Here is a 111,258-nt window from a genome sequence, read left to right as displayed (position 1 = left end):
AGGGAAGTTCCGCCTGGCTCCTGCTGGAGTGGATCCCGCAGGCCGAGCAGGACGCACCGAAGCCGATGAAGGGCTCTGCCGGCTTCCTCAGCCAAGACCTCTACGCAGCCGACGATGTACGGCCGAGCCTGGTTCGAACTCCTCCGGGCCGGAATCGTCACGCAACCATGAGCGTCACGCTGAACTTGCCTCTGTATGCAGTTCTGTGAATCCCAGTTCGGCGACGGGTTCCGTACGCGATCCTCCCGAACCCTTGACCTGGCAGCATTTGAACATGTTCAAATATGAGAGTCCAGGAGGTCAAGGGGAAACTGCCGTCGTCCGCGCGGCAGATCTCACGAGGAGGCACGGTGGGTTCGGGTGCAGGGGTCATCGCATACGGCTTCCTGATCTACACATGCCTGATGGCGCTGTTCTGCGCCTTCATCGGATCCAGGACCTCCTGGAGGATGGGCTGGCTCATATCGCTTCCAGTGATCTTCGCGCCCTGGGGTCTGGTGCTGATGGGGTTCGTCATGTACTGACGGTCCCGGCAGCCGGGACTGGGGCGGCACCCACCGACGATGGGGCGACTCAGATCAACGGCGTCATCGCAGGGCGACAGCACTGACCGGTGGTGTCCCGTAGTGCGCCCGCCACTGGTGCCGCCTCGGCCGCACCGGCCCCGCGCAGGGCGAGACGCCGCTGCAGCCGCTCAAACGTCAGCCGGTCCCGTTCCCACACCACCAGCTTGCCGTCCAGCCCGGTGTCAGTCGGCAGCTGCGCGAGAGCCGCTGTCCGGATCTCGGGGAAGGCGGTCATGCCCGTGCCCTGCCCGGAGCGCAGCAGCACCCGCCGGCCCGCGTGCACGGCGTGCCGAGCACGGTAGCCGTCCTTCTCCAGACACACATGATCGGCAAGCAGCTCGACATGGCCGAGGCCCGCCACCGCCTGGCCCGGCGGATCTTCTTCGGACAGCGCGGCGAACTGCGCCATCACTACCGCAAGGGCATGGAGGACCAGCCCTTTTCAGCCCCGCGCAGGCCGGCCGCCGACCGCTGCGCCAACCGTCGGCCGATGAGAACGCCGGCGCGGCGAAGCGGAGCGTTGCCCAGGGCCGAACTGTTCACGTTTCGTAGCGGCCATGCTGCGCGCGGGAGAGGGCGGCGGCGCCCTGGCAGGCGAGGGTGGCGGCATCGTCTGCGTACTGGGGGATGTCGTCGGGCCATTTCGAGGTCGGCTGGAGGATCAGCAGCGAGACGGCACCGTGCAGGCATGCGCAGATGGCCCGGGTCAGCGCCGTCACATCGCCGTGGAGCACGCCGGCGTCGGCGCATCGCTGCACCGTTTCCCGCAGGAATCGGAAGCAGGCGTCGGCGACCTGCTCAGTGGCGGCTGTCGCGGGTCCGGTCGCGACCAGGCGATAGCGCAGGGGATGGTCGAGCCCGAACCTGATGTAGGCGACACTGCGTTGGTGGAGTTCGGTGAACGGGTCGGTGGTCTGGGCGCTGATGCTCAGCATCCGTCGGCCGAGCTCGTCCCAGACTCCGAGGCACACGGTGTGCAGCAGTTCCAGTCGGTTGTCGAAGTGCAGATATACCGAGGGGGTGCTGACCCCGACAGCCTGTGCCACCGCACGGATGGTCACGCCGTCCTCGCCGGCGTCGTCGAGCAGCCTGCCGGCCGCTTCGATGAGCTCGTCCCTCAGTCGGCCGCCGTGGCCTCGCTTGGCCCGACTGCGCCGACGTCCTTCGGTTGTGCCGGCGCGGGCGCCGGCCGTGCTCTGGCCGGGTCCCTTAGTCATGGCGCCTCCGGAGGGCGACGAGTTGAGTGACGCGGACACAGAGCCGGTCTTCGTCATCCCTGATGTCGATTTCCACGGCGACCGTTGACTTGCCGACGTGCAGCGGGCGGGAGGTCGCGAAGGCGCCGGTGCCGTGTACGGGCCGCAGGAAGTGGGTGGTGGATTCCATGGTCGCGGGGACGGTGTCGGCGGTCCCGTTCAGCGTGGCGCACACGGCGCCGGCTACATCGGCCAGCCCCATCAGTGCCCCGCCGTGCATCGCGGCGCCGACGGTGGACTGCTCGGGCGTGTAGGCGAGTTGCGCGGTGACAGTGTCGGCCTTGAGGGATCCGAAGCGTATCCCGAGCGTCCTGGCGAACGGCGCCAAGGCGTAGACGTCTTGCGCGGTGATGGTCATCGCGGCCCCTCAGGTTGTCGCCGTTAAGTTAACGGTGACATGTTATGCGGGCGTCACGGTTCGCGTCCACGCCTGTGGCGCGAGGCTGCAGGGCTGTGCGGTCTGCTGGTGCCGATCGGAGGCGTGCCGAGAGACGCTGCGCTGTCACTCGCATGAGACAACTTCACGTGCCTGGAGAACCGTCCCACTTCGGCTCGGCGGCTCACCCGGTGGGCAATGCAGGGCCGTTCACGGCTACGGTCAGCAGCGGCTCCGGCAAGGACCACGTCATGGCGTGATGCCTTCCACGCCGGACCACCTCAGGCGCGACGTGCAGGGCTCGGTCGTTCGACAGCCGGTCGAAGCCATCTGGAGGTAGGGCGTGTGTCAGATGCCCCGCCAGGCGAGGCTGACCGTGGGCCTGCGAGGATGCAGGCATGGAGCGAATACTGAGTCGGCAGGAAGCGTCAGAGGCGGTCCACGACTCTGGATGGCGTTTCCTGCTGGGCACTTTGAGAACCTCAGTCCCGGTCGGGTCGTTGGCTCAGGCGATCGGCTTGGCGGCAGACGCCGTCGCGGTGTGTGACAGCGACGCCGATCAACACCTTCGGGTCGATGCCCGCCCCGATCGGGTCGTGTTCACCCTCCAGTCGCCGGCCCATGCAGCGGTCACCACACGGGATGTCGAACTGGCGCATCGGATCTCTGTCGCCGTGGACAGGACCGGATTGCTGACGGAGCCTGAAATCGGAACGGGGGCGCCGCGGTCGGTCCAGCTCCTGGAGATCGCGATTGATGCGCTGGACATCTCCACGGTTCGGCCGTTCTGGAAGGCCGTGCTGGGGTACGCCGATGAGGCGGATGGCGACGGAGCAGAGGATCCTCTCGTTGACCCTGTGGGGCAGGGTCCGGCTGTCTGGTTCCAGCAGATGGATCGGGCGCGCCCGCAGCGCAATCGCATCCACTTCGACATCTGCGTTCCGCACGACGAGGCACCCCGGCGGATTGATGCCGCGCTGGGGGCCGGGGGCCGGCTCGTATCTGCCACTCATGCCCCCGCTTTTTGGGTGCTCGCCGACATGGAGGGGAACGAAGCCTGCGTGACCACGTGGCAGGGCCGAGACGGCTGATACATGCTACGAACCTGGAATCGCCGCGCCGGCCTGAGGCTCCGCTCCCGCTCCCGCCGCCCACTCCGTCCTGCGTACCTGACGACGGTGACACACCGAGTTCCACTTCAGGTAGCAGGCCATCAAGACGCTCGGGTGCAGGCGCTTGCCGGCCTTGCGGAGGAACGTGTCGCGCTCGGCGGTGTCGTCGGAGTGACCCCTCCGCAGGCAGGTTCACCCTCCATGACGCCTGGTGGACCCAAGCCCAGAAGACCCACGGCGTGCGGGACGGCACCCGGGCCCTGAGCGATGTGCTGTTGCTGGGCCGGCACATCCCGCACGAGTACCTGGTCGCCGGGATGGCCACCGCCCTGCGGGGCGGGGCTCTGACCGCGGACGACGTCGCTTTGGAGGCCCGCGACGCTGCCCAGGCCGGCGAGTCTGATCGCGTACTCGGCCAAGCGGCGTGTCGCCGGTCTTCGACGCACCCAGGCAGCGAAGTCGCCTCCGGGCCCTGCTGGCTGCACGTCTCCCAGCATCGCTTCTATCTCGCGGCATGGTGTGTTGTCGACGCGCAGCAAAACCTCCCATCTGGTCAGCGGCACGAGTCGGATCACCGGCATGGTGGGATGGCGGCACTCTTGCAGGAGATTGGTTCGATCGAGGAGGTGAGCCCTCTGCGGGATCGCTTCGTCGCACAACGCACTTGCCGGCGCCTCACCGCAGATGTGTCGGTTGTCCTCGCGTAGAGCCCAGCGTGAGCGGAGCCCCGAGAACGGCTTGATCACCGCTGGCCGTGATGAAGCGGGAGGTGCGTCCAGACCGCTTGAAGCCAACTGCCCTCATCACCGGGGCCACTTGCTCCCTCATCAGCAAGTCCAGCGGTCTCATCGCTCTCTCTTCCGTGTCTGCGCGCCTGAAGCGGGCAGTCGGTTGCTGCCGCAGCGTAGCGCCACGCACCGACAGCCTCCGGGGTACGTGGCGCTACCAGGGCAGAGGTGGATGACCGGGAGTTTGGGCTGAGCGCCCCACTCGCCAACTGGAGGGTCGGCTGCACCGGGACCACTCCCTTGATCCCGACCCAATATGTTCCCTAGGTGGGCTGCGGAGCGGGCGTTGCCGGAGCGGCCGCAACCTTGCGGGTCTCGCGCATCATCAGCAGGCCGTTGACCACCATCAGGGTCGCGGTCAGGCCGTGGACGCCGAGCGCGGTGGCCAAGGAGCCGTGGTGGGCCAGCACGGTGGCCATGTCGCCGTACGCGGCGAGGGCCTCTACCAGCAGCGCCCAGCCCAGCGCCCGGCGGTGGCCCGTGATCAGCAGGATGCCCAGGACCAGGGCCAGGACGACATCGCGGATTCCCTTGATGATCAGGAAGCCGCCTGCGTCGCCGGACGGCCGGCGCGGCAGGCCGAAGCCGGGCGCCGTCGTCTCCGGGCTCAGGATGAACTCCGTCCCGAACCAGAGGATGAAGAGGATGAAGGCGGCGGCCAGGACGGTGTTGATCTTCTTCAGTAACATTGTTCTTCTCCTTGCGAGTCTTCGTCGGCTTGGTGAGCTTCGTGGAGCTTGCTGCGTCGTGCGGGGCCTGATCAGGCCGTGCGGACGCGGCTGACCGAGGGGCGTAGCCTGCCGGGATCGCAGTTGTGGGATCCGAGCCGCAGCTGCATTCCCGGGGGTTGGGATTTCAGTGGTCTGTTTCCGCCTGGGGAGGGGGATTGTGCGTCGCCTGGGCGGCGTCGGCCCGCGGGGTCAGGCGAGGGAGGCGACCGGCTGGGCGAAGGCGGCGAGGATGACGGCGATGCGGACGTGGTGGAGGCGGTCCCAGCGGTTCATCTGCTGCTTGCAGTCGGCGGCCGGTTGTCAGGGGTCGACGTCAGGCCGGGATGAACTGGTCGCTGGAGCGCCCGTTACGCCCGTGGACGTGACACAAGAACCGCTCTGCCGAGCACGGCGCGTCCGAGCGCAGCCACGGTGACACGTCGACGGCCAGGACCAGCCGGCCGCCGGGGGAGCGCGGCAGCGGCAGCCCGGTCAGCACGCGCAGGCGGTCGACGTTGATGCGGCCCGGTTGAGATCGCCGCACGGTCCGCCATGCCCCCGGCGGTGTTCGGGCAGCAGTGTCAGGTCGACCGGTGACGTCACCGGACCGTCCGCGCACAGCACCGCGTCGGCCGCGACCACGAACGCGATCCCGCCACCAGCAAAGCCATGATCCGCTGGGCCGCCATCGGCCTCACGACCCGGCGCTGCCCGGGGTGAGGATTTCCATGAGATGTCCGTCGGGGTCGTGGAAGTAGGTGCCCCTGCGGTCTTTGGGGTGCTTGCTGTGGTAGATCTGCCCGACTTCTTGGCATGCGGGATCGCCGTAGTGGGTGATTCCGCCGTGCTGGATGCGGGCCAGGGCGGCGTCGAACTCCTGCTCGCTGACCATGAACGCGTAGTGATGTGGTTCAAAGTCGTCCAGCTGGTCGTAGTCCAGACTGACCTGGTTGGCCAGCGTGACCGGCGTGAAGTGCGCCACCGGTGGATCGACACTCAGGCCGAGGATTTCGGCCAGGAACTGCGCCGAGGCTTGCGGGTCACGGGCGGGGACGATGGTGTGATTCAGTTCCACGGTCATGGTGACTCCTCTTCAGGGGCGGGGCCAGGCGTTGCGGGGTGCTCGGCGACCTTGGCGACCCGGCATGGTGCACGGATGCGTGACTGCCCGGGGGAGGGCAGGGCTTCTCCGGCTTCCCTCCTCCGGCCACAGCCGCCGTGTCATACGTTGATCTGCTCGAAGATGTGCGGGTACGACACGATGTCGTCGGGGAAGTCGGCAGCCATGCGCTGGAACTCCGGGCTGCCGAACGCCGTAGCGAGCGCCTCCGTCGACTCCCAGACCGCGACGTTCATCAGAAGCCGGCTGTCCGCTGTTCCCTTGTGCATCTGCAGGGAGACGAATCCCGGCTGAGCCTTCATGAACTCGGCCTGCCTGCCAAAGAGGGCCAGGAACGCTTCCGTCCTCTCCTTCGGGACCAGGAAGGTGTTGGCCAGGACGATGGGTCCGGTCTTCTCCCTGAACTGCGCGAACATCGGCGTATTCGGGTCCAGGCTCTGCAGTTTGGCCATCTTCGGTACTTCCTCTCGCTGTCGGTTGTCCCATGGCACCGAGGCCGGCCACCGCCGTGCTGGATCCGGCGACGCCCACGACGCTCGCTACCTGTGGCACGAGGGGAGCTGACGGATGCTCAAGGGGCGTCGCTGGTACCGGCCCCAACGACTGCGACCTTGCCAACGCTTGTTGGTCAACTCGTGTTGGCAAACGTAGAGGCGCGGCCCTGGACTGTCAACACGTGTTGGCCTATGTTTGTTGGCATGACCGGCACCACGGAGAACCAGCAGGCCGCACGGCGATCCGACGCCACCCGCGCCACGATCCTCGCCGCGGCCCGCGAGCGGTTCGCGGCGGATGGCTACGAGAAGGCGACCATCCGGGCCATCGCGCGTGACGCGAAGATCGACCCGTCGATGGTGATGCGCTACTACGGCAACAAGGCGGGCCTGTTCGCGGCTGCCGTCGCGATCGACCCCGGGCTGCCCGGCCTGCCCGTCGAACCGCGCGAGGAGATCGGCCGTACGCTGGTGCGCCACTTCCTCACCCTGTGGGAGGAGAACGGGGAGCTCACCGCGCTGATGCGGGTCGGCGCCACCGACCCGGCCGCCGCCGATCGCATGCAGAGCGTGCTGCGCGAGCAGTTGATCCCGCTGGCCCGCAGGGTGGGTCCCGAGCCGGAGCAGGCGCCGGCTCGGGCGGCACTGTGCGCCTCGACCGTGCTGGGGATCGCGCTGACGCGCTACGTGCTGCGGTTTCCGGCGAGCGTGGCACTTGACCCCGAGGAGATCGTGGACTGGCTCGGACCCACGGTGCAGCGGTACCTCACCGCACCCACGCCCTGACGAGCCCGTCGAGGGGCACCCACCGCGACCTTTGTCACGGCGGGGTGCCCTCACCGTGTGCATCGGCCGGTTGAGCTCGACGCGCTGGTTGTGCATCTGAGGGCGGGAGTAGTTTCTAGGTGAGTGCGGGAGCCACCTTCTGAACCGAGCTTGCGACGTCGGTATGTATCGAAGTCACCCAGGGGCTTGCGGCGGTGGGATGGTGGAGGGCGCTTCTCCCGCAGGAGGTCATCGCCGCAGGGGTCGGCGGTTCCGGTGCGCGGGGCGAGTCCCGTCACAGAGGAGGAGTCCGTGCCCCGGCCCGCAGGGGTGGTGGCTGCCGTGCCCGGCACCAACACGAAGACCGGCAATATGACGCGGAGCCGTACGACGAGATCGGCGCCGAGTGGGGCGAGGAGACACGGGAGGGGCACCGGATTCAGTTCGTGCCCGCGCCGCGACATCGTGGACGCCATCCGCCACCTGGTCGGTTCCGGCTGCAAGTACCGGGCTTACCCCGCGACTTGCCGCCGTGGCGCACGGTCCATGGTTTCCTGGCGAAGTGGGCCGCTGCCGGCGTGCTGGGCGTCATCCGCGGCCAGCTGCGCCGGAAGATCCGGCAGAGCATGGGCCGCGCCCCAACACGCGGTGGCGATCATCATCGACTCCCAGTCGGTCAAGGCCGCGGAGACCGTCGGCCGGGACAGCCGCGGCTACGACTGGGGCAACAAGATCAACGACAGGAAGAGACACCAGGTCGTAGATACGAAGGAGGCGCCCGCTCCTGGTCATGGTCACCCCGGCCGACGTCCAGGACCGGGACGCCGGCTGCGAGGTGCTCTTCCGGCTCCGTCTGATGCACCCCGAGTTCACGGTGGTCTGGGCGGACTCCGCCTACGTCGGCCAACTCGTCGACTGGGCGAAGGGCTTCCTCCACCTCACCGTCCGCACCGTGTCCCGGCCCAAGGACGCCACCGGCTTCGTCGTCCTCGCACGCCGCTGGGTGGTGGAACGGTGGCCGGGATGGATCATGCACGCCCGCCGCTGGTCCGGGACTACGAGCGGCTGCCCCAGCACGGCGAGGCTCTGATCACATGGGCGACGATCAGCCTGATGACCCGCCGTCTGACCCAGCCGACCGTTCTGCTCTCCAAGCCCCCAGTGCCGCAGTCGCTCCCGGAGCCGCCCCCCAGGCGGCAGCCTGCGACGACGTCAGCTCTGTCTCCCGTTCCGGCTCCGGCCGGCTGAGTCGGCCTGGATGAGTCCACGCCGCCCGCGCGGCCTTGCCCGTGCACAACATCCTCTCGATCACGTGGGCCGCGATCAGGCTTGGTGGCCAAGCGGCTCACGCGCCGCAAGACCGTGCCCCTTCCGGCCGCCGCCGTACGAGGCTTGTCGCTCTGCGAGATCCAGTCAGCCGGGGGCTGCCGAGTTCGTGGCGGAGTTCGTAAGGGCATCGAGCTGGGCGGCGAGGTCGGGGTGGGCGGGGGTGAGGTGGGGACGGGTGGCGTTGAGGGGTTGGATGAGGACCGCGGCGTCATCGTGGGCGAGGGCCGCGTGGAGCTCGGAGAGCGGTTTGCGGGCCGCGGTGGGCAGGTCGGTGAGGGCGGTGATCTGGCCGGCGATTCGGCGCAGGTCGGCTGCGTTGCGGCGGGCCCAGGCGGCGGTGGTGCGTTCGGCGGCGCGGCGTTCGCGGGTGGCCTGGACGCGTTGTTCGCCGGTGGTTCCTGCGGGGCCGGGCCGGCCCCGCAGGTAGCGGCGTTCGGCGGCCTGGCGGCTGGCGACGCCGAGCGGGTGGGCGAGGTCCGCCCAGCTGGCACCCGCCTGGCGGGCGGTTTCGATCAGGCCGGTTTCCCATCCGGCGAGTTGCTCGCGTACCTGCCGCAGCAGCAGAAGAGAGGCCAGAGCCTGCTCCGGGCCGACGTCGTGAGTCCCGGCGGTGCCGGGGATCTCGTGCCGGGCGGACTGCAGGGCGTCGTTTATGGCGTGAAGGGCTGCCGCGGCGGCGAGGAACGACGCCGGGCTCGGTGTGTCGGCGCTGGACGAGGCCGGCTGGTCGGCCGGGGTCATGGGCACCTCCCTCAGTTAGTCATCCTTTGGACGACACCATGTTTGTCATCCATTGGATGACATGTTACAACGGTGTCCGTGAGGCGCATTGGCAGCAAGTGCCCGAACCTGCTGGAGGTGTTTTCACGATGTTGATGCGCACTGACCCCTTCCGTGAGCTGGACCGGCTGGCGCAGCAGCTGATGAGCCCGGGCACCTGGTCGCGGCCGTCCCCGATGCCGATGGACGCCTACCGCGAGGATGACCAGTACGTGGTGGCCTTCGACCTCCCCGGCGTCAGCCCGGACGCGATCGACATCGACGTCGAACGGAACATGCTGACCGTCAAGGCCGAGCGCCGGCCCGTGACCAAGGCCGACGACGTGCAGATGGAACTGTCGGAACGGCCGCTGGGCGTCTTCTCCCGCCAGATCGTGCTCGCCGACACCCTGGACACCGAGCACATCCAGGCCGACTACGACGCAGGCGTGCTCACCCTGCGCATCCCGATCGCCGAGCGCGCCAAGCCCCGCAAGATCGCCATCGGCGTCGGGTCCGGCCGCAAGGAGATCTCCGGCTGAGCCGTACCCGATGAGGGCTGACCAGCGGCGGAGGACGGGCATCTGATCTCCCCCTCGCCCGTCCTCCGCGCCCCCGTGGACCGAGGAAGGGCAGCGGCCGACATGACGGTGCGACGCGAAGCGTTCCTCGACCATGTGAAGGAACGCGGCGAGTACGACACCCTGCAGGAAGCCGGATGCGCGGCCCGCGTGGTGCTCGCCCTGCTGGGCGCACATCTGGTCGGCGAGGTCCGCGCCCAGCTGGCGGCGCGTCTGCCGGAAGACTTCGCCCTGATCCTCCTCAACCCGCTGCAGAGCGCCGAGCCGCTGCCCCCGGAGCGGTTCGTGCGCGCGACCGCGGCCTGGATCGAGGGCGCCACCGAACAGACCGCGGCCTGGGACGTCAGCGCCGTGCTGTCCACGGTCGCTGACGCCACCGGCGACGACCTGCTCAAACAGATCCTGCTCCAGCTCCCCGCGGGCTACGACCTCCTCTTCGGCCGCCCCAGCCCACCTGACCAACCTCCCCGGTGACCGCACACCGGCCACCACGACCCCGGTGACAGAAAGGCAACCACCGCAGTGATGTCCGACCAGAGCGCGCCGCTCCAGCAGCCCTACGGCAGGGCGTACGAGCAGATGCTGGAAAAGGTCCGCTACGACGGCGCCTACCCCACCCGGGACAAGGCCGAGGAAGCCGTCCGCCTCGTCCTCGCCGGACTGGGACGCCAACTGACCGGCGACGAACGCGTCGAACTGGCCGCCCGCCTCCCCCTCGAAGCCGCACGCATCTTCACCGCCCAGATCCCCGACACCCAGCCGCTGACCGGCTGGGCCTTCGTCAAAGACCTCGCCGCCCGCACCGGCGCCCCCCTGGCCACCACCCGCTGGGACACCGGATCCGTCCTCTGTGTCGTCGCAGCCCTGGCCGGCCCCGATCTCCTCACCCGCATCCTGCGCCAGCTTCCGTCGGGCTACGCGCTCTTGTTCGGCCGTGCCGAACTCACCCAAGCCGCGTAGATGCGCCGACCGGGCCTTTCCGGCGCCACAGCACGCCGCCCGGTGCCGTGAGCACGACCACCGCCAGGCACCGCTCCGGCTCGAACGCCGGCGTGATCAGGCGGCAAGTTCGCAGTGGAGGGCATCCTTGAAACGCTCGGCAAGCAGGTCGCCGATTTCGGCATCCATGTCACCGCTGTCGAGCCGGGCAGTTTCCGGACCGACTGGGTCGGCCGCTCGATGATCCGCGCACCCCGTGTGATCGCCGACTACGACGAGCTGTTCGAGCCGCTGCGCGCCCGGCGCCTCCACGGCAGCGGGCACCGGCCGGGTGACCCGGACAAGGCCGCGGCCGCCGTGCTGCGAATCGCGGCGGCCGACCAGCCGCCGACGCGCCTGCTGCTCGGCATCGACGCGCTCCAGCTCGCCCAGGCCGGACGCGAAGGCTTCGAGCGCGACATCCGGCATGGGCCGAGCTGTCGGCCTCCACCGAGTTCGACGACGTCAGCCGGTACGCCTGACGTCACTCGCTGTCGGGCCCCACGCGGGGCCTCGACGGCGGCCGCCATCACCAAGCCGGCCCGCTCTCGGCCCACCAAAGCCCGACCTGCGCGCAGCCGTTCACACCACCCAGCGCCTCCCGGTGAAGCCTCGGCAGACCGGCGAAGCTGCCCGGAAGGGGCAACTGGCGGGAGGAGCGTCGAGGCGTGCCAAATGAGTGGTAATAGTGCCGGCCCCGCCGGTTGCTCTTTCCGGACCGCCGTGGTCAACAGCTGATCGCCGGTGCCGACAGCGAGTACATCGACGACTCCTCACAGAAGCGGCGGCCGCCAGGCGGCCCCCGGCTCGCTGAGGCAGACCGTCGGGCTCGGTTGGGAGGCACGATGACGGTCCGGAAACCACCCACTGGCGATGGCTGCGCGTGCAGGCGACGGGCTGGGACGTCGGACGCGCCAATCCCGAGGTAGAGACACCGGCCCACGGCGACGCGCCCACCCTGCTGATGTCGGGAACCTTCGACGGGCCCGTCGGCACGCGGTGGGCCGCTGCCGCCGCCACCGGCCTGTCCCACTCGCGCCGCCTGGTGTTCCCGGGCCTCGGACACTCCTCGCTCCTCGAGTCCGACTGTGCCCGATCGATCCTCGTCGGCTACTTCGATCACCCCTCCGGCGGCTACGACACCTCCTGCCTCGACACCCTCGCCGTTCCGCCGTTCGACACCGGCTGAGCGCACCGACCGAGGAAGAGACGTGCGCCGCCGAGCGCACCCTGTGTGTCCGGGAGGCGGCCGAGACACCTGCCTCGACGAGCACGGCCTGCGACAAGCCGGAAGCCGCTGCAAGTAGAGGCTTTCGACGGCACGGTCGTACGGCCTCTCAACCTGCTGTGCGGTAGACGAGGCAGCTCGCACAGCGCGTACCACCGCGGCCTTTGACGAGCTCAGCCCCGTCCATGGCGCTCACCCTCACTCCGACGTCGCGCAGCCGCCTCAACACGCTGTCGGCCAGGCGGTAGCCGACGACGATGCGCTCGCCAAGACAGAGGCGGTCGCAGGCCTGCTGGAGCCATGACTGCGACCGGCTGACGTTGATGACGGTGGCGCCCTGCCCGGTGCGGCACCCGCACCGACGCGGCGTGCAGCCGCTGCGGCATCGGCCCCCGCCGAGCCACCACGTCGAGATTCATCCGCCACGGCGCCAAGGCCACGGCGAGGACCTCGTCCGCCGGCTCAGGCACCAAAGCCGCCGACAGCCGGCGCACGCCGATCGCTGGTGACCGGCGGCAACCACCACAATGTCACCCAACTGCTCCCACTGGTCGACGCCATCCCACACATCCACGGCATAGGGGACGACCACGGCACCGCCCCCACCGGCCCTATCCCGACCGGGGCTACGACTACGACAAGTACCGACGTCTGCTGTGTCGTCACCTTCCGGCGCTTGCTGAGTCCAGAGCCTCGGCTCTCCACCTTGATCGTCGACCGGAACCTCACCCGGTGGCGGGAGTGCCTCATACCAGCCGGGGGCGGGCAGGGCTCCGGCCGGAGCCGACGTCATGCCGCCGTGCGCTCGCCGGCCGGTCGGCGGCGCAGTTCGGGGCGCTGGAGGGCCGGCGGCTGGTAGGCCATGTCGAGCGTGCCGGTGTCGGTGCCGGGCGGCACGATCGCGTCGATCCGGTCCAGCACGTCGTCGGTGAGGGTGACATCGACGCCCGCGAGCAGGACGTCCAGGTGTTCCATGGTCCGCGGTCCGAGGAGCGCGGACGTCACGCCCGGGTGGGCGAGCACGAAGCCCATCGCGAGATGCGTGAGCGGCAGGCCGGTCTCCTCGGCCAGCGGGATGAGCTGCTCGACCACGTCGAGCCGACGGTCGTCCGTGAGGTGCCGGAAGCCGTACCTCGACCGGTGCGTCGCGGCCTCCTGGCCCTTGCGGTACCGCCCCGTCAGCAGGCCGCCGCCGAGGGGCGACCAGACCAGGGTGCCCATGCCGAACTCCTGCGCCACCGGGAGCACCTCGCGCTCGATGCCCCGGTTCAGGATCGAGTAGACCGGCTGCTCGGTGCGCGGCCGGGCCAGCCCGCGCCGCTCGGCGACCCAGTGCGCCCGGACGATGTCGGAAGCCGGCAGGGCCGACGTGCCGAAGGTGCGGATCTTGCCGGCCCGCTGCAGATCGGTGAGGGCCGCGAGGGTCTCCTCGATGTCCGTGTCGGGGTCCGGGCGGTGGATCTGGTAGATGTCCACGTAGTCGGTGTCGAGGCGGCGCAGCGAGTCCTCCAGCGCGCGCACCAGCCAGCGCCGGGACGCGCCCTGGTGGTTCGGCTCGTCGCTCATCGGGTTCCGGGCCTTGGTCGCGAGCACGACGTCGGCCCGTCGTCCCTTCAGCGCCCGGCCGACGATCTCCTCCGACTCGCCGTGCGCGTACATATCGGCGGTGTCGACGAGATTGATGCCGGCGTCGAGCGCCCGGTGGATGATGCGGACGCAGTCGTCGTGGTCGGGGTTGCCGAGGGCGCCGAACATCATCGCGCCGAGGGCATAGGGGCTGACCTTGATCCCGGTCCGGCCGAGGCTGCGGTAGCGCATGGTGTCTCCTTCAGGTCGTCCTGCTGTGTCGCTGGTACCAGCCTGTCTGTCGTTCGCCGGACTATGAATACTTGTGCATCCTGATTTCTTGCGCGAGAGTACGGACATGGATTCCGACCGACTCTCCGAGGCACTCGAGCTCGTGGAGGTGCGCAGCGTGCTGACCGGCGGCGTCGCGGCCCGCGGCGGGTGGTGGGCCCGCGGCCCGCTGGCCGATCCGGTCAAGTTCTTCGCGATGGTGAGCGGGCGCGCCCGGCTCACCACCGACGGCGTCGTCGAACCGGTCGACCTCGTGGCGGGTGACGTGGCAATCCTCACCGGGCGCTCGTGGGTGGCCTTCGAGGCCGGCGCGGCGCCGCGCCACGAGATCCAGCCCGAGTCGGACTTCTCCACCGCCCGCTTCGCGGGCTCGGACCCTGCCGTCGACGACGTCGTGATCGGCGGGTGCGTCAGCGTGAACGAGGCCGGGCGGACGCTCCTGCTGGAGTCGCTCCCACCGGTGGCCCACATCCGGTCCTCCGCCGCCGGAGACGGGGACCGGCTGCTCGCCGCCCTGCTGCGGCTCTTCGACGAGGCGACCGGCGACCGGCTCGGCTCGGCCTTCGCGATCCGGCAGTACGGCCAACTGCTCCTGCTGGAGGTGCTGCGCTGTTACGTCGACCAGACCCTCCTGCCCTCCGGCTGGTTGCGCCTGCTCGTCGACGAGCGCCTGCGCCCCGCCGTCGACCTGCTCCACGGCCGCCCCGAACACGCATGGGGGCTGCAGGAGTTGGCGCGTGCCGCCGCGATGTCCCGGACCACATTCGCGGAGCGGTTCCGCGAGGCCGCCGGTGTACCGCCGCTCACCTACCTCGGCCGGTGGCGCATGCTGCTGGCCCAGCGCGCGCTGCGGAACGGCGACGCCCGCGTCGCGGCGCTCGCCGCCGAGCTGGGCTACGGCTCGGAGAGCGCGTTCAGCACGGCGTTCAAGCGCGTTGTCGGGGAGTCGCCGCAGCGCTACCGGGCGCGCGTGCGTCAGGAGGCCGTTCCGATAGCGGGCCGGTGACGGAGATCAGCCCTGAGCGGAGCTGGCGCGCCTCGGGTACCTATCCGGGCTCAGGAGAACTCGCGGATGTCGCACAGTGGGCGGGAGGCCGTCCTCGCTCAGTCCTGACGACGAGGAATGCGTCGTCCAGACGGCCACCACCCGCCCGACCAAGCTGGGCCAGTCACCGGGACGCCCTGGCGGCAGAGCGCCGTGAACGCGCCCGGGCCCGCGGCAAGAGGGATATCCGCTGGGGCGGGCGAGTGCGCAGCGCGGCCCGATCACTCACTGACGTTCAAGGTCGCACAGTCCGCGACGCCCAGCTCGGACAGCACTGCCCGAAGCCGCTCCAGGGCCGCAGCAGGGTCTGAGCCCTCCGCGATCCCGAGGTCGAGATGGCAGCGCCCCATACCGCTGCCTGCGCCGGTGACCTCGCCGCCGAGCTCGAACGCCGCCTCCAGAGCGTCCTCGACCTCGTCACGATTGACCGGCAGCCCCGCGAACACGATTTCAACGAACACCCCGGTCCTCCCTCTCAACCCGGCGAACCATAACGGTCACAGCACTAGCCGCACATCGAGGCCGGCATCGCGGGGTACGGCGTACGGGTCCTCGGCGACCGGTGTGCTGCACCGCCGGCCGGGGCCGACCGGCCCGCCTGAGGTAGTTGCTTCCTTGGAGGTCATCTCGATGGGCGGGTGGTTCGCCGAAGTGACCTGCCGATGGGGACGCACCGTGGGGTGCGACGATGCAGGCATGCGTGAGTTGAGTCAGCTGATCGATGTCGAGGAACCGGCCTGGCCGGAGCTCAGGGAGACACTTGATGCAAGTCCTGCGTCTGTCGCGGTACTTCCACCTGATAGCGATCTGGGTAGGGCATCGATTCTTCAGCTGCAGGTCACGGCCAGGTCGTACTTGGGTGCGGTGGTGTTGCACTGCGGCGGTCTGCTGGTGGACGACGGATGGCTGCGGGTCTTCGGGAGCCCCGCGAGGGGGGCTGCGCACGGGGTGCCGGGTTTGGCTCGCGTGAATCAGTTCCCCGAAACGTTCGACCCAGCGTGGCGACCGGAGACCGGTCTGGTGGTGGCACAGGACGTGCTGGGCGGCGTCTTCGCTGTCAACGGTGCCGCTCCCGTCAACGCCGGCCAGCCCGGCGAGGTTGTCTACTTCGCCCCGGATTCCCTTCGCTGGGAGGCTTTGGGTGTCGGTCACTCGACGTGGCTGGCCTGGCTGGTGTCCGGGGCGCTCGACGAGTTCTACGCCGATCTGCGCTGGCCGGGCTGGCACGAGGAGGTTCGGACACTGGGCGGTGATCAAGGCCTGTCGCTGTTCCCACCGTTGTGGTCTGCCGAGGCGCGCCAGGACATCTCCGCGACCAGCCGCCGCGCCGTACCCATGGGAGAGCTGCTTGGCGTCGCCCGGGACTCATGCCGACAGTTCGACGGCGTTGATCCGGGCTTTCTCGGCGCCGTGTGAATCGGCCGCCCCATTCAGTCGGCGGAAGCAGATCAGGGCGGCGACGATCCCGGCGAAGGCCAGGAAGTGCTCTGCCTTGCACCGCAGCTCGCACTGGGATCGCATCATGGCGGGCCGCCCGGAGGAACTGGTGGTTGCCACATGGGTCGAGCCGACCGCCCTGCGGCATCCGCCACAAGGCGCTCACCGCCGACGGGCAGGTCCAGGTCGAACTACACGCCTCCGCTCGGCGAGCCGTACTTCGAGGGCGACGACGCCCCCGACCACAACCCGATCGGCAACCACCCGCTGGTAGGTGCTGGCATCGGGTGGACCGTCACCACCCGAACTCTCGTCAGGTCACGGCTCCTGGCGTCCAGCATCGCGGAGTCTGGCAGCGACTTCAGCGAGTGTGTCGTAGTAGCCGGGGCGAGCCAGGAGTATCGAGCTGAAGTAGAAGCCCCGTTCTTCGTCGGGTTCGTCGTCCGCTTCGAAGGGACGCCAAGCTGAGAAGAAGGTCTGGTGAGATGAAGGAGGCCGGGTCGTCCTCGGCCTCGGTGATCGTGGCGAGCCCTCGCAGCAGGGTGACCACCTCGGCAGCGGGCAGGCCGAAGACGTCGATGCCGAAGGCCCCTTGGCCGTACAGGTCGTGCGTGCTTGATCGTCAGCCATCAGCGGCACGTCAACGCGCGAACTCGGGGGCTTTCTCCGTGGGCAACGTGCGCATTGTCCGAAGCGGTGACAGGAAGTTGGGAAGGACACTCAGCGTCATACCCGCTGCACCAATCCACAAAGTGCCTGCCGCTCCGAACACAGAGCCCGAAGCTCCGCCCAAAAGCCCACCGAGAGGAATGCCACCCCAGGAAACAAACCGAGCTGTTGCGCTCATCCGCCCCAGAAGCCGATCCGGCGTCAGGGCCTGCTGGAAGCGCACGCCGCCGCCACCGGCCGAAAAGGGGGGCAGCAGCGGGCGGACGAACCTGACGATCACGCCCTCGGCCGATCCCGAGGAGGACTGACCACCAAAATCCACCTCGCCTGCGACGGCAAAGGACGCCCGCTCGCCATCCTCCTGACACCGGGCCAACGTCCCGACAGCACCCGCGCACGCCCCTGCTGGAACGGATCCGCGTCCCCCGCATCGGCCTGGGCCGACCGCTCTGCAAGCCTGACCAGGTCGTTGCCAGACAAGGCCTACAGCTTCCGCGGCATCGCCACCAGATACGAAAAGACCGCCACCTCCCACGAAGCGGCGGTCACACTCGCGTCATTGCTGCTCTGGGCAAGATCCGTTTGAAGACGGACTCTAGTCCTCGATGGCCTGGTAGAGCGTGGTCCAGAAGTCATGGATGAGTCGTGCCGGGTCCGGGGTGGACAGTCCGACCTGGGTGAGCAGGATTCCTACGAGTTGGTGGTGCGGGTCGGCGTAGGCCGTGGTGCCGGTTCCGCCGTCCCAGCCGAACTGGCCGAGGGGCGCGTAGTCGCTGCGGTAGGCGCGCACGGCCATCCCGAAGCCCCAGCCGCCGTGCTGGCCCTGGCCGAAGCTCAGATGGACGTTGTCGCGGGCCAGGGCGGTGCGGGCGGCGTTCTGCTCGGAGGTGAGGCGGTTGGTGGTCATCAGTTCCACAGCGGGCCGGGACAGGATCCGCTCGTCCTCGTGCGTGCCGTGGTTGAGCAGCATCCGGAGGTAGGCGTGGTAGTCGTCCACGGTGGAGACCAGCCCGCCGCCGCCCGACTGGAATGCCGGCGGTCGGCTCCAGCGTCCGTCCTCGGCCTCGTCCCACACCTTGAACCCGCCGGTGGCCTCTGGGAAGTAGACGGGCGGTAGCCTGTCGATCTTGTCGGCGGGCACATGGAAGCCGGTGTCCTTCATGCCCAGCGGGTCGAGGACGCGCTCGCGCAGGATCGTCTCGAACGGCCGTCCCGTGGCCCTGGCGACGAGTACGCCGAGCAGGTCGCTTGCGAGGTCGTACTGCCACCGCTGTCCGGGCTGGTACGACAGCGGCAGCTCGCCGAGGCGGCACATCCACTCGTCCGGCGCGGGCGCCGGTCCCGCGTCCGGGTCGTAGTTGGACCGTTCGAGGACGGCGGTCATGATCGGGGAGCCCATCAGCTCGAGGTCGATACCGAGCCCGAATGTGGAGGTCAGCACGTCGCGCACGGTGATGGGCCGCCGCGCGGGCACGGTGTCGTCCAGCGGGCCATCGGCCCGTTTCAGCACCTGGCGGTCCGCCATTTCGGGCAGCCACTGGTCTATGGGGTCGTCCAGCCGCAGCCTGCACTCGTCCAGCAGGGCCATCGCCGCCGCCATCGTGACCGGCTTGGACGTGGAGGCCAGCCGGAAGATCGTGTCCCGGCGCATCGGCGCGCCGCCGACGTGGCGCATCGTCCCGATCGCCTCCACGTGGGTCTCCTCGCCCCGGCTGACCAGGGCGACCAGCCCCGGGATCTTCCCGGACTCGACGTGGCGCGTCAGCAGGTCGCGCAGTCTGCGCAGCCCGGTTTTGGAGAAACCGGCGTTGCTCTTGTCCATCACGAATCTCCTTGCGTACGGTGTTCGGCCGTCAAGTCCCCAGTCCCCTGTCAGCGTGGCCCGTTGGCCCCGCCAGGCCAGGGCGCGGCCCCGATGGCGTCGCCCTGCGGTGTCGGCGACCCCTGTCCCTGGGCGCAGGCGACCTGTTCCGCCAACGGCGTGCGAGGTCTCGCCGGGTGCGGCCTCACCCGGGCACCACGGGTCCCGGGCGGGATCGCCGGAGACATCGACGGTCTTGGAACGGCTCTTGGTCGCGCTCACTGGCGACCGGCCATCAGTCTGTCCTCGCGCGCAGGCGAGATCAACGACGGTCTTTGTACCGGATTCTTAAGCGATATCGTCACAATCGCTGGGACCGCGGCGCGGAACGGGGAGAGGCGCGGAGTGGAGCTACGAGACATCGAGATTTTCTTGACGGCGGCTCAGGAGCTGCATTTCGGGCGGACGGCCGAACGGCTGCACGTCACCCCGGCCCGAGTCAGCCAGTCGATCCGGCGAACTGAACGGCGCGTCGGCGCACCACTGTTCGACCGCACGACCCGCAGGGTTCGCCTGACCGCCCTGGGCGAACAGCTCCATCGGGAACTCAACGCGGGATACCAGCAGATCAGGGACGGCATCGAGACCACGACCCAAGCGGCGCTGGGCAACCAGGGCACGCTGGTGCTGGGCCTCATGGGACCGCACCGATGGATGATGGACGACGCGGTCCGACGGTTCCGGGACCGCAATCCGAACACTCAGGTGGAGTACCGTGAGATCCAACCCGCCTCACCGCTCGACCCGCTGCGCACCAAAGAGGTCGACGTCGCACTGCTCTGGCAGCCCGTCCACGAACCCGACCTGACTGTCGGCCCGGTCACCCACGTCTCACCGGTCTACCTGATGGCGGCCGCCACGCACCCCTATGCCAGGCGCGACTCGATCCGGTTGGAAAACCTCGGCGACCACTGCTCCTTCCTCCCCGGCCACTCCCTGCCCCCCTACCTGGAAGCGTCCTTCCAGCCCTTCCGCACCCCTGCAGGCCGTCCGATCCCGCGCGGCCCCATGCCCACCACCTGGCACGAATCGCTGGGCCTCGTCGCCGCCGGGAGAGGAGTGGCCGGCGTCGCGGCCGAGGCCGCCCGCTTCTATCCCTGGCCGGGCCTGGCCTTCGTGCCCATCGAGGACGCACCGCCCGTGCCTTGGGCCCTCGTCTGGCGAACCTCCGATCCAACACCGCTGATCCGGGCCTTCGCCGAAGCCGTCGAGGCTGCCACTTCCGGCCGCGCAAGCCCCGACGAGGCTATGCCGTAGTCGTCGTTGCTCCGCGGCTCCGGCCGCTGGTCCCCGCCTGCCCGGCATGCCGGATGGGTTCGGTTACCGGCCGCGCCCTGCGGTCCGTCGGTTCCGGCGTCGGGCGACTCGAGTGCGGTCGGGCCCCGCGCTCGGCCCGTGAGGCCCGGCGCCGTCCATCAGGGCCGGCCAGCGACAGCGCCTCGGCGATCGCCGGCCGTGCCCCGGGCTTTGGAGTCGCCCCAGCGAGCCAGTGAGCCACGCTCGTTTTGTCGTGGTGTAGCGGCAGGGGGCACCACGGCTACTCCCAGGTGCACGAGCGTGCCCCCGGACCAGCGAGGGGCGCGGCGCCTGATCCGGGTGGCGCAGCCGGGTGGGGCCTCGGCTGCGCCGATGTCCACGCGGCCGAGTTGATCGTCGCCGTACTGTTGGCGAACGCCGTGCGGCACGCGGCGGGGCCGCGCTGCGGATCATCGTTGACCGCCCCGACGCTCATTGTGCGTACGCCGGTGTCGTTGACCGTGCCCCGCGCCGCCTGCCGGTCCGGCGCACCCCGGGCCCAGAGGAGACCGCCGACTGAGGGCTCCTCCTGATCGACACCTACGCCCTGCGCTGAGGCTGGGACATCCTCGGCGTGGCCTTATGCCTGGCGCGCCTTTCGCTCTCTGGCTCGACCCGGTCCCAGCAGTGAGGCTCCTGAGTATCTGTTCGGTGAGGAAGAGGAACCTGCAGAGGCGCGGCAAGCGGGCAGTGGGGTTCGCGGAGACCATCGCGCGTCTCCGTGAATTGCGCCGACAGCAAGGACGGCGATCACATCGACGATCCCTCCGAGGACGCCTTGTTCATGCTGATCGACGACCTCATCGACTCGGACAACACCTTCGTCGTCATCCAGCCCGACGAGGAGGATCCAGCGTGGTTCACCTCCGTCGCCGTCCAGGACGACGGTGGCTTCGAGGTCGGCCGCCGTGACACCGTCCGCCGTGAGCACGAGGTCACCACCGACACCGACATCAGCCGGATCGCCCGCGACGTCACCATCTGGATGGCCGCCCGAGACTTCCCCGAGTCACTTACTTCTCCCACCGGGCTCACCAGGCCATCGCCCTCAGCAGGACCGCCTGGCCCCAGCGGCGCAGGTGGCACTGGGCGCCTGGCCTGCGAGGCGGGAGTGAGGGCTGGTTGTGGCCGGTGACTCCGTGATCGGTGCGGCGTTGTACGACCCGGTGCCAGGCGATGACACCCGCGTCCTCCACAGGGTCGTCGATGCCCTGTGCCTTCTCTGATCATGAAGATCGGTAGCGATTTCTGTGTGTCACTGCGAGCCTGTGGCCACCAGGGTCGCGGTGATGGGTTCGAGCACGGTGATCAGTTCGTCGAGTTCGGCGGGGGACAGGGCGTCGTAGGGCGGAGTGGCGAGTTCGTCGGTGAGGGTTTCGATGCGTTGTTTGGTCGCGCGGCCGGCGTCGGTGAAGTGGCCGTCGGTGTCGATGAGTCCGCGTTCGCGCATGCCGTCCATGACCGCGGCCAGGCGCTCTTTCGGCAGGTGATGGATGCGTCCGAACGACTCCGGGGGGTGGACGCCCTGTTCCAGAGCGGAGAGCACGTGGGCCTCCGTGCCGCCGATGCGCGCGCCGACGAGAGCGGCGATGTGCCCGTCGCCGCGGTGCTCGCGCAGCATGGTCGCGGAATGCCACAGGCGGGCGACGGGGTCGCCGGGTACCTCAAGGGTGCGCATGCCGGCGTACATCACCCGACCTTCGGTGGGGGCACTCGTCGCGGCCTTGGTGGTCAGGTCCGCGGCGCGCACCAGGCCGGCGGAGTCGGCCAGCTCGTCGCCGAGGATGCGCCGCAGGGAGGCCGTGCTGCCCCGCTCCCGCGCGGCGACGGAGGCCTCGGGCGGTATCGTCTCCCAGGCGCTGGGGATGTGCCGTGCGGCTTCCCCCTCGGCGAAGTTGTAGAAGGCTGCGTGCACGACTTGGGCCGGCACCCGTCCCAGTGGTGCGGCGCGGCTGGCGAAGTAGCCGTCCCAGTAGGTGCGGTGGCCGAGTGCGGCCAGTTCCTCGTTGCACTCGTCGGCGAGGTAGGTGACCAGGCAGATCGGCTCCAGGAGCTCGAACATGCGACGGGCGATGTGAGTCGTCGGATGCGAGCGCGTCGTGCCCATCGGGTTCTCCTTTTGTTGGGTGTACCGGCGTTTGTCAGGTGTGCCGACTTGGACCGTCCGGCACACCGAAACTCATCGGCGATCGAAGGGAAGGAGTGCAGATGCGGTGACGTCTGCGTGGCTGTGTGTGCGAGAGCGGGTTCTGGTCCAGCTTCTTGGCTCGGTCGCGGGTTTGGTGGTGGGTGACGATCACGAGCAGATGGGCATGGTCGTCGGATTCGCCGGCCGGGGCCCCTTGGTGCGGGGAAATCCGCCAACTCCTTGCCCAAGGGCGCGAGTTCCACGGCGACCGGCCCCTACAAGCTCGAACCGCTCGCCGAAGCGAGCGACATGTCCCTCTCTGGCATGCGCATCGCCTACAAGGACGCCGAGCTCGAAGCCGTCGCGCTCCAGATCGACCGGGAGCCTGACAGCCGCCACACCCGACCTCCAGCGGTGGATGTTGCGCGGGATTGAACGCCCGCGTCGCAACGATGGGACCGCGCCCGGGAATCCTCTTCTTCTCGGCACGGACCAGCATCATCCGCGACGGCTCCAACCGCACCTGTTATCTGAAGAGGCGAGATGAGGGCCGCAAGCACGTACCCGCCGTCATCGCTCTCGCCGGCGGCCGGGTCGATGTCCTGTGACCCTGCTCCCGCGGTGACCGAGGATCGCGAGTTGTTGACGCGCCCGGGTGAGTGGGGGACGGCAACGTGGCGGTCGTCCTCCAGGGGGACCGGGCATCGTAACCACCCGGAAGGCGACGACTGCGCGTGCGCCTCGGCGTGGCGGTGGTCCTCCGGGGCGGCTGAGGATCGCAGCGCACCAGCACGACGGGTGCCGGCACACTCGTGAGGGCGGGCGAAGCGTCCGATGGTTTGACGTCCGCCTCCGTCGGCCCGCCGGCTCCCCCGTTTGGCGGATCGGCTGAGGCTCCAGTGTCGGCGTCTGCCTGAGTCCGTGGTGGCTTGGAGCTCAAGCTGCATGGTCGGACCGCGTGGGAATGGTGTCCGGGGGGCGGGGCATGTGGGTGGGTGTATGGCCCATGCGAATGGTGGCTGCAAGGGAGGCTTGTGATGCTCATGGCACACCCCGCCGTGCTGAAGAACTTGATCGAGCAGTACGAGACGCTGCGTGTCCTGCACGCGGAAGAGGGGCAAGAGGAGGTGCGCCGACGGATGGAGGACATTGCTTACACGCTGTGTGTGTCGACCGGTACCAGCGATATCGACGCGGCCCTCGTCGCAGCCCGGCACCGGCTGCCTGGTGCGCGTGTCGAGGACGACTCCCTCCTTGCCACCTGACTGCTTCATTGGTCGGTCGCCGATACTGCTGTAGCTGCTGGTCTTCACCAGCCTGGATAGTTCTCGCCGGGACAAAGCAGGGAGTCGTCTGCGTTGTCGGAGCCCGTCGTACCGGCCCCACGAGTACTGGGACGGACGATGACCGACAACGTGCTCCCCGCACCCGCGGGGATGGTCCCATCCCTTTTGTGTCTGCCGAGCGGCTGGCAGGCGGGTGCGGTCGGGCGGTTCGGCGCCATAGGAGGTAGCACCGCTCGTACCCTCGGGGTGTCTACGGCGTCAGATAGCGGGCGCCAAACACTGGAGGCGATACCCCGTGCTGATTGCTCAGCGTCCTTCGTTGACCGAAGAGGTCGTCGACGAGTTCCGCTCCCGGTTCGTGATCGAGCCGCTGGAGCCGGGCTTCGGCTACACCCTCGGCAACTCCCTCCGCCGCACCCTCCTCTCCTCGATCCCGGGTGCCGCCGTCACCTCGATCCGGATCGACGGCGTCCTGCACGAGTTCACCACCGTGCCGGGCGTCAAGGAGGACGTCACCGACCTGATCCTGAACATCAAGCAGCTGGTCGTGAGCAGTGAGCAGGACGAGCCGGTCGTGATGTACCTGCGCAAGCAGGGCCCGGGTCTGGTCACCGCCGCCGACATCGCGCCTCCGGCCGGTGTCGAGGTGCACAACCCCGACCTCGTCCTCGTCACGCTCAACGGCAAGGGCAAGCTGGAGATGGAGCTGACGGTCGAGCGTGGCCGCGGTTATGTCTCCGCCGTGCAGAACAAGCAGGTGGGCCAGGAGATCGGCCGTATCCCGGTCGACTCCATCTACTCGCCGGTGCTGAAGGTCACGTACAAGGTCGAGGCCACGCGTGTCGAGCAGCGCACCGACTTCGACAAGCTGATCGTCGACGTCGAGACCAAGCAGGCGATGCGTCCCCGAGACGCGATGGCGTCGGCCGGTAAGACGCTGGTCGAGCTGTTCGGTCTCGCCCGCGAGCTGAACATCGACGCCGAGGGCATCGACATGGGCCCGTCCCCGACGGACTCTGCGCTGGCGGCCGACCTCGCGCTCCCGATCGAGGAGCTGGACCTCACGGTCCGCTCCTACAACTGCCTCAAGCGTGAGGGCGTCCACTCGGTGGGTGAGCTCATGGCTCGTTCCGAGGCCGACCTGCTGGACATCCGCAACTTCGGTGCGAAGTCCATCGACGAGGTCAAGGCGAAGCTGGCCGGCATGGGCCTGGCCCTGAAGGACAGCCCGCCCGGATTCGACCCCACGGCCGCTGCCGACGCCTTCGGCGCCGACGACGACGGGAACTCGGGTTTCATCGAGACCGAGCAGTACTGAACGCTGCGCCGGCTTGCGGGGAGCCAGGAGGGCAGATGCCGCTGGATGTGAGCCCGGCGACGATCTACGGAGTCGTCCTTGGGCGGTCCGGAGAAGGGAGGTAAGCCTTATTCCCCCAGGTGAGGCGTCCAGCAGGACGCGAGGCAGGCTGCCCTTTCAACGTGGTTGCGCCTCGCGCTGACGGGACTGCAGGGCTCCGGGCGGTCCCCGCACAGTGCGCCCTGTGCAGGGACCGCCCAACACCGTGGTGTTTGGCCGTAATGCGTCTCTGTCGTGGATCTTGGGTGGCTGCCGTGACCTTCAGCGGACTCGTTCTCGTTGGTGGTGGGCGATGACCGGTCGGTCGGAGTTCCTCAGATCGGTGAGGGTGAGTCGTCCGGGTTCTGCAGGTCCGTTGCAGTCGGGACCCTGCAGGTCCAGCCATGTCAGGGTCAGCGTGAGGGCGTGGCGTTGCTCCAGGTAGGTGCGGTCCAGTTCGAAGGAAATGAGTGCTTCTGGAGTTCGGTGCGGCCTCCCAGCGCACGGCGACCCCAACCGTCGCGAACTGCGCAGGCGCCGGATCCTTCCGGTCATCAAGCAACTCATGATCGTGTTACGAGCTCATACGCTCCGCGGCTGACCGCCGAGACGGGCGCGCGCCGGGATGTGGCATGACACGGCCCGTCCTCGTCCAACGGCTGGACGCACGATTCCGGGGAAACCGGCCGCGACCAACAGGGCGCGGAGGCACGAACGAGCCCGAACGCGCTGACCCGTTCACCCGAGCTCCCGCATCCGGCGGACCGGGCTGGCCAGGACGATCGCCGGGCTGACCGCGGAAACCACCGTCATGAGCGCGAAGGCGGCACGCGTTCCCCAGAGTTCGGCCGCACCACCTGCGGCCAGCGCACCGACCGGGATCGCTCCCCAGGAGATGAAGCGGACCGTCGCCATCACGCGCGGCAGCAGCTCCGGGGGCGTGGCGGTCTGACGGTAGGTGCGGGTCACGATGCTCGTCACCACCACGGCCCCGGCGAAACCGGCGTTCCCCAGGGCGAACAGGACGAGTGCCACGGAGCGGCCAGCCAGTGGCATCAGCGCCGCGAAGAGCGGGGAGACCACCGCGGCCCAGAGCAGTGCCCGGCCGCTGCCCAGGCGTGTGACGATTCGGGGCGTCAGCGCCGCACCGATCAGGGTGCCGAGGCCCTCGGTCGCGATGAGTATGCCGACCAGGGCGGGCGGCGCCTCGAGGGTGCGGACCAGGAAGACGGGGGTAAGCGCCATGAGACCGCCGCAGACGAAGTTGACGGCGGTCGCGTCCGCCGCGCAGGGACCGATGACGGGATGATGGGTGACGTACCGCCAGCCCTCGCGGATCATCTCGCCCATGCCACGGCGCGGGCCGTCCTGCGCGGGGTGCGTGACCTGCGGCAAGCTGTTCATGAGCGCGGCCGAGATGACGTAGCTCACCGCGTCCACCACGATCGACGTCGCCGCGCCGAGCACCTGGACCAGCACACCGCCGAGTGACGGGCCGCCGAGCTGGGTCGCCGCTCTCGTTCCGGAGGTGAGGCTGTTGCGGGCGGTGAGCTCCTCCTTGCTGACGATGGAGGGCAGGAAGGTGGAGTTGGCGACGTCGAAGACGACGGACGCCAGGCCGACGACCAAGGCCACGACGATCAGTTGCGGCAGGCTCAGAACACCGAACGCGGCAGCCGCCGGCACCGAGGCGACCGCGACGGCCCGGACCAGGTCCATCGCGACCTGCGCCCCGCGCAACGGCAGACGATGCACGAGGACCCCGGCCGGGAGCCCGACCAGGATCCATGAGGCGTAGGAGGCGGCCGTGATCAGGCTGACCTCGAGCGCCGAGGCGTGCAGCACCAGTACGGCCAGCAGCGGCAGGGCCACCGCCGTGACGGCGTCACCGATCCCGCTCGCCGTGGACGCACCCCAGTAGCGCCAGAACGCCGCCCTCCGAGACGCGCTCTCCGACCGCTTCTCCTTCTCTTCCCGCCCCTGAACCACCGACGTCATGCCCGCCCCCTGCGACCGACCGAGTTAGTCTCTTTAGGGAACTCACTATACTCATGTGTCATGCGGTACACAGAGCTCGGCGACCCGGACTGCGCGATCGCACAGGCACTGGCGGTGGTCGGTGACCCGTGGACGCTGCTGCTGATCCGCGATGTCGCGGGCGGGACGCACCAGTTCGATGCACTCCGGGCCGGACTCGGCATCAGCCGCAAGGTGCTGACGGAACGTCTCAAGGCCCTCGTCGCGGACGGGGTGCTGGAGAAGCGCCTCTACAGCCCGCGTCCTCCCCGGTACGAGTACCACCTGGCGCCGGCCGGGCGCGGCCTGCTGCCGGTCCTTGTCGCCCTCCAGGACTGGGGCGCCCGCCATGTCATGGGCGACGGCGCCGTCTCGGCCACCAGCACGACCGACTCAGCCGAGACCCGGCGCGTGCACAGCCTGGTGGGACACCGGGTCCCGGAGCTCGAACTGGCCGGTCCGGAGGGCGCGCCCGTCGACCCGGTCGCCACCGACCGGACCTGGACGGTCCTGTACTGCTTCCCCGGTGCCTACGCACCCGGCGGGCACGACTACCCGCCGGGATGGGGCCAGATCCCGGGCGCCCGCGGCTGCACGCTGGAGTCATGCACCTATCGCGACCGGATGGCGGACTTCGCGAAACGCGACGTGCGGGTGCACGGGGTCAGCACGCAGCGCCCCGACCAGCTCGCCACCTTCGCGGAGCACGAACGGATCGCGTTCCCCCTCCTGTCCGACGCCGACCTCCAGCTCGCGGCGGCACTGCGGCTACCGACCTTCCGCGCGGCGGGAGTCGACCGGCTCAAGCGGCTCACCCTCGTCCTCGACTCCTCACGCACGGTGCGCGGGGTGCTGTACCCGCTGGACGATCCGGCGGGGTCTGTGGACGACGCCATGGCACTCGTCGACTCGCTGTCCGGGGCGTGACATCGCCACAGCCGATCCCGCCGTGGCGAGATCGGCCCGCATGGGAAGTTCTCGTCCTTCTTCGTGGTCAAGGGGATGTTCCGCCGCAAGGTGTAGATGGTGACCCGGAGCAGGTCATGCGGATGGCCCGCCGGATGGGGCGGCAGCCCTCCGAGTGATGCACGGCCGACGCAGCACGTGGTCCTCCCGCCGTCAGCGTGCACGGGACTTGCCGGGGCCTCCGATAGGCCCCGGCTTTCTCACGTTCCGGCAACAATGGCGCCGTCGTCCCTCACCACTGGCACAGTGTCTGCACCAAATCGCGCCACTTCTGGGGGGAATCGTGCGTACCGTCCCGGCTGTCGTCCTGCTCGCCTGCCTGCCTCTCACCGCCTGCGCCGCAGGAGCGGCGTCCGGGGCAGCTCCGGCCGTTACCGTGACGCACACGGTGCAGGCCTCGCCGTCGCCCAGCCCGACGACCGCGTCCGCCAGCCCGGCGCCGAGTTCCGCGGTCCCGGCTACAACGGTCGCCGCGGCCACGACGGCGCCTCCGGCGGCTCCCCGGCCACATCTGACCAACGCCTCGGCGGTCGTCTCGCAGTACTACGAGGACATCACCGATCATGACTACAGAGCGGCGTGGGCGCTCGGCGGCTCGAACATCGCCGGAACGACCTACGACCGGTGGGTGGCCGGCTTCGACACCACCGAGAGCATCACTCTGGGCACCATCAGCGAGTTCGGGGCATCCCGCGTCGAGGCCGTCCTGTACGCCACCCAGACCGACGGCACCCTGAAGACGTATGAGGGCACGTACACAGTGGCCGATGGCATCATCGTCGGCGCCTCGATCCGTCAGACAGGCTGACGGCAGATGCCGCCGAGCGGTCTGCGTGGTGCAGAGCATCATTCAGGTGTGACCGAGTCAGACACGACCGTGGGGATTCGCCCACGGTCGCCGAGCCGAACCGTGTCGATATCGGCGTCGCTCCGCCAGTCGTTGCTCTGCAGGCAACGGTTGCCCAGGGTCGGCCCGACCCCCGTAGACGATAGAGGGCCCGCGGTGCTGTCTGCCTGGTAGTTCACGTCCTGGAGACTCAAGGGTCGCGGCGCATGATCCACGTCTTCCACCGACGGCGACACATCACCGTCAACAGCCTTGCGTCAGCCGCCCACGCTGGTGGCCGTGGCAGGAACGACTGGATGCTGCTTCGCCGCTGAGGGTTGGGCCAGTACCTGCCTCGGAGGGATCTCCAGTAAGTTGCGAGCGGGGCTCGGGATCTGGCGCCGGTGGCTGGAGCGCCTCGGCCAGCAGTCGCGGTATCCCCTGTAGCGGCAGGGCGGTACCCACTGGGTGGGAGCAGTCATGGGGCCATCTTGAACGTCTCGGTGCGAAGTGTTCGCCCTCCGCGCTGACGACTGGGCGCAGTTGGCGCAACGCTGAAGGGCCACGGCGTGATTGCGAGCCAACCGCTGACCGCATCGGTGATGCGGTTCGCGGACTGTGACCTGCGAGTAAACGGCTTGCTGGCACCGGTGCGGCACGCCAGGGAAGGCGCCATGAGTCTGCGGCCTTGCTGGAGCGCCTGGCTCCTACACAGCCTGGCCGCGGCCGCGTGGTTCAGAAGACCGAGCAGGCACCACCCGCTCACCTTCTGGGAGGTGCCTGCCGCGCGCTGCTGTCGCGCCTCAGGCCTTGTCGACCATGGCGGCGTGTCCGGGTCCGTCGACCTGGAACGAGACGGTGTCCCCCGGATGGATCTCGTCGGGGTCGATCACGAGGTCGTCCACCGTGAAGTACAGCAGGGGACCACCTCGGTCGTTCTTGATCCTTCCCTCGCCCGGGCCCACGTTCCACTCTTGGATCTCGCCTTGGTCCATGGCTGTGTCTCCTTGGCTTGATGGGGGCAAGCCCCGGTCTCATGCCGGGCTCGCTCCCAGCGAACGCGAAGCCACGTGCGACAGCGACCGCTGTGCGTCGAATGGGTGACGACGGCCGGCAGCCCGCCGACGGGCGTTCAGCGCTCCCACACCTCCGGGCCGCCACCGTGCCACTCGATCAGCGGCGAGCTCACCACGTCTACGACGTCCAGCCCTTCCAGGCCGGCCCGCTCCAGGAACACCGCGAGATCGTGCAGGCTGTATGCGGTGCCCAGCGTCTCGCTGTCGACCTAGACGCGCCGGCCGCCTCCCTCGGCGGGCGGGAACACGATCGCGCGACGCTCAGCCATGGCCTCAGACTGCCTCAGTTGCAGCCGATGAGCACTCGGGAGACGGCTGTCAGCGGCGGCCGGTCGCCCCACGACTCACGTTGCCGTCCGTGGTTCTTTGTGGCCGAGCGCCACCAATCGGTGTAGCGTCGTAATCAGCAGTCGTGGTTCCGAAGTCCCGTTCGCCCGTGATCGCCATCGCGGGCGTTTTTGCTGTTCAACGCCTCTCCGGACCAGGGCGATCACCTCCGGATCCCGCACGGTGCGGGTCCCTATACGAGTCCCTCGAAGGAGACAGTCACATGGCTCAGGGCACTGTGAAGTGGTTCAACGCGGAAAAGGGCTTCGGCTTCATCGAGCAGGACGGTGGCGGCCCGGACGTCTTCGCCCACTACTCGAACATCGCCACCCAGGGCTACCGCGAGCTTCGCGAGGGTCAGAAGGTCGAGTTCGACGTTACGCAGGGCCAGAAGGGCCCGCAGGCGGAGAACATCCGCCCCCTGTAACGCCATACACAAGAGAAGCCCCAGCCGGTGCGTGCATCTCGGCTGGGGCTTCTTCGGTCCTGCCCGCCCCGCCAAAGGTTTCCGGTCCTCCGACGGGGCGGCCTTCTTGGGGCCACTGCCAGTTACCGCTCGGTCCGCACCATGAATCCACCCCGTGGCGGGTGTGCCTCCGTAACTCCCTGGCGTTTCTCGGGCCTGCCGCAGCCTTCTACTGCTACAAACGACCCGTCAAACTCACCATGCCGGCCACGGTCTAAGATCGCCTCTCATGCGGAACGTCCGGATCGCGCTTCTGGTGATGGGAGCGATCATCACGCCGTTCGTCGGGTTTGTTCTTGGCGCGATGGCTGCCGCCGTCCTCGCAAGGCCGCTGTCTGGTGATCCGGCCACCGTGGACACGGCGATCCCGCTGGTGGGCATCGGCGGAGCTGCTGCCGCTGTCATCAGCTGGACCAGGCTGCTGCGCTTTGCGCACTACCGGCACCTGCGACGGCTGCGGCGCTCCGGCCCGGCAGTGCAGGGGAAGGTCGTCGCGGCGCGCACCTCGTTTGCCAAGAATCCGCGGGGGCCGGGTCACTGGACGGTGCGCCTCGAGGTGGCCTGGACGGATCCCAGCAACGGATGCACACGCACGGCGAGCAAGGCTTTTCGGTTCACCGAGCGGAACAGGGAAAGCGCCCACGACTTCCAGCGTCTCCACAGCGCTGAATCGACGATCGGTGTGTTGCCCGGTCGGCGTTGTGGATTCTTGCTGGACGTCCCGGAGTTGCCCGCCTGGTGGGATCGCTGATCGGCACAGTTCGCCGGGTTGGCAGCCACAGATTCCGATGACCCTTCTCAATGAGGTTGTCATGTTGTTCGGGCTCACGAGATGATCTTGGTGCGGGCCGCTGTGGCAGGGGCTGATTGCGGCGCGCCGACGCGACCTGAAGATCCATCCCGCTGGAGCCGCCACCGCCGCGACTCACTCCGGTGCCAGGGCGCAACGCGGCTACGTGCGCCGCGCCCATGGCCAGGTCCTGGCGGACACGGTGGTCCAACGACCTGGGTGAGGACCGGGCGCTGATCGCGGTCTCGGGCGCCTCCAACCGGTCCAAGGCCGACCAGGACCCGTCCACGTGGCTGCCGCCGGCCGTCGGCTACCGCTGCACGTATGCCACCGGCTGAGTGGCGGACAAGACCCGCTGGAGTCTGAGCATCGATGCCGCGGATCAGGCCGCGCTCGTTGATGTCCTCAGCGACTGCGCGGACGTTCGCTTCACCGTCACCACGGCACACTGACGAGCCGACCCCCTGCGCCCCGGGCCGGTCGGGCCGTGCCGGGCGCTGACGCCCGCACGTCATGGTGTGGGCCCGCTCCACAGGGCCCAACCAGCATCGGTGATCTTTCCGGCGTTCCGTCACGTACCTTGTGGGCCGGCTCCTACCGTCGCCTCAAGGCAGGCTCACTTGGCTGAGCTCACTGCTGCGGCGGACGGCTAACCGGGTGTGAGGGCAGCGGCGAGGATCGCGGCTCGATCGCCGCATCGCCATACCACCGCGGTGTGGCGCGCAGGATCGCGGCAACGGCTTGCGCAGGGTTGTGGTGCAGGAGCTTTCGCTGCCGGAGGTCGCTGCCACGCACGCCTCGGCGGCGTACCCGCGTCCCCATGCCTCCGGCAGGAACAGGTAGCCGAGCTCGGCCCCCGCATCCGGACGGACTTGACTCCGGTGCTCCGCGTCCCGGCGGTTGAGCTCGAAGCGCCTTCGGGCTCATCACGGGTCGAGGGCCACCGAGGTACGTGCCCACCTCTGCCGATGCGAACAGCTCGATGAACGCCGCGGTCCAGGGCCTCGGACTCGCGGAGCACGAGCCGCTCGGTCCTGATCGGGGCAGGCGGTCATGCGACGGTTCCAGGCTCAGTCGTGGCGGGCAACCTGTCGCTCGCCCGTGGGCTGGAGCTCGGCCCTGCCGGCCTGCCCGCTGCTCAAAGGTTGCGCGCATGAAGGTAACCGTTGAGGGGATATGCGGGCGGTGCCGCGGGCAGGGGCTCGGTCAGTATGTGCCGGCACTTGTGCGCGACACGGCATGACGCCGTGTTGTCCACTTGGTGCAGGAGTTCCAGGCGTGTCAATCCGTCACGGGCGAAGGTGGTGAAGGCCCAGTCGGTGAGTGTCCGCAGCGCGCGGGAAGCGACTCCCCGACCGCGCGCGCAGGCCGCGGTCCAGTAGCCGACCTCGGCGGTCGGGGCTTCCCGGGCAACGCCCTTGAGGACGATGTGGCCCACCAATCGCCCCTCGCCACCGGCGGCTTCGGGCTCTACGACGGCGAATGCGAAGCGGTCACCGGTCTCCCACCCTCGTTGTTGCTCGCGCACCCACCGTGCCGCGCCGACCTCGTCGTCGATGCCGGAACTCGTGCGGCGGCGCAGGGAGTCATCCCGGTGCAGCTCGACCAGGTCGGCCGTGTCCGCCGCCCGCCAGGGACGCAACAGGAGAGCGGCCGACGACTGTGCGGCGTCCGTCTCCAGCAGGGCAGCGATCATGTTCGTCGGCTGCGTCATCGGGCCGCTCGCGCGCTCAGGGCTTGGACGGGCCAGTCGATCACTGGCGCCAGTGGTTCGGGGGCAGGCCAGCCGTTGATCACCGCGAGCAGGTCGAAGTACCGGTGTTTACGCAGGTCGTTAGCGGCTTCCGGCCGGTGCAACAGCCAGCCGTGCAGCTGGGCGTCGTCGGGGCGGCCGACCGCGAGCGCGCACCCCGCGGTCAGCGTCGCGACCACGGGATCGGCCTGCGGCGAGCTGGGGCTGATTCCGGATCTCACGGCCACTGCCACGTGTTCGCGGGCGACGGCGACGACGTCCGGGCGTGGTGGCGCGCCGGAGCCGTCAGGCAGATCGGCCACGTGGTCGTCGACCAGGCTTGGCATCGCGTCACGAAACCGGGGTCCAGGGACAGCTCCGCCGGCTCCACCCACGCCTCGACCTGTTCCTGTGTGGAGCTGTCGGACAGATCGGGAGTCATGGAACGCCGTACGGCGGCACGGCCGGACACGGCGTGACGGCCGTCGAAGACGATGTCGAGGAATTCGCCGATCAAGCGGCGTCTCGGCTTCGGACAGCGTGGCGAGCTGGTGCATGCGCTCCATCTCCTCGAAGGTGGGCTCGCGTTTGGCCGCGGCGGTCAGCACCGCTTGTCGCGGACGCAGGATGCTGATCTGAACGTTCAGGGCGGCGGCATGCTCGGCGGCGACTTGGCCGAGCGTAAGTTCCTGGTTCGTGACACGCCGGAGCACGTCGAGGCCGAGGCCGCGCTCACGCAGTGTGCGGACCAGGGCCGGGCGAGCGACGGCGTCCGGGCGTAGCGGCGGTATCCGGCGGGGGTGTGATCGGCCGGCGTCACGATGCCGCGGTCGGAAGAGAACCGGATCGTCTTCACCGTCAGCCCGGTGCGCCGAGCCAGTTCGCCGATCGAGTGAAGGTGCCGCCGTCCATGACCCCACTTTCATGTCTCCCCCAGCGGGAGGGTCAAGTCCTTGTTCTGGATCGCACGGGAGGAATACGCACGATCCGTCAGGACGGCGTCCGGGCGGGTCCTCGGTCTGCCACGTCCGCTCCGCGGAGCGCGGGGTGTCGGCCATGATGGCCTCGAAGGCCGGTGCGTCGCCCACCTGGCCTGCGGTGGGGCGGGAGCCAGGGCACGCATGGCTGTCGCTGTGCGTCGGGCGTGAACTTTCCTTCGCAGTGCGCGACGGTCAAGCCGACGCCTTGGACGAGCATGGCAACCCACAGCTCGGAACACCCTCAAGGGCCGGCTCAGCTTCGAACCGCACCGCGGCAGAGCCCCGGTTGAGGTCTTCGCCCGCACAGGGCCCGCACAGGACAACGACTCGTCGCTCTCCCTGCCGGCGTCTGGCACCACTGGACCACCGACGCCAAGATCAAACGATCCCTGATCGCCTACGACCACTCAGCGGGCGATCGAGATTGCGAAGGGCGCGAATCCGCTGGATCGGATCACGTGCGGCACAAACAGGATCGCGGCCTCAGCAGCCCGCGCAGTCTCGATCCCACCGAGGTCCGTGATCCAATCCTGGTGCCAGCCCAGGTCCGCGAGCAGTCCACGGACGACCTGCTTGGCCTGCGAGTCCTCGCCGGAGAGGAAGGCGGTCGGCGGCTGGGCAAGTGCGGCGGGCGCGGTCATCACCGTGAACAGCATCGTGTTGAGTGTCTTGACGACACGCGTGTCGGGGAGCGCTTCCTGGAGTTGCTCCGCGAGGCTGGAGCCGGGGTACAGCAGGTCAGCTGGCAGTCCGTCCGGTCCGTCGACGGTGGCGTTGGAGACATCGACGAGGATCTTGCCGCGCAGTTCCTCGCGCAGCGTGACGAGCCGCTCCAGCGAGCCGGCGCCCGGGGTGGCGTTGATGACGACCCGCGCTGTCCGGGCGGCGTCGGCGGCGGCGCCCGGCGCGCGGTCCGCCACCCTCACCTCATGTCTGGCCCGGGTGAGGGCTGCGGCAAGGCTGCCGCCGACGCGGCCGTTTCCGAGGACGGCGATCATGGTCATGCTGATGTGGTCCTTCCGGTGCTTGTGGTTCTCGTGGGAGTCAGCGGGAGAGCGTGGTGACGGCTGCGGTGTGCACGCCGGGCCCGGCGGCCAGGAAGCTCTCGCTCTCCGGTGTCCAGGGACGGCCCTCGGCGTCGGATATCTGCCCGCCGGCCTCGGCGACGAGCAGCGCCCCGGGAAGCAGGTCCGCGCGGGCCCCGGCGAACTGCCAGAAGGCGTCGATCCGGCCGGCGGCCACGTTCAGCAGGTGCAGGGTGGCGGGCACGGATGTCCGCACCACGAGCGCATCGAAGAGCATCGCGGTGATCGAGGAGCCGATGCGCCGCACGACCTTCTCGTTCTCGTCCGGCCTGGCTTGGCTGGTGGCCACGATGCTCAGGCCGAGGTCCGTGGTCTGGGAGACGTGCAGCGGGCGGCCGTCGAGGTGGGCGCCGGCGCCGGCGAGTGCGGTGTAGGTTTCACCGGTCAACGGCAGGTGAACTGCGGTGAGCAACGGCTGGTTGTCGCGCACGAGAGTGGCGGTCACCGCCCACTCCGGCAGGGCGTGCAGGAGGTTGACGTTGCCTTCGGCCGGATCCAGGACCCACCATTCGCCGGGGGGCAGGGCCCCGCCCGCGAGCTCGTCCTCCACCAGGCCGGCCTCCGGGCGCAGGAGGGTGAGGCGGGGGCGCAGGACGTTGAGGGCCGCGTCGTCGTTGGTGGCGAGCGCGCGCATCAGCTCTTCGCGGGTCTGGTAACGGGCCACCTCGCCGAACCCCTCCCGCAGCGCCGAACCCGCCGCGCGCACGGCGATCACGGTCTGCGCGAGCAGGTCGGCGTCGGACGCGGAGCCGGCGGTTGCAGCAAGTCCGGTGGTCTGATTCGACTCGGGCATGGCGGGTGCTCCCATCTGAGAAGGGGTGATGAGGCGGACCAGGCGAAAACCGTGTCTCTTTTCGCGCCCGCATCTCGAAGGCTAGGAAGGCCCATCATTAACTGCAAGTGCATGTAAAGCACGTCTAGGATGAGTTTCATGCAATTGGATTTGAACCTGCTCGCCGCGCTCGATGCGCTCCTGGAGGAAGGCAGCGTGGCCGGAGCTGCTGAGCGCCTGCACGTCACCGCCCCCGCGATGAGTCGAAGCCTCGGCCGGATCCGGCGCACGACGGGGGATCAGATCCTGGTGCGTACCGGGCGCACGATGACGCCGACGCCGTACGCGATCGCCGTCCGGGAACAGGTGCACGAGCTGCTGCAGCAAGTCCAGGGCGTGCTGGCACCGAGCCGCGAACTGGACCTCGCGACCCTCGAGCGCACCTTCACACTCCGCTGGCACGATTCACTCGTCGCCCTCAGCGGCCCCGCGCTTCTCGCGGCCGTATGCGAGCAGGCGCCGGGCGTGCGTTTGCGTTTCATCGCGGAATCGAGCATCGACACCCCCGAGCTGCGTCGCGGCGAGGTCGACCTGGAGGCGAACGCGAACCCCCCGACCGCACCGGACATTCGCGCCGATCGGGTGGCTGAGTCCCAGCACGTCATCGTCGTGCGGCGAGGGCACCCGCTCACCGGAGTCAAGGCTGTCACCGCCGCGCGGTACGCCGCGGCCGAGCACATCACCGTCTCGCGGCGCGGAAGGCTCGGCAACGCCCTCGACGACGCTCTCGCGCGGCTCGGCCTCACCCGACGGGTAGTGGCGACCGCGCCCACCGAAGGAGCCGCGTTCGAGTTCGTGCGCGGCTCCGACCTCCTCGTCACAGCCCCCGAATCGACGGCGCGTTCAGCGGCCACGGTTCTCGGTCTGACCCTGCTCCCACTGCCGTTCGAACTGCCGCCGGCCGCGGTGTACCTGTCATGGCATCAGCGCTATGACACCGACCCTGCACACGTCTGGCTACGCGATCTGGCGCGGACCGCGTTGGCGCCCCGACGTAACCCACACACTTAAAGATCTCTAGTCGTCGCCGGGTGCGGCTGGCTGCTCATCGTGGCCGTGATCTCCCTATTCCCCAACTGAGTGGGCCGCGAGGAAGGCGGTCGCTGCGAAGCTGGGCATCGGTGCCGCTGAGACGGTGCGGACGTGGGGCCGTGAGGCCGAGGTCGACACCGGCCGGCGTCCCGGTGTGACCTCGGAGGAGGCCGCGGAGATCAAGCGGCTGTGGGCCGAGAACGCCGAGCTGCGCCGGGCGAATGAGATCCTCAAGGCGGCCCCGGCTTTCTTCGCGGGCGAGCGCGACCGGCCGTCGAAGCGCTCGTAGCGTTCATCGACGCCCACCGGCAGGCGTTCGGAGTCGAGCCGATCTGCCGAGTCCTGACCAGCCACGGACTGAAGATCGCGACGAGCACCTACGCGGCCAAGAACCGTACCCCCAGCCCGCGGTCGGTCCGCGACGCGGAGCACGGTCGCCCGGTTGACGCCTGACCTTGGTCTTGAGGGTGTCCGACGCGGGAAGAAGATCCGCACCACCATCCGCGACGATGGCCATGAGCGGGCCTCTGACCTGCTCAGACGCGACTTCACCGCATCCCGTCCGAACGGCGGTGCGTCGCCGACTTCAGCTATGTCGCCACCCGGTCCGGCATCGTCTACGTCGCCTTCGTCGTGGACGTGTTCTCCAGGGCGATCGTCGGCTGGTCGGCCGCCACCAGCACGCGGGCCAAGCTCGTCCTCGACGCCCTGGACAAGGCGCTGTGGCGCCGCGACCGGGCTGGCATTCCCGCAGGTCCCGGGCTCGTTCATCACTCGGACGCGGGCAGTCAATACACGTCTTTCGCGTTCACCGCCCACCTGCCGGAGCTGATCAAGCCCCGAAAGCCCGGCACGGCCTGGCCGACGTCGAGCTCGGCACCGCGGAATGGGTCGACTGGTTCAACAACCAGCGCCTCCATACCGCCATCGGGGACATACCGCCCCGCGAACACGAGACCAACCACTATGCTCAACACCAGCCCCGACCGGCGGCTGGAGTCAACGCATAGAGCCTCCACCGATCCCGGAGCGCTTCAGGCTGCCTGGTCTGTGATCGTGGGCGTGTCCCCGCCCAGCATCTGGCTCGGGGTGCCGGGTTCAGATGCAGTCCTTTCAGACGATCTGGCTACCTGGGTGCCGCTCGCTGGGTGTCTCCGGTTCGGTGTGGTGCGCTGAGGCTTGCGCGACCTGCTTGAGCGCCGATGTCGTGGCCGGGTCACCGACCTTGGCGGGTTGCTCGTGCGCGTGGCGTCCGGGGAACTCGTGGTGGAAATGAGAGGGCGCCAGCTTGTCGCCGGGACCGTAGCGCTCCGTGTCAGTGGATTCCGAGGGGATAGGGCCGGGGCCGACCGCAGCAGGCGGCCTGCCGTCTGCTGCGATGTCGCCGTGCGGGTCTGGGGCTCTGTCGTCTTGAGCCGCCTCCTGCAGTCCGGGGCGTGGCTGGGTCAGCCAGGCGACGGCCGCCCCGGTCAGAGCCAGGGGCCATTCCACCACCCCGGTGATGGCGAGCACCCCGGCTCCGGTGTAGACCGCCATTCGGCGGCCGCGGGGAGAGATGGCTCCGATCCAGTCCAGTGCACCGCCGGCGGCCTTGCTCACCTGCTCGGTTCCGGGCAAGCGGCGAAGCCCCGAGCCGACGGCCCGCAAGGGCTGAGGAAGATCCGATGAACTCGCCTTCACCTGGCTCATAGCGAGCTCCCTCCGCGCGTCTTCAAAGGATGCCAGTCCCCGAGTTTCCAGATGTCACACCGCATATGCCATGTGGACAGTAGGCAGTGGTGGGCTCTCGGAGGGCGCGGGCTCTTGATCGTGAGGGGCGCGAGTCAGGAGTGGCCCGTTACTCCGGCTCCCCGCCGTCGGCGTCGAACACCTTGGTGAAGGTTGCACCGCACCGGCAGCGCGAGTATTCGACCAGTTCCCCGTCTTCCGACACGCTCAGCCCCTGGCTGAGCCGCACATGCACATGATCACCCATGAGGAGCTGCTTTCCATGACGCCCGTCGTCCGCCTCATCGTGGGCGCTGCTGTTTTCGCTGGCAATGCCGCAGCTCACACAGTTCACGCGTGCCTTCACGGCGCTTGATCGCGTGGCCGGGATCTGGCCGTGCCGCAGCACACCGTCCGGAATAGGCTGGATATCTGCGGTGAGGAGCGATGACGGTGCCTGCGCGACGCGGCAGGCCCGTGGCCGAACGGCGGTTCCCTGGCTGGAGCACGGATTCACGGATTCTCTCGCCGAGTTCAACGACCTCTTGGACGCGAAGCAGGCCCGGCGGGCGAAGTGGCAGGACGCGCCGCCGGTTCCTTTGAAGTGGGCGGCTGCGCCGATCCGATCTGCCGCGGCGTGCACTGACCGCCCGGCGTGAGCTTCGGTCGGCCAGGTGATCCCCGCCCGGCGACAGGGGCCGTTGTCGTCAGCCTGCTGTCATCCTTGAATCTTGACCGCGCAGGTGAGGCCCTTCCCTGGGTAACCGGAGGAGTCTGCGGGGTGGGAGTTTCCTTGCGCCTGGGTCGCCGTGGGAGGCGGACGTGGCGGGCCTTGCCCTGGCCGGGCCGGGGGGCGATGGTCACCTTGCTGGTGAGGCGGCGGACCATGGGCCAGCCGAACCCGCCGGCGCGACCGTCGAGGTCGGGGGCACGTTCCCGCGAAGGTGCTGGATTGAGGTCGCTGACGGCGGCGTTCACTGCCTCGGCAGTGAAGGTGAGTTCGAGGGTGTATCGGCCGCCGCCGTGGCGCAGGGCATCGGTGCTGAGTTCGGAGACCACGAGAGCGAGGGTTTCCACCGTCCCGGCCGCCGCTGCCGGGTCCAGTCCCTCGACGAAGCCGCGGGCGACGTGACGAGCGTGAGCAGATACCGGCGGGGCTGTCGCCTTCCACGACCACAGGGACCCTGGGGGCGTGCGTGCGTGTCGCCTCGGTGTCGGTGGCTGCCACCTCGCCCCGGATCGGTTGTGCCGCCAGGCTCAGCGTGTGCCCGCCAGGCGGGGGTGCAACCCAGAACAGCACTCTTCCGGGTGTATTTGGAGTAGAACTCCATGCATGTCCCTGCAAGAAAACCTGTCGTGGCCACAGTAGACATCGACCCCTCATGGGAGTACCGTTGTGCCGTACCCCGGAAGTCGATGAGGGCACGGCAGACACGAACTGCTGTGCGTACAGGTCAAGCAGGACGCGGCCCCCAGGGGTCGCGAGCAGTACCCGCGTATCCAGCAGTACAACCAAGTAACCGAAGGTAAGGAGCAGAGCGCCATCAGGATCGCCCGGGCGAGGAAGAAGTCCGCCCGGGTACCGCAGGCCCCGGATTGGAAGGTGGTCCCCGGTCACGCATCGCGATCCCCGCAGCCCCGCCCTCCCACGCGGAACCTGCGGACAAAGAAGGCCGGCACAGGTGGCGGTTTGTGGGTGTTGACCGGGGGGGGCCGGGGCCCCTGGCGGGGCCCCCGGGCCCCCCGACGCGTCCCCTGAAAGAAGAGGTCTATGCCCCCTGCCAGTTCCCGTCCCGTCGACAATCTCGATGACGACGACTACCCCGCCTACACGATGGGCCGGGCCGCCGAGATGCTCGGCACCACCCCCGCCTTCCTCCGCACCCTGGGCGAACACCGCCTGATCACCCCGCTGCGCTCCGAAGGCGGGCACCGCCGCTATTCCCGCTATCAGTTGCGCATCGCCGCCCGCGCCCGCGAACTCGTCGACCAGGGCACGGCCATAGAGGCCGCCTGCCGCATCGTCATCCTCGAAGACCAGCTCGAAGAAGCCCGGCGCATCAACGAGCAACTGCGCGCTCACGGCGGCGAGTCACAGCCGAAGACCACGACCTGATCACAACGCCGGCCGGCAGGCGGACAACACCGACCGCCGGCAAGGGAAGCCGACCGGCATCAAGGCTTCGAGGCGCGCGTTCAGGCTGCCTCGCGAGTTTGGCGCGGCCGAACAACAGCGCGTAGCCGGAGGGGAGCTGGCGCAGGATGCGGGCGAGCAGTTCGGGGCCGGCCCAGGCGGCCACGGCGGCGAGGACGGAGCCGGTGTCCCAGCGGGTGGTGGCCAGGCTGGCGCTGCTGCGGGTAGCGAGGTCTTTGACGAAGGCCCAGCCGGTCAGCGGCTGGGTGTCGGGGATATGTTCGGTGAGGATGCGTGCGGCTTGAAGGGGCAGGCGGGCGGCCAGTCCGACGCGTTCCTCGCCGGTCAGATGGCGTCCGAGTCCCGCAAGGACGAGACGCACGGCTTCCTCGGCCTGTTCCCGGGTGGGGTAGGCGCCTTCGTAGACTGCGGTGGTTGCCTTTCTCTCGCTGGGGTGCCGGTGCCCGCACGGATGTGTCGACATCGACAGTGGGGTGATCAGGTGGGCTGGGGTCGGCCGAAGAGCAGGTCGTAGCCAGCAGGAAGCTGAAGCAGGATCTGCTTGAGGAGGTCGTCACCGGCAGCGTCGGCGACCGTACTGAGGACGGCGCTGACGTCCCAGGCTGCGGTCTGCTCGGTGGCCCCCTCGATCCAGGCCGCCGTCGCCCGCACGAAACGCTCCGGCGGCAGCGGGTCGGCGCTTTGCAACGGATTGAGCAGGATCAGGGCGAAGCCCTCCGGCAGGCGCGCCGCCAGCTGGGCGCGGACCTCGCCGACCAGGTGTGCGCCGAGCAGGGCGAGGACCACGCGGGCCGCGCGTTCTGCTTCCTGCTCACTTTCGTACTCGCCGCGTTCCTTGATCTGGTCGAGGAACGCTTCGATTCGCAGGGTCACGTCGGCCGCCGCCCTTCTTCGGCTTCTGTGCTCTGGTGGGTGCGGAGGGCGGGTGAGGGGGAGATGCCCGCCCTTCGCTGCTGATCGGCCCCTGTCGCCAGCGGTCAGCCGGAGATCTCCTTGCGGCCGGATCCGACGCCGATGGAGATCTTGCGGGGCTTGGCACGCTCGGCGATCGGGATGCGCAGGGTGAGCACCCCGGCGTCGTAGTCCGCCTTGATGTGCTCGGTGTCGAGGGTGTCGGCGAGCACTATCTGGCGGGAGAAGACGCCCAGGGGCCGTTCCGACAGTTCCATCTGCACGTCGTCGCCCTTCGCCACGGGCCGGCGCTCGGCCTTGACGGTCAGCATGTTCCGCTCGACGTCGATGTCGATCGCGTCCGGGCTGACGCCGGGGAGGTCGAAGGCCACCACGTACTCGTCACCCTCGCGGTAGGCGTCCATCGCCATCGCGGACGGCCGCGACCAGGTGCCCGGACCCATCAGCTGCTGAGCCAGCCGGTCGAGTTCACGGAAGGGATCGGTGCGCATCAACATCGTGAAACACCTCCAGAAGGGTTCGGGCAGTTGCTGCCAATGCGCCTCACTGAAACCGTTGTAACATGTCATCCAATGGATGACAAACGCGATGTCACCGAACAGACGACGCGCTTGAAGGAGGTGCCCATGGCAGCAGCCGACCACCCGGCCTCTTCCAGCACCGGCGGCCGCAGCCCGGCCTCGTTCCTCGCCGCCGCCGCGGCCTTGCAGGCCATAGACGACGCTCTGCACGCTGCCCGGCAAGAGACCTCCGACGCCCCTGATACCGGCCCCGACCCGGAGCAGGCCCTGGCCTCGCTGCTGCTGCTGCGGCAGGTTCGCGAGCAGCTCGCCGGATGGGAGACCGGCCTGATCGAAACCGCCCGCGACGCGGGAGCCAGCTGGGCCGACCTCGCCCACCCGCTCGGCGTCGCCAGCCGCCAGGCCGCCGAACGCCGCTACCTGCGCGGCCGGCCCGGCCCCGCAGGAACCACCGGCGAACAACGCGTCCAGGCCACCCGCGAACGCCGCGCCGCCGACCGCGCCCTTGCCGCCTGGGCCCGCCGCAACGCCGCCGACCTGCGCAGCATCGCCGGTCAGATCACCGCCCTCACCGAACTCCCCGCCGCCGCCCGCGGCCCCGTCAGCCAGCTCGACGCGGCCCTCGCCCAGGACGATCCCGCTGCCCTCGTCCGCCCCCTGAACGCCACTCGCCCCCACCTGACACACGTCCACCCAGCTCTCGCCGCCAGGCTCGACGCCCTCACCGACACCACCTCCGCCGCCTCCGACTGAGTCGGTGCTCCCTGACCGGTACAGCTGCCGGCGCCGAGACGGATCTGCTGCCGGGAGGCGCTGTCAGGATGTCCGGGCACGGCACGGGCGACGGATACCGGCTGGCTGCGACTACGGGAAGAACGAAATGGCAGTATGACCAGCGGCACCATGAAGTGGTTCAACGCCGAGAAGGGCTTCGGTTTCATCGCCCAGGACGGTGGACCGGACGTCTTCGCGCACTACGCCAACATCATGGGCAACGGATACCGGGAACTGGTTTCGAGGGCGAGACGGCTACCTTCGACATTGCCCAGGGGCAGAGGGCCCCCACAACATCGTCCGCTGCGGCTGACGTCCGACCCGAGCCCGCATGATCCACCGTGTAGAGTGGCATCACCGACGCGGGGTGGAGCAGCTCGGTAGCTCGCTGGGCTCATAACCCAGAGGTCGCAGGTTCAAATCCTGTCCCCGCTACCAGAAGAAGGGGCCCGCAAACGCGGGCCCCTTCTACGTCGCCCCCAGGCAGGTAAGAGCACAGGGTGCCGTGCCCGCGATATCGTGCAGGGCCACTGAGGACCATCCCATCTCATGATCTGGCAGGAGATCCGCGTGCCTGAGGCCGCCGCCATACGGCGGCGCGGACGGATCGGGAGTTCGGGATCGTCAAGAGCGATCTCACGGCACTGCGCCTGCAGGTGGGCAACCTTGATCAGAAGGTGGGCAACCTGGACGCGAAAGTGGATGACCTCGCCGGGGAGGTTCGCGGCCTCACCGAGAAGATCGATCGAAACCAGGTGCAGATCGTTGAGCTGCTCACCCAGCTGATCGGGCGGAACCCGAACGCCGGCTGATCTCTCTATGGCTGCGGCCCGCGAACACCTCGTGTGTTTGCCGGCCGCAGCTGTATATGTGCAGGTCGGACGGTTGGGACGCGGCACGGGGGATGCCGTTCCCTTCTGCTGCTACTGGCTGTCGTGGAGGCGGTGCCGGCGGGCGGTGGCCAGCGTGCGCCATCGGGTGCGGGTGGCCCGTTCCCCATCCAGCCACTGTGGCGCCGTGTGGTCGGGAGGGAGGGGAGGCCGGCCATGAAGAAGGCGATGTCGATGTAGTAGGCGTAGTCACCGTTCCGGGTCTGTTCGCGCAGCCGGGAGAGGGCGGCGGCGAGTGCTTCGTGGTCGTCGAGAACGGCCTGGTGGAACGCCGCGGCGAGTTCGAGGGTGGGGGTCATGGAGGTGAGGCCGGCGATGTCGAGCTCGGTGCGCAGGGTGTGAATGCGGTCGTCGAGCGCGGGAGTGCCGGCGTCGCGGATCAGGGCGGCGATGGCCGCGTTGATCGTGGTGGCGCGCAGGTCGAGGCTGGCGAGGAGCTGGTGGGCGAGGTCGATTTCGTCGTCGGCCTGGCGGGGGTCGCAGAAGGCGACGGCGAGGGCGCTCAGGGCTTGGCTGTGTGCGGCTTCGTCGGCTTTGGCGTGTCGTTTGTGGACACTCACGAATTCACGCTCAAGTCGCATGGAGTGGGGAATTGCATGACCGTCGACAGCCACGGCGTGGTCCAGCGCAAGGATGGCACCGAGGAGCGCTCCTAATCCCGACGCGGCCCGGTTTCCCGCTGCATGGTTTCTCGGCATGACGCCCGACGCACTCACCAGCGGAACTATGACCTCACCACTTGATCGCGGCCGTCACTCGAAAGGAACCGCACCCACCTGAGTTCCGGCGGCCGGCGCTCGAGCCGGTGGGCTGGCGTCCGACCACCCTCGCCGTGACGATCCGCCGCTACCGACGCACCAGCTGTGGTCATGCATGGCGTCAGGGCACGCGCAAGGTTGCAGAGCCGTGGGCGAAGCTATCGCGTCGAGGGCTGCTGTGGGGGTTGGAAGCGATCGTGGCGGCGGTGATCACGTGGTGGGCCTCGTCGACGACGGCTTGGGCGTCGTAGGCCTGGATGTAGGCGCCGTCGCCGTTCTTCATGATCCGTGAGGTGGGGTCGGTGAAGTTGGCCTTGGCCTTCGGATTCGGGAGGGCCTTGGTGGCGCCTGCTCGCCGACGTCGGTGACGGCCTGCTTGTCGCTGCCGCCCGAACGGACCCGGCGGCGGCGTTCTTTCTCCTCGGCGTGGGGGCGGGCCTTCCCGGCGGTCTCGGCCTCGATCTGGGCTCGGGCGGCCTGCAACCGCGCGAAGCGCTTCTCGCGCCGGTCGAGCTTGGAGGTGTTGGCTTTCAGCTTCGTGCCGTCCAGGGCGACGCGGCTCATCTTGACCACGCCGAGTTTCTGCGCGAGGTGCAGGGACTGAAGGAACAGGCCGGCGAGCGCGTCCAGGTGGCGGCGGCGGATCCGGGCCATCGAGCGGAAGGGGGGGGCCTGGTCGGCGGCCAGGAACCGAAGGTGACGTCGTCCACGCATTTGCGATCGATCGCCCGGGACGAGTGGACGCCGGTGGTGTAGCCGTAGATCAGCAGGCGCACCATCAGGCGCGGGTCGTACGGCGGGAACCCGCGCTTATCGGCGTAGTTGGCCAGGATCGGCCACAGGTCGAGCGCCTGGTCGACCATGTCGGCGACGAACCGGGCCGGGTGATCCTCGGGCAGCCAGTCGCCCAGCGACGGCGGTGGCAGCAGGACCTGGTGCGGGTCGAACGCCGGAACCGCTTGCCCGCCGCCGCCGGACGTGCTTGTGGCCGTTTCGGTTCGACCGGCTCAGCCTCGAACAGCCGATTCTCATCACGCATTCCGTGATCATCCCGCACGAATGATCATAGGCCGCACACGGATTGCGGCTGCTGGGAAGCGCTCCTACGGCTGGTACCGGTAGAGGTCGCGCAGCAGGGCGATCTCGGCTCCGTGGTGCAGGAGTTCCTGGTTCACCCACCAGATGATGTCGATGAATGGCTCCTCCGGGTCGCTGCCGTGCGGGTATGTGCAGTGGCCGATCTTGTCGAGCACGGCATCGTCGGCGGCGAGCAGGGCCTCGCGCCAGGCTGCGGCGGCGGCTGAGAAGCTCGCGATCGCCCCGGCGGCGTCAGGGCTGACACGGAAGTCGTCCTTGGTGAGGGTGTGGGTGCCGTTGGCGTGGTCGGCGCGGACGGCCAGCATCTCGCTGAGGTGGGTCAGTCGCCAGGCGATAGTGGTGAAGGGCGGCGGCACGGGGTGCGGCGAGGCCGCCGAGTCCCGGCCCCAGTCACCCGCCCCCACCAGCATTGTGGCGCGTGCTCCAGGCCCGTCCACGTGGCGGCGGACCGACCAGCAATCGGGCACCGGCTCCCAGAGGTACTCCGCGTCGGTCATCGGGGTGGCCTCAACCTCGACTCCGTTGCCACTGTCCACCACCGGCCCGCTGATCCGGCCGAGCAGGCGCTCGCAGCCGAAGTCGAACTGGTCCAGCAGTGTCTTCAGGCGTGCGGGTGACGTGACCTGACGGCTCATCGCTCCTCCCCTTACCCTCGCGAGTGATCGGATTGCGGGTATCGGCGAGGGCGGCAGCCACAGTACCGACGGGGCGCCGCCGGTGCCCGCGATTAACAGCGTCTTCCGGATGCCGAGTCGGCTCCCCAACGCTCCGCTCGTCAAGCGGATGCCGTAGTTGACGGTCTCGAATGCTCCGATCCCCGCCGACCCCGACTACCCGTCCGCTTGCTTGGTACTGACCCACGCTCCTAGGGCGGGTGTCGGGTTGTGATGAGTTTGCGGGTTTCGCCCTCGCGGTCGTGCCTGATCCGGCAGATCATGTTGTGTGATGCGCCTACAACTGGCGGACGCCGAGTGGGAGTTCATTGAGCCGTACCTGCCGATCGGTGAACACGGCCCGCACCCCGAGCGGCTGCGCCGGCAGTTCGAGGGCGTGATCTGGCGGTTTCGGACGGGAGGCCAGTGGCGGGAGATGCCGCAGGAGTTCGGCGCCTGGTCGACTGTCCACAACCGCTTCCGGCAGTGGAGGGATGCCGGGGTGTTCGAGGCCCTGCTGGAGGGCGGGATTACGGAAGCCGAGAAGCGGGGTGAGGTGGGCTTGTCGCTGGTCAGCGTGGATTCCACCACCGTCCGGGCCCACCACGACGCCGCTGGGATGCACCTCGACTCCGACACGCTTGCCGACCTGGAGAAGGCCGCCGAGGAGGCAGCCGTGGGCGGGTCTTGTAGGTCTGGATGTCCGATGGTGGGCGCGGAGCCGACCTCGTCTTATCCACAGGACTCGATGGTCCGGGCCTACTCGAAGGATCGCTCCGCGCCCTGAAGGGCGACGGGGTCCCAAGCATGCTCGGAGCTCGCGGAAGAAGAGAGGCTCCACGGGCGGTCGGCCCGTCAGCCACGACGCCGAGCTCTACAAGGAGCGGAACACCGTCGAGCGCCTGATCACGCCAGTCATGTTGGAACCAGTTCCGAACATCTCGGGGACAGCGTTCAGGTCGGCTGCTCGTCAAGCTGCGGATAACCGATCTCGGAGATGTCCTGGGCCAGGTCCGCCAGGCTGACCTCAGGATTCAGCAACGATACGAGTTCCTGGTTCAGCGGCTGCAGCGCATAGACCTGGCTCGTCGCCCCCAGGTTGATCGAGACTTCGTAGTAGTCCTCGGCGAAACGCTGGAACGCTTCCGGAGAACGGTCGGTCAGGAGGGCGAACAGGCTCGTCGCCCCGTCAGGATCGACAGAGCCCGCAGGGAAGTCGATCGTCCCGTGGTGCCACCGCTCGTCCGTCGTTCCCCGCCACAAGCACGCCGTCACGACGGGCACACCCTCCTGATCGGTGAACGCCGGCTCCTCGACGAAGGACCGGAAGAGCTCGGGGACCTCGTCGACCACTCCTGGCCAGGGCTCGCCGTCGTTGGCAAAGGGGCTCATCGGCGATTCGTGGTCAAAGCCGCGCACATAGGCCCCGGCCGCCGAGAACACGATCGAGTACTCGTCCCCCGACCCGTTGCGCATCGAGGCTACCTCCTCGCTGTCGGCCCAACCGGCATCGAAGGAGTAGTACCGGCCTTCCCAGTCCGGGCTCAGGATCGCATCGAGCATCGCCAGCGAACGGCACAGGTCCCGCAGGTCGGCGATGGTGGGGAGCTGGCGGGCTACGTCATAGACAGTCACGTGCTCATCCAACCCGATGCCACCGACACCCCAGCCCCGCGAGGGGCGTCGTGAGCCACCCATTTTGGCTCACCAAGACCACCCCTTGATCACGACCGAATACTCGCCCCAGCAGGCTCGTCACGCCGAAGGCAGGCTCCTCCGGCCCCACATGTCCGCGGGTGCGCTGCTCCACCACGACCACCTCCTCGTCAGAGGTCCGGTGCAGCGCCGTGGTATCCACGCTGTCGATCACGACCGGGCTGGCATTCCACATCGCGCCGTATGCGGCCCGGATGGCCTCGCGGCCCTTGAACCTGGGAGGGAACCCGGGAACGGTGAAGGGGGCCTCATGGACCGCGTCCTCGGCATACAGCGCGGCCAGCGCGTCGGCCGACTTCTTCGTATGGCCTCTTGGCAGCGCATCACAGTGGTGTCCATATCGCTTCTCCTTCGGAATGGTCAGCTGGCAGGGCACCGGTCTGTCGTCCACTGACGGAGTTTCTCCGGGTTTCGCACCACCCAGATGTGCCTGATCCGGTCGTCGGCCACGTCGAACGCGAACACCGTCACGACGACGCCGTCCTGCTCGGCCACGAGACCGGGCTGGCCGTTGACCGTGCGTTCCAGGAACGTCATGGCGCCTTGCGCCCGGTTGGCGATCTCGATCCAGGCGCGTGCCACCTGCTCGGCGCCTTCGATCGGGTCCAGGAAGGACACGGCCAGACCGCCGCTGTCGGCGATCGCGGTGGCGTCCGGATCGAGCAGCCCGACGATGGCGCCGATGTCCTTGGCCTCCCAGGCCCTCTTGAAGTCTCTGACGAGCGCGGCTTGTTGGCTCGCCGGGGTCGCGGGTGTCCGTGCCGCGCCGATGCGGCGGCGGGCCGAGGAGGCCAGCTGGCGGCAGGCCGCCGGACTGCGGCCGGTGATCTCGGCGACCTCGCCGAAGGGGTAGCGGAACACGTCGTGCAGGATGAACGCGACGCGCTCGGCGGGGGTCATCGACTCGAGCACGACCAGGAAAGCCATCCCGACCGACTCGTCCAGCGTGACCCGATCGGCGGGGTCGGCGGTAGTCGCCGTGGACCCGACGATGGCGGCAGGACGCAGGTCCGCCCACTCGGCGGGCTCGGGCAGCGGCTCAGGGATCCACTGGCCCACGTACGTCTCCCGTCGGGCCCGTGCCGAGCCGAGCAGGTTCAGGCAGATGCGGCTGGCGACCGTCGTCAGCCAGGCCCCGGGCGAGTCGATGGCGTCCCGCTGCTGCGCCGGCATGGCGTACCAGCGGGCGTAGGTCTCCTGGACGGCGTCCTCGGCCTCGGCCAGGGAGCCCAGAAGCCGATAGGTGAGGTTGATCAACTGGCGCCGCTCGCTCATGACCGCGTCCAGGTCCGGGTCGCGTCGTCCCCGCCCTACATCAGTGGCGTTCAGTCCGGATCGGATGGTCATGGTGCCCAACGCTCCTTCGGTCGAACTTCCGCCCTCACAAGTCCGACAAGACAGAACGCCGGGATGTGAGGTCAACGCGCCGCCTCACATTCGGGCACGGCGCATTGTCGGAGTTGGTGGGAGACAAGCACATCACGAGCAGGAGGAACCATGACCACTTCCATCAAGGCCGCGCAGTTCGCCTCCCCCGCGCCGGCGCAGCGTCTGGAACGGGCGGCCGCAGCGCTGACGGAACACGGCTTCGTCGTCGAGATCCTCGACGACGCTGCCGCCGCGAGGGCCCGTGTCGAGGAACTCATTCCCGAGGGCGCGAGCGTGTTCACCGGGGCCAGCGAGACGCTTCGCATCTCCGGCATCGACGACGACATCAACACCAGTGGTCGGTACGACTCCGTCAAGGCCCGAGGACGGCAGATGGACCGGGCCACCCAGAGGAACGAGATCTGGCGGGCCCTGTCGGTCCCCGACTTCATCGTGGGCAGCGTCGCCGCAGTCACCGAGACCGGCTCCCTGGTGGCCGGCTCGGCCAGTGGAAGCCAACTGCCCGGCTACGGCGGAGCCGCCGCCCGCGCGATCTGGGTCGTCGGAGCCCAGAAACTGGTGCCGGACCTGTCCACCGCACTGCGCCGGGTCGAGGAGCACTGCCTGCCTCTGGAGAACGAACGCGCCCAGAAGGCCTACGGCGTGCCCAGCGCCCTCAACCGGATTCTCATCCTCAACGCCGAACCCGACCCCGGCCGCGGCACCGTGCTGCTGCTCCGCGAAGCCATCGGGTTCTGAAAGACCATGTTCGTTTGGGCACTGTCCTGACGATATTCGGCGTCAGTAGGCTTGCGGTGGACGCCGGCCCTGACGCCGCAGGTCGGCGACCGACCGACGCTGCGAACGACCGGTTGGACGGGCAGCGGCTCAGCAGAGCCGGTGCGTGGCCGCTGTCACCCGCCCGAGGAACTCCCGTAGGGGTGCCGTTGACGAACGTGCCACCAGCCCCAAACGGGGCCGATCGCGCTGGTCGGTCGGCAGGCCGCCCAGGGTGAGGCAACGCGGCGGCCATGGTTGTCTTGGTGATAGCGACTCGGTTGCCCTTCAGCTCGGGCACGTACTTGTAGATGGTGTTGCGGCTGACGCCGAGGAGCCGGCCGATCGAGGTGACGGTGTTCTCCGGGCGAGTGAGCAGGTATCGGGCGTGACGGATCTGCTCTTCGGTCATGGCCGGCGGGCGGCCGAGGCGGGCGCCGCGGGCGCGGGCCGCGTCCAGATCCTCGTTGGTGCCCTGGACGATGAGCTCGCGGATGAACTCCGCGAGGGCGGCGAAGACGTGGAAGACCAGCCATCCGCCCGGGGTAGTGGTGTCGAGGGTCTCGTGGAGCGAGGTGAAGCCGATGCCACGCTTGGGGTGGGAGGCGTTGCGGGTGAAGCGGCGCAGGATCGCCTCGGCGGAGGCGGTCCGCGTACGGATCGCGGTGGCGTACTTGATCATCTGGTCGTACTGCTGGGCGATGAGTTCCCAGCGGATCGGGCGGGTCAGCGCCGGGGGCAGCTGCGGGTAGGCGTCCGCCTCGCCGGCCACCGGCCGGTACCGCTTCACCTTGTTGATCCGCTTGATCCTGGGCAGAAGGTCGAAGTTCAGCAGCCGCGTGATGCCGAAACCGATCTCCGACTGGCCATGCGAATCGGTGTAGTTGGCCTCGACGTCCATGGTGGTGCCATGCCGCATCGCGCCCTTTGACCATCGCGGCGACCTCGGAGGCGGTGCAGTTGGTCAGCGGGAGTGGACGGCCGGGGACTACTTCTCCACGTGCCAGTAGATGAGTACCCCGAGGCCGCCGTAGCGTGAGTGCCACTCGGTGAACAGGTTCTGGTCGTAGGCGCGCACATGGGTGGAGTCGGAGGCGACCGCGGTCGAGCCCTGGCCCCACAACTCGGTGCTACGGGCGGCGAGGGCGGCGTTCGCGATGTTCACGGCGATGGTGCGGGCGGCCTCCGCCGAGAGGTAGCGATGCCGGACGTAGCACGGTTCGTCCTCGGTGTGACCGTGGCCGCCGGAGGCGACGGCCTTGATTCCGGTGTTCGTGCCGTAGGCGTAGATCACCAGAAGCAGGCGCTCGGCCAGGACCTCCGCCGGAAGGCTGCCGCCACCGGAGACGGAGGTGAACGCGTCCAGGCACCCGGTACGCAGCACGGGCTCTTTCAGCATGTCGATGAGCGGCACAACGTCCCACCGGCGCTGTACCTCGTTCTTGATCCGTCGCAGGTTGCGCGGCTCGGGCTGGGCCTCGGGCGGGGTGAGCCGGATCGCCCCGGAATTCCGCTCGGCGATGTCCAGCCGGCCCAGCTTGGGTAGCCGGTCGTTAAGCAGCGTCAGCTCGGTGGTCATCTGCTCGCGCAGCTCGTCGACGAACACGGCGGCATCCAGGGGCTTGCGCAGCTCGCGGTAGTTCTCCTCGCGCCGCTCGGCGAAGTCCTGCGGCAGGTCCTCATCCGGGTTGCGCCACTTGTCGGCACCGACGACCTCGTAGACCATGCGTACCATCCGACGCCGGCCCCGCTTGTCGGTACGGTGGACAACCTCCGCCCAGTACCCGCCCAGCGCCTTGTGCACCGGCACCGTCTCGCCCAGCGGGTAGTACGTCGTGTTGCCCGCCCCCGCATACCGGGCCACCAACGCCAGGGCCTCGACCACTGGCCGGTGCGCGTGGTTGGACGAACGGAACTCCCGCACGTCCGGGCGACTGCCCTCCGGCCTCAAGGTCGGTCACTGCCTCAGGTGGCGCAGGCGACGGCAGCTCGCCGGCCATCCTGCGCTCGGGTCCAGGCACTCATCAGCAGGACTTGGCGGTGGCTTCTGCTCCGAGCAGGTCGGGTAGTTCACGCATTGCGTGGAAAAGGGTGGTCCCTGGGCCGGCTAGTTGCTCGGCGGAGTTCACCCCGCCGGTAAAGCCGTAGGTCCGCATGCCGGCGGCGCGGGCGGCACGAAGCCCGAAGGGGCTGTCTTCAATGACCACGCAGTGCTCGGGGGCGGCGCCCATCTGGGCTGCTGCCCAGAGGTGGAGGTCGGGTGCGGGTTTGGGACGCGTCACGTCGTCCGCGCTGAAGAGTCGCCCGGTGAACAGGTGCAGGAGACCGGCGCGGCGCAGGGACCGGGTCATTTTGTGGTGGCTGCCGTTGGAGGCGACGCAGTAGGGGATGGTGAGCTGCTCGATGACGTCTTTGACGCCGTCGACAGCGGTGAGTTCCGCCTCCACCAGGGCCCAGTAGGCCTCCTCGAACGGGACCTGCCAGTCGTCCGGGAGTCGGCGGCCGAGGTGCTGCTCGATCTGTTCGCGCATGTACTGCCTGGAGTGGCCGACGAAGCGCTGTGCGATGTCCTGTGGGGTCAGGGCCCAGCCGAGTTGTGTGATCAGTGCGGAGTCGACGCGTACCGCGAGGCGTTCGCTGTCGACCAGGACGCCGTCGCAGTCGAAGATGACGAGTTCTATCGAGGGGCTCATGAAATGCCGCTCCATGGAGGTGAGTTGGCCAATATCGTTGCCTTCGGCGACACCGGAGGGGTCGCGGTGCGGAGTGCGGAGGAACAATGGGCACCTGGTCGGTTGAGGTAGCGGTCTCCTCGCTGGTGGTTTCGGACGAGTCGGTTCAGGCGGCCCGCGGGGCCTTGAAGGACATCCGGGGGGACCTGGCGGGCCTTCCGGTCGTGGCCGGCGGGGTGGATCGGGTGGCGGACGCGTCCGTGCCCGGCCGCCAGGGCGGTGACTTGCTCCGGTTCGCGCTGGAGATGGCCCCCGGGGCGCTGGACGCGGTACTCATGGTCATCCGGGCGCGGCGGGAGGCGCGCTCCAGTGGCGCCTCGGTCCCCCTGGAGACCTCCGTGCGTGTCACCGGTCCCGACGGTGTGGCGCGCGAGACGGTACTGAGGGGCGACGCCGATGACGTGGTGCGCGCCCTGCGCGAACTGCAGGATGTGCAGGGCGACGACGATGCGGCGGCAGGAGAGGAGTGACGCCAGGGACTGCGGTTCACGCGCCTGCCTGCTGCTCCAGGGCGGCGATCTCCTCGGCGGTGCGCAGGGTGTTCGGGTGCTCGGGCCCGATGGCGTCTTGCTGGTCGCGCAGCAGGTGGCGCAGGTTGTCGAGGGCGCCTGCCGCGTCTCCTTGCGCGGCTTGCCATTTTGCCTGGTTGAAGCGGGTGCGCAGGGTGTCCTGGTGATGGGGACCGAGGACGGATTCCTGCAGCGGGAGGAGTTCGTCGGCGAGTTGGCGGGCACGGGCGAAGTCGCCGGCCGCCCCGGTGAAGTCGATGATGTTGTTGACGGTGCGCATCGTGTCGGGATGGGAGGCGCCGAGGCTGCGGGTGCGGCGTTCGCGTGTTTCCTCGAGGATGCGGACGGCTTCGTCGTAGCGACCCATGACACCGGTCCACCGGCCGAGGTTGTTCAGCGTGCGCAGGGTATCGGGGTGGTCGGGGCCCAGGACGCGGATGCGGGCGGGCATGAGGTCAGTGAGAATACGGATGGCTTCGGCCGGGTCCCCGTTGACACCGCTCCACAGGCCGATGCCGTGCTGGGTGCGCAGGGTGTCCGGGTGGTCCTCGCCGAGTGCTTCGATCTGCTGGGGTACCAGATCGCGTAGGAGCGCGAGGGTCTGTCCGGGCCGTCCAGCTTCCCCGTTCCAGTAGGCGATGCTGTAGCGGGTGCGCAGGGTCTCGCGGTGCAGGGGACCGAGCTGGCGGGTTTGCAGGGGCAGGAGCGCGCTGAACTCCTCTACCGCTTGGGCGGCGTAGCCGGATTCCCCGGTCCACCGGGCCAGGCTGTTGCGGCACGCGAGCGTCTCGGAGTGCTCTTCGCCCAGGTACTGGCGGCATTCCTGCAGAACTTCGCGGATCTGGTCCATCGCCGCCCGGGGGGACCCGGCAAGCCCGGTCCAACTTCCGAGCGCGTGCCGGGCCTCCAGCGTGAGTTCGCTGTGCGGGCCCTGGGCCGTGCGGATGCGCGGCACCAGATCTTGGAGGAGGTCGCGGGCTTCCGAGGCGTGGCCGGAGACGCCCCGGGTGAGTGCCGCGTCCAGTTCCACACGCAAGGACAAGGTGTCGTCGGTGCCCAGGATGTGCGTGACGTCGGGCAGGAGCCGGCTGTAGAGCTCGGTGGCGGATGCGAACAGGCCGCAGCGGCTGGTCCAGGAGGCGAGTTCGCGCCGGGCTCGCAGGCTGCGCAGGTCCGCGGGGCCCAAGGTGTGGGTGATGGTGCGGGTCCAGCGCTCCCAGCGGAGTCTGTTCTCGCCGGCGAGTGCTGCGGGACGGCCGATCAGCACGTCGAGGGCGCCGTCGGGGTCTCCTGCCTCCCACCGGTGGGTGGCTTCGCTGCGCTCCGCGTAGGCGCGCACCGGATCGTCGCCGCTGTTCCTGCCATCGGCCATGGGAGCGAGCTTAGCCAGGGCATCGGCGATTGCCGAGTGGGTGCGGACGGCGCTCGGAAGCGTCAGAGTCTGCGAGCGTTGCAGGTGGTCGATGAAGGTGGGGTGGATGGCGGTGAGCTGCTCGCGGTCGGTGCCGGGTTCGACGCGCTCCACCAGGTGGTGCAGGGCGACCAGAGCCGTGCGCACGCCGGCGACGGTCGAAGGGCCTTCCAGGCTTTCGGATGCGGCGCGCAGCACTGCCAGGGGCACCAGGACACTCTCGCCGCCGTAGGCCAGCACGGCCAGGATCGCGGCCAGGTTCCTGTCGGTGTTCTCGCGCTGCTCGCGGCCGTACTCGCCGAGGGCCCGGGTCAGGAGCCGGTCGTAGAGGTCCTCGCGCGTGGTGGGCAGGCCCGTGTCCCGGTCGGTGTCGCGCTCGGAGCGGCCGCTGAGCTCGTTGCACAGCAAGGTGACGATCAACCAGTTGCCTTCCGCGATCCGCACGATGCCGGGGACGTGCTCGACCGGGACGTTCCTGCGCTCCACATACCGGCGGACCTGTTGCACGGTGGACGGTGGCACCGCCACGCACTCGAAGCCGACCGGAACGATGGCCGGGTAGCCGTACTCGGGCCGGTGACGGACCGACACCACGGTGCTCACGTGGCCGTAGCGGTGCGTGTCGCCGAGTTCGGAGATACATTCCGTTACGGCCGTCTCGGCCTCGGCAGGAAGCTGGTCCAGCGCGTCGATGACCAGGAGGACCTCGACATCGCCCGGCAGATGCCGCAGCGGCCCGGTCAGCCAGCGCTCGGTCGCCGGTAGCGCTTCCACCTCCTCCTGCTGCATGGTCCGCAGGAAGGCTTCCTCCGCTTCGACGAAGGCGTCGCGGGCCGACATGTACAGTTGATCGTTGATCTGCCTGGCGAACTCCTCCGGCGTGGTGTCGGCTGCGATGGGAAAGAACGCCACCGCCTGGCCGGGTAGCGACGGATCCCGGTTCGGGCCGGCCCGGCCCGGGTCGATGCGGTCGATCGCCGTCATCTGCAGCGTGGCGCTCTTCCCGGAGCCGCTAGGCCCCAGCACTGCCACCCTCCGGTGCTCTCGCACGGACTGCGCCACCGGGTCGTGGCCTTCGGGGCGCTGATAGCGACGGTGTATCTCGTGCAGTCCGCCTTGCCGGCGGGTGACCCGGGCGACCAGATCCTCCACCAGGCCCTTGCGGCTCGCGCGGTTCGCGCTGATCCACAGACCTGCGTCGTCGCTCTCGTCGTGGATGAAATGGTGCGGGAACTGGTCCTGCCACCGCGGGATGTGGCGCTGGAAGTCCGAGGCCCTCAGGTACCGGCCGGCGTCGTCGATGCCGGCCTCCAGGTGCTCGCCGACCACCCGGCTGAAGCGCGCCTGCCAGCCCGACTCGTAGCTCGTGGCGGTGGACACCGAGATCCGCTTCATCGGCATCGACCACCGTCGCTCGCCGGCCAGCCGCCCCGATTCGCACGTGTCGATGATCAGGATCACCCCGTCCGAGCCGGGGAACTCGCCGTGGAGGGTACGCAGACGCGCCCCCAGCGGGTATCCGCGGGCCGGCAGCGCATCCAAGCTGACAGGGTGATCGGCCGGGATGAAGTGGTACAGGTCGTCGTCGAAGTCGGAGGAACCGTGACCGATCAGGTACAGCACCAGTGTGGACCCCGTGCTTGACGCGTTCTCGAAGGCTTGCTGGATCCGCTCCTCCAGGACCTTCTTCGGCGGATCCCGCAGCACCCGCAGCCCCGCCACAGCGGGTTCGCACGCCCCCAGGACCGGGTCGTACAGGGCAGCCGCGATAACCTCCGCGGCTTCGTGCATGTACGCCTGATCGTCTTTGTAGGCGAGCCAGCGCGCGCTGACCACCAGCCCCAAACGCCCCGACTGACCCACGGCGCCCCCTAGGCAGCGACGACCCGAACCGCAGCGACAGCGAACGACTGTAACGGACAGCGCAGTTGGGTGTACTTCGTTCGATCGGACGGGTCGTGCACCCCGCCCCACCACGGATGCCGTGTCAGCGTGACAGTGCGGGTGCCGACACATCCACATCATCCGTGCAAGGGTGCAGCCTTGAGGGCCGATGTCTGGCCGGGTCGCTGCTCGTTGCGCGACCTTCAGGAGGGCAGGGGCCGGGCGGCATCTTGATCCCTCGTGCTGCTGGCCGCGTACCCTCGGCTCCGTGCCCCGCCACCCGAAGAGGCTCCGTCGGTTGGTTGCCGACGCGCGCGCGTACCTGTGGACTCTCCGCCACAGCCACAGCCACAGCCACAGCCACAGCCACAGCGTGGCGGTTGGTAGCCGGTCCTGCTGCGAGACCCTGACGCTGTACCCGCAACCGGCCGGCAGTGGCGGCCCACTGCGCATCGTCTTCACCGAGGGCCCGGGCCGGTATGTCCCGGGCGGGGCTCCCCTGGGCTCCGGAGACGTGGGATACGTCCGGGGTGCCTCCCTGAATCTTCACGAACCGGGCGCCGTCCGAGCTCTGCTCGACGCGGCCTCGGCCCGGGGGTGGCAGCCAGAGATGCGGCGGGTGGTGGCGATCGACGGCTGGTCCCTTCTGGAGGCGGCAGCCGCCGCAAGGGCCGGGGCCGCTGGCCCCGCGGCCCCGCAAGACTGACACCGGTGACTTTGCTGATCCTCGAACCAGCCCCAAGCACCGATCAAACTCCGTTGAGACTGCTCAAACTCCATCGGGACGGGACAGTTTCGTACACCCTGCTCCAGCCCGCCGGGGCGGAGGACGATGGAGTCATGGGCGAGCACGACAAGGACCAGGACGATGTCGCCGAACCGGCGCGGCCGCCGCTGACGACCGTGCAGGCCCGGGAGGTGGCGGCCGGGCTCTGCGAGGCGATGGACGACGTCCGGCGCTCCGTGGCGGTGCTTGCCGTCAGGGTCCGCGACGCTCACGACGCCCGGTCTGGCTCCCGCTCGGCTACGGCTCGTGGGAGGCGTACTGCGACGCGGAGTTCAAACACCTCGCCGACCTCCGCGCGGGGACCACCGAACCGGTGCGAGCCGACACCCCGAGCCCTCGCAAGATCACCTCGTGGATCATGCGGCCCCGCGAGACGCTCACCGAAAGCCAGGCGAGCGACTCCTCCAAGTCCGCCTCGCCTGCCCGGACATCACCCGGGCCTGCGGTCTCGCTCGGGCGTTCGCCGACCTGGTCCGTCACCAGCGCGGATACCTGTCGCTGGAGTGGATCCGGCAGGCCGAGCAGGACGCACCGAAGCCCCAGCACCCGCGCTACTCCTACGGCCGCTGTGATCGGTGCGCCCTCGCCGCCGTCTTCGACCACCTCACCCCGTCTCCGGAGGCTCGACGCGTACTGGCCCCACTCCGCGACGCACTTCTGACCGGTCCGCGGCCGGCGAGCTCGCTCAGTTGGCTGCGCAAGAATCCCGGGCTGCTGATTGCCATGGGCACCGGCACCATCCCCGTCAACCACGCGGACGCTCTCCCCAGAAGCCGCACCACCGAGACCGTCCGCGGCCAACTCGTCGCCACCGGATGCCTGTCGGCCCGCAACACCTACGCTGCAGACTTCCAGCGCTGGGTGACCGACCACCTCGCCACAGCAGAGTCGGCCGACCAACGGCTCATCCTCCACGAGTACGGCACATGGCGGCTGCTACCCAGGATCCACCGGCCCCGAGACAGCAGGCCCCAGACCTATTCGACCTTCCAGTATGCCAAGGCCCGGATCAGAGCCGCCCAGTCGTTCCTCACCTGGCTCGCCCAGCACGACACACCCCTGGCCGAAGCCACCCAGACAGACATTGACGACTTCCTCTCCCGCAACCCACAGCACCTGGGAGCGCTGGAGGCATTCCTCCGCTGGACCACACGAACCCGCAAGAGCCGCAAACTCGCCTGTCACAAACCGCGCAGCGACCAACCGAAACCCGCCCTTACCGCCGAGCAGCGGTGGCAACTGCTCCGCCGCGCGCTCCACGACGACGCCCTCGAGCCCGCCGACCGCCTCATGGGCGCACTCATCCTCACCTACGCTGCTCCGCTGACCAAGATCCTTCTGCTTCGCGCCGACGACATACGGGTCAACCACAGCAGCTCCGCCAGCGCCGTCTACCTCACGCTCGGAGAGACCGAGATCCACCTACCGCCCGTCCTGGACCAACTCGCCATCCAGCAGCGCCACCGTCCGCCTTCGCGCGCTCGGACTTCCTCCTGGACCAGGTCGCGCGCCCGAGCGCTACTGCACCTGGCCGCACGCGTCGAGGCGCCCCTCCTCGCGCAGGCCCTGGGCATTACTGCGGGCACCGCGGTCCGTTGGTCAGAGTTGGCCGGGCGCACCTACGGCGGCTATGCCGAGCGCGTCGTCCGTGGTCGGGCGTTCAAGCATGACAGTTAGGGTCGCTGTCAGATCCTCGAACTAGCATCCCCTCGTGACCTCTGAACTGCTTGCCTCCCTTTCCGTGCCGCTCCCGAAAGGGCGGATGATCACGTCCGATGAAGGCGACGGCGACACGCAGCCACTGTGGCTGAGCGACGCTCCGGTGCCGGTCGAGCTGTGGGCTCGTCTGCTGGCCGAGCACGGTACCTCAGGCCTTTGGCCGCTTCTTCTTGACGCTCATGACCCGAGGGACGCTGAATTCCGGCCCTGGGGGTCCGGAGAACTCTTCCCTGAGCCCATGTCGTCTCCCGACGCGCACGATCCGGCCGAGCTCCTCGCGCAGTGGTGGATTCAGTTCACGAAAACCGACGAGGACGACGACCTGCTGACCCCTGACAAGCGGCTCGCCGTCACCGCACCGTTCGGACAAACCTGGCCAACCCCGGTCCTCAGCCATGAGCCCGTGGCAGGCGCCGATGAGATGGCCACCGAGTACGCGGAGGTCTTCTACAACCAGCACCCTCAGTCGCGCCTCGGCCTCGTCACCGCTCTGTGTGGTGCTGACGCACTGACCGCCGCCGGCTGGGACGGTCCGGCCAACTACGACAACGACACGGCCAAGTTCTCCGCCGTCGTGAGCAATTGGGAGCGCCGCTTCGGCGCGCGCGTCGTAGCTGTTGGCTTCGGCACCCTCCACCTCAGCGTCGCGGCGCCCCCGGTGGACACACAGGAAGCCCTGCTTGTAGCCGCTGAGCACTTCGCCTTCTGCCCGGACAACATCTGGCAGGGCCCCCGTCCTTGCACCCTGGCCGCCTATGCGGAGCGCATCGTCGGTATGAACAGCTGGGATTTCTGGTGGGACTGACCCTCTGCGCGGATCCGTCGAGAGTGCTCACCCATGCCCTGGGAGGAACCTGCGGGATCGACTCGGCGGAACGGCTCGTCCACCGCCGTGTCTACAGAGAACCGCAAGCGGCTTGGACCAACGGCAATGGGCTATTGCCGACACAGGAATCCCGGACACTTCTGCATCCGGCCGATCCGGAGCACGGCCGGGCTCGGGCGTGAACAAGCTGAAGGACCCGGTGGAGACGAAACTCCACACCACAGTCTGCTCCGGCAAGGTCACTCGCCGCGGCGCAGCAGGCGATCGTCACCGACTGGATGAGCGTCCGTTGGGACCGCGGCGGGTCGTCGTCCGACTCCGGGTGCGCCGGTACTTCTGCGACCGGAAGAGGTGTTCCCGCAGGACGTTCGTCGAGCAGGTGCCGGGCCCGACCGAGCGGCACCGCCGCTCGAGTACCGGGCTGACGGGCTGGCTGCGGTCGATCGCGATTGAACTCGGCGGCCGTCCGGCCGCACGGCTGTGCCGGCATCTGCCGATGGCCGCAGGCCGGACCCAGCTGCTCGTGCTGAAGGCGCCGGCGGTGCCGGACCGCGCCCCGCGGGTGCTGGGGGTGGACGAGTTCGCCTTCCACAAGGGCTGCACTTACGGCACCGTGCTGGTCGACATCGAGGCCGGCCGGGTCGTGGACGTACTACCCGACCGCACCTCCGAGACGTTCGCGGCCTGGCTCAAGGATCATCCCGGCGCGGAGATCATCTGCCGTGACCGGGCCACTGCCTACGCGAAGGCAGTCAAGGAAGCCGCTCCTGACGCCCTCGAAGTCGCAGACAGGTGGCATTTGCTGCAGAACCTGTCTGCCGCGATGGAGAAGACCTGCCACCAGCACCGCAACTGCCTGCGCAGACATGCCGATCAGGAGAGGGAGCCTAGCGTGCCGGAACCCGTCCCGATGGAACTGCCGGTGCCGGAACTGCCCCGCACCCAGATCATCGAACGGACCCGTCACCGCTACGAGGACATCCACCGCCTAGTTGAGAGGGGCTGGACGATCAGCATCATCGCCCGCCGCCTCAACCTCGACCGCAAGACCGTCCGCAGCTTCCGCGATACCGACCTCGACGAACTTCTGGCCTCCGCCCGCGACCGCCGCCCCAACTGCGTCCTGGAACCTCCCCGCGACGTAGGAGACGGCTCTGGGGGCCGGTGGGTTGGTCATAGCGTGGAGTCGATGAACGCGAGCGTCTTCCCGGTCTGCCCGAGCACGACCTTTGAAAGTGTTCGGGCACCGCAACAAGCGGGTCAGCGCGCAGAGCGCACGCGTTGCACAGCCGTCGCCCACCGCCGAAAAGCATGTCGCCCGCCCGCCTTCCGGGCATGGCGCCGCAGGTAGAAACCTTCTCGCGCACCCGTAACTCCCGGGCGACGCAAGGGACCTTCGAACCCTCCCCGAAGGTCGATGGCCCGCATCCGTACCTTTTCACCGCGCCTGCGCTGCTCGGCGGTCAGCCCGCCTGCCTCCGGTACCGCTGCCTACGGCGTACCGACCCAGGGCGCACGCCGTGTCCGCGGCGCCGAACCGTCGGTCACCGCGGCCGGTGGTCCGGTGTCCGTGCCGATAATCTTGTGCTCGTTCGGGGCCGAGCAGGTGCTGCCCGGTGGTCTGCGGACCATGGGCACCCAGCGAACGCGGCCGGGCGGGTGAGGGGGATGTTGAGGCCGATGGGTGACACTACGGGTGGGGCGGGTGCCGGATTGCGCAAGGTGGGCCACGGCCGGTACATGCTGCAGCAGCTACTGGGCCAGGGCGGGATGGCGACCGTCCACCTCGCGCACGACTCCGTGCTGGAGCGCCCGGTGGCGGTCAAGACGCTCCACACCGGCCTGGGCCACGAGTCGTCTTTCCGTGAACGGTTCCGTCGCGAGGCACAGGCGGTGGCGCGGCTGAGCCACACCAACATCGTGGCGGTGTTCGACAGCGGTGAAGACGTCGTTCCGGACGTCGGCCCGGTGCCGTACATCGTGATGGAGTACGTCGAGGGGGCGACGCTGTCCGCACTGCTCCGAGAGGAGATCGACAAGCACGGCGCGATGCCCTGCGACCCTGCTCTGAGGATCACCGCGGATGTGCTCTCGGCGCTGGCCGCCTCCCATGGACAGGGCCTGGTCCACAGGGACATCAAGCCGGGAAATGTGATGGTCACCCCGCGCGGGGTGGTGAAGGTGATGGACTTCGGCATCGCCCGCGCGCTGCAGTCCGGGGTGACGTCCTTGACGCAGACGGGTGCGGTGGTGGGCACGCCCCAGTATCTTGCGCCGGAGCAGGCGCTGGGCAGGAGCATCGACGCCCGAACCGACCTGTACTCGGTGGGGTGCATGCTGTTCGAACTTCTCACCGGGCAGCCGCCGTTCGACGGGGACACCGCCTTCTCCATCGCCTACAAGCACATCCAGGAGCAGCCGCCAACGCCATCCAGCATCAACCAGGCGATCAGCTCGGAGGTGGACGCGCTCGTGGTCCGGGCTCTGAGCAAAGACCCGGCGCTCCGCTTCCCTACCGCCGAGGCGATGCGGGACGAGGTGGAGCGGGTGCTCTCCGGCCTGCAGAGCGGCGTGGAGTCGCCGCCCGGGGCGGTGCCGGGCCTCACGGGTGTCACGCCGGCGAAACACCCGCGGCGCCGTCGTGTCGCATTTGCCGCCGGCATGGCCGTGGTCTTCGCGGCCGGTGGAACGGCCGCGGCCCAGCTCTTGCCGGACCACACTGGGGCCGCCAAGGTTTCGCAGAGCAAGCCGTCCGGGGAGCGAAGCAGCCGGGCATCCAGAGGCTTCACCGCCACGTCACCGTGGCGGCTCATCGTCAGCGACCAGATCGGGGGCCGGGACAACGGCTGCACCGTTACGCTGACGAACACCGAAACCGGTCAGCAGCAGGTATTTGAGAACTACGGCACCAAGTCGTTCCTGGCACACACCTCAGGACCGTTTCGCTGGGCGGCCAACAACCCGGGCTGCCAGGTAGTCCACCGATCCGGAGCGGGAGCGGCGGTGCCGCCCTTCACCCGCCAGTACGGCACGGGCGACACCGAAGCCTTCAGTCCGCGGGGGCCGATATCCGTGAGAGTGATGGATTTCAACGGCGCCGGCGACTGCAGGCTTGATCTACGCGACGCTGCGAACGGAGAGGCCGTCGACCTGGGTACAGTTTCCAAAGGCGGCGGCCCACTCAAGCTCGACCCGAGCGGACACTCTCAGGTCTACCTCGCTGATCTGCAGTGCAGCGTGAAGGTCACCGCTGCCCGCAAGTGAGAGCTGATCCGCGCCACACCGACCGTCAGCTGCCCCGTCGCCGCGCGGGGCCGGGCGTACGACGTCGTCGCGCACCAACAGGCGGCGATGCCCGAGTAGCTGCTCGCGTCCCTGGCCACCGACCCCGAGCGCGGCGACCAGGAGCCGGAGGCCGGGCACCGGGAGGCGATCGATCTGACGGCGCTGTGGGCGTTGCGGGAATCACGCACGGACGTGGAAGCCCTCGATCTCACGGCCGAGCGGCTGCGCCACCTCCAGGACGCGTTCACCGAGGCGGCCGAGACCTCTTGCGCCCGCGCGGACCGCAACGCCGAACAGAACGTGCCGACGCAGGGCACCCGGCGCGCCAGGACGGCCAGCAGGCGCAGCGCCCGCAGCAGCCGGGATCGCACCGCGACCGGGAGGCCGGCCACTGAGCGCATCCGATGCTGCAGTGCCCACCGATGCCGGCGCCTGGCAGCAGTAGCGCGCGCCGACCGGGATATGAATGTGTTCAAGGTGTGGGCTGTGTGAGCCTCCCTGGGTCGCGGGTGCCGTGGCCAGTGCATTGCGGCGGTCACCGGATTCACTCGGATGGCGGGTGGGGGTTCACCGGAGAAACGAACCGCCCATGGTCCGCCACTGCTTCAGGCGACTGCTCGCCCGTGGGGAGCGACGGCGTCGCCCACTTCCGGGAACGTGATTGATTCACAGCGACTCGCTGGTCTGATGGGCGTCGCCCATGGCCTTGCCCGTGTGGGTCTGCCGATGGCGCGCTGTTCGGCCTGAGCTCGGACTTCTCGAGCGCGGTCGTGAGGCTGCTCCCTCGGTTGCCAGTCTCGGGTGTCGGCTGTACGCGCGACCCCGCCATGGTCCGGCAGATCCAAGGCCACGGCATCGCTTTGAGTGATACACGCCGTGTGTCTGCGGTGCGTTAGGTGTGAGCGAAGGGGCTGCTCGGCTTCGTCGTCCGGTCTGCGGACAGCGGCGGCCGTAGGGGCCGCTGGTACCGCTGGTAGGCGAAAGGCACCCGGCGCGAGGAGCGCGCCCTGAGCAATGAGTGGGCCCAGCTGCTACGGCCAGGCCCACTGGCGTGTAAAAGACGCTCCCTTGCGGCGCTTGGGAGGGATCGGGCTTATCGGACGCACCGCAGGGTACGTGAGCCATGCACCGGCCCCGCAGACTCAGCAGTGGAACCCTGCTCCTCCTGTCTGCGGGGCCGGTGCGCATCGCGCTTGCGTCTGGTTCGGTCGGGTGGCCAGGCCGCGCGGCTCAGCCCCGGCGCAGGTGACCCTGCCGGCATGCCTCCGCGCGGTCCTCGTTGCTGCCCAGCCGGGGCACGTCGGCGGCCCGGTTGCGGATGGCTCTGCGACGCCGCCACCCCTCGATCGGCCTTGTGCTGTCGCGGCCCGTCCAGCCGTCAGGTGCAGTGGAGGGTGCGTTTCCTGCCGTGTGGGTTTCACAGGGGCGGGAACGCGTTCTTTCGGAGAGCGGACCGTCCTTTTAGCTGTGGGAGTTGTCATGCCGGCAGGATCCCGTTCCAAGCGTGAGCGTCAGTACGAGCACATCAAGGAGGGCGCGCAAAAGCGCGGTGCTTCTGCGGGGCGGGCGAGCGCTCCTGCGGCGGTGCGCAGGGCCCGACCAGGGACCAGCTCCACGAAGAGGCCAAGAAGAAGAACGAGGGCCGCTCCTCGATGAACAAGGACCAACTGTGTAAGGCAGTCGGGCGCTGACTCTCGGCGGCCGCTGGCGTCCCGATGGGCGGAGCCTCCACCGGAGCTCATCCGGGCGGTCCGGCGTCCGCGAAGGGCAGATGAGCGAGGGGGAACCTGCACTGCATGCGGCACCAACGAAAGGCATTCATGCGTATTGCTCGCCGTTCCGCGTTCACTCGCTGGCAACGCTGGCGCTCCGGTCCCACCCTGCGCATCCCGCGGGGCGCCGACGACGTCGAGAACACCAACCGCAGGTTCCTGCTGTACGGCGTCATGCCCCTGTGGTTCGTGCCGGCTGTCGCCGACTGGGTGATGCACCGCCGGTCCGATATCGAGCACACGAGCGGTGTGCGCGAATCAGCGGTTCACGCCCTGATGATGACCGAGGCGGGCCTGCCGGTCGTCGCGGGGCTGACCACCAAGGTGAATCCGCTGGTGCTGTCGCTCATGGGCGGCGCCGCTCTCGCGCATGGGGCCACAGCGCTGTGGGACGTGTCGCTGGCCACCGACAAGCGTGAAGTCACGCCCGTCGAGCAGCACATCCACAGCTTCCTCGAAGTCTTGCCGCTGACGGCCGCAGCCTTCACCGCCTGCCTGCACGGGGACCAGGTCCGCAAAGCCCTCAAGGGCGGCCGCCGCGCCGACGACTGGAAGCTTCTTCCCAAGGAGCGCCCGCTGTCCGCCGGCTACCTCGGCGCCATCGCCGCCGGAGTCGGCCTCTGCGTCGTCCTGCCGTACGCGGAAGAGATGATCCGCTGCGTACGGGCTCGCCGCGACGATAGGACCGATGACACCGATAACTGAAGCAGCCCCCCGTCAAGTCGGCGACCTGGGCTTGTACTTGGGGCAGGTAACCGATCGGACCGCTCCAGATGGTTCGGGGCACGGGTGACCTACGCAGTAGCCCCGAGCGGCACCAGCGCACGAACGCCTCTGCCGTCACGCATGACAGTGCCTCGTCACCCTCCCGCGGCAACAAGCGCTCCAGCTACATTGCGGTCCTCACTTCGCTCCCTGGGGGGGACCATGAAAATCGTCTGGCTGCTACTCGCTGTTCTGCTCACCTGCCTCACAATCGGTGGCCTCGTCAGCGCCTCGAAAGGCACCGACACCCGGTCCGTCGTAGGCGATCTCATCATCAGTGCGCTCCTCGGCTGGGGCGCCGTCGGCAGCTGGAAGAGAACCAGCAGATGACACGCGAGCATCCGCCCAGGTGGTGGGCGGGCGCTTCGCCTGCGGTCAGGCGCACTGCTGGCGGTCGGCGACACCGAGAGCCATGGTGCCGGCGGCGAGCATGCCCCAGGCGCCCCACAACCACCAGTCGTGCCGACGCCGACGGCGCTCCAGCGCGCGACCAGCGCGACCATCGCAGACCCTGAGGTCATGACAGTGGAGGTCGTGGTCTATCCGCCCGCCGAGGACGGCGGCCGCCGTGTCCGTGTGGGAGCCCATTTCGTGGGGATGGCGTACTCGCTGCTCGACGTGGCCGAGTTCCTGGAGCGAGCTGGCATGGAGGGCGTCGAGCCGGAGAATGTGGCGGTCGCGGACTGGGTGGAGTGGCGCGGCAGTGGCCCGGAGATGTGGGAGCACTGAGTCGGCCAAACCTGCCAGTCATCCGGCTCCGGCTCAGATCTTGGCGGACACGGTGCTGCGGATCGTCACCGGCCACGGCACCGGGGAGCGCTGGTTCATCGGGGCCGGCCGTGACCCCGAGCCCTTCCGATTCCGTACCGTCCCCGGTCCGGGCAAGCGCACGGAGGCCACGGAGTGGAGGAGCACCCGAGCCGGGCCGAGGCGTCCGCCTGCGGTCCCGGCCAGATGGCCGTCGGCGCCGGGTGACAGGGGCACGGACGCGGACGGCCTGCTCTCCGTGTGGCAGCCCACCTGCCGAGCGGAGAGACTGGGAGACCGCGGCGCCTGGAGATGGGTGGGCCATGCATACCATCGAGGAAACGATCGAGATCGCGGTGCCAGTGCGCACCGCGTACGACCAGTGGACGCAGTTCAAGAGCTTTCCGCGGTTCATGACCGTGGTGAAAAGGGTCGAGCAGGTCAAGCCCAACGTCACCACGTGGGTCGTCGCCATGGGACCGGTGTGCCGTGAGTTCGAGGCGGAGATCGTCGAGCAGGAGCCCGACTCCCATCTCGCCTGGCGCAGCCTGGAGCGGCGTCCCTCCCACCGCGGAGAGGTGTCGTTCCGGTCCACCCAGGAGGGGAGCACGTCGGTCAGCGTGCGGCTGGAGGTCGAGCCGGGCGGCGTGGCCGGCGCGCTCCCCGTCGTACCCGCGCTGACCAGACGCGTCGTGCGAGCGCAGCTCGGACACTTCAAGGAGTACATCGAGGGTCTGGGGGAGGCGGGCGGGTCCTGGCGGGGAACGATCCGCAACGGACGTGTACGGCCCGTGGAGCCGGAACCGCCGAGGAGCCGGGTGCCCTGCTGGCCGGTCGGCTGACCTCGTGCGGGACGACGACGAGCGAGAGGCAACCCGATGACCAAGCCCCCCGGCGAACGGCCGAAGGACGAGCTCACCGTGACGCCGCCCAAGAAATGGGCCGCGGGCGTACCCGCCGTGGTGCACGCTCTGGAGTACTCCCTGCAGCAGACCTCCCCGCTGAAGACGGGGGTGGACCTGCTGACCATGAACCAGGTGGACGGCATCGACTGCCCCGGCTGTGCCTGGGCGGACCCCTCTCCGGGGCACCGCCATCGCAACGAGTACTGCGAGAACGGCGCCAAGCACATCAACGACGAGGCCACGACGCGCCGCATCACTGCGGACTTCTTCCGCGAGCACAGCGTCTCGTACCTGAGCCGGCAGTCCGACATGTGGTTGAATCATCAAGGACGACTCACGGAACCGATGGTGAAGCGGCCCGGGTCCGACCACTACGAGCCGATCAGCTGGAGCGACGCCTTCGGACTGCTCTCCGCCGAGCTGACCTCCCTGGACACCCCCGACGAGGCCGTCTTCTACACCTCGGGGCGGGCCAGTAACGAGGCCGCGTTCGTGCTGCAGCTCTTCGCCAGGGCGCTGGGCACCAACAACCTGCCCGACTGCAGCAACATGTGTCACGAGTCCAGCGGCTTCGCCCTGCACGAGACGCTGGGCACGGGAAAGGGCACCGTCAGCCTGCACGACCTGCACCACGCCGACCTGATCTTCCTGGTGGGGCAGAACCCCGGAACCAATCACCCGCGACAGCTGTCCGCGCTGGAACAGGCCAAGCTCAACGGCGCTCGCATCATCGCCGTGAACACCCTGCCCGAGGCCGGGCTGCTGAGGTTCAAGAACCCGCAGAAGGCGCGCGGCGTGATCGGGCGCGGAGTGCAGATCGCCGACCGGTTCCTGCACATCCGCGCCGGGGGCGACCTGGCGCTGTTCCAGGCACTGAACAGGCTGCTGCTGGAGGCCGAGGACGCCCGGCCCGGGCAGGTCCTGGACCACGACTTCATCCGCTCCAACACCAGCGGCTTCGAAGGCTTCGCCGCCCACGTCCGAGCGCTGTCCTGGGACGACGTGCTCGCGGCGACCGGGCTGACGCGGAGGAAGATCGAAAAGGTCCGTGACGACGTACTGCGCAGCGAACGGGTCGTTGTCTGCTGGGCCATGGGAGTCACGCAGCACAAGCACGGTGTCCCCACCATCCGCGAGATCGTCAACTTCCTGATGCTGCGCGGAAACCTCGGCAGGGCCGGAACCGGCGCGTGCCCGGTGCGCGGCCACAGCAATGTGCAGGGCGACCGCACCATGGGCATCTGGGAGCAGATGCCCGACTCCTTCCTGGACGCGCTGCAGCGGGAGTTCGCCTTCGACCCGCCGCGCGCCCACGGACTGGACTCGGTGAACTCGATCAGGGCGATGCGTGAGGGCCGTGTCAAGTTCTTCCTCGCGCTGGCCGGCAATTTCGTGCGGGCCGCACCCGACAGCGAGGTCACCGAGGCCGCCATGCGCAACTGCCGCCTGACCGCCCACATTTCCACCAAACTGAACAGGTCCCACACCGTCTGCGGGCGGACCGCGCTCATCCTCCCCACGCTCGGCCGCACCGAACGGGACGTCCAAGCGGGCGGGGAGCAGTTCGTGACCGTGGAGAACTCGATGAGCGAGGTGCACACCTCCCGTGGGCGGCTGAGGCCGGCCTCCAAGCTCCTGCTCAGCGAAGTCGCCATCCTGTGCCGGCTGGCCCGCCGCACCCTGGACGGCAAGCCCGACATCCCCTGGGAGCAGTTCGAGGCCGACTACGGCACGATCCGTGACCGGATCTCCCGCATCGTGCCGGGACTGCACGACTTCAACCGACGCGTGGCCCGCCCCGGCGGCATCCAGCTGCCGAACCCCGTCAACGAGGGCGTGTTCCCCACCGCCGTGGGCAAGGCGCTGTTCACCGGGAACGCCTGCGAGGCGCCGCACCTTCCCGAGGGACACCTGCTGCTGCAGACGCTGCGCTCCCACGACCAGTGGAACACCATCCCCTACACGCCCAACGACCGCTACCGGGGCATCCACGGCAGCCGCCGGGTGGTGCTCGTCAACCCCGCCGACCTCGGCGAACTCGGCCTGATCGAAGGACAGCACGTCGACCTGGTCGGCGTGTGGAGCGACGAGGCCGAGCGCCGCGCCGAGGATTTCGAGGTGGTCCCGTACCCGACCAGCCGGGGCTGCGCCGCCGCGTACTATCCGGAGACCCAGGTCCTGGTGCCCCTGGACAGCGTGGCCGACATCAGCAACCAACCGACGTCCAAGGGCGTCGTGGTCCGCCTGGAACCCACGGCACCACGGCCGAGCACCACCCCGCGCTGACCCGGGCGCCCGGCACCGGCCTGCCGCCGCGCGTAGCATGTCAGAGGCCGGACGGGAGTGGTCATGGGTGATCGAAGCCGCACAGACGGGACCGGCCGGGCACGCCGCGCCGCGCTCGCCGGGCTGGTCGCCTGGGCCGGACAGCAGCTGCCCGAGCTGATCGACGACGTGTGCGCGGCCGTGTGCGAACGCATCGATCTCTACCGCGAGGACGACGTCGTACCGCGCGACGACCTGCACCGCTCGATCGCCCTCAACCTGAGGTTCATGATCAGCGGCCTCGGCGATCCGCATGTCACACCGGACCTGGCCGCACCCTCTGAGACCGGCCGGCGCCGGGCGCACCAGCGGGCACCGCTGCCCGAGGTGCTGCAGGTCTACCGGATCGGTTGCTCGATGCTCTTCGACGCGCTCGTGGTACACGCACGCCACGACGGCAGGCCGGACACCATGGATGCGCTGATGGACGCGGCGAGCACACTGTGGCGGCTCGCAGACGAGCAGGCGCTGGTGCTCACGGAGGCCTACCGGGCGGCGACCGCCGAACTCATGGCCGTGCAGCAACGGCGGCGCTCGGCACTGGTGGAGGCCCTGTTCACCGGCCGGCCGGCGGGGGAGGCCGGGCCGTGGGAAGTGGGCAAGCTGCTCGGCCTGCCCCTGGACTCCAAGCTGGTCGTGGTGGCCGCGGAGACCTGTGGTCTGGCCGAGGAGAGCCTGATCGGGGTGGAGCGGCTCCTCGCCGAGCGCGGCATCGTGTCGGCGTGGCAGCTCACCCCCACCACACAGGCCGGCATCGTGGCGATGCGCGACGAGCAGAGCGCCACCGTGCTGGAGGTCATTCGCGCCGCGGCCGGCGCGCGGACCGGCATGAGCCCCTCGTACGTCTCGCTCACCGAGACACCGCGTGCCCTGCACCTGGCCCGGACGGCGCTCGCCGAGATCCCGGCCGGCAAGGCCGACGTACGCGTGTTCAGCCCCAGCCCGCTGGCCGCCCTCATCGCCCACGACCCGGACGAGGGACGGCGGTTGGCGCAGCAGGTGCTCGGCGCGGTGGTCGACCTGCCGGCGGAGGACCGCGACGCGCTGCTGGACACCCTCGACGCGTTCCTGCACCACGGCGGCTCGGCCGACCGTGCCGCGCGCATCCTGCACTGCCATCCCAACACCGTCCGGTACCGGCTGAACCGGATCCGGGAGCTGACCGGCCGGTCGTTGAACGAGCCGCTCGCCCTCGCCGAACTGGCGACCGCGGCACAGGCGGTGCGCCTGAACGCCGGCCGGTCGTGACCGGGGCGGCCCGAACGTGGCCTGCTCACCCGGTGAGAACGAGATCTGCTCACGAGGTGAGGGCGACCCCGGCCTCGTCGGTGTACACCAGAAACGTCAGCGTCTGCCGGAAGTACAGCTCGATCTCGTTCGCGTCGTGCGCGGTGTAGCCGATCGCGAGATCCTCGCCCAGACGCAGCTCGAAGTCGCCGCCCCGGGTGGAGAGCAGGAAGGCGCCGTCGAGTGCGGGCGCCCAGATCGGCGGCCCGTCCAGCAGCCGGCCGAGATGTTCCGCGAGGGGATACCCGTGGTCGGACGTCTCGCTCACCGCGGTGTACGCGTCGGCGCCCAGCAGCAGCGCGTACGGGCCGGCCACTCCGGCCAGCCGCAGCGTCGTCAGGGCCCGGCTGACCGCGTCCGGATAGTCGCGTGGCTCCGGCGGCAGGGCGATCACCGGGTGGGAGGTGCGCCCGCGCAGTCCGTCGATGCCCGCTGCCGCGTATCCCCCGAAGACGGCTCTGTCCTCGGCGAACGCCATGGTGCGCGCCGCGTCCTTCACGGGCTGCCAGTCCGAGTCCTGCGCGCCGCGCTCCACGTCGTCCACCGCGTCCCGGCCGACCCTGAACGGCACCCGCAGCTCGACCAGCGGCTGCACCTGGCGCAGCCGAGCGGTGACACCCTGCGCGGGAGGGTCGATGCCGGTGAGGTGACCGGTGCCCACCGCCGCCAGCGCGGGTCCGTCGGGCCCCGTCACGTCCACGACACGACGGCCCCCCAGATTGAGCCGGAAGGTGCGACGGGCCTCCTCCTCGATCTGCTCCCACGCCGCAGGCGTGATCGGGGCGAGATCGCGGTGCAGGTTGTTGCTCTCGGTGGGCGTGGACATGTGATCAGGCTCCTTTGAGGCTGCCGATGCCCAGCGAACCCTCCACCACGCGGGTGCTCACGGGCGGGCCGGGCGGATCGTCGAGGAAGTCGGCGGTCGGCACGTGGAAGAGGGAGCCGGTGACCGCGGTGGAGAAGTCCAGGATCCGGTCGTGGACGTTCGGGCGGTCGCCGAGGAACATGTTGCGCAGCATGTGCTCGATCACCTCGGGCGTGCGGGCGTAGCCGATGAAGTACGTGCCGAACTCCCCGTCCCCGATGCGGCCGAACGGCATGTTGTCCCGCACGATCTTGCGCTCGTTGCCGTCCTCGTCGGTGACCGTGTTGAGGGCGACATGGGAGTCGGCAGGTTTGACGTCGTCGGGCAGCTCCACGTTGTCCAGCTTCGTCCGGCCGATGACCCTCTCCTGTTCCTCGATCGGCAGCGCCTTCCAGGCGGTGAGATCGTGCAGGTACTTCTGCACGATGGCGTAGCTGCCACCGGCGAACTCCGGGTCCTCGTCGCCGACGAACACCGCGTCGTCGGCGAGTCGGCCCTCGGGGTTCTCGGTGCCGTCGACGAAGCCGAGGAGGTCGCGTTCGTCGAAGGACTTGAACCCGTGCACCTCGTCGACCACGATGGCCGCCCCGCGCAGCCGTTCGGCGATCAGCTGGGCCAGCTCGAAGCAGAGGTCCATGCGGCGGGCCCGCAGATGGAACAGGAGATCGCCCGGGGTGGACGCCGCGTGGTGGCGGGTGCCCGTCAGCGGCACGAAGGTGTGCAGGTCGCGCGGGCGCGGCCCGGCGAAGAGCCGGTCCCAGGCGGTGGAGCCGATCCCGGCGACGCACGTGAGGCCGGCGTCCGGAGAGCGGAACCCCACCGACCGCCGCAGCCCCGCCAGGTCCGCAAGCAGGTCGCGTACGACGGCCTCGCCCCCGGACGCGATGGTGAAGACGAGGAACACGGCGGACTTGGCCGGCGGGGCGATCACGGTCTGAGACTCGACCACAGGGCCTGCCTCTCCTGGTTGTGCGGAACGTGACGGATCAGTGAGCTGCCGCTGCCGTCTCCTCGCTCGTCCCGGGCCGAAGGACGGTGCAGTGCAGGGTGTCCTTGACGACGTCGGCGACGATGGTGTCGCCCGGTTCCGCATCTCCGCCGAGCAGGAGCGAGGCGATGCGGTTGTCCAGTTCGCTCTGGATGGTGCGGCGCAGGGGGCGCGCGCCGAACTCGGGCTGGTGGCCGTGGGCGACGAGGAGTTTCTTCGCCGCCTCGGTGACGTCCAGCGTCATCCCCTGGGCGTGGACGCGGTGTTTACTCTGGTCGAGCAGGTGGTCCACGATCTGCGACAGGTCCTGCTCGGTGAGGCTGTGGAAGAGGATGATGTCGTCGATGCGGTTGAGGAACTCCGGCAGGAACCTGGTCCGGAGCAGCTGCATCAACTCGTCCTTCAGCTCGCTCACGTCGCCCTTGTGGTCGATGATCCGCTGCGCGCCGATGTTGGAGGTCATGATGATCACGCAGTGGCGGAAGTCGACCGTGCGGCCCTGGGCGTCGGTCAGGCGGCCGTCGTCGAGGATCTGCAGCAGCGTGTTGAACACGTCCGGGTGGGCCTTCTCCACCTCGTCGAACAACACCACACTGTACGGCTGACGGCGCACCTTCTCGGTCAGCTGCCCGGCCTCCTCATAGCCGACGTAGCCGGGAGGGGCGCCCACCAGACGGGCGACGGTGTGCTTCTCCTGGAACTCGCTCATGTCGAACCGGATCATGCAGTCCTCCTCGCCGAACAGCAGCGCGGCGAGGGTCTTGGCCAGCTCCGTCTTGCCCACACCGGTGGGCCCCAGGAACAGGAAGGAACCCACGGGCCGGTTCGGATCGCCCATGCCGGCCCGGTTGCGGCGCACCGCCTGGGACACCGCGGTGACCGCCTCCTGCTGGCCGACGATCCGCTCGTGCATCTCCTCCTCCAGGCGCAACAGGCGCTCCTTCTCACTGGCCGTCAGCTGCGCCACCGGAATGCCCGTACGCCGCGAGACCACGTCCGCGATGTCGGCGGCGGCGACGGACACCACCCCCTCACGGCGTTCCTCGATCCCGGCCAGCTCGGCCTCCACCTGGTCGATCTGCTGCTTGACCGTGGAGGCCTTCTCGAAGTCCTCCACCGCCACCGCCTGGTCCTTCTCCCGCCGCAACCGCGCGATACGGTCCTCCAGCCCCACCGCCTCGGTCGAGCGGTCCGCGCTGCGCAACCGCACCCGTGCCCCGGCCTGGTCCATCACGTCGATGGCCTTGTCCGGCAGGAACCGGTCCGAGATGTAGCGGTCCGACAGCTCCGCCGCCGCGGCCAACGCCCCGTCCGCGAACCGCACCTGATGATGTGCCTCATACGCATCGCGCAGGCCCTCGAGGATCTCGACCGTCTCCTCCACCGTGGGCTCGGCGACCATCACCGGCTGGAACCGCCGCTCCAGCGCCGCGTCCTTTTCCACGTGCTTGCGGTACTCGTCGATCGTTGTCGCCCCCACGACGTGCAGTTCACCGCGCGCCAGGGCGGGTTTGAGCATGTTCGACGCGTCCATCGACCCCTCACCCGTCGCCCCCGCGCCCACGACGGTGTGCATCTCGTCGATGAACAGGATGATGTCGCCGCCGGCCGCCTGCACGTCCTCGATGACCTTCTTCAACCGCTCCTCGAACTGCCCCCGGTACTGCGCCCCGGCGACCATGCCCGACAGGTCCAGGGCCACGACCCGCTTGTCCTTCAGCGTGCCCGGCACCTCACCGGCCACGATCCGCTGCGCCAGCCCCTCCACGATCGCCGTCTTGCCCACACCCGGCTCCCCGATCAGGACCGGGTTGTTCTTCGACCGCCGGGAGAGGATCTCCACCGTCTGCTCGATCTCCTCGGCACGCCCCACCACCGGATCGAGCTTGCCCGCCTTCGCCTCCTCGGTCAGGTCCCGCCCGTACTCGTCCAACGTCGTCGACGGCTTCCGGCCCGCCGCCTGCGCAGCGTCCGAGCGTGCCGGCTTGTCGGTGAGGCCCCGAAGGCGCTTCTCGTCGAGCCCCGAGTCCTGGAGCAGGCGGGCCGCTCCGCTGCCGGCGCTGTCCAGGAGCGCGCCGAGGATGTGCTCGGGTCCGATGTAGGAGGCACCGGCCGCCTGCGACCGGCCGTACGCGTCGGCGAGGGCGCGCTTGGCGGCCGGAGTGAGTCCGGGCTCGGCGGACGGCTCCCCGGATTCCTTCGGCAGCACTTCGGCGATCTTCGCTGCGAACACCTCCGGGTCGACCCCGGCCTGGGACAGGAGGCTTCGCGAGGGATCCACCTTGGTCGCCGCCCACAGCAGGTGCTCGGTGTCGAGGTCGGAGGTACCGTCCTCCAGCGCCCGCTGGGCCGCCAGATTGATCAGCTCCTGCGACGGCTCGCTCAACAGCCGACCGATCGGAACACGCTGCACCGCCGGAGGCGACGTCGCGGGCGACATTCCGAAGAACCGATTCAACAGCTCACCGAACGGATCCGAGGAACCGAATGCTGAGCCGAACGACATCGACATGAGAACTCCAGATGCGCAATTCGGGTGGTCATGAGCTGTCGCACGGGCCTCCCGTCGGAGGTCCGATCGGTGCGCAACAATTGTCATCGTGCGCGGCGTGGGGTGCGAGTCGGACCGGAGGACGGCGTCTGATGGCGGAGGTGCTGATCGTCCAGCGCCGGACTTCCTTCCGACCCGCGTTCCACTGGTGACGAGTCCAAGCTATCGCCGGGCGCCGACCCCGGCAGCTTCTCGGACCAACGTTGGATTACTTCACAACGGACGTTGTCGCGCGGGCCAAAGACCGGGTGTGTCAGGGGAAATGCTGTCGACGCGCTCACGGAGCGATTGCGCGTAATGTGGTTCGGTCACCGGTGTTCCGATTCCCGCAGGCGTGGAGGCAGGTCGTGATCGTCGAGGAGGTGCGTGCCGTGGTCAGCACCATCCCAGCCGGCCGCGTGGCCTCGTACGGCGACATCGGCAGGCGGATCCAGGCCGGTCCACGGCAGGTGGGGCGCGCGATGAGCCTGCTGGGCGAGGGGCACGGCGTGCCGTGGTGGCGGGTCGTCCACGCGGACGGAACGCCTGCCTCGTGTCACGGTGGACGGGCACGGGAGCTGCTCGACGGCGAGGGAACACCGATGCTCGGCGCCCGGGTGGACATGAAGCGTGCCCGCTGCCGATGGGCGGCATGAGGCCGGCCGGCCTCCGGGCCAGGCCCGCCACTCCGTGAGGCACCCTCACTGCCTCCGGAGCAAGCCCGGCGCTTCGTCCACGAGCTGTACTTCGCCGCCCAGCGGGCGCTCGACGAGGAGGCGTGAGAGGCCCATTTCGAACGGGACGAATGAAGCAGCACGAAGAGGGCGTGGTCAGGCATGCTGCTCTTCGCTGCGGTTCAGCCAGTCGGCGAGGACGGCGGCTTCGCTGTGGTCGACGTCCTTGGTCGCGGTGAGGAGCGTGACCTTGCCGTGCGCCGCCAGGTCGTGCAGAAGCTCGACGGCCGGCCGGTGATCGCGATCGTTCAGCTCGGCTGTGTAACGGCGCCGGAACTCATCGAAGAGTCCGGGGTCGTGGTGGTACCAGTGCCGCAGCTCGGTCGACGGCGCGACATCCCGCAGCCACTCGTCCAGATGGGCTTCCTCTTTGCTCACGCCGCGCGGCCACAACCGGTCTACGAGTACTCGCTTGCCGTCCTGCGGCGAGGCGTCTTCGTAAATCCTGCGGTATCCGATCACTCCAGCCATGACAGCCCCTTCGTCAATACGCTGGGCAAGTCTAGATTTTCGTCAGCGCCCCGCTCTTGTGCATCGCGACGTGATCCGTCTTGTCGCTCTTGATCTCGTATTGCCGGTCGTTTTCCTTGCACTGACGGACATGTCCTTTGAACTCCACATCGCGGGTGTGTTTCCTGATGATGACTCCTCGACATATCCGGCTTCGGAATTCCATCGCACATGGTCTCCGACAGCGAATTGTTTCGTCATCGCGCTCCTGTTGACACCGGCGCCCTCCTCGTCGCACAGGGAGCAGAAGGACGCGACGAGTGGCATTGTGGGCATTCGATGCATTCATGGTCCCATGAGACCGGAGCCCCGGCCACCGCGCACCTGGCCGAAGTGAGTTCCTGTCCGTCGGAACCACCGAAGCGGACGTTCAGGCGTGGGTGCTGGGCGCCTGTCTGCCGTGCTCGAACGGATGCGGACTGGAGGTCACGGTCCGTGACGGTCGGATGGTCGGAGTGCGGGGCCGGGCCGAAGACCGGGGTCAACCACGGTCGGCTCGGTCCGAAGGGGGTTGTACGGCTGGCAGGGGGAGAAGAACGGCCGTCTCACCGCAGCGCTGGTCCGCGAAGCCGGACGTCTGGTCGAGACGGACTGGGACACGGCGATGGGACGGGTGGTGGAGCACTCACGCGCGCTGCTGGAGGCCTCGGGTCCGCTGAGCCACGCGTTCTACACCTCCGGCCAGTTGATGATCGAAGAGTCATACACGCTGGCGGCGATCGGCAAGGCCGGGATCGGGCTTGGACGCCCCCGACCCGCCGCGGCTGGTATGCGTGGACCCGCGGCGGACCAAGGTCGCCGAACGCGCCGCCGTCCACCTGCCGATCGCCACGGCACCAATCTCGCGCTGATGAACGCCCTGGTGCACGAGCTGATCGCCCACGGCTGGGTGGACACCGCCTACGTGAACGCCCACACGGTGGGCTTCGACCGGCCCGACTGGCTCACCGGGAGACGACGCCCGAGTGGGCGGCCGAGATCTGCGGCGTACCGGCCGACGGCATCCGGGCCGCGGCGGAGATCTTCGGCACCAGCAGCAGGGTGGTGTCGACCTGCTCGATGGGCTTCTACCAGTCGCCCCCAGGCCACCGCCGCGTCCTGCCAGTCGAACAACCTGCACCTGCTGCGGGGCATGCTCGGCCGCCCCGGCGCGGGAATCCTGCAGATGAACGGCCAGCCCTCGGCACAGAACAACCGGGAAGCCGGGGCGGCCCAGCACTGCCGGGAATCCGCAACGGGAACAACCCCGAGCACGTGCGCGAGCTGGCCGAGTTGTGGAACGTGGACCCGATCGTGATTCCCCACTGGGCCGCCCCGACCGACGCGAACGCGATCTGGCCCGTATCCGCCGCATTCTCTCCGGCGACCAGTGTTTCGTCGTCGTCTCCGACGGTTATCGCACCGAGACCACGGAACTGGCCGACGTGGTGCTGCCGGCGGCGCTGTGGGCGGAGAAGACCGGCACGTACACCAACGTCGACCGGACCGTGCACCTGCAGGAACAGGCCGTCGAACCCCCGGGCCGGGCTCGCGGCGACCAGGCGATCTTCACCGAGTACGCCCGCCGCCCGGGCCTGAGCGACGAGGACGGTCGGCCGCTGCCGCCCTGGGACACCCCAGAAGAGGCCTTCGAGGCATGGAAAGCGGCCAGTCCTGGCCGGCCTTGCGACTACTCCGGACTCAGTTACCAGAAGGTGCACGAGGCCGGCGGCATCCAGTGGCCGTGGACCGGCGCCGCACCGCAGGGCACCGAGCGGATCTACGCCGACGGGGTGTTCCACACCGACGCCGACACGTGCGAGAGCTTCGGGCACGACCTGGCCACCGGCGCCCCGGCCAGCCCGGTCGCCTACCGCGCGCGGCACATCGAGGGCCGCGCCACCCTCAAGGCGCCCAAGGACTCACCTCGACCAGAACCGGCCCGGCCGGTCTGCTGCGCGACCTGCTGGACCTCTACCAGCTCGGCAACCTCGTCGACGTCACCTGGGCACTGGTCGCTCAGGCCGCCTGCGCCACCCGCGACCGGGAGCTGCTCCACATCGTCGACGACTGCTCGACACGGACGGCGGCACAACTCGACTGGGTGCGCATCCGCATGAGGACGGCCACCCCCCAACCCTGGTGGCCGCCACATAGATCACGCCCACCAGCCGTAGGGCCGGTCATTCCCAACGACGGTGCAGTTGCTCCAGCAACAGATAACTGCGTTCTTCCGCCGCGGCGAGTTCGGCGGGATCGATTCCCGCCGGCCACAGTTCGCCGGCGGCGGCATCGTCGGCATCACGCAACTCCACCACGGCCTGCGCCAGACGCACCTGAACGTCTGGGTGCGGCGGTCCGCAGTGAGGGGCCAGGGCCTCTTCCGCGCGTTCCACCGCCTGCGTGCATGCGGCCAGCGCGCTCTCCACCCGCACAGCGGCATGGTCGTCGACCACCAGCAACGCGCAGACCAGCCCCACGGCGATCCCCAGGAAGCTGGCGAGCCCGCGGTCGTAGACAAGTTCACCGGCGGATACGGGGGTGGCCATGTCGCTCAGCAGCAGGGCCATCGGCGTCACAAAGACGACCCCCAGGGCGTAGTTGCGGACGACGGCGTATTCCAGCAGGAACTCCAGGAGCACGATCACCAGGGCCAGGACCTCAGGACCCGGGTGCGCGGCCAGCACACCGACGGCGATCAGCAGTCCGACGACGGTGCCCATCGTCCGCTGGGCGGCACGTTGCGCTGTCGTGCGGATGTTGACCGAGTGCAGCACGGCGGCCGCCGAGATCGCCGCCCAGTAGCCGTGCCCCAGGCCCAGCAGAAGTGCCAGTCCACCGGCCACCCCGGTGCCCAGGGTCATCCGCAGTGCCGGAATCACCCGGACCGAGATGTGGCCGGACCCGGCGAGGTGCCTACCCAGCATCAGCTCGGAGGCGCGCCGGACGGCCGTGTCCGCATGCAGGGCGGCCGGCCCCAGGGCGCTGCGGTCCCGGTCACCCGAAGCCGCACAGGGCTCCAGTTCGGGCAGCAGCGGCACCGCCCGGCGGCGTCGGTCCGCGAGCAGAAGGGCCTGCCGGCGTAGGTGCTCCGGCGCCACGGGAAGGTCGTGGGGCGACCGCCGTACGGAGCCGATCAGCAGGAACCACGACATGTCCGTCAGACGCACGCAGATCTCCTCGTGCTCGCTGTGCCGCAGGTCCATCGGCGGTGCGAGGCCGAGGGAGTGGTACGCATGCAGCACAGCCACCGTCGTCCTGTGCCGCTTCTGTCCCATGGCCTTGGTGCCGGCCTCGTGCAGCAGGTCCGCGAGCGCGCGCAGTGCCGCGGCGACGGCGATGCGCTGGGGGCGGTCCGGATGGACGAGCCAGCCCACCACGGCCAGCGCCCAGGCCACCGCCGACGCCGCCGCGGCCAGCCCGGTTCTCGGGAGGACATCGGCGAGAGCGGTGGCGGCGTTGGCGGCCACCGCGAAGGAGAACAGCAGCAGCACCGCACCCAGTCCGCCCAGCCGGGTGGCGTCGCAGGCGAACTTGGCCAGCCCAGCGACCACGGCCGTCGCCGCCACCACCGCGACGGCACCGGCCCCGCCCGCCCGTGGCTGGGCCAGCGCGGCCAGGGCCGCACCGAATCCCACGCACGCCGTCATGGCCACCCCGACCAGCGAGAGCACCCGAGCACGGCGCCCGTACGGCAGATTGCGCCCGAACGTGGTGGTGAAGGAGCCCAGCATGGCGTACACGGCCAGATCGGGCCGCCCGGCCAGCACGATGGGCAGCGCCACGGCCGCCATGGCCAGAGCCGCGCGCAGGGCGAAGAGAAAGGCTCCGTCCACCTGGTGCACGGCCAGTGCACCGCGTGGGGAGAGCACCCGCGTGACCCCGGCGAGCGAACGTGGCCGGCCACCCCTGATGACGACGGGGAAACCCCTACGCGAAAACGGCATGACCCGTGTATATCCCCTCCTCCGCCTTTCCGTAATCGCCGTATGGGCCCAATGGTCCGGATGGGGCGCAGCCCCGCGCTGAGCGGAAGGAATGCCGCTAGTGTGATGGCGCATGAGCACCTGCTTGCCGCGCTCCGCAATCCCGCGGCTTGCTTGTGCGGTGATCGGGGGTGCGGTGATCGGCACTGCCGTCGCCTTTCCGACCGACATCCCGATGGGCGTCCTGTCGGGCATCGCTGCTATGGAAACCTTTTTCGTGGTGGTGGGCTGGATGGTGCTGTGGCCGATGGACGCGACCGCGACACACCACCATGCCCGGCGCGAGGATCTGCGGCCCGTGGCCGAGGAACTCGTCGTGATCGCGGCCGCCTGCTGCGGACTGCTCGGCATCGTGGTGCTGGTGCTGAGTAACTCGGACCCCGGTCATGCCGCGACGGCGCTCTGCGGCGTGTTCATGGCCTGGTCGGCACTGCATCTGATGTATGCCACGCGCTATGCGTACCTTTACTACCGGACATCCGAGGGCGGGATTGATTTCAACTCCGAGATCCCGCCCTCGTACCGGGACTTCTTCTATTTCAGCTACAACCTCGGCATGACGTACCAGGTCTCGGACACCGACATCTCGCGTTCGGTGATCCGCGCCATGGCGTTGCGGCACTGTCTCCTCTCCTACGTTTTCGGCACCAGCATTCTGGCAACCACGATCAACCTGGTCGCGGGTATCCTCTCGCGGTGAGCATCGGCTTCGCCTGCGAGCCGCCGTGTCCGCGCCGTTGCCGTTCGGCGACGGGACCAAACCCAGTCGGCGACAGGCCGGCATTCACCGCGCCCGCCCATGTCGTCTGTGCGAAGCTGAGGCTATGACCACGACTCCGAGAAATACCACGGGCGTCCACGGCACCACACTCTATTACGGGAACCCGGAAACCCGACACGCACTCCAGGTGTTCCTCGAATTGCGCGACCGGGCGAGCCGCCGAATGGCCGAAAGTCTGCTCGGCGCCATGCGTCAGGTAGCCGACGAGGGCAAGTTCGTCGTGAAATTCCATTTCGCCGCACTGCTTGACGACACGGTCGGCGGTATCGGCTCACAACGGGGCCTGAGCGCCCTGGGCGCGGCCTCCGACGTCGGACAGCAGAAATTCATCGACTACCTCGGCGTGCTTTTCGCACACCAGCCGTTCCCGCCCGGTGACGACAATTTCGCCGACCCGTCGGTACTGCTGTCGCTGGCCGCCGAGGTAGAAGGGCTGAGGTCCGAGGAGTTCGACCACAAGATCACGAGCGACACCTACATGGACTGGGCCGGTGAAACGGTCGGCAATTTCCAGTCCTTCGGGGTGGTAGGAACACCGGTCGTCTGGCGGGACGACGAAGTGATTCCCGTCGTGAAGAACGTCGACGACGGCCCGGCGATCAGCCCAGAGGAGTTTCTGACCCAGCTCCAGCAGCATTGACGTGCCGGAACCGGGCCAATTACAGGCGGGTCCTGGATGGGTTGGGAATGCCGTCACTCGAAGCATCATCCACCGCGAAGGGCTGCGAGTACCTCTAGTACTCCAGCAGCGCTTTGACGTTTTCCCTGTTCAGGGGCGGTCTGGGTGAGTGTAGAGGGCTGGTTTTCGAGTCCCTTCGCACTGCCCGTCGCGGCCTCAATCGAGCGCGGCAGCATGATGCTCTCGTAGGCGCGGACGGCGTCGTCGACGCTGGACTCCGTGGCCAGTGCGTGGGCGAGGTCGGTGCCGTCGAGCATGGCGAGATTGGCGCCCAGCCCTGCCAGGGGCATCAGGTGCGCGGCAGCGCCGAGCAGCGTGACGCCGGGAACGTGTTCCCAGGTGTGCGGGGCGGGCAGGACAAACAGGGACCGGTGGATGCACTCGTGGTCGCTGTTGCGCGGGATGTAGCGCAGGCTCTCGTCCCAGTCGTCGAACATCCTCAACAGGTGTGTCCGCACGGCCCGCTGGTCGACGGGGTCGATACCGGCGGCCTCACGGACGTCCGTCTGGATACGGACGCGGGGCGTGTCGTCGACTGGGCTACCGCGGACGGCACACTGCAGATGATCGCCCATGAGCCGCCCGAGCAGCACGAAGAGTCCCTGGTGTTCATGCCGCAGGCGCTCACCCCGGCCTCCGCTGGCGGGCCATGCCTCTTCTGGGAAGTGTCCGTGCGTGATTCATCGGACTTTACTTCAGATGTCACTGTCCACGGCACCGAAATGGACGGAGGAGCGGCCCAGCTACCGGTGCAGGGTCCGACCGTTCCCAACACCATCGCGGCGATCCTGCTGGCCCTGCGAGACCGCGCCGGCGTGGTGCCGCATGTCTACTTCAGCTGGTCTGAAGGCGGGCCGGTGAGTCGTCTGCTCCGTTTCCTGGGCTTTGGCGACGGCGAGGTGGCCACGGTCACCCGCGAGGTACTGCGCCGCGCCGAGCCGGACCCGGAGCGCCGGCCGCGCGTCCACGTGAGCTGAGTTCACCCGTCCTGGTGAGCGCGGAGGACGAGCATGGCACGGGCGTCGACCTCCACCTCGCTGCCACCCTTGATCAGTGGACGGTACTCGGTATAGGGGATGGCGGTGTCCACCTCCACCGCCCACCACGGGCCGAGCCCTTTGGGAACGGTGAAGGGGAGCGCCTGGCTGTGGGCGTTGAAGAGCAGGAGGAACGAGTCGTCCTCCACCCGAAGCCCCCGTAGGTCCGGTTCCGTGATGGCCCTGCCGTTGAGGTTGACCATCAGGGACCTGGCGAAGCCGGTCTCCCAGTCGGTCTCGGTCATCTCGCGCCCGGCAGGCGTGAACCAGGCGATGTCCTTCGTCGCGTTGACGGATGCGTGCGCCGCACGTCCCCGGAAGAACCGGCGCCGGCGGAAGACGGGATGGTCACGGCGCAGGGCGATCAGCTTGCGGGTGAAGTCGAGCAGTTCGCTTCCCTCGGTGACATTGAGCCAGTCGATCCAGGTCAGTTCGTTGTCCTGGCAGTAGGCGTTGTTGTTGCCGCGCTGGGATCGGCCGAGTTCGTCACCGTGCAGCAGCATGGGCACGCCCTGGGAGAGCAGCAGGGTGGCGAGGAGGTTGCGCTGCTGGCGGGCGCGCAGGGCGAGGACGCCGCGGTCGTGGGTGGGGCCCTCCGCGCCGCAGTTCCAGGAGCGGTTGTGGTTCTCGCCGTCGCGGTTGTCCTCGCCGTTGGCCTCGTTGTGCTTGTCGTTGTACGAGACCAGGTCGCGCAGCGTGAAGCCATCGTGAGCGGTGACGAAGTTGATCGAGGCGTAGGGGCGGCGGCCGTCGTTCTGGTACAGGTCGGAGGAGCCGGTGAGGCGGGAGGCGAACTCGCCCAGGGTGCCGCCCTCGCCGCGCCAGAAGTCGCGTACCGTGTCACGGTACTTGCCGTTCCACTCGGTCCACAGCGGCGGGAAGTTGCCGACCTGGTAGCCGCCATCACCCACGTCCCAGGGCTCGGCGATGAGTTTCACCTGGGAGATGACCGGGTCCTGCTGGACGAGGTCGAAGAACGACGACAGCCGGTCGACTTCGTGGAACTGGCGGGCCAGGGTGGCGGCCAGGTCGAAGCGGAAGCCGTCGACGTGCATCTCGGTCACCCAGTAGCGCAGCGAGTCCATGATGAGCTGCAGTGTGTGCGGGTGGTTCATCCGCAGGCTGTTGCCGGTACCGGTGGTGTCCCAGTAGAAGCGCGGGTGTTCTGCGGACAGGCGGTAGTAGGCCGCGTTGTCCAGGCCACGGAGCGACAGCATGGGCCCGAGGTGGTTTCCCTCGGCGGTGTGGTTGTAGACGACGTCGAGGATGACCTCGATGCCCGCCTCGTGCAGGGTCTTGACCATCGAGCGGAACTCCTGCACCTGCTCGCCCCGCTGCCCGGACGAGCAGTAGGCGTTGTGCGGGGCGAAGAAGCCGATGGTGTTGTACCCCCAGTAGTTCGACAGGCCTTTCTGCACCAACACGTGGTCGTGGACGAACTGGTGGACCGGCATCAGCTCCACCGCGGTGACGCCCAGCGTGACGAAGTAGTCCACCATGGCCGGGTGCGCCAGCGCCGCGTACGTGCCGCGCATCGCCTCTGGTATCGCCGGATGGGTCTTCGTCAGTCCCTTCACGTGGGCCTCGTAGATGACCGTCTCGTGGTACGGGGTCCGTGGAGGGTGGTCGCTGCCCCAGTCGAAGAAGGGGTTCACCACCACCGACTTCGGTGCGTACGGGGCGGAGTCCAGACGGTTCCGTCGGCCAGTGGCACCGAAGTGGTACGGGAAGAGCGCCTCGTTCCACTCGACCTCGCCCTCGATCGCCTTGGCGTACGGATCGAGCAGCAGTTTGTGGTGGTTGCAGCGCTCACCACGCTCGGGTCGGTACGGGCCGTGCACCCGAAAGCCGTAGCGCCGGCCCGGCCCGACGTCTGGCAGATAGATGTGGTGGACGAAGCCGTCCACCTCTTTCAGCGTGACCCGCTCCTCGGCGCCGTCCTCGTCGAAGAGACACAGCTCCACGCGCTCCGCCACCTCGGAGAACACGGCGAAGTTCGTTCCTGCACCGTCGAACGTCGCGCCCAGTGGCGACATCTGACCCGGTCGCGGGCCTACCTCGGTACTCTCCTGCCATATACGCATGATCACGCGCCTCCCCAGCAAGGATGGCGGGCAGCCCGCACCCGTCGTTCCCTTTTTGCCCGCGTCACCGGTGAGCATGCCCGCAGGCCTGCCCCGCACGGACAGGCGCGGGTGACGGCGCGTGAAGTCGCAGCACCTCCTCGGGCCCTGCCAGCAGACAGGGGTTGAGCATGGCGTACGTCCAAGGGGCGCGCATGAGTAGCGGGATTTACTTTCCCACGCAAGAGTGGTACCTGCGGGCAGCAGCTGTTTCAGTGCACTCGGGCTGCTGCCCGCAAGGCATCCGGGGCAGCCCGAGGGACAAGAACCGCGATCAGAGCGGCGAGCGGCTACGAGGCACCCGTGCCAAGGGGCTCACAACCCCGTACAGCTGGTCGAGCGTGTCCCGCAATACCGGCCGGTCTGTTGGAGCGGCGGTCACCAGTGTCTGCTCCAGAAGTTGGCGACGGCGCTGACGTGTCGCTTCGAGCACGCACTTGCCGGCGCCAGTGAGAGAGAACTCGCCTGATGGGAGACGCCGTACCAGCGTGCCCTGCTCCAAGCGACCGAGCAACCGGGCTGCCCATGAGTGGCTGACACAGAGGTCTCCGGCGATTCGGTCAGGCTCAGTCGGCTCGCTGCCCAGGGCGAGTAGAACCCGCATCTGCTCCTCGGAAACCGTGGGGGCGACGTCCGCATGGGCCTGCTGCCACAACTTGATCATCGCTTCGGCGACGTGTTCCGCAGCAGGACTCGCTTCGGCACGTTCGGGTTCCACTGACATGGCTTCCCCTTTCCTCGATGCCGTTGAGTACGCGCTTACCCGACCGAAGGACCGTCAGCCCCGCCTATGCGTTCGAAAATGCCATGAGCTGGGACGGGAGGTCAATAATATGTAGAATTGATGGGGCATCTGGGTGACACGGCCCTTGCTTGAGAACTGATATTTCTCTCATTCCGCGAATTGTCGCCGCAGTGGCTCGCAAGGTTCGTCACGGCATCTTCCGTGGTGTCGTAGACGTCATCTCATGTGCGCGCCGACGGGCCGCCATAAGGGCGTTCGGACCCGCTGAATCACGGAACGGGACACCGGCGGGGTCCAGCACGATGAACCGTTCGTCGGCATCGACGAGGTTCAAGAACTCGGTTCCGCGGGACACCAGACAGCGGCCGACATGGGTCTTCGCGACCGAAGGGGCGCTGGATATTTCAGACGCCCTCCCCGTCATTCTTCCCGGCACGCAGTTCGCGCCCGTGAAGTTGCGCCTGCCCTAAATGTCCCCGCCCATCCGCCACGGCGCCGACGAGACTCCGCGGCCTAGTGCGACGCCGCCGGTGTGAGTGGCCAGTCGGCGGGAATTCGGAGTGCAGTGCAACACGGACGTCACTCGACGAGGAGACCGAAACCCATGCTGGCCAACTTTTCGGCTGCCCTGTTCTTCATCGCCTTTTTGATCAACGCAGCAGACATCTCGACCAACCACACCTTCACCTCAACCAACGTCATGCTCCTTGGCCTCACGGTTCTGGCCTTGCACCTTGCAGGCCTCGGAGGCGGCTGGACCGTCCGCGGCCGCAGACGCTGAAGACCTCTCAGGAATCTCTGCCTGCCGGCACCTCCCCGACGGCCTGCCACCTACGCGCGGGTACGGCTTGAGGGACACAGGATCGGGCAGGATGGGAAGACTGCCTGGGCACGGCCCGCGGCTCGCCACGTCGATCAAGACCATCCGACCCCGCGCGCCGAGGAGGGCTGCTCATGGATCGCAGCTACGCCGCCCGCGTACGCCGTCGCGATCGAGCGGCGAGAAGATCGGCGCGGGGCACTCAGGCCACCGCCGGGGCGCCAGAATCGGCGGGCAGGGGAGGCGAGGACTTGGAAGCATCCTGGCGCGGGAGCGGTCATCGGGGGAGCTGAGGAGCCGTCGCCGCCCGCTTCTCATGTGGGCGTCACGCCTGAATACGGCGCCCCGGTCGGTCGCGGCTATGATCCGCATCTTCGAGCGATTGGGGACGTGGTGGGGATACTTCGGCGCGGAGAGCGTCGTGAGGGGGCGGACTTTCCGCGCGATGGTGTGTTCGCGTTCCTGTCCGAGGCGGAGGCTGCCCGATTGCGTACCTTCGTCCGCGAGGCATTCGCGGAGCGTGGCATCGAGGTAGCGGTCGAACCGGGATGCGTGACCACGGATACGGGCTGGCGCTTCGGCCTCACCAACATCGCGGCCGTGTGCCACAACGACAGCCGTGGACCACGGAGCTGGCGGAAGCTGGTCGATGAACATGTGGACCGGGTGATCCGCTCGATGGCGGGCCCGCAGGCTCTCAGGGTCCTGCCGCACGAACGGCTCCTGGCCCAGCTCTACCCCCGCTTCATTCCCAGCGAGCCCGCGCTCGTGAAGGCCTTCGGATACGGTCCCCGTTCGGTGCCGGGGCTGCTGGAGGTGCTGGCGCTCGACCTCCCGGAAACCGTCGACATGCTGACCGCGGACTCCCTCTCCAGCCTGGGTGAAATGACTGCCCTTCGGGAGCGTGCGGTCCAGAACCTCCGGGCCGTCCGGGTTGACAAGCACAAGGTGGTCAGGGACAAGGACGGTTCCCACTTCGACGTGCTGGTGGGCGGCTCGTACTTCATCGCGAGCCTCGCCCTGGTCCTCGACGAGGTCGTACGCCGCTACACCAAGGCCTCACCGGCACCGCACGGAATCCTGGTCGTTGTGCCGCACCGGCATCAACTCGCCTTCCACGTCGTCCGCGACAGGGACGTGGCCCCCTCACTGCATGCCATGGCCCGGTTCGCCGCAGTGGGGTTCGAGGAGTCACCGGGCGCGCTGAGCCGCTCGGTGTTCTGGTGGCACGAGGGCAGGTTTACCCAGGTCGCCACGCAGGACATCGCTGGCCTGCACATCAAACTCACTCAGGAGGCCATGGACCTGGCGGCGCGATTCGCGGGAGGATAGCCGGGCCTGCCCAACCTGGTTCTGTGTGCAGTCACTTCGAAAACGCCGACGGCGGACCACCTCGGTTGAGACGACGGACACCGTCCGCCGGCGACGGACCAGATCACATGAGATTCGATGGAGTTCGCCGTCTCAAGTGATCTGGTCCTCGCAGGTCCCAGCCCCGACTCCGACGCAGAAACCGAGACGGGACACCGGGGCCGGCGCGTGAGGTGTCAGTGGCGCCGCATCAGGCGGTGGTGGGGCGGCACGCCGGCGGGCCAGATCGCGGTCCTGCGCACTATGAGGAGCTAACACAAAGAGCTCTGCGGACCCATGTCTCCTTCCCTGTTGCCTCGTTGGTCAGAGCGTGGGGAAGAGGATGGGGCCGCCCTGGCTTGTGGCGGACGACCTGTGAGAGTGGATCGAGCCGCTCCTGCCAGTGCGGGAACGGCGTCGGCGGTTCCCGGGCAGGCTGCTGCTGGACGATCGCAAGTGTCTGCAGGGGATCTTGTTCGTGCTGCACACGGGGATCCAGTGGGAGTGGCTGCCGCAGGAGCTCGGCTTCGGCTCGGGCATGACCTGCTGGCGTCGGTCGCGGGACTGGAAGGGGGCTGGGGTGTGGGACCGACTGCACCTGGTGCTGCTGACCGAGCTGTACCGCGCCGGTGAGCTGGACTGGTCGCGGGCGGTGATCGACGGCTCGCACCACCAGGCCCGTCGCGGCGGCCCAAAACGGGACCGAGCCCGGTCGACCGCGCCCGACCCGGCTCGAAACACCATGTGATCACGGACGGCCGCGGCACCCCGCTGGCCATCGCGTTGACCGGCGGCAACTGGCACGACGTCACCCAGCGGCTGCCACTTGTGGACGCCTTCCCTCACGTCCGCGGCAAGCGGGGCCGACCCCGTAACCGCCCGGACCGGCTCCACGCCGACCGCGGCTACGACTGCGACAAGTACCGGCGCTTGTTGTGGCAGCGCGGGATCAAACCGGTGATCGCGCGTCGCGGAGTCCCGCACGCTTCCGGACTCGGCGCTGTCCGGTGGGTCGTCGAGCGGACAAACGCGTGGATTCATGGCTTTCGTCGCCTGCGAATCCGGTGAGACATCCGCGACGACATACACGAGGCCATCCTCAAGCTGGCCTGCTGCATCATCACCTACAGACGCGTCCGAGCGTTGTGCTGACTCCCCTCAGTTGAAATAGTCCAGGGTGCGCCGGGCGTACCAACCGGCTGTTCGCGGTGAGAAAGGCAGGCACGTGTTTGACACCTTCGCGGTGCAGTGGCCCGAGACAGCCAGGGAACAGTTGGAGCCGGCACAGTTCGAGCTTCCGTTGCGTGGCAACGCGACGCCGGCCTACCAGCGGTTGGCCGAGGTCTTTCGGCACCACGCCGGAACCTCATTCGCGGATGGCCTGTACCGGATTCACGGCGTCGAGACCGCCCAGCAAGCGCGCGACTACTGCCTTCAGTTGGCTCCGGGGGCCGGACGCGTTACCTTCCCATTCGCCTTCGACTGGCTGGGACGCCAGCTCGCCGTCGATCTGAGGGATCCGCAGAACCTGCCCGTCGTCCAGTTCGACCCTGCGGCCGGAAAGGCCTACGAGAGCGAGATGGCACTTGTTGAGTTCCACGACTTGATCTCGGAAGAGAGCCTGGCAGGCGAGGCTCTCTCATGGGAGCTGTACCGAGAATGGCGCGCACAGGACATGGATCCTCTCGGATTCGATGAGTGCGTGGGGCTGGGGGTTCCGCTCTTTCTCGGAGGAGAGGAGGCGGTAAGCAACCTCCAGCGATCCAGCTTGGATGTCTACTGGGAGCTCTCGTGCCAGTTGGCACGCGGAGTGAGTGGACTCCAGGCGGCCCGATTCCCGTCCCCGTAGCCTGGCCAGCGAGGCATCCGGGTGGAAGACATGGGCAACAGAGCTCTTTGTGTTACTCAGGTTGAACTCGTGCAGTCCGGTGGCCCTGACGGTTTTTGGTCGCTGCGGTACGACGTCGTCATGCGGTACGCGAATGGGGGCGGGCTGACCCCCAAGGAGCAGGAAAGCGGGAGCGGGTGCGTCTTGAGGCGGCCGAGCGGTTCGCTCGTGGGGAGAAGGCCGAGGCCGTCGCGCGGGAGCTTCGGGTGACGTCGCGGTCGGTGCGACGTTGGCGGCGAGTGTGGGAGGAGGGCGGTGCGGACGCCCAGCGCTCGAAGGGGCCGGCCTCGGTGGAACGGCTGAGCGCCGGGCAACGGGAGCGGCTGGAGTGTGAGTTGAAGCGGGACCCGCTCGCGCACGGCTGGGACGACGAGTTCCAGGGGTGGATGCTGAAGCGGGTCAAGCTGCTGATCGGGCGGATGTTCCATGCCGGGTTCACGATCCAGGGCGTGTGGAAGCTGGTGCGGCGAAACAGGGCATGTCGAAACGCGAGATCATCCGCTGCCTCAAACGCTACGTCGCCCGCGAGATCTACCGTCAGATCCAGCCGGCGTCGTCCCTTACTGCCTGGCCTTCTGCCGCTTGACGCAACATAGGGGCACCCTGAACGTGCATCTGGCGAAGGAGCTGGGCGACTTCGCCGAGGAACACCAGGACTGGTTACAGATCTTCCAGTTGCCCTCCTACGCACCGGAGCTGAAGCCGGCCGAGGGGATCTGGTCGCTCCTCAAGCGGCACCTGGCCGACTTCGCCGCCGCCGACCTCACGCACCTCACCCGCGTGATCAAACGGAAGCTGAAGAAGATCCAGTACCGGCCCCACTTGGTCGACGGCGGTCAGCCACCCACCGGTCTGACCATGGACGACGACGCGATCAGTCCGCCGGACTCCGCGTAGTTCAAGCGCCCGGTGAGCTCGTGCCACAAGTACGAGCCTGCCAGCGCCTCTTGCAGCGACTTGACGAACTGTTCTGCCTCGGGTGGTACGGCCGCCGGGGCCTCGGCCAGAGTGTCGACCCTGGCGGTCAGCAGATCGTTGACGACGGCAGCAGCGTCGCGCCGATTGAGCCCAAGGGCTTTGCGAGCAACCTCCACGCCGTTGTTGCCGACTGTTCCCTCATCGACCTCCCGGTCGTAAGACACGATGTCGTTGTGCAGGCTGACGGCGTCAACGAACGCGTCAACGGCGGTGCGGAACTCCCTGCATCGAACTGCATTCTCATGGAGCTCGCCCATCGCGTGCTCCATGAGCACGGCGGTGAACTGCAGGCCGCCGAAGTCACGGCGGGCTCCCAGATATTCGATCAGGTCGGTCAAGGCATGGTCGACGTGATCGAGCTCCCACAGCACCCCGTCGAGGAAGCGCCGCACACTGCTGATGAACCGATCGCGCCAGACCAGGCTCATGGTGGCGGACGTGCCGGTCCACAGATCTGCGAAGGCCCGCTCCACGGGATTGGCCGGGCTCAGCGGCCGCGGCAATCCGTCCAACGGCAAGAACAGCATCAGCCGTTCCACCTGAGCTGCAGCCGACTCCTGGTCGTGGTCACGCCGGTAGAGCGGCAGGAACAGGTCGTCAACGAACCACAGAGCAACATGCCAATCGGTGACCAGCTCCAACTCGCTGGCCTCGGCGTCGGGATGGGTCAAGGCGATGAACAACGGGAAGTCGGCCTGATCGAACTTCTCCTCGCTCCACCTTTGAGGCCATTCCAAGTACTCGTCGTCGAACATGCCCATCTGCCGGGCCCACTCCTTTGCATGTGCGCGTGCCTGGTCAACATGGGGGTTGAGGCGGGACTCGAACGGCATGTGGAACTGCGGATGTGCAAGGGATCCCATGATCGGTTGCTTCCCTTCCCAAGCCCCGAGATGCCAGGGTTCACCCTGCGGCCTAATACTGTGACCCTCGGATCATATGATTCGCTATTCGGCTCATGCTGAGCAGAGGGATCTCGCTGACAGCATCCTTGACCGCGCGGCGAACCCTGCGCGGGATTCTCAGGCGTCCCTGGGGAGCAGGTGCTGGCCGACCTGACGGAAGGTCCATGAGCCATGGGTGTGGGTGAAGACCCACACCAGGTCGAAGCGGTTCGGCCACGCCGCGGGCGCGCCGCTGTGCGACGCGCCGAGGGCATTGACGATGGCCGGGATGCGCGAGTGCTCCCAGCAGACCAGGACCGGTTGGGGAGCGGAGAGCGCGGCTTCGGCCAGTGCGGCTTCCTGGGACTCGGCGTGCGTGGTGTCCAGGGGGATGCCCATGTGCCGGGCGAGCGGTGTGACGGTTTGCCGCATCCGGTGGGCGCCGGCGAGCGGGCCCTGGTCCGCAGCGGCGTAGATGGTCCGCGGACGCACGATGCCGGGTTTCAGGGGCTGGCCTTTGGGCGGGTCGAACAGCGCCGGCAATGCCCTGGCCCGCTCCCAGCCGCGCGGGGTGAGGGACTTGGCGTCCGGACGGCCGTTCTCGTCGATGCCGGATTCGTTCCGGCCCGGCTTCTCCCCGTGCCGGATGATCATAATGGTGGTGTTGTCGGCGACCGGGACCCTGGTAGCCGGCGTGTCGGCGGGCTCGGGTACGGCTTCGCGCGCGTGCTTGCCGCCGCAGCCCGCAAGGACCGCGGGCGCGACCGCCGCCATCGCGGCCAATGCCCCACGCCGACTGACCATCGCGCGAGCGACGCCGCTACCGCCCCCCGTCCGCGCAGCCCCTTGCGTCCGGCTTTCCACCATGCGAACTCCTCGCCGCGCTTCTCGGGCCACTGAACGTTGCGGAGCACTACAGCATCGCTTGGTGAGAACCCCTCTCATGTTGGCCGCCGTCGGAACCGGGCGCGGTGGCCGACGGTCTCTTCCCGGGAAGGGCGGGAACAGCGCCCTTGACGCCCGAACGCGGGTGACAAGCGTAGATCAAAAGCGTACGAAAGCAGGGAAATGAGGGCTGTGGAGACGTTGAGGCGGCGGCTGCCGGGCACCGCCGTATACGTGACGGCCCTGCTGCTCACCGCATGGTGGCTGAAGGGACAACCGGCAGCGGAACGGGCCCGCTTCATGCGCCACAACAGCAGCAACGTGCACCACCTGGATGTCGGCAAGTGGTGGACCCTGTTCACGAGCGGTCTGGTGGTCGACGGTGTACCGGCCCTGGTCGGTATCGCCGCGGTGGCCGGGGTCCTGGGATGCGCCGAGTGGCGCTGGGGGACGCTGCGCGCGTGCGGAGTCTTCGTCTTCGGTCACCTCACCGCGACCCTGCTCACCGAGGGCGCCCTGTGGCTGATGCACGTCGCCCATCTGCCCGGCGTGCCCACCCGGACCCGTGACGTGGGCATCAGTTACGGCCTGGTGACGACCGCCGCCTGCCTGCTCGCCCTCACCGCCGGCCGGCTCCGCCGCTATGGCCTGCCCCTGCTCGCCGCGGCGCTGACGGCCGCGCTGCTGTACGACCAGGAGCTCGCGGACGTCGGCCACCTGGCCTCCCTCGCGCTGGGCTCCCTCGCCGCCCGCACGGCGTGGCTGCGCACCCCGTCCGGGCCCCTAGTAGGCACCATGCCCGTCGCACCTGATCCCGCCGGCGCCGCATTGCCGAGCGGGAGTGCCCCGGTGAGGGACGAGGGTATCGGTGCGCGGGGTACGCCAGGAGCAGTCCCGGACGGCGCGCGTTGAGCGGTTCGCTGTCCCAGGCCGACAGCCGCGGGAAGAACTGCAGCGAGAAGGTGCTGTTCGTCTCCGCCCACCACCAGCAGTGCATCAGCGTGCGGGACGTCGGGGCCGGTTCCGGTTCGACCGACCGGAATCACCATGGGGCCGGGCTCAGGACGGTGTTGCGGGTGGCAAGGGCGGCAGCCCTTTCTCGTAGAGCCAGGTGGGCAGCAGCGGTTCGACCCCGTCGGCGAGTACCGCCCGCGTGAGCGATGAAGGCGCCGGTGTCGGCGCTGCGGTCGTGGCGTACCTGTTGCCAGCCGCGCAGCAGGACGAAGAAGAAGCGGTCGTCGCCAGTGTCAGCCGCAGGGCGTGGAACTTACAGGCGCCCCTGCCGTGGACGCGGTCGTCGAAGATGCGGTCGGGCCTGGGGCCGTGATCCGCAGGCGCTGCGGGCCTTTCCTCAGCGTGTGCCACGTCGCGCGGGCGATGGTGTCGGCGGAAGTCCTCGCCGATGTGCTCCGACCACAGCCATTGTCCGTAGGTGGCGAAGCCCTCGCTGAGCCAGATGCGGGAAGGATCTCCACTGCCAACCGGCATGCTGTGCGTGCCGCCGTGCTGGCGGCAGTGGGCCTGTTGGCACTTGGACTTGGCGCCGCCTCAGCCTGCGGAGATCAGTCACGCCTTCACGGCGAGACCGCACTCCGTGATGGCCGGCGCACGCGTGCGTACCAAGGGCAACGGGGCGAACGACGAGGACCGTTTCGAGAGGTTCTGCGTTCAGCAGCGTCTGGGCAGGGGCCCCTGGCGCACGGTGCGGTGCGCTCGTGGCGGCACCCTGCAGATCCGTGGCGCGCTCTACGAGGGCGATCTCCGCGGGCAGCACCTCGTCCTGAGGTGGGCCACCCCGGCCGTGGACGTCAGGATCTGCTGGCCACGTCCCATCCGTGAGGCCGGCAGGAGGGCGCTGGTGCCAGCGATCGGGACCGTGAGCAGCGGGCGGGCCGTGACGCCAAGAGGACACCGTCGATTCGGGTATCGGCGTAGGGGTGTGCAGATCTCTCCTTCCACAAGAAGTCCGGCAAGCGGTCGGGGCACATGCTCCAGACCATCTACAGCGCCTTCGAGCGACTGATCGTCGCAGAGGTCGACTGCGGCCGCGTACGCATCGAACTGCGCTGGCCCGTGTCACACGACTGATCTTGTAGTGGGACGAGGAAAGCCCGCAAACGCGGCTTACCTCTTGGGTCCTGAACCTTGTCACGTGAGCGGTGAGACAGAACCGAGGGTTTTATCGGTCTTTTAGGATCAGGGCCGATCACGGTTCTGGGGGATACGGATGACTTTCGAGGTTGATCTACCGCTCGTGGAAGACGCCGAGGCCGCTGGGCTCGCTTCCGAGCTCACCGAACTTGGCAATGAGCCCTTCCTACGGGCGGTGCTCCGCGACCAGGCGCGCTTCCACCACCGCAGCACCGATCGCCTCGTTGGCTGGTCGACCGACGTTCCGGAGAACGCTGAGCCCACCTCCAGCCTCCTGCTGCGCGCCGTCCATCTGTGCTTCACGGCTCACCTGCCACTGAGTCTCTCACCCGACCTGCTCTGGTACGCCGTCGTGCACGAGGTAGCCGTCCACGTGCGCCTGAACTCCGGCACATACGCGGGACTCTTCACCGAAACGCAGGGGCACCGGCAGACCACCGCCGTACGTGACGACCTGGCACCGCAGGATTGGGGGCGCTCGATCAACCTGGTCCAACAGCCCCTGCGTGCCCGCATCGGCGATGAGGTGGCCGACCTGTTCCAGCCCGCCTTCTCGACCACCACCCCCACCAACGCCACGGCCACCCTGGTGGCGCTGATGGACGTGGTCAGCCCGTACTACCGCTTCCGGTGGACCTCGCTCTGCGGCATTCCCCGGATCCGGCTGGAGGGCACGGACCGAGACTGGCGCCTGCTGGCAGCCCGGGTGCGGGAGCTGGAAGGATGGTTCGAAGGCCTTCGCCCGTGGTTCTCCGCCCTGCATCCGGTGCTGGACTCGATCAGCGCGACGGCCTCGGGGTGGGGCATCGACCAGCAGTTCTGGCGTTCGCTCTACAAGTGGGAGTCGGCGTCCGGCGGTGACAGGGTCACTGGCTGGATCACTGCTTTCTTCGCCCACCGATACACCGAAGACGGACCGTCTCCCAAGCAGTCGTTCGGCCCGGGAACCACCGATGAGGAGGACTTCCCTTCGCATGTCTCCCGAGTCCCGTTCCGCTGGGAGACGCCCCCCGGCACATTGGAGATGGCCTTCCTCGGAGGTGTGCTCGGCATAGAACGCGACGGCGAGTGGATCCGGCCGTGCCTCGGCTACGCTGTGGTGGAACTGCTTCCCGCTACCGAGCCCCGCGACGAGCGCCTGCCCGAGCCGTGGACCATGACTGACATCCAGCGCGTCACTGGCTGCCCACAGGCCCAGCTTCTCACGCCCGTCGGCATCGTCACGCTGCACGGCGAACCTCTCCAAGCCGACTGCGCGATCAACTTGGATGGGCTCTGTGCGGTGCGGGCCAACGACGGTGACTGGTATCTCGGCGACCTTGCATCCGACACGGGTGACATCCACTGCTGGGGCAACTACGGCCCCGACCTCGGCTACGCCTTGCGGTCGGTCTAACCACACTGCCGCCCGGCTGGGTCGGCAACAGCCTGGCAGTGGGCAAGCCCGCCATGATCGCGCCCCGTTGGGACGCCGGGAAGTATCTCGGCAAACCCACCGGCGGCGGCAACCCAGCCACCAAGGGCGCAGCGTCCAGCAGCGTCAGGTCCACCGGCGAGGTCACCGGCCCGCTCTCGAACAACATCGCGTCGGTGAGCTCGAGCAGGGTGTCACTGCGTCGGGTCAGGCGCGCGTACAGGTCCTCCCGGAAGTGTGACGTGAAGTCGAACGCGTCCCGCCGGGCATCGTGACCCAGCACACTCACCTCTGCGGCCTTCGTGTGAATTCTGATTCCGTGGCGGAACGCAGGATCATGCGAGGGTCGTCCGCCTGCCCAGCGAATCACCGGACGAGCGAACCCGTTCGAGGTGTCGTTCGGAGTCATGGCACCATGTCCTGCATGACGACGAACCGAAAGGTCCATGCCGCGTAGACGGCCAGGACACATCCGGGTCGGCATGTCCCGCCGCCACCGGACACCAGACGCAAACCCCGTCATCGACGGCCTGTCCTCGCGTGCACTGTCAGAGATCTACCGTCTCGAGCGCACCCGAAACTATCTGCAGCCGGGCGACGTCAGCGCAGCCGTGCGCTTGTGGAAGGACTACGTCCGTCGTCCCGAGCGCGAGCTGTGGCACGACTACGAGTGGGGCAACGTGCACTGGTACTGCTGCGGCAATCCCCTTGAAGCGCGTGCTCTCCTTGACACCGTGACGCAGGCCATGTCGCCTCGAACTGCCCGCGAACTCCGTCAGATCATCAGCAGGTTCGATGACGTCTGGAACCAACCGTCACCGCCGTACGACACGGGCAGAGGATAAAAGACGAGCTCAGCACCGTCTTGGTGCGGCTGTTGCCCCGTTCCAGTTTGCCGCGTCGCGCTTGCCATAGCCGACATGGTCGGTGATCTCGCCCTCCCCGGTCAGCTGCAGCCCGTCATTGCGGGCGCGGTCGACCAGCATCGCGAGCAACTGCTCGTCCGACAGCGCCTCCGCGGCCGACTCGACGGATGGTGTCCCGCCGAGTGGTGTCGCAGCGATCTCCGCATAGCCCGTGGTCATGGGGCAGGAAGGCGCACCTCGCTGAGCCCTGACGGATCGAACGTCCATCCCCGTCGCCGCTCATCGGATCACCACGCGTTTGACGGCGCGTGCGGTGGAGCGGTCGGGTAATCCGCAGCCGCGCTGGGCCTTTCCTTTCCTCTTGCGTTGCTCCTGCGTCATGTCCGAGACGGGCTTGAGGAGTTCGTCCGCGCGGGCCATAGGACGCGGACGATGAAACGGTTGCGTTCCGACGTCGAATTGATATACTCTCACGTCGCGACGATACGGTCCCGTCCCGACGTAACCGAGGAGAAGCGTAAGGAATCCGGCGTCGGACCCGGCGACCGGGTCCGAGGTACGGGCCGGACGTGTGTACCCCGTTCCCGACCGAAGGCAGCGGATGTGAGTCAGGTCCTCGACGCACCGCCCCCGACGCCGGCCCTGGCCGACGAAGACCTCGCGGCGCTGGCCGTCCGTCACGGCCTGTCGGTCAGCGGCGCCCGCCCCTGCCTGCCGCAGTACGCGCGTCAGCTGCGGGCACGGCGTCACTTCATCAGCGCCTTCGCGACCGCCAAGGCGACCGCGCAGTACAGCGAGGCCGAGCTCGGCCAGATCTGCCAGGTGGCGAACCCGCTCCTGAACGCCGCGGTGTACTACTTAGTCTGGACGTTCACCCAGAGGTCGATCATGGCGGGCACCCGTGCGATCTCTGGCAACGTTGGCCTGGTCCGGGCCCTGCACTTCCCGCGGGCCGCACTGCCCATCTCGCTCGCGTTGCAGCAATTCCAGCAGTTGCTGTTCTCCATGGTCGCCCTCGTGGCGCACTTGCTCTGCTTCGGCATCCCGGTCGCCATGTCCTGGCTGCTGGTCTTCCCCGTGCTGACCCTGCAGTTCATCTTCAACGCCGGCGCCTCGATGATCGTGGCCCGCATAGGCGCCAAGACCCCGGACATCGCCCCGCTGACGCCATTCCTGCTGCGCACCTGGATGTACGCCTCGGGCGTCATGTGGAGCATCGACAAGACGCTCAAGCACAAGCCGTACCTGCTCAAAATCATCCTTGAGTCCAACCCGGCCGCGGTCTACATCGACCTGATGCGCTACGCGCTGATCGACAGCTTCAAGGCCCGCCAGTTCCCCCACCACGCGTGGGCGTACGCGGTCGGCTGGGCGCTGCTCTTCGGCCTCGGCGGGTTCATCTGCTTCTGGAAGGCAGAGGAGGAGTACGGCTGTGGCTGAGCAGAGCACAGAGTCGGTTCCCACTGGGAGACGCGGCCGGCATGCGAAGCGGCGCGCTTCGGGCGGATTGGCGCGCTCGTCGGCGATGATGGCGGTGGCCAGCGTCGTTTCACGGGGCACCGGAATGATCCGCTTGGTGCTGCAGGGGGTAGCGCTGGGAGTAATGGCGGTGGGCGGTGCCTACAACACCGCGAATACATTGCCGACCAGCCTGTACACGCTGATGATCGGCGGGGCCCTGAACTCGGTGCTCGTCCCGCAGCTGGTGCGCGCTCGCGCCGAGCATCCCGATGGGGGACGGGCGCACGAGCAACGGCTGGTCACGATGGTCCTCAGCGTGCTCGCCGTCGGCACCGCGGTGGCCGTATGGCTCGCCCCTCAGCTCGTGAGCCTGAACACGCCGGATACGCCGGGCAACCACCAGCTGTTCGAGCTGACCGTGACCTTCGCCCGTTTCCTGCTGCCGCAGATCTTCTTCTACGGCCTGTTCTTCGTACTGGGCCAAGTCCTCAACGCCCGCGGCAAGTTCGGCGCGATGGCCTGGGCACCGGTGGTGAACAACATCGTCCTGATCGTCATGTTCGGCTTGCACACGTGGCTGGCACCCTCTGCAGGCCATGCCGGCGACGTGACGCCCGGACAGGTTCGGCTGCTGGGCATCGGCACCACGGCGGGCATCGCGGTACAGGCCCTTTTCCTCATCCCCTCCCTCGCCGGTGCGGGGTTCCGGTGGCGCGCGCGCTTCGACTGGCGTGGGGTGGGCCTGGGCAAGAGCATCAGCGCAGCACGCTGGACTCTGCTGTTCGTCCTGGTCAACCAGATCGCCCTGACGGTCGTGACTCGCTACGCCAACGACGTCGACGCGGTCTTGCCGCACGCCGGGGCCGGCAACAGCGCGTACTTCTTCGCGCAGAACATCTGGATGATCCCGCAGGGCATCATCACGGTCTCCCTGGTCACCGCAATCCTGCCGCGGATGAGCCGGGCCGGAGCCGAGCGCCGCTTGGACGACGTACGCGAGGACATCTCCCGAGGTCTACGCGTCACGGGTGTCGCCATCGTCCCCGCTGCGTTCTTCTTCCTCGCTTTCGGCCCGCAAGTAGCCACCGTGATGTTCTCCTACGGCAGCGGCGGCGCCACTTCCGCTCACCCGCTGGGCCACATGCTCCAGGCCTTCGCCCTGGGCCTGATCCCCTTCTCCGGGCAGTACCTGCTGCTGCGAGGCTTCTACGCCTTCGAGGACACCCGAACCCCGTTCTGGATGGCCGTGTGGATCTCCACCCTGGACATCGTTCTGGCCACCGGCTGCCACCTGTTCCTGCCGACACGCTGGGCGGTCACCGGCATGGCCGCGGCCTACGCCGTCTCCTACGCCATCGGGCTTGTGATCACAGGGCTGCGCTTGCGGCGCCGCCTGGAAGGCCGCCTTGACGGCAAGCGTCTGCTGCGGACCTACGGCAAACTCACCGTCGCCGCAGCTACCGCGGGCGGCGTGGGCTGGGCCGCAGCCCGCGCATGCGAAGGCCTCATCGCGGCTCCCGCGACGGACTCCCTCCTGGCCCTCATGGCAGGAGCCATCGTGATGCTTACGCTGTTCCTGCTCCTTGCTTGTCTGTTGCGGATCACCGAACTTCGCAGCTTGCCGGGCCTGTCTGGCCGAGCGTAACCGACGGGTTCCCCAGGACCGGCGGGCCGTCCTCGCCTTCCCCTGCATCGCCTTCACCGCGCGCGGCGTCGTCGTCCTGGCCGGCTCCCGCGGCCAGCAGTTCCTCGACGCGTTCCCCGAGCTGGCTGGTCAGGTCGATCACTTGTTGTTCCAGCGCGGTGATCCGGCTCTTGAGCTGTTCGGCGTTGGCGGCGGCTCCGAGCCCAGACTCCCGCCATACCCGCTCTCCGAGAAGTTCGGAGAGCTTCATCCCCGCCGCCGTCAGCTCCGCGAAGCCCTTCGACCCGATGTGCTCCAACAGCCAACGCACCGGCCACCGGCGATCGAAGAACGCGCGCGTCACCGCCGATACGGCGAGCCCCGCCGCTAGGTCCTCTCTTTCTGATCTTCCTGGGCGCGCGGCGTTGGGCACTGGCAGGATCCGAAAGAGAGGACCTGGGCCTCAGCCAACCCGGTCGAGGACGGACGACAGCGCGGCGCGCAGCCGTTCGTCCTCGCGGATCATCGCGTGGTCGGACCCGGAGACGACCAGGCGGCGGTCCCCGGTGGCGAGCGCGGCCAGCCGGCCGTGCTGCTCCGGCGTCAGGGCGGCGGCGCCGAGCGCGCGCAGGGCGTCGCAGGCGCCCTTGAGGTCGGCGCGGGTCTCGGCCGAGTGCAGCGCCGCCTCGGCGAGCCGGGCGCGGTCGAGGCCGACCGGATCGGCGACGGCGAGCAGCCCGAGGACGGCCGAGGGTGCCTGGGCCGGGTCGTCGAGGAGAGCTTCGAGCCGGGCGGTCAGCGGGCGCCCGGCCGGGCCGAGCACGGCGATCTCGCGGGCGGCGCGGGCGGCCGTCCAGTGGAACCACTGCCGGCCCTCGCAGCGGTCGAACACCGAGGCCAGCACGGGGACGACCTCGGCCGCATCCCCGGCGATCCGCCACAGGGCGAGCGCCAGGGCGAGGTCGAGGTCCACCTCCGGCGTGGTGTCGCGGCCGGTGGTGCGGCCGAGCGCCGTCCGCAGGGCCGGGGTGAGGCGGGCGGCCGCCGGGCCGAGGTCGGCCACGGCGCGGGCGGCCTCGACGGCGCCGCGCACACCGGTGGCGAGCGCCGCCTCGGCGGCGGCGAACAGCGGCCCTGTCTCGCCGGTCAGCTCGTGCAGCGCCTGCGCCACGAACAGCTTCCCGGCGCCGGCCCGCAAGGCGGTGGCGGCCTGCTCGCGCTGGTCCGGCCCGATGTCGGCGGCGACGGCGGTGATTGCGGTGGCGGCGTACTGGAACCGGGGCAGAACGGCGCACAGTTCGGGCAGCGCCTCGGCGGCCTGCGGGCCCCACTGCCGCAGCAGGTGGACCAGCCCGGCGGTGTCGTTGTGGTCCTCGGTCGTCGAGCAACCGCAGTCCTTGCACCCCTCGGGACGCTCCAGCGCCTTGGCGGCCAGGCGAGCGCGGACCGCGGCGAACAGCTCCGGGTCGAACGGGAAGGGCACATCGGCCGGGGCGTGGGACCCGGCGGCGCACTGCATGGCGCGCGGGCGCCGGCCTAGGGCCCGGGCCAGCAGCGGGGCGGCGGCCCGCGGCGCCACCAGGACGAGCGCGGCGAGGGTCTGGTCGGCCGCCTCGTCGTCCGGCTGCGCGGCGAGTTCGGCGAGGACGGGCGCGGCCTCGGCGGCGGCCGGGCCGAGCTTGCCCAGCAGCTGGACGGCCGTCCAGTTGGCGGCGAGCGGGGCGATCGCGGGGATCAGCCGCTGTGGAGCGCTGCGGGACAGGGTGCAGGCGCGGTCGGCCGCCCACAGGGCCTCGGCCCGCACCTCGGGGCGCTCGTCGCGCAGGGCGGCGTCAAGCAGGGCGAGGGCACTGTCGCGGTCGGCATCGGTGTCCCGCCCCAGCAGGATCCCGACGATCGTGCGCAGCGGCTCCCGGTGCTCGTCCGCGTAGCCGGACCTGGCCGTCTCGCGCGCGGGCAACAGGCCGAGGACGGCGTCGTGGTGCGCGGCGAGCCACGGCTCCTCGGCGTCCACCGCGGTGAACACTGCGGCCAGACGCAGTGGCGCGGGCGTCTCCGGACCGAGCAGGGCGCGGGCCTCGGCGACGGCACCTGCGCGGTCCAACCGGCCGTATGCGGTGAGGAGTTCGGCCCGTACGGCGGGCTCGGTCTCGGTGACCAGGCGGGCCTGAACGGCGGGCAGGGCGGTGTCGGTGTCCCGGGTGTGGCCGACCGTCCAGCCGGCCGCCTGCCGGACGGCGGCGTCCTCGTGGTCCAGCAGCGGTATGAGCAGCGTCAGTTGGGCGGTGACGGCGGCCCGGACGGCGCCCGGCTCGACGCCGTACCCGTGCTCGCTCTCGGCGAGGCAGCCGAGCAGCCGCAGCGCGTCGACGGTCTGCCGGCCGGAGGCGGCGATTCGGGCGAGGTACGGGGCGGCGTCGGCGCTGGCCGCGTACACGGTGCCCTGGTGGACGATCGAGCCGTACAGGTCGTCCAGTGCCTCCTCGGCGTCCTCACCGCCCTCGGCAAAGGCGCGCAACAACCCGGGCAGGTCCTCGGCGGGGCCGTAGGCGTGGTTGACGGTGGCCCAGGGGTGGGCGTCGAGCCCGGCGAGGGCGGTGTGGTGTTCCATGGCCGTGATCTTCGCAGGGACCTCCGACATCGGCTCAGTGCGTCTTTCTAAGCCCCGTTTCTGAGTAGCCTGGCGTCGTACGCTGGCCTGGTGTCCGGGGGTGCCGGTCGGGCCGGGGAAAGGAACTGCCGGGCTTGTGGCGAACGGTCGAGGCCGGAAGCCCCGCCTGGGGCCATGTTCTGCTACGGCGGCTGCGCAAGCGCCTGCGGCTGCCCAGAGCGGGGCCGGCACGGCTGAGTGCCCGGAGTGCGGGGCCGGGTGGGTGGCCGGCGTTGACCGTCGCTCGGACGCCGTCACGCCGCCACCCCAGGCCCCGGTACTCCAGCAGCGACCACCACAGCGCCAGACCGTGCGCGTAGCTGCGGACGGTGTGGGGTGAGTACTGCTCCTGCTGCGGATGCTCCAGGTACTCCTCGACGGGCTCCACGACCCCCACTGGCGGTCGAGTGACTTCCTTCAGCTGGTAGGTGCGATGCCGACGGATGGCGCCGCACCGGAGTGTCCAGCGCAAGCGGCGGCGGGTGACTCCTGTGCCGTTGTCGACGGAGGAGATGACCATGCCTGAGGCCGCCCGGTGTGCTGCCGGCAGATCGGAGTCGGCTGAGGGTTAGCTGAGTGTAAGGGCGGTGTCGTCGATGACGAATGAGGTCTGGAGGGACGTGTCTTCGGTGCCGGTGAAGGTGATGGTGACGGTCTGGCCGGCCAGGGAGGAGACGTCGAAGGTCTTCTGGGCGTAGCCGGTGGCGGCGTTGAGGTTGGAGTAGGTGGCCAGTGTGGTGCCGCCAGCCTTGACGGTGAGCTTGTCGTACGCGGTGGAGGTCGTCGTCTCGGCGGTGTCGACGTGCATGTACAGGCTGAGGGTGGCCTTGCAGCCGGTCGGGATCGTCACGGGCTGCGAGAGGGTGTCGGTGTGGGAGCTGCCGTAGCCATCCAGCCATGCGTCCCATGTACCGCCGTGCGGGGGCTCGCCCTGTGAGCCGTACTGCCCGATGACGCCCGAACTGGCGGACCATACCGTGTTGCCGGACTCGAAGCCCGGGTTGCTGAGCTTTTGACCGGTGCTGGTGCAGGTTCCGCCGCCTGCCGGGTTGACTGTCCAGGTGAAGGTGGTGGAGCCGGTGGCGCCTGTGTCATCGGTGGCGGTGGCGGTGACGTGGTAGGTGCCGGCGGTGGTGGTTGTGCCGGAGATCAGGCCGGTGGTGGAGGCGATGGTCAGGCCGGGTGGAAGGCCGGCCGCGCTGTAGGTGAGCTTGGCGGACGAGGAGGAGTCGGTCGCTGCGATCTGCAGGTTCACCGCGGTGCCGGCGGTGCCGGTCTGGTCGCCGGGGTTGGTGACGGTGACGGTGTTGCCGCCTGGCTGGCCGTTGCCGATCGGCAGGCCGCCGGTCGGCGCGTACATCCCAACGTCGAAGCTGCTGCCGCTGGGGGCATGGGCGATGGGGATCACGGTGACGGCGTTGCCGCCGGACAGGACGGACGTGGATATGTAGTCGCCGAACATCCGGCCCTGCGTGGTGTTGGGTAGCCAGGCCAGTGTCATGGGGCCGGCGAGCTGGGTGGGTGCCGTCCACGTGGTGCCGCCGTCGGTGGACGAGACGTAGCCTGCGTCGAGCTGGCAGGTGGTGTCCGTGCAGGAGGCGTTCGGGTAGTAGTAGTACGTCAGCCCGATGCGGGCGCTGTTGCCGGCACTGCTGGGATCCACGCCGATGCCGGGCACGAAATGGTCGGCGGAGCTGCTGGCGGCGTCGATCGGTACGCGGGCCGGCGAGGTCCACGAGGTGCCGTTCGTGGAGGTCGACATGATGATGTCGTTGTTCGTGCAGTTGGTGCGGAAGCGGCAGTCGGACCAGACTACGTAGACGCGGCCGGAGGCGTCGATCTCAGCGGAGGGCAGGGGGCCCTCGCGCAGGGTGTCCAGCCTCGACATGTCGGCGGCGTCGTCCTCCAGACCGGCGACCGGGTGGTGCGAGACAGTGGCGATCTGCACGCTTGAGCCCCAACTGCTGCCGCCGTTGGTGGAGATGAAGGACCGCTCACTGTCTTCACTGCCGGAGGAGAACGGTACGACGACGGTGCCGTTGGGCTGCACGACGGGCTGGCCGCCGAGTCCGCTCGGGCTGTCGGCCGGGCTCTGCTGCGCGCTCCAGGTCGCGCCACCGTCGGTCGAGGTCTTCATGTGCTCGGCGTCGCCGGCGTTGGCGTCGTCGTATTCGGTGTAGCAGCGCCCGTAGTACGGGCTGGACGGGTGGTTGTCGCAGACCGTCCAGTTCTTGTCATCGAAGGTGCCGGTGGAGACGGTGACCGGGGCGCCCCAGGTGTGACCGCCGTCCGTCGAGCGGCTGGCCTCGACGTCGACGCTGTTGCCGGAGCGGATGCCCAGCCAGGAGACCATCCACACGCTGTCCTTGGCGTCGTATGCCACGGAGGCGTCACTGGCGGCGGAGTACGGGCCGCCGGTGTTCGCGGTGGAGCTGGGCAGGAAGCCATGCGTCCAGCTCTGTCCGTTGTCGGTGGAGGTCGCCCACCCGATGTTGGACGCCCCGCCGCCGGGGACCCGGCCGACCTGGAAGGCGGCGACGACGGTGCTGCCGAAGCTGTAGGTGTCCGGCTCGACTTCGGTGGCGTGCTGGGCCTGCGAGTCGGAGTACGGGTCACTGCTGACCTGCGCGAGAGAGGGAGCAGTGGCATGGGGGGCCACTAAGGCGGTCGCGGAGCTCGAGGGGCTGGCGAAGGCGGGGGCGGCGAACGCCATGGCCGCTGCGAGGGCACCGATGAGCAGCGGAGTTCTTCCTCTTGCCGGTCTGGACATGTCTCTCCTGGCGGTATGTGTGGGGCGCCGGCGGCCGCAGACAGACGCGGCAAAACCGGCGGGAACGCGACACGGCGGGCTCGCCTCGCCTCAGGTGATGCAGGCACTTTCGCGCAGTTGCACCACGGGACTGACGCAAGCGCGTCGTGCTCGGGTATGGCAGGCGACGCAGCCACACGGACATCGATCAGCGCGGAGGCGCGCTCCAAGCAGCGGCAATCTTCAGCGTGTTGGTCGTCCTGATCGCGCCCACGGTCGGCGTCGCCAACTTGGCTCCGAGCTTCCCGCCACTCCGAGTTGCTGGGCTGAACGTGGCCGCACCCCTGGTGAATGCGGTGATGAGGCGTCTTCGGCCTGGTGTGGAGCGTGACACTGAACATCCCTTCAAGCAGCCGGTGGTCGACCGGAGTGGGGGTGAAGGACGTTCACGCAAGGTGCACGCGTGTTCGCAAGCCGGAGTCTGGACCCGTACATGACACCACGCAAGGGGGTGACGACAAGTCGGCCGGCACCCCGCACCTCCCGAACCCGGTCGAGGCCTCACGCAGCCCATCCGGACGAACGTCAGCTGAGGCAGCGCCGTTGTCCGCGCCAACGGACACAACGACAGCCGCGGATCACGTCGCGTTCGGCAGGCACCAGTCGGCAGGCGGCGAAGGCGGTGCGTTGGACGGCGCCGGCGCCGGGCTGCGCCTGGCGTACGCGGGGGTGACCGGCGGGGTGTACAAACCCGTGTTCGCGGGCCCCAGCCGATGTGAGCAGGTCCTCGGGCAGCATCCGGCGTGCGGACCTCGTTGTGGCGGTATCTGTCGGCCCGCCTGGAGGCGACGGTCCGATCGGCTATTTCAGGCCGACCAGCGTGACCTGGATGTGGCTGGGGGGGCTCGGCGGTGGCGGCTGTGTGCTGGTCGTCGCGATACTTCACTTCCGTAGCACGAGTCATTCTTGGCTTAAACCGATCAAACTGGATGCATCCGCTGTGATGGGCGTGCTTGTATGCCGCCAACGCGACGGGGATGGCGCAGAGTTGAGCTGTGCCAAGTTCCGTAGAGATCCGATGATCTTGTTTCAGGCGGCCCGTGGGGGTGTGCTCCTGGCTTTGCCGGAAGCCGCGTTCGCACTCGGCGGGCGGCACGTGGTCGAGGGCGGAGTGGAGGCGCTCTTCGTTGTACCAGGTGACCCACTGGAAGATCGCCCGCTCGACCTGGTCGACGTCCTTCCAGGGGCCGAATTGATACGTATTGCGACCCGCGGTCGCTGTGATGAATGAGGCCGGAGTCCTTCTTGATCCTCCGTCTCCACAGCGCCATCTCCAGGGCCTCCAACGGGAGTTCGGTCCGCATGTGGTTCGCGACCTGCCAGCCGACGACCATCCGAGAGTAGACGTCAAGGACGAACGCCACGTATGCCCAGCCCGACCAGGTCCTGACATAGGTCATGTCCGCCACCCACAGTTGGTCGCGCCGGGACGCGGTGAAGTCACGGTCGACCGGGTCCGGCGACCGGGGCGCCGACGGCTCCGGGACCGAGGTGCGGCGCCACCGGCCACGGATGACACCCTCCAGGCCCAGCTCGGCCATCAGCCGCTCGACAGTGCAGCGGGCCACCTCGTGGCCCTCGCGCCGCAGGGCGCGGGTGATCCTCTGGGCCCCATAGGCGGCCCCGGACTCCGCGTGGATCTCCTCGATCAGCGGCATCAGCTGTTCGTCGCGGAGCCGGCGGGCGGACTTCGGCCGCTTCTTACGGGCGAAGTACGTCGACGCCGACAGGTCAAGAACCCGGCAGACGGGATTGACGGGGCAGCGGGGGAGTGGTACTCGGGCCGTTCTCGGTGGCGGACGCGCTGTTGCCATGAGGCGGAATACATCTCGAAGACTTTGATCACAAGTCCGTTGTAGGGGCAACCGCAGGACCGTACACTCTGCCCGTCCGCACAGCTGTTTCACATACCCCCCTCCTGGGCGGACGTACCAACGGACCGCTCCGTGCTGAACCACGCCCGGTCCTGGTCAGCGCAAGTCCCCTTCGGCACCCCCAGGAGGACTCTCGATGGCTCCACCCGCAAGAACATGGCTGCTCACAGCAGTGAGCAGCCTCGCCCTCGCGGTGACAGGCACCTTGTCCAGTCCCAGTGGCGCTTCGTCGGCCGCCTACCCGCGTGTGCATCCGACCGTCGCCGACTACCTTCAGTTGACGTCCAGTCAGATACCACCGACGCAGGCGCAGTGCGCCACCGCGGGGCGGCGTTGCTTCAGCCCCCAGGCGATACGCGCGGCTTACAACGTCACTCCGCTCCACGCGGCCGGTCACGACGGCCGAGGACAGACGATCGCGATCGTCGACTCGTATGGCAGTGACACCATGGCCCACGACCTGCACGTTTTCGACCAGGCATTCGGTGTGGCTGCGATGTGCGGCGAGGAGGGCGTGCCCTGCCAGGCCGGCATGCCGAAGTTCAGCGAACTGCACCTTCAGGGTGCCCCGGCCACCGCGGCACCGCCGCCCACCAGCAAGGGGACAGGTCAGGAGGACAAGAGTGCCTGGGCGCTCGAAGTCGCCCTCGACGTAGAGACCGCGCACGCGATGGCTCCGGGCGCCAACATCCTGCTCGTCACCACACCGACCGCCGAGACCCTCGGCGTCCAGGGTTTCCCGCAGATGATGGCCGCCGAGCAGTACGTGATCGACCACCACATGGCCACGGTCATATCGCAGTCCTTCGCCTCCGCCGAGGGAGCCTTCGCCAGCAGCCAGTCGCTGGAGAACCTGCGGTACGCCTTCAAGTCGGCTGCCCAGAACGGAGTCACGGTTCTGGGTTCCTCAGGTGACAACGGGACGGCAGACTCCACCAAGACCCCGGTCAAGTCGGGCGGCACCCCGATCCCGTACCCGTCTGTCGAGTGGCCCGCCTCCGACCCGCTGGTCACCGGTGTCGGCGGCACGTACCTGTGCACCGATCCCGGCGCGACCGGCTCACGCGTCACCGACAGCGCGGACAAACCAGCCGTATGCGGTACCAACTCCGGTCAGTCGGAGGTGGGCTGGACCTTCTCCGGAGGCGGCTACAGCCGCATATTCGACCGGCCGGACTACCAGGCGGGCGCTCTTCCCGAGGGCAGTACCGCAATCGGGGCCAAACGCGGTGTTCCGGACGTGGGTCTGCAGGCCGCCCCCAGCACCGGCGCACTGGTCTACGTGTCACTGCCGCCCGACGGCAACAGCGGCCTGAAATGCGGGAGTTCACCGTGCAGCACCGGCTGGTACGACATTGGGGGCACCTCACTGTCGTGCCCCCAATGGGCGGGCCTGGTATCCATCGCCGACCAGATCAACGGCGGCGGCCTCGGCCTGATCAACCCCGCGCTGTACCGGATCGCAGCCAACCCGTCCCAGTACGCCGTTGACTTCAATGACACGACGACCGGCAACAACACCGCCGACCCAACCGTTCCCGGCTACCCGGCGACCAAGGGCTGGGACCCGGTCACTGGCCTCGGCACCCCGAACGCGGCAAAGCTCCTGCCTGACCTGGTGAGCGCCGCACACGGCGGCTGACCCGCGTACGTTCCAAGGCCCGCGCAGCACGAGGACAAAGCTGCGCGGGTCCTGCAGCCTGTGGTCCTGCCGTCCGAAGGCGAGGCCCCTGCCGCCCATCGGCCCGGAATACGCCACGCCCCATCCGGCGGACACGCCGCCAAGGAGCAGCGCGGGCCGAGCGTCAACGCTCCCATCGACGAACAGCCCGCACCCCTCGACCCGGCTGAGGGCGGCGACCTGACCACCGTGGACCGCTACACCGTCGACAAGGCCGTGTACTACCCGCGCGCCCTCCTGCACATGCACGGCGAGGGCCAGGTGATCGGGCTCGGCCAGAACCTCGCCGCATGGGCGCTGGCGAGCGCCTGGCGAGGCATGACCCTGTACCCGCTGCACGGAGCCGTCGTCGTCACGGGCCGCACACCGGAGGGGAAGCGGCCGCACCGGACGACGACCTTGCCGAGCAGGCCCGCACGGTGACACAGACAGTGCGGGAAACACTGAAGACATGAAGGACCCGGCCGCCCGTCTCGAACGAGGCGGCTCTGAGTGACCTGCTCGCCTACACGGCCCGCGACGTGGCCTCCAACCGGTAGCACATGCTGCGCGTCCTGCGCGCTGGCCGTCTACAGGTGTAGGTCGCAACCACCGGTTCATGGCTGGCTCGCCCGAACACCCCAACCAGGACTCCGCACGCCGCGCCGAGACCGCACCGGCCCAGAGTCCCTTCGCGGTGGTGTTCGGGTGCTCCGATTCCCGGCTGGCCGCCGAGATCATCTTCGACCAGGGGCTCGGGGATCTGTTCGTGGTGCGTAACGCCGGGCACGTCGTGGGTGCGGAGGCGTTGGGAAGTATCGAGTACGGCGTGAGTGTGCTGGATTGCCCGCTGGTCGTGGTGCTGGGGCATGACTCGTGCGGGGCCGTCGCGGCTGCGCGCGCCGCCGCCGACGGCGGCCGGGTGCCCGCCGGCTTCGTCCGTGACGTTGTCGAGCGGGTGACTCCGAGTGTGCTGGCGGCCCGCGCCGCCGGGCGCGAGCAGCCCGAGGAGATCCTGGCCGAGCACATCAGGCACACCGTCGACCTGCTGCTGGAACGCTCCCGCGTCCTGGCCGAGCGAGTGGCCGCCGGCCGCCTCGCGGTGGTGGGTCTGTCCTACCGGCTGGCCGACGGCAGTGCGCAACTGGTCGCCTCTCAGGGTCTGAGCAGGGCTGCGACCCCCGCCCGGTGAAAACCGCGGTCGGCCGCGTGTTCTGGACGTCTGGGCGCCGGGCGGCCTGCCGGATCGGGCGTGGGCTCCGGCAGGACCATCGAACGTCGCCAGTGCTGGCTGCTTAAGAGGGCCGGGGTCCCGCGGCGCGGCGGAGCCGGTTGGCGATCGCCAGTCCCAGCCCCTCCTCCACCGGCAAGGACGCGATGATGAGGTCGCACCCCTGCTGGTCGAGCTCGCGCAGGAACCCGTACAGCCCGCGCGCGTAGGCGGCCATCGAACCCGGGAGAGCCACCACGGCGCGCGCCTTCACCGCAGCGCCGGCGAAAGCGGGGGGGGTGCCTCTATGTCCTTCGTCAAGGCTGAGTGGTCATGCGGTGGCTGCTTCGGGGGTGCGTGGTTCGTAGAAGGTGCCGTCGCGGAGCATG

General features: G+C 68.8%; 102 protein-coding genes, 1 tRNA gene and 21 pseudogenes. 67 read left to right on the top strand and 57 right to left on the bottom strand.

The window, feature by feature from the left end:
• Positions 1 to 350 precede the first annotated feature (350 nt).
• Positions 351 to 524, top strand: coding sequence for a hypothetical protein (locus ACFYZB_RS34905; RefSeq protein WP_388765310.1), 174 nt, complete (start codon positions 351 to 353; stop codon positions 522 to 524).
• 49 nt (positions 525 to 573) lie between these two features.
• Here ACFYZB_RS34905 and ACFYZB_RS34900 read toward each other — a convergent pair whose 3' ends face one another.
• The 3 genes from ACFYZB_RS34900 to ACFYZB_RS34890 all read right to left on the bottom strand — a co-directional run bounded on the left by ACFYZB_RS34900 (position 574) and on the right by ACFYZB_RS34890 (position 2,180).
• Positions 574 to 975 (bottom strand): hypothetical protein, encoded by a 402-nt coding sequence (locus tag ACFYZB_RS34900; protein WP_388765308.1) that lies wholly within the window; start codon positions 973 to 975, stop codon positions 574 to 576.
• A gap of 130 nt (positions 976 to 1,105) precedes the next feature.
• On the bottom strand, positions 1,106 to 1,783 hold the full coding sequence (locus ACFYZB_RS34895; RefSeq protein ID WP_388765306.1) for a TetR/AcrR family transcriptional regulator: 678 nt from the start codon (positions 1,781 to 1,783) through the stop codon (positions 1,106 to 1,108).
• Entirely contained in the window at positions 1,776 to 2,180 is a 405-nt protein-coding gene (locus ACFYZB_RS34890) for a PaaI family thioesterase (protein ID WP_388765304.1), read from the bottom strand. The genes ACFYZB_RS34895 and ACFYZB_RS34890 overlap by 8 nt, the downstream gene beginning before the upstream one ends.
• A 416-nt stretch (positions 2,181 to 2,596) precedes the next feature.
• On the opposite strand from ACFYZB_RS34890, the gene ACFYZB_RS34885 reads away from it, so the two are divergent.
• Together ACFYZB_RS34885 and ACFYZB_RS34880 are read left to right on the top strand one after the other, a co-directional pair.
• Positions 2,597 to 3,289, top strand: coding sequence for a VOC family protein (locus tag ACFYZB_RS34885; protein ID WP_388765302.1), 693 nt, complete (start codon positions 2,597 to 2,599; stop codon positions 3,287 to 3,289).
• Between the two features lie 260 nt (positions 3,290 to 3,549).
• Positions 3,550 to 4,017 carry a hypothetical protein gene (locus ACFYZB_RS34880; RefSeq protein WP_388765300.1) on the top strand — a complete coding sequence of 156 codons (468 nt, stop codon included), beginning with the start codon at positions 3,550 to 3,552 and terminating at the stop codon, positions 4,015 to 4,017.
• Positions 4,018 to 4,361: 344 nt separating this feature from the next.
• Here ACFYZB_RS34880 and ACFYZB_RS34875 read toward each other — a convergent pair whose 3' ends face one another.
• The 5 genes and pseudogenes from ACFYZB_RS34875 to ACFYZB_RS34855 form a co-directional block, all read right to left on the bottom strand.
• The gene (locus ACFYZB_RS34875) at positions 4,362 to 4,787 is read right to left on the bottom strand and encodes a DUF4267 domain-containing protein (RefSeq protein WP_388765298.1); all 426 of its coding nucleotides are present in this window, start codon (positions 4,785 to 4,787) and stop codon (positions 4,362 to 4,364) included.
• 231 nt (positions 4,788 to 5,018) lie between these two features.
• Positions 5,019 to 5,149: pseudogene (locus ACFYZB_RS34870) on the bottom strand (DUF1772 domain-containing protein); the annotation flags it as partial.
• Positions 5,149 to 5,441: pseudogene (locus ACFYZB_RS34865) on the bottom strand (transposase); the annotation flags it as partial. The pseudogenes ACFYZB_RS34865 and ACFYZB_RS34870, both read right to left, overlap by 1 nt.
• 61 nt (positions 5,442 to 5,502) lie before the next feature.
• Complete coding sequence (locus ACFYZB_RS34860; protein WP_388765297.1) at positions 5,503 to 5,889, bottom strand: VOC family protein; 387 nt, start codon at positions 5,887 to 5,889, stop codon at positions 5,503 to 5,505.
• Between the two features lie 140 nt (positions 5,890 to 6,029).
• Positions 6,030 to 6,380: an antibiotic biosynthesis monooxygenase family protein gene (locus ACFYZB_RS34855; RefSeq protein ID WP_388765295.1), complete on the bottom strand. Its 351-nt coding sequence runs from the start codon at positions 6,378 to 6,380 to the stop codon at positions 6,030 to 6,032.
• Between the two features lie 246 nt (positions 6,381 to 6,626).
• Between ACFYZB_RS34855 and ACFYZB_RS34850 the strand changes: the two genes are divergently transcribed.
• Together ACFYZB_RS34850 and ACFYZB_RS34845 are read left to right on the top strand one after the other, a co-directional pair.
• Entirely contained in the window at positions 6,627 to 7,208 is a 582-nt protein-coding gene (locus ACFYZB_RS34850; protein WP_388765293.1) for a TetR family transcriptional regulator, read from the top strand.
• A 381-nt stretch (positions 7,209 to 7,589) separates the two neighbouring features.
• A pseudogene (locus tag ACFYZB_RS34845) lies at positions 7,590 to 8,435 on the top strand (IS5 family transposase); the annotation flags it as partial.
• A gap of 165 nt (positions 8,436 to 8,600) precedes the next feature.
• On the opposite strand, the gene ACFYZB_RS34840 reads toward ACFYZB_RS34845, so the two are convergent.
• On the bottom strand, positions 8,601 to 9,257 hold the full coding sequence (locus ACFYZB_RS34840; protein WP_388765292.1) for a type III effector protein: 657 nt from the start codon (positions 9,255 to 9,257) through the stop codon (positions 8,601 to 8,603).
• A 128-nt stretch (positions 9,258 to 9,385) separates the two neighbouring features.
• Here ACFYZB_RS34840 and ACFYZB_RS34835 point away from each other — a divergent pair, with 128 nt between their 5' ends.
• From ACFYZB_RS34835 to ACFYZB_RS34825, 3 genes are all read left to right on the top strand, one after another.
• Positions 9,386 to 9,817 carry an Hsp20/alpha crystallin family protein gene (locus ACFYZB_RS34835; RefSeq protein ID WP_351217710.1) on the top strand — a complete coding sequence of 144 codons (432 nt, stop codon included), beginning with the start codon at positions 9,386 to 9,388 and terminating at the stop codon, positions 9,815 to 9,817.
• Positions 9,818 to 9,919: 102 nt separating this feature from the next.
• Positions 9,920 to 10,330 (top strand): DUF2267 domain-containing protein, encoded by a 411-nt coding sequence (locus ACFYZB_RS34830; RefSeq protein WP_388765290.1) that lies wholly within the window; start codon positions 9,920 to 9,922, stop codon positions 10,328 to 10,330.
• A gap of 51 nt (positions 10,331 to 10,381) precedes the next feature.
• The gene (locus ACFYZB_RS34825; protein WP_388765288.1) at positions 10,382 to 10,816 is read left to right on the top strand and encodes a DUF2267 domain-containing protein; all 435 of its coding nucleotides are present in this window, start codon (positions 10,382 to 10,384) and stop codon (positions 10,814 to 10,816) included.
• A 96-nt stretch (positions 10,817 to 10,912) separates the two neighbouring features.
• On the opposite strand, the gene ACFYZB_RS34820 is transcribed toward ACFYZB_RS34825, so the two are convergent.
• The gene (locus ACFYZB_RS34820; protein WP_388765287.1) at positions 10,913 to 11,263 is read right to left on the bottom strand and encodes a hypothetical protein; all 351 of its coding nucleotides are present in this window, start codon (positions 11,261 to 11,263) and stop codon (positions 10,913 to 10,915) included.
• A gap of 448 nt (positions 11,264 to 11,711) precedes the next feature.
• Between ACFYZB_RS34820 and ACFYZB_RS34815 the strand changes: the two genes are divergently transcribed.
• On the top strand, positions 11,712 to 12,023 hold the full coding sequence (locus ACFYZB_RS34815; protein ID WP_388765376.1) for an alpha/beta hydrolase: 312 nt from the start codon (positions 11,712 to 11,714) through the stop codon (positions 12,021 to 12,023).
• Positions 12,024 to 12,171: 148 nt separating this feature from the next.
• On the opposite strand, the gene ACFYZB_RS34810 is transcribed toward ACFYZB_RS34815, so the two are convergent.
• Positions 12,172 to 12,387 (bottom strand): arginine deiminase family protein, encoded by a 216-nt coding sequence (locus ACFYZB_RS34810; RefSeq protein ID WP_388765373.1) that lies wholly within the window; start codon positions 12,385 to 12,387, stop codon positions 12,172 to 12,174.
• 177 nt (positions 12,388 to 12,564) lie between these two features.
• Here ACFYZB_RS34810 and ACFYZB_RS34805 point away from each other — a divergent pair.
• A pseudogene (locus ACFYZB_RS34805) lies at positions 12,565 to 12,719 on the top strand (IS5/IS1182 family transposase); the annotation flags it as partial.
• A gap of 132 nt (positions 12,720 to 12,851) precedes the next feature.
• On the opposite strand, the gene ACFYZB_RS34800 reads toward ACFYZB_RS34805, so the two are convergent.
• Positions 12,852 to 13,880: an aldo/keto reductase gene (locus ACFYZB_RS34800; protein WP_388765285.1), complete on the bottom strand. Its 1,029-nt coding sequence runs from the start codon at positions 13,878 to 13,880 to the stop codon at positions 12,852 to 12,854.
• Positions 13,881 to 13,986: 106 nt separating this feature from the next.
• Between ACFYZB_RS34800 and ACFYZB_RS34795 the strand changes: the two genes are divergently transcribed.
• Positions 13,987 to 14,925, top strand: coding sequence for an AraC family transcriptional regulator (locus ACFYZB_RS34795; protein WP_388765283.1), 939 nt, complete (start codon positions 13,987 to 13,989; stop codon positions 14,923 to 14,925).
• 260 nt (positions 14,926 to 15,185) lie between these two features.
• Here ACFYZB_RS34795 and ACFYZB_RS34790 read toward each other — a convergent pair whose 3' ends face one another.
• Positions 15,186 to 15,425: a hypothetical protein gene (locus ACFYZB_RS34790; protein WP_388765281.1), complete on the bottom strand. Its 240-nt coding sequence runs from the start codon at positions 15,423 to 15,425 to the stop codon at positions 15,186 to 15,188.
• 235 nt (positions 15,426 to 15,660) lie between these two features.
• Here ACFYZB_RS34790 and ACFYZB_RS34785 point away from each other — a divergent pair, with 235 nt between their 5' ends.
• Entirely contained in the window at positions 15,661 to 16,380 is a 720-nt protein-coding gene (locus ACFYZB_RS34785; RefSeq protein WP_388765280.1) for a DUF2625 domain-containing protein, read from the top strand.
• 1,285 nt (positions 16,381 to 17,665) lie between these two features.
• Here the strand turns inward: ACFYZB_RS34785 and ACFYZB_RS34780 are convergent.
• Entirely contained in the window at positions 17,666 to 18,892 is a 1,227-nt protein-coding gene (locus ACFYZB_RS34780; protein WP_388765278.1) for a serine hydrolase domain-containing protein, read from the bottom strand.
• A 384-nt stretch (positions 18,893 to 19,276) separates the two neighbouring features.
• Here ACFYZB_RS34780 and ACFYZB_RS34775 point away from each other — a divergent pair, with 384 nt between their 5' ends.
• Both ACFYZB_RS34775 and ACFYZB_RS34770 read left to right on the top strand, forming a co-directional pair.
• On the top strand, positions 19,277 to 20,188 hold the full coding sequence (locus tag ACFYZB_RS34775) for a LysR family transcriptional regulator (RefSeq protein ID WP_388765276.1): 912 nt from the start codon (positions 19,277 to 19,279) through the stop codon (positions 20,186 to 20,188).
• A gap of 760 nt (positions 20,189 to 20,948) precedes the next feature.
• Positions 20,949 to 21,248, top strand: a pseudogene (locus ACFYZB_RS34770) (hypothetical protein); the annotation flags it as partial.
• Between the two features lie 234 nt (positions 21,249 to 21,482).
• On the opposite strand, the gene ACFYZB_RS34765 reads toward ACFYZB_RS34770, so the two are convergent.
• Entirely contained in the window at positions 21,483 to 22,334 is an 852-nt protein-coding gene (locus tag ACFYZB_RS34765; RefSeq protein WP_388765274.1) for a MarR family transcriptional regulator, read from the bottom strand.
• 261 nt (positions 22,335 to 22,595) lie between these two features.
• Between ACFYZB_RS34765 and ACFYZB_RS34760 the strand changes: the two genes are divergently transcribed.
• From ACFYZB_RS34760 to ACFYZB_RS34745, 4 genes are all read left to right on the top strand, one after another.
• A complete protein-coding gene (locus ACFYZB_RS34760) occupies positions 22,596 to 22,790 on the top strand; it encodes a hypothetical protein (RefSeq protein WP_388765273.1) in 195 nt (64 codons plus the stop codon).
• Between the two features lie 17 nt (positions 22,791 to 22,807).
• Complete coding sequence (locus tag ACFYZB_RS34755) at positions 22,808 to 22,963, top strand: hypothetical protein (RefSeq protein ID WP_388765271.1); 156 nt, start codon at positions 22,808 to 22,810, stop codon at positions 22,961 to 22,963.
• Positions 22,964 to 23,392: 429 nt separating this feature from the next.
• Complete coding sequence (locus ACFYZB_RS34750) at positions 23,393 to 23,620, top strand: DUF5133 domain-containing protein (protein ID WP_388765269.1); 228 nt, start codon at positions 23,393 to 23,395, stop codon at positions 23,618 to 23,620.
• A 316-nt stretch (positions 23,621 to 23,936) separates the two neighbouring features.
• Positions 23,937 to 24,959, top strand: a complete 1,023-nt coding sequence (locus tag ACFYZB_RS34745; protein ID WP_388765267.1) for a DNA-directed RNA polymerase subunit alpha — start codon at positions 23,937 to 23,939, stop codon at positions 24,957 to 24,959.
• 756 nt (positions 24,960 to 25,715) lie between these two features.
• On the opposite strand, the gene ACFYZB_RS34740 is transcribed toward ACFYZB_RS34745, so the two are convergent.
• Positions 25,716 to 26,975, bottom strand: a complete 1,260-nt coding sequence (locus tag ACFYZB_RS34740) for an MFS transporter (protein WP_388765266.1) — start codon at positions 26,973 to 26,975, stop codon at positions 25,716 to 25,718.
• 60 nt (positions 26,976 to 27,035) lie between these two features.
• Between ACFYZB_RS34740 and ACFYZB_RS34735 the strand changes: the two genes are divergently transcribed.
• Positions 27,036 to 27,920, top strand: coding sequence for a winged helix-turn-helix transcriptional regulator (locus ACFYZB_RS34735; RefSeq protein ID WP_388765264.1), 885 nt, complete (start codon positions 27,036 to 27,038; stop codon positions 27,918 to 27,920).
• Between the two features lie 322 nt (positions 27,921 to 28,242).
• Complete coding sequence (locus ACFYZB_RS34730; protein ID WP_388765263.1) at positions 28,243 to 28,767, top strand: hypothetical protein; 525 nt, start codon at positions 28,243 to 28,245, stop codon at positions 28,765 to 28,767.
• Positions 28,768 to 29,588: 821 nt separating this feature from the next.
• Here the strand turns inward: ACFYZB_RS34730 and ACFYZB_RS34725 are convergent.
• The gene (locus tag ACFYZB_RS34725) at positions 29,589 to 29,780 is read right to left on the bottom strand and encodes a hypothetical protein (protein ID WP_388765260.1); all 192 of its coding nucleotides are present in this window, start codon (positions 29,778 to 29,780) and stop codon (positions 29,589 to 29,591) included.
• Positions 29,781 to 30,411: 631 nt separating this feature from the next.
• Here ACFYZB_RS34725 and ACFYZB_RS34720 point away from each other — a divergent pair.
• The 3 genes from ACFYZB_RS34720 to ACFYZB_RS34710 all read left to right on the top strand — a co-directional run bounded on the left by ACFYZB_RS34720 (position 30,412) and on the right by ACFYZB_RS34710 (position 31,782).
• Complete coding sequence (locus tag ACFYZB_RS34720) at positions 30,412 to 30,615, top strand: cold-shock protein (protein ID WP_351217976.1); 204 nt, start codon at positions 30,412 to 30,414, stop codon at positions 30,613 to 30,615.
• 268 nt (positions 30,616 to 30,883) lie between these two features.
• Entirely contained in the window at positions 30,884 to 31,405 is a 522-nt protein-coding gene (locus ACFYZB_RS34715; RefSeq protein WP_388765258.1) for a hypothetical protein, read from the top strand.
• Between the two features lie 218 nt (positions 31,406 to 31,623).
• Positions 31,624 to 31,782 carry a hypothetical protein gene (locus tag ACFYZB_RS34710; protein ID WP_388765257.1) on the top strand — a complete coding sequence of 53 codons (159 nt, stop codon included), beginning with the start codon at positions 31,624 to 31,626 and terminating at the stop codon, positions 31,780 to 31,782.
• A gap of 444 nt (positions 31,783 to 32,226) precedes the next feature.
• On the opposite strand, the pseudogene ACFYZB_RS34705 reads toward ACFYZB_RS34710, so the two are convergent.
• The 6 genes and pseudogenes from ACFYZB_RS34705 to ACFYZB_RS34680 all read right to left on the bottom strand — a co-directional run.
• A pseudogene (locus ACFYZB_RS34705) lies at positions 32,227 to 32,483 on the bottom strand (GNAT family N-acetyltransferase); the annotation flags it as partial.
• A gap of 99 nt (positions 32,484 to 32,582) precedes the next feature.
• Positions 32,583 to 33,158 (bottom strand): GNAT family N-acetyltransferase, encoded by a 576-nt coding sequence (locus tag ACFYZB_RS34700; RefSeq protein ID WP_388765255.1) that lies wholly within the window; start codon positions 33,156 to 33,158, stop codon positions 32,583 to 32,585.
• Positions 33,155 to 34,088, bottom strand: a pseudogene (locus ACFYZB_RS34695) (MerR family transcriptional regulator). The gene ACFYZB_RS34700 and the pseudogene ACFYZB_RS34695 overlap by 4 nt, the downstream one beginning before the upstream one ends.
• Positions 34,089 to 34,134: 46 nt before the next feature.
• A pseudogene (locus tag ACFYZB_RS34690) lies at positions 34,135 to 34,279 on the bottom strand (IS5/IS1182 family transposase); the annotation flags it as partial.
• A gap of 284 nt (positions 34,280 to 34,563) precedes the next feature.
• A complete protein-coding gene (locus tag ACFYZB_RS34685; RefSeq protein WP_388765253.1) occupies positions 34,564 to 35,160 on the bottom strand; it encodes an NADPH-dependent F420 reductase in 597 nt (198 codons plus the stop codon).
• Positions 35,161 to 35,200: 40 nt separating this feature from the next.
• On the bottom strand, positions 35,201 to 36,034 hold the full coding sequence (locus ACFYZB_RS34680) for an inositol monophosphatase family protein (protein ID WP_388765251.1): 834 nt from the start codon (positions 36,032 to 36,034) through the stop codon (positions 35,201 to 35,203).
• A 138-nt stretch (positions 36,035 to 36,172) separates the two neighbouring features.
• Here ACFYZB_RS34680 and ACFYZB_RS34675 point away from each other — a divergent pair, with 138 nt between their 5' ends.
• The 4 genes and pseudogenes from ACFYZB_RS34675 to ACFYZB_RS34660 all read left to right on the top strand — a co-directional run bounded on the left by ACFYZB_RS34675 (position 36,173) and on the right by ACFYZB_RS34660 (position 38,115).
• The gene (locus tag ACFYZB_RS34675; RefSeq protein WP_388765250.1) at positions 36,173 to 37,084 is read left to right on the top strand and encodes a LysR family transcriptional regulator; all 912 of its coding nucleotides are present in this window, start codon (positions 36,173 to 36,175) and stop codon (positions 37,082 to 37,084) included.
• A gap of 124 nt (positions 37,085 to 37,208) precedes the next feature.
• Positions 37,209 to 37,394: a hypothetical protein gene (locus tag ACFYZB_RS34670; protein WP_388765249.1), complete on the top strand. Its 186-nt coding sequence runs from the start codon at positions 37,209 to 37,211 to the stop codon at positions 37,392 to 37,394.
• A 266-nt stretch (positions 37,395 to 37,660) separates the two neighbouring features.
• A pseudogene (locus ACFYZB_RS34665) lies at positions 37,661 to 37,909 on the top strand (DDE-type integrase/transposase/recombinase); the annotation flags it as partial.
• On the top strand, positions 37,828 to 38,115 hold the full coding sequence (locus tag ACFYZB_RS34660) for an integrase core domain-containing protein (protein WP_388765247.1): 288 nt from the start codon (positions 37,828 to 37,830) through the stop codon (positions 38,113 to 38,115). The pseudogene ACFYZB_RS34665 and the gene ACFYZB_RS34660, both read left to right, overlap by 82 nt.
• A gap of 103 nt (positions 38,116 to 38,218) precedes the next feature.
• On the opposite strand, the gene ACFYZB_RS34655 is transcribed toward ACFYZB_RS34660, so the two are convergent.
• The 3 genes from ACFYZB_RS34655 to ACFYZB_RS34645 form a co-directional block, all read right to left on the bottom strand.
• The gene (locus tag ACFYZB_RS34655; RefSeq protein WP_388765245.1) at positions 38,219 to 38,794 is read right to left on the bottom strand and encodes a hypothetical protein; all 576 of its coding nucleotides are present in this window, start codon (positions 38,792 to 38,794) and stop codon (positions 38,219 to 38,221) included.
• 148 nt (positions 38,795 to 38,942) lie between these two features.
• Positions 38,943 to 39,221 (bottom strand): hypothetical protein, encoded by a 279-nt coding sequence (locus tag ACFYZB_RS34650; protein WP_388765244.1) that lies wholly within the window; start codon positions 39,219 to 39,221, stop codon positions 38,943 to 38,945.
• Positions 39,222 to 39,346: 125 nt separating this feature from the next.
• Complete coding sequence (locus tag ACFYZB_RS34645) at positions 39,347 to 39,916, bottom strand: ATP-binding protein (protein ID WP_388765372.1); 570 nt, start codon at positions 39,914 to 39,916, stop codon at positions 39,347 to 39,349.
• Between the two features lie 667 nt (positions 39,917 to 40,583).
• On the opposite strand from ACFYZB_RS34645, the gene ACFYZB_RS34640 reads away from it, so the two are divergent.
• The gene (locus ACFYZB_RS34640; protein ID WP_388765241.1) at positions 40,584 to 40,928 is read left to right on the top strand and encodes a MerR family transcriptional regulator; all 345 of its coding nucleotides are present in this window, start codon (positions 40,584 to 40,586) and stop codon (positions 40,926 to 40,928) included.
• 94 nt (positions 40,929 to 41,022) lie between these two features.
• On the opposite strand, the pseudogene ACFYZB_RS34635 reads toward ACFYZB_RS34640, so the two are convergent.
• The 3 genes and pseudogenes from ACFYZB_RS34635 to ACFYZB_RS34625 all read right to left on the bottom strand — a co-directional run.
• Positions 41,023 to 41,430 (bottom strand): annotated as a pseudogene (locus tag ACFYZB_RS34635) (DUF2267 domain-containing protein); the annotation flags it as partial.
• Positions 41,431 to 41,444: 14 nt separating this feature from the next.
• Positions 41,445 to 41,840, bottom strand: coding sequence for a DUF2267 domain-containing protein (locus ACFYZB_RS34630; RefSeq protein WP_351216951.1), 396 nt, complete (start codon positions 41,838 to 41,840; stop codon positions 41,445 to 41,447).
• A 104-nt stretch (positions 41,841 to 41,944) separates the two neighbouring features.
• Positions 41,945 to 42,376 carry an Hsp20/alpha crystallin family protein gene (locus ACFYZB_RS34625; protein ID WP_388765239.1) on the bottom strand — a complete coding sequence of 144 codons (432 nt, stop codon included), beginning with the start codon at positions 42,374 to 42,376 and terminating at the stop codon, positions 41,945 to 41,947.
• Positions 42,377 to 42,505: 129 nt separating this feature from the next.
• Here ACFYZB_RS34625 and ACFYZB_RS34620 point away from each other — a divergent pair, with 129 nt between their 5' ends.
• From ACFYZB_RS34620 to ACFYZB_RS34600, 5 genes and pseudogenes are all read left to right on the top strand, one after another.
• Positions 42,506 to 43,153, top strand: a complete 648-nt coding sequence (locus tag ACFYZB_RS34620) for a type III effector protein (protein ID WP_388765237.1) — start codon at positions 42,506 to 42,508, stop codon at positions 43,151 to 43,153.
• A 135-nt stretch (positions 43,154 to 43,288) separates the two neighbouring features.
• Positions 43,289 to 43,509: pseudogene (locus ACFYZB_RS34615) on the top strand (cold shock domain-containing protein).
• Positions 43,510 to 43,535: 26 nt separating this feature from the next.
• A tRNA-Met gene (locus ACFYZB_RS34610) sits at positions 43,536 to 43,612 on the top strand.
• A gap of 239 nt (positions 43,613 to 43,851) precedes the next feature.
• Positions 43,852 to 43,986, top strand: a complete 135-nt coding sequence (locus tag ACFYZB_RS34605) for a hypothetical protein (protein ID WP_388765235.1) — start codon at positions 43,852 to 43,854, stop codon at positions 43,984 to 43,986.
• A gap of 320 nt (positions 43,987 to 44,306) precedes the next feature.
• Complete coding sequence (locus ACFYZB_RS34600) at positions 44,307 to 44,720, top strand: hypothetical protein (RefSeq protein ID WP_388765233.1); 414 nt, start codon at positions 44,307 to 44,309, stop codon at positions 44,718 to 44,720.
• A 286-nt stretch (positions 44,721 to 45,006) separates the two neighbouring features.
• Here the strand turns inward: ACFYZB_RS34600 and ACFYZB_RS34595 are convergent.
• Together ACFYZB_RS34595 and ACFYZB_RS34590 are read right to left on the bottom strand one after the other, a co-directional pair.
• Positions 45,007 to 45,843 (bottom strand): annotated as a pseudogene (locus tag ACFYZB_RS34595) (transposase); the annotation flags it as partial.
• A gap of 82 nt (positions 45,844 to 45,925) precedes the next feature.
• Positions 45,926 to 46,555: a DinB family protein gene (locus tag ACFYZB_RS34590; RefSeq protein ID WP_388765231.1), complete on the bottom strand. Its 630-nt coding sequence runs from the start codon at positions 46,553 to 46,555 to the stop codon at positions 45,926 to 45,928.
• Between the two features lie 307 nt (positions 46,556 to 46,862).
• On the opposite strand from ACFYZB_RS34590, the pseudogene ACFYZB_RS34585 reads away from it, so the two are divergent.
• Positions 46,863 to 47,481 (top strand): annotated as a pseudogene (locus ACFYZB_RS34585) (transposase); the annotation flags it as partial.
• A gap of 46 nt (positions 47,482 to 47,527) precedes the next feature.
• On the opposite strand, the gene ACFYZB_RS34580 reads toward ACFYZB_RS34585, so the two are convergent.
• Genes ACFYZB_RS34580 through sigJ form a run of 3 tightly spaced genes read right to left on the bottom strand, consistent with a single transcriptional unit; the run spans position 47,528 to position 49,636 of the window.
• Positions 47,528 to 48,208: a hypothetical protein gene (locus ACFYZB_RS34580; protein ID WP_388765229.1), complete on the bottom strand. Its 681-nt coding sequence runs from the start codon at positions 48,206 to 48,208 to the stop codon at positions 47,528 to 47,530.
• 4 nt (positions 48,209 to 48,212) lie between these two features.
• Entirely contained in the window at positions 48,213 to 48,680 is a 468-nt protein-coding gene (locus ACFYZB_RS34575) for a nuclear transport factor 2 family protein (RefSeq protein WP_388765227.1), read from the bottom strand.
• Positions 48,650 to 49,636 carry an RNA polymerase sigma factor SigJ gene (gene sigJ, locus ACFYZB_RS34570; RefSeq protein ID WP_388765224.1) on the bottom strand — a complete coding sequence of 329 codons (987 nt, stop codon included), beginning with the start codon at positions 49,634 to 49,636 and terminating at the stop codon, positions 48,650 to 48,652. The genes ACFYZB_RS34575 and sigJ overlap by 31 nt, the downstream gene beginning before the upstream one ends.
• Positions 49,637 to 49,786: 150 nt before the next feature.
• Between sigJ and ACFYZB_RS34565 the strand changes: the two genes are divergently transcribed.
• Entirely contained in the window at positions 49,787 to 50,416 is a 630-nt protein-coding gene (locus tag ACFYZB_RS34565; protein WP_388765222.1) for an LUD domain-containing protein, read from the top strand.
• On the opposite strand, the gene ACFYZB_RS34560 is transcribed toward ACFYZB_RS34565, so the two are convergent.
• The 3 genes and pseudogenes from ACFYZB_RS34560 to ACFYZB_RS34550 form a co-directional block, all read right to left on the bottom strand.
• Positions 50,352 to 50,846, bottom strand: a complete 495-nt coding sequence (locus ACFYZB_RS34560; RefSeq protein ID WP_388765370.1) for a hypothetical protein — start codon at positions 50,844 to 50,846, stop codon at positions 50,352 to 50,354. The two genes, ACFYZB_RS34565 and ACFYZB_RS34560, sit on opposite strands and share 65 nt — an antisense overlap.
• Before the next feature lie 81 nt (positions 50,847 to 50,927).
• Positions 50,928 to 52,013: pseudogene (locus ACFYZB_RS34555) on the bottom strand (Tn3 family transposase); the annotation flags it as partial.
• 445 nt (positions 52,014 to 52,458) lie between these two features.
• Positions 52,459 to 53,127, bottom strand: coding sequence for an HAD family hydrolase (locus ACFYZB_RS34550; protein ID WP_388765220.1), 669 nt, complete (start codon positions 53,125 to 53,127; stop codon positions 52,459 to 52,461).
• Between the two features lie 86 nt (positions 53,128 to 53,213).
• Here ACFYZB_RS34550 and ACFYZB_RS34545 point away from each other — a divergent pair, with 86 nt between their 5' ends.
• Entirely contained in the window at positions 53,214 to 53,636 is a 423-nt protein-coding gene (locus ACFYZB_RS34545; RefSeq protein WP_388765218.1) for a hypothetical protein, read from the top strand.
• A 16-nt stretch (positions 53,637 to 53,652) separates the two neighbouring features.
• On the opposite strand, the gene ACFYZB_RS34540 is transcribed toward ACFYZB_RS34545, so the two are convergent.
• Positions 53,653 to 56,949, bottom strand: coding sequence for a tetratricopeptide repeat protein (locus tag ACFYZB_RS34540; protein WP_388765216.1), 3,297 nt, complete (start codon positions 56,947 to 56,949; stop codon positions 53,653 to 53,655).
• Between the two features lie 1,159 nt (positions 56,950 to 58,108).
• On the opposite strand from ACFYZB_RS34540, the gene ACFYZB_RS34535 reads away from it, so the two are divergent.
• The 10 genes and pseudogenes from ACFYZB_RS34535 to ACFYZB_RS34490 all read left to right on the top strand — a co-directional run bounded on the left by ACFYZB_RS34535 (position 58,109) and on the right by ACFYZB_RS34490 (position 71,349).
• Positions 58,109 to 59,434, top strand: coding sequence for a hypothetical protein (locus ACFYZB_RS34535; protein WP_388765215.1), 1,326 nt, complete (start codon positions 58,109 to 58,111; stop codon positions 59,432 to 59,434).
• Between the two features lie 34 nt (positions 59,435 to 59,468).
• Positions 59,469 to 60,281 carry a DUF4253 domain-containing protein gene (locus ACFYZB_RS34530; RefSeq protein WP_388765213.1) on the top strand — a complete coding sequence of 271 codons (813 nt, stop codon included), beginning with the start codon at positions 59,469 to 59,471 and terminating at the stop codon, positions 60,279 to 60,281.
• A 199-nt stretch (positions 60,282 to 60,480) separates the two neighbouring features.
• Positions 60,481 to 61,653 carry an ISL3 family transposase gene (locus ACFYZB_RS34525; protein WP_388765212.1) on the top strand — a complete coding sequence of 391 codons (1,173 nt, stop codon included), beginning with the start codon at positions 60,481 to 60,483 and terminating at the stop codon, positions 61,651 to 61,653.
• Positions 61,654 to 61,982: 329 nt separating this feature from the next.
• On the top strand, positions 61,983 to 63,566 hold the full coding sequence (locus ACFYZB_RS34520; protein WP_388765210.1) for a protein kinase: 1,584 nt from the start codon (positions 61,983 to 61,985) through the stop codon (positions 63,564 to 63,566).
• Between the two features lie 1,500 nt (positions 63,567 to 65,066).
• Positions 65,067 to 65,278 (top strand): annotated as a pseudogene (locus ACFYZB_RS34515) (hypothetical protein).
• Positions 65,279 to 65,383: 105 nt separating this feature from the next.
• Entirely contained in the window at positions 65,384 to 66,064 is a 681-nt protein-coding gene (locus tag ACFYZB_RS34510) for a diguanylate cyclase (RefSeq protein WP_388765209.1), read from the top strand.
• Positions 66,065 to 66,643: 579 nt separating this feature from the next.
• Entirely contained in the window at positions 66,644 to 66,853 is a 210-nt protein-coding gene (locus tag ACFYZB_RS34505) for a hypothetical protein (RefSeq protein WP_388765208.1), read from the top strand.
• 341 nt (positions 66,854 to 67,194) lie between these two features.
• Positions 67,195 to 67,713: an SRPBCC family protein gene (locus tag ACFYZB_RS34500; RefSeq protein WP_351216988.1), complete on the top strand. Its 519-nt coding sequence runs from the start codon at positions 67,195 to 67,197 to the stop codon at positions 67,711 to 67,713.
• Between the two features lie 36 nt (positions 67,714 to 67,749).
• Positions 67,750 to 70,062, top strand: coding sequence for an FdhF/YdeP family oxidoreductase (locus ACFYZB_RS34495; protein ID WP_388765207.1), 2,313 nt, complete (start codon positions 67,750 to 67,752; stop codon positions 70,060 to 70,062).
• A gap of 63 nt (positions 70,063 to 70,125) precedes the next feature.
• Complete coding sequence (locus tag ACFYZB_RS34490; RefSeq protein ID WP_388765206.1) at positions 70,126 to 71,349, top strand: PucR family transcriptional regulator; 1,224 nt, start codon at positions 70,126 to 70,128, stop codon at positions 71,347 to 71,349.
• A 49-nt stretch (positions 71,350 to 71,398) separates the two neighbouring features.
• Here the strand turns inward: ACFYZB_RS34490 and ACFYZB_RS34485 are convergent, their stop codons facing one another.
• Genes ACFYZB_RS34485 through ACFYZB_RS34475 form a run of 3 tightly spaced genes read right to left on the bottom strand, consistent with a single transcriptional unit; the run spans position 71,399 to position 75,753 of the window.
• Positions 71,399 to 72,214 carry a family 1 encapsulin nanocompartment shell protein gene (locus tag ACFYZB_RS34485; RefSeq protein ID WP_388765205.1) on the bottom strand — a complete coding sequence of 272 codons (816 nt, stop codon included), beginning with the start codon at positions 72,212 to 72,214 and terminating at the stop codon, positions 71,399 to 71,401.
• A gap of 4 nt (positions 72,215 to 72,218) precedes the next feature.
• Positions 72,219 to 73,202 carry a Dyp-type peroxidase gene (locus tag ACFYZB_RS34480; protein ID WP_388765203.1) on the bottom strand — a complete coding sequence of 328 codons (984 nt, stop codon included), beginning with the start codon at positions 73,200 to 73,202 and terminating at the stop codon, positions 72,219 to 72,221.
• 37 nt (positions 73,203 to 73,239) lie between these two features.
• Positions 73,240 to 75,753 (bottom strand): ATP-dependent Clp protease ATP-binding subunit, encoded by a 2,514-nt coding sequence (locus ACFYZB_RS34475; protein WP_388765201.1) that lies wholly within the window; start codon positions 75,751 to 75,753, stop codon positions 73,240 to 73,242.
• A 386-nt stretch (positions 75,754 to 76,139) separates the two neighbouring features.
• On the opposite strand from ACFYZB_RS34475, the gene ACFYZB_RS34470 reads away from it, so the two are divergent.
• Positions 76,140 to 76,427: an MGMT family protein gene (locus tag ACFYZB_RS34470; protein WP_388765199.1), complete on the top strand. Its 288-nt coding sequence runs from the start codon at positions 76,140 to 76,142 to the stop codon at positions 76,425 to 76,427.
• A gap of 174 nt (positions 76,428 to 76,601) precedes the next feature.
• Here ACFYZB_RS34470 and ACFYZB_RS34465 read toward each other — a convergent pair whose 3' ends face one another.
• Together ACFYZB_RS34465 and ACFYZB_RS34460 are read right to left on the bottom strand one after the other, a co-directional pair.
• A complete protein-coding gene (locus tag ACFYZB_RS34465) occupies positions 76,602 to 76,976 on the bottom strand; it encodes a DUF488 domain-containing protein (RefSeq protein ID WP_388765197.1) in 375 nt (124 codons plus the stop codon).
• A 31-nt stretch (positions 76,977 to 77,007) separates the two neighbouring features.
• Positions 77,008 to 77,216 (bottom strand): annotated as a pseudogene (locus ACFYZB_RS34460) (DUF2945 domain-containing protein).
• A 179-nt stretch (positions 77,217 to 77,395) separates the two neighbouring features.
• Here ACFYZB_RS34460 and ACFYZB_RS34455 point away from each other — a divergent pair.
• The 3 genes and pseudogenes from ACFYZB_RS34455 to ACFYZB_RS34445 form a co-directional block, all read left to right on the top strand.
• Positions 77,396 to 77,476 (top strand): annotated as a pseudogene (locus ACFYZB_RS34455) (hypothetical protein); the annotation flags it as partial.
• Positions 77,477 to 77,526: 50 nt separating this feature from the next.
• Entirely contained in the window at positions 77,527 to 78,312 is a 786-nt protein-coding gene (locus ACFYZB_RS34450) for a hypothetical protein (RefSeq protein ID WP_388765383.1), read from the top strand.
• Complete coding sequence (locus ACFYZB_RS34445; RefSeq protein WP_388765196.1) at positions 78,290 to 79,114, top strand: molybdopterin-dependent oxidoreductase; 825 nt, start codon at positions 78,290 to 78,292, stop codon at positions 79,112 to 79,114. Before ACFYZB_RS34450 ends, ACFYZB_RS34445 begins: the two co-directional genes overlap by 23 nt.
• 63 nt (positions 79,115 to 79,177) lie before the next feature.
• Here the strand turns inward: ACFYZB_RS34445 and ACFYZB_RS34440 are convergent, their stop codons facing one another.
• On the bottom strand, positions 79,178 to 80,941 hold the full coding sequence (locus tag ACFYZB_RS34440; RefSeq protein WP_388765194.1) for an FUSC family protein: 1,764 nt from the start codon (positions 80,939 to 80,941) through the stop codon (positions 79,178 to 79,180).
• Between the two features lie 112 nt (positions 80,942 to 81,053).
• On the opposite strand from ACFYZB_RS34440, the gene ACFYZB_RS34435 reads away from it, so the two are divergent.
• Together ACFYZB_RS34435 and ACFYZB_RS34430 are read left to right on the top strand one after the other, a co-directional pair.
• Positions 81,054 to 81,680, top strand: a complete 627-nt coding sequence (locus ACFYZB_RS34435) for a DUF1345 domain-containing protein (protein ID WP_388765192.1) — start codon at positions 81,054 to 81,056, stop codon at positions 81,678 to 81,680.
• A gap of 124 nt (positions 81,681 to 81,804) precedes the next feature.
• Positions 81,805 to 82,401 (top strand): thioredoxin domain-containing protein, encoded by a 597-nt coding sequence (locus tag ACFYZB_RS34430; protein ID WP_388765191.1) that lies wholly within the window; start codon positions 81,805 to 81,807, stop codon positions 82,399 to 82,401.
• Positions 82,402 to 82,466: 65 nt separating this feature from the next.
• On the opposite strand, the gene ACFYZB_RS34425 is transcribed toward ACFYZB_RS34430, so the two are convergent.
• On the bottom strand, positions 82,467 to 82,877 hold the full coding sequence (locus ACFYZB_RS34425) for an FAD-dependent oxidoreductase (protein WP_388765189.1): 411 nt from the start codon (positions 82,875 to 82,877) through the stop codon (positions 82,467 to 82,469).
• A 9-nt stretch (positions 82,878 to 82,886) separates the two neighbouring features.
• Here ACFYZB_RS34425 and ACFYZB_RS34420 point away from each other — a divergent pair, with 9 nt between their 5' ends.
• The gene (locus tag ACFYZB_RS34420) at positions 82,887 to 83,417 is read left to right on the top strand and encodes a hypothetical protein (protein WP_388765187.1); all 531 of its coding nucleotides are present in this window, start codon (positions 82,887 to 82,889) and stop codon (positions 83,415 to 83,417) included.
• Between the two features lie 2 nt (positions 83,418 to 83,419).
• On the opposite strand, the gene glgX is transcribed toward ACFYZB_RS34420, so the two are convergent.
• Complete coding sequence (gene glgX, locus ACFYZB_RS34415; protein ID WP_388765185.1) at positions 83,420 to 85,561, bottom strand: glycogen debranching protein GlgX; 2,142 nt, start codon at positions 85,559 to 85,561, stop codon at positions 83,420 to 83,422.
• Between the two features lie 313 nt (positions 85,562 to 85,874).
• Complete coding sequence (locus ACFYZB_RS34410; protein ID WP_388765183.1) at positions 85,875 to 86,324, bottom strand: hypothetical protein; 450 nt, start codon at positions 86,322 to 86,324, stop codon at positions 85,875 to 85,877.
• Positions 86,325 to 86,949: 625 nt separating this feature from the next.
• On the opposite strand from ACFYZB_RS34410, the gene ACFYZB_RS34405 reads away from it, so the two are divergent.
• The 6 genes and pseudogenes from ACFYZB_RS34405 (at position 86,950) to ACFYZB_RS34380 (ending at position 91,300) form a co-directional block, all read left to right on the top strand.
• Positions 86,950 to 87,126 carry a hypothetical protein gene (locus tag ACFYZB_RS34405; protein WP_388765182.1) on the top strand — a complete coding sequence of 59 codons (177 nt, stop codon included), beginning with the start codon at positions 86,950 to 86,952 and terminating at the stop codon, positions 87,124 to 87,126.
• A gap of 357 nt (positions 87,127 to 87,483) precedes the next feature.
• The gene (locus ACFYZB_RS34400) at positions 87,484 to 88,497 is read left to right on the top strand and encodes a hypothetical protein (protein ID WP_388765180.1); all 1,014 of its coding nucleotides are present in this window, start codon (positions 87,484 to 87,486) and stop codon (positions 88,495 to 88,497) included.
• A gap of 403 nt (positions 88,498 to 88,900) precedes the next feature.
• A pseudogene (locus ACFYZB_RS34395) lies at positions 88,901 to 89,667 on the top strand (IS5 family transposase).
• A 73-nt stretch (positions 89,668 to 89,740) separates the two neighbouring features.
• Complete coding sequence (locus ACFYZB_RS34390; protein WP_388765179.1) at positions 89,741 to 90,364, top strand: T6SS immunity protein Tdi1 domain-containing protein; 624 nt, start codon at positions 89,741 to 89,743, stop codon at positions 90,362 to 90,364.
• 176 nt (positions 90,365 to 90,540) lie between these two features.
• On the top strand, positions 90,541 to 90,999 hold the full coding sequence (locus ACFYZB_RS34385; protein ID WP_388765178.1) for a helix-turn-helix domain-containing protein: 459 nt from the start codon (positions 90,541 to 90,543) through the stop codon (positions 90,997 to 90,999).
• Positions 90,986 to 91,300 carry a transposase gene (locus ACFYZB_RS34380; protein WP_388765177.1) on the top strand — a complete coding sequence of 105 codons (315 nt, stop codon included), beginning with the start codon at positions 90,986 to 90,988 and terminating at the stop codon, positions 91,298 to 91,300. The genes ACFYZB_RS34385 and ACFYZB_RS34380 overlap by 14 nt, the downstream gene beginning before the upstream one ends.
• On the opposite strand, the gene ACFYZB_RS34375 is transcribed toward ACFYZB_RS34380, so the two are convergent.
• A complete protein-coding gene (locus tag ACFYZB_RS34375) occupies positions 91,240 to 92,142 on the bottom strand; it encodes a terpene synthase (RefSeq protein ID WP_388765175.1) in 903 nt (300 codons plus the stop codon). The genes ACFYZB_RS34380 and ACFYZB_RS34375 overlap by 61 nt on opposite strands.
• Before the next feature lie 261 nt (positions 92,143 to 92,403).
• Entirely contained in the window at positions 92,404 to 93,132 is a 729-nt protein-coding gene (locus ACFYZB_RS34370) for a hypothetical protein (RefSeq protein ID WP_388765173.1), read from the bottom strand.
• 210 nt (positions 93,133 to 93,342) lie between these two features.
• Between ACFYZB_RS34370 and ACFYZB_RS34365 the strand changes: the two genes are divergently transcribed.
• Both ACFYZB_RS34365 and ACFYZB_RS34360 read left to right on the top strand, forming a co-directional pair.
• Entirely contained in the window at positions 93,343 to 94,062 is a 720-nt protein-coding gene (locus tag ACFYZB_RS34365) for a rhomboid-like protein (protein WP_388765171.1), read from the top strand.
• 1,342 nt (positions 94,063 to 95,404) lie between these two features.
• Positions 95,405 to 96,697, top strand: a complete 1,293-nt coding sequence (locus ACFYZB_RS34360) for a DUF4419 domain-containing protein (protein ID WP_388765169.1) — start codon at positions 95,405 to 95,407, stop codon at positions 96,695 to 96,697.
• A 136-nt stretch (positions 96,698 to 96,833) separates the two neighbouring features.
• Here the strand turns inward: ACFYZB_RS34360 and ACFYZB_RS34355 are convergent.
• Positions 96,834 to 96,998 (bottom strand): annotated as a pseudogene (locus ACFYZB_RS34355) (transposase); the annotation flags it as partial.
• A 199-nt stretch (positions 96,999 to 97,197) separates the two neighbouring features.
• Between ACFYZB_RS34355 and ACFYZB_RS34350 the strand changes: the two are divergent.
• Positions 97,198 to 97,560: a hypothetical protein gene (locus ACFYZB_RS34350; RefSeq protein WP_388765168.1), complete on the top strand. Its 363-nt coding sequence runs from the start codon at positions 97,198 to 97,200 to the stop codon at positions 97,558 to 97,560.
• Positions 97,561 to 97,569: 9 nt separating this feature from the next.
• Here ACFYZB_RS34350 and ACFYZB_RS34345 read toward each other — a convergent pair whose 3' ends face one another.
• Entirely contained in the window at positions 97,570 to 97,800 is a 231-nt protein-coding gene (locus tag ACFYZB_RS34345; protein WP_388765166.1) for a hypothetical protein, read from the bottom strand.
• Between the two features lie 384 nt (positions 97,801 to 98,184).
• On the opposite strand from ACFYZB_RS34345, the gene ACFYZB_RS34340 reads away from it, so the two are divergent.
• Complete coding sequence (locus ACFYZB_RS34340) at positions 98,185 to 99,021, top strand: ABC transporter permease (protein WP_388765165.1); 837 nt, start codon at positions 98,185 to 98,187, stop codon at positions 99,019 to 99,021.
• Positions 99,022 to 99,109: 88 nt separating this feature from the next.
• Entirely contained in the window at positions 99,110 to 100,687 is a 1,578-nt protein-coding gene (gene murJ, locus ACFYZB_RS34335) for a murein biosynthesis integral membrane protein MurJ (protein ID WP_388765368.1), read from the top strand.
• On the opposite strand, the gene ACFYZB_RS34330 is transcribed toward murJ, so the two are convergent.
• From ACFYZB_RS34330 to ACFYZB_RS34310, 5 genes and pseudogenes are all read right to left on the bottom strand, one after another.
• Entirely contained in the window at positions 100,644 to 101,030 is a 387-nt protein-coding gene (locus ACFYZB_RS34330; protein WP_388765164.1) for a hypothetical protein, read from the bottom strand. The genes murJ and ACFYZB_RS34330 overlap by 44 nt on opposite strands.
• Before the next feature lie 99 nt (positions 101,031 to 101,129).
• Entirely contained in the window at positions 101,130 to 103,307 is a 2,178-nt protein-coding gene (locus ACFYZB_RS34325; RefSeq protein WP_388765162.1) for a hypothetical protein, read from the bottom strand.
• Between the two features lie 577 nt (positions 103,308 to 103,884).
• The gene (locus ACFYZB_RS34320; RefSeq protein WP_388765160.1) at positions 103,885 to 106,086 is read right to left on the bottom strand and encodes a putative Ig domain-containing protein; all 2,202 of its coding nucleotides are present in this window, start codon (positions 106,084 to 106,086) and stop codon (positions 103,885 to 103,887) included.
• Positions 106,087 to 106,273: 187 nt separating this feature from the next.
• Positions 106,274 to 107,350, bottom strand: coding sequence for an integrase core domain-containing protein (locus tag ACFYZB_RS34315; RefSeq protein WP_388765366.1), 1,077 nt, complete (start codon positions 107,348 to 107,350; stop codon positions 106,274 to 106,276).
• Positions 107,328 to 107,939: pseudogene (locus tag ACFYZB_RS34310) on the bottom strand (IS3 family transposase); the annotation flags it as partial. The gene ACFYZB_RS34315 and the pseudogene ACFYZB_RS34310, both read right to left, overlap by 23 nt.
• Positions 107,940 to 108,135: 196 nt before the next feature.
• Here ACFYZB_RS34310 and ACFYZB_RS34305 point away from each other — a divergent pair.
• The 3 genes from ACFYZB_RS34305 to ACFYZB_RS34295 all read left to right on the top strand — a co-directional run bounded on the left by ACFYZB_RS34305 (position 108,136) and on the right by ACFYZB_RS34295 (position 110,851).
• Positions 108,136 to 109,641, top strand: a complete 1,506-nt coding sequence (locus ACFYZB_RS34305; RefSeq protein WP_388765158.1) for a hypothetical protein — start codon at positions 108,136 to 108,138, stop codon at positions 109,639 to 109,641.
• Positions 109,642 to 109,701: 60 nt separating this feature from the next.
• Entirely contained in the window at positions 109,702 to 110,103 is a 402-nt protein-coding gene (locus ACFYZB_RS34300; protein ID WP_388765157.1) for a hypothetical protein, read from the top strand.
• A 175-nt stretch (positions 110,104 to 110,278) separates the two neighbouring features.
• Positions 110,279 to 110,851, top strand: coding sequence for a carbonic anhydrase (locus tag ACFYZB_RS34295; protein ID WP_388765155.1), 573 nt, complete (start codon positions 110,279 to 110,281; stop codon positions 110,849 to 110,851).
• Positions 110,852 to 110,954: 103 nt separating this feature from the next.
• Here ACFYZB_RS34295 and ACFYZB_RS34290 read toward each other — a convergent pair.
• A pseudogene (locus ACFYZB_RS34290) lies at positions 110,955 to 111,182 on the bottom strand (Sua5 family C-terminal domain-containing protein); the annotation flags it as partial.
• Positions 111,183 to 111,258: the final 76 nt, after the last annotated feature.

The sequence above is a fragment of the Streptomyces sp. NPDC001852 genome, assembly GCF_042891825.1.
GTDB lineage: Bacteria > Actinomycetota > Actinomycetes > Streptomycetales > Streptomycetaceae > Streptomyces.
This window is presented reverse-complemented; position numbering and strand designations above follow the sequence as displayed.

Bases quoted from the DNA above. Each gene is read 5' to 3' on its own strand.
- ACFYZB_RS34900 (WP_388765308.1), bottom strand. From the start codon at position 975: ATGGCGCAGTTCGCCGCGCTGTCCGAAGAAGATCCGCCGGGCCAGGCG.
- ACFYZB_RS34895 (WP_388765306.1), bottom strand. From the start codon at position 1,783: ATGACTAAGGGACCCGGCCAGAGCACGGCCGGCGCCCGCGCCGGCACA.
- ACFYZB_RS34890 (WP_388765304.1), bottom strand. From the start codon at position 2,180: ATGACCATCACCGCGCAAGACGTCTACGCCTTGGCGCCGTTCGCCAGG.
- ACFYZB_RS34885 (WP_388765302.1), top strand. From the start codon at position 2,597: ATGGAGCGAATACTGAGTCGGCAGGAAGCGTCAGAGGCGGTCCACGAC.
- ACFYZB_RS34875 (WP_388765298.1), bottom strand. From the start codon at position 4,787: ATGTTACTGAAGAAGATCAACACCGTCCTGGCCGCCGCCTTCATCCTC.
- ACFYZB_RS34860 (WP_388765297.1), bottom strand. From the start codon at position 5,889: ATGACCGTGGAACTGAATCACACCATCGTCCCCGCCCGTGACCCGCAA.
- ACFYZB_RS34855 (WP_388765295.1), bottom strand. From the start codon at position 6,380: ATGGCCAAACTGCAGAGCCTGGACCCGAATACGCCGATGTTCGCGCAG.
- ACFYZB_RS34850 (WP_388765293.1), top strand. From the start codon at position 6,627: ATGACCGGCACCACGGAGAACCAGCAGGCCGCACGGCGATCCGACGCC.
- ACFYZB_RS34840 (WP_388765292.1), bottom strand. From the start codon at position 9,257: ATGACCCCGGCCGACCAGCCGGCCTCGTCCAGCGCCGACACACCGAGC.
- ACFYZB_RS34835 (WP_351217710.1), top strand. From the start codon at position 9,386: ATGTTGATGCGCACTGACCCCTTCCGTGAGCTGGACCGGCTGGCGCAG.
- ACFYZB_RS34830 (WP_388765290.1), top strand. From the start codon at position 9,920: ATGACGGTGCGACGCGAAGCGTTCCTCGACCATGTGAAGGAACGCGGC.
- ACFYZB_RS34825 (WP_388765288.1), top strand. From the start codon at position 10,382: ATGTCCGACCAGAGCGCGCCGCTCCAGCAGCCCTACGGCAGGGCGTAC.
- ACFYZB_RS34820 (WP_388765287.1), bottom strand. From the start codon at position 11,263: ATGCCGGATGTCGCGCTCGAAGCCTTCGCGTCCGGCCTGGGCGAGCTG.
- ACFYZB_RS34800 (WP_388765285.1), bottom strand. From the start codon at position 13,880: ATGCGCTACCGCAGCCTCGGCCGGACCGGGATCAAGGTCAGCCCCTAT.
- ACFYZB_RS34795 (WP_388765283.1), top strand. From the start codon at position 13,987: ATGGATTCCGACCGACTCTCCGAGGCACTCGAGCTCGTGGAGGTGCGC.
- ACFYZB_RS34785 (WP_388765280.1), top strand. From the start codon at position 15,661: ATGCGTGAGTTGAGTCAGCTGATCGATGTCGAGGAACCGGCCTGGCCG.
- ACFYZB_RS34780 (WP_388765278.1), bottom strand. From the start codon at position 18,892: ATGGACAAGAGCAACGCCGGTTTCTCCAAAACCGGGCTGCGCAGACTG.
- ACFYZB_RS34765 (WP_388765274.1), bottom strand. From the start codon at position 22,334: ATGGGCACGACGCGCTCGCATCCGACGACTCACATCGCCCGTCGCATG.
- ACFYZB_RS34755 (WP_388765271.1), top strand. From the start codon at position 22,808: ATGGGACCGCGCCCGGGAATCCTCTTCTTCTCGGCACGGACCAGCATC.
- ACFYZB_RS34750 (WP_388765269.1), top strand. From the start codon at position 23,393: ATGCTCATGGCACACCCCGCCGTGCTGAAGAACTTGATCGAGCAGTAC.
- ACFYZB_RS34740 (WP_388765266.1), bottom strand. From the start codon at position 26,975: ATGACGTCGGTGGTTCAGGGGCGGGAAGAGAAGGAGAAGCGGTCGGAG.
- ACFYZB_RS34735 (WP_388765264.1), top strand. From the start codon at position 27,036: ATGCGGTACACAGAGCTCGGCGACCCGGACTGCGCGATCGCACAGGCA.
- ACFYZB_RS34725 (WP_388765260.1), bottom strand. From the start codon at position 29,780: ATGGACCAAGGCGAGATCCAAGAGTGGAACGTGGGCCCGGGCGAGGGA.
- ACFYZB_RS34720 (WP_351217976.1), top strand. From the start codon at position 30,412: ATGGCTCAGGGCACTGTGAAGTGGTTCAACGCGGAAAAGGGCTTCGGC.
- ACFYZB_RS34715 (WP_388765258.1), top strand. From the start codon at position 30,884: ATGCGGAACGTCCGGATCGCGCTTCTGGTGATGGGAGCGATCATCACG.
- ACFYZB_RS34710 (WP_388765257.1), top strand. From the start codon at position 31,624: ATGGCCAGGTCCTGGCGGACACGGTGGTCCAACGACCTGGGTGAGGAC.
- ACFYZB_RS34700 (WP_388765255.1), bottom strand. From the start codon at position 33,158: ATGACGCAGCCGACGAACATGATCGCTGCCCTGCTGGAGACGGACGCC.
- ACFYZB_RS34685 (WP_388765253.1), bottom strand. From the start codon at position 35,160: ATGACCATGATCGCCGTCCTCGGAAACGGCCGCGTCGGCGGCAGCCTT.
- ACFYZB_RS34680 (WP_388765251.1), bottom strand. From the start codon at position 36,034: ATGCCCGAGTCGAATCAGACCACCGGACTTGCTGCAACCGCCGGCTCC.
- ACFYZB_RS34675 (WP_388765250.1), top strand. From the start codon at position 36,173: ATGCAATTGGATTTGAACCTGCTCGCCGCGCTCGATGCGCTCCTGGAG.
- ACFYZB_RS34655 (WP_388765245.1), bottom strand. From the start codon at position 38,794: ATGAGCCAGGTGAAGGCGAGTTCATCGGATCTTCCTCAGCCCTTGCGG.
- ACFYZB_RS34640 (WP_388765241.1), top strand. From the start codon at position 40,584: ATGCCCCCTGCCAGTTCCCGTCCCGTCGACAATCTCGATGACGACGAC.
- ACFYZB_RS34625 (WP_388765239.1), bottom strand. From the start codon at position 42,376: ATGTTGATGCGCACCGATCCCTTCCGTGAACTCGACCGGCTGGCTCAG.
- ACFYZB_RS34620 (WP_388765237.1), top strand. From the start codon at position 42,506: ATGGCAGCAGCCGACCACCCGGCCTCTTCCAGCACCGGCGGCCGCAGC.
- ACFYZB_RS34590 (WP_388765231.1), bottom strand. From the start codon at position 46,555: ATGAGCCGTCAGGTCACGTCACCCGCACGCCTGAAGACACTGCTGGAC.
- sigJ (WP_388765224.1), bottom strand. From the start codon at position 49,636: ATGACCATCCGATCCGGACTGAACGCCACTGATGTAGGGCGGGGACGA.
- ACFYZB_RS34565 (WP_388765222.1), top strand. From the start codon at position 49,787: ATGACCACTTCCATCAAGGCCGCGCAGTTCGCCTCCCCCGCGCCGGCG.
- ACFYZB_RS34560 (WP_388765370.1), bottom strand. From the start codon at position 50,846: ATGACCGAAGAGCAGATCCGTCACGCCCGATACCTGCTCACTCGCCCG.
- ACFYZB_RS34550 (WP_388765220.1), bottom strand. From the start codon at position 53,127: ATGAGCCCCTCGATAGAACTCGTCATCTTCGACTGCGACGGCGTCCTG.
- ACFYZB_RS34545 (WP_388765218.1), top strand. From the start codon at position 53,214: ATGGGCACCTGGTCGGTTGAGGTAGCGGTCTCCTCGCTGGTGGTTTCG.
- ACFYZB_RS34520 (WP_388765210.1), top strand. From the start codon at position 61,983: ATGGGTGACACTACGGGTGGGGCGGGTGCCGGATTGCGCAAGGTGGGC.
- ACFYZB_RS34510 (WP_388765209.1), top strand. From the start codon at position 65,384: ATGCGGCACCAACGAAAGGCATTCATGCGTATTGCTCGCCGTTCCGCG.
- ACFYZB_RS34505 (WP_388765208.1), top strand. From the start codon at position 66,644: ATGACAGTGGAGGTCGTGGTCTATCCGCCCGCCGAGGACGGCGGCCGC.
- ACFYZB_RS34500 (WP_351216988.1), top strand. From the start codon at position 67,195: ATGCATACCATCGAGGAAACGATCGAGATCGCGGTGCCAGTGCGCACC.
- ACFYZB_RS34495 (WP_388765207.1), top strand. From the start codon at position 67,750: ATGACCAAGCCCCCCGGCGAACGGCCGAAGGACGAGCTCACCGTGACG.
- ACFYZB_RS34490 (WP_388765206.1), top strand. From the start codon at position 70,126: ATGGGTGATCGAAGCCGCACAGACGGGACCGGCCGGGCACGCCGCGCC.
- ACFYZB_RS34485 (WP_388765205.1), bottom strand. From the start codon at position 72,214: ATGTCCACGCCCACCGAGAGCAACAACCTGCACCGCGATCTCGCCCCG.
- ACFYZB_RS34475 (WP_388765201.1), bottom strand. From the start codon at position 75,753: ATGTCGATGTCGTTCGGCTCAGCATTCGGTTCCTCGGATCCGTTCGGT.
- ACFYZB_RS34465 (WP_388765197.1), bottom strand. From the start codon at position 76,976: ATGGCTGGAGTGATCGGATACCGCAGGATTTACGAAGACGCCTCGCCG.
- ACFYZB_RS34440 (WP_388765194.1), bottom strand. From the start codon at position 80,941: ATGCCGTTTTCGCGTAGGGGTTTCCCCGTCGTCATCAGGGGTGGCCGG.
- ACFYZB_RS34435 (WP_388765192.1), top strand. From the start codon at position 81,054: ATGAGCACCTGCTTGCCGCGCTCCGCAATCCCGCGGCTTGCTTGTGCG.
- ACFYZB_RS34430 (WP_388765191.1), top strand. From the start codon at position 81,805: ATGACCACGACTCCGAGAAATACCACGGGCGTCCACGGCACCACACTC.
- ACFYZB_RS34425 (WP_388765189.1), bottom strand. From the start codon at position 82,877: ATGTTCGACGACTGGGACGAGAGCCTGCGCTACATCCCGCGCAACAGC.
- glgX (WP_388765185.1), bottom strand. From the start codon at position 85,561: ATGCGTATATGGCAGGAGAGTACCGAGGTAGGCCCGCGACCGGGTCAG.
- ACFYZB_RS34410 (WP_388765183.1), bottom strand. From the start codon at position 86,324: ATGTCAGTGGAACCCGAACGTGCCGAAGCGAGTCCTGCTGCGGAACAC.
- ACFYZB_RS34405 (WP_388765182.1), top strand. From the start codon at position 86,950: ATGCTGGCCAACTTTTCGGCTGCCCTGTTCTTCATCGCCTTTTTGATC.
- ACFYZB_RS34375 (WP_388765175.1), bottom strand. From the start codon at position 92,142: ATGGGCATGTTCGACGACGAGTACTTGGAATGGCCTCAAAGGTGGAGC.
- ACFYZB_RS34370 (WP_388765173.1), bottom strand. From the start codon at position 93,132: ATGGTGGAAAGCCGGACGCAAGGGGCTGCGCGGACGGGGGGCGGTAGC.
- ACFYZB_RS34350 (WP_388765168.1), top strand. From the start codon at position 97,198: ATGTCCCGCCGCCACCGGACACCAGACGCAAACCCCGTCATCGACGGC.
- ACFYZB_RS34345 (WP_388765166.1), bottom strand. From the start codon at position 97,800: ATGACCACGGGCTATGCGGAGATCGCTGCGACACCACTCGGCGGGACA.
- murJ (WP_388765368.1), top strand. From the start codon at position 99,110: ATGGCGGTGGCCAGCGTCGTTTCACGGGGCACCGGAATGATCCGCTTG.
- ACFYZB_RS34325 (WP_388765162.1), bottom strand. From the start codon at position 103,307: ATGTCGGAGGTCCCTGCGAAGATCACGGCCATGGAACACCACACCGCC.
- ACFYZB_RS34320 (WP_388765160.1), bottom strand. From the start codon at position 106,086: ATGTCCAGACCGGCAAGAGGAAGAACTCCGCTGCTCATCGGTGCCCTC.
- ACFYZB_RS34305 (WP_388765158.1), top strand. From the start codon at position 108,136: ATGGCTCCACCCGCAAGAACATGGCTGCTCACAGCAGTGAGCAGCCTC.
- ACFYZB_RS34295 (WP_388765155.1), top strand. From the start codon at position 110,279: ATGGCTGGCTCGCCCGAACACCCCAACCAGGACTCCGCACGCCGCGCC.